Source organism: Pseudomonas sp. S2_B07, assembly GCF_054668435.1.
The window spans coordinates 3,640,968-3,756,310 of the sequence record NZ_CP162769.1 but is presented as its reverse complement, the minus strand read 5'-3'; the positions used below and the strand labels follow the sequence as shown (position 1 = coordinate 3,756,310).

Sequence of the window (115,343 nt, the reverse complement as noted above, 5' to 3'; positions counted from 1 at the left end):
CTCTACCTTGGCAAAGTAATCTGCACCAAGCAATTTCAGGTAACCATGGCACTGGAGTAAAAAGCTAAAAACTTGATCTCCACTTGAACCAACACCTGTTGATGCTTCAAAAATAAAATCGTCATTTCCATCATTATTCAGGTCACCGACATATATGATGCGCCCGTGGTCGATCAAAAACTCCTTACCATCTTGCGTTGACAACACTTTCGTCTTACTGCTTCCAGATTTCCAATCAGTAATAAAACTTTTTGAATCTTGTTCCAGATTGCACACATCACCTACAGATGACCATGCAGCGGCTGGAAGCAAGCTAATCAACAGTAAAAAATATTTCATAGATCACACATCCATAATGAAGGAATTTCTACCAGGTCTTACAGCACCTTGAGGGAGGTTAACGCCATATAAAATCGCATTAGTGATGGAATCATTTAGAGCTGCAAGCTTCCTTTGAATTTCCTCGGTCAACGCGCTTTCATGTGCATCCCCCCAACTGGCGACTGGCAAGGCCCAGTTGACCTGACTTGTAGAGTCAATCACGGATTGAATTGCAGGAGCAACACGTGATGATCCGCTAACGACGTGAGCGGGGCGATAGACGTGCCAGCGAAGCAATATGGCGATTGCTTTTTCTGAAGTGAACACAGCGCCTAGCGTGCTGACGACCTCCTGCCCAGCAACTCTAAATTTCACTTCTTTTTCTAAGATTTTGCTAAGCCGTAACTTAGTCATTTTCCACATGGCCTTACGGTATGCATCTATTGTTCGCCCGGCCATGCTGAACCTATAGTGCCAGTGCCAGGTCTTCATATAGTGCGCACCTTCCTTCGTTTTTGGTAAATCCGAAAAATCCGTTTCGGTGCTAAGCTTTACCCATGAATTGTATGTACGCACACCCGTAGAATACATTCCAGCCTCCCCCCACTGAAGAACGGTGTCTAACCCAAACTTCCCAAAGGCCTTTTCAAAAGCCTCCGGATTTATACTTTTGAAATAAGCAATAAAACCTGGCAATTCTCCATCAGCATATTCTGAACCAAACACACCCATCGTCCAGTGGCAAGGACCAGCCGATATAAGTGCGTTATCCCACGCGTTCAAAACATCAAATCGACCATAGCACTCTGCCTCAGCCACTACGCGCATCGTCCGGTACGTAGAGACTTTTGCACTGTTCACTTCAGCGCTGTTGTATGGTGCACCTGAAACATTTAAAACTGACATCTCAGCTTCAGGCGACCAACTGTGCTTAAGGCCTGTATTGGGTCCACCAAAAGTCCCTGACTGATAATAGCCCAACGTCTGATACTCTAGCTTATTACGTGTACCTGGGTAATCATAATAGCTAGTGAAATCCCTGAAGAATATCCGCGGCGCACCACTTGTCAAACTATCATGAGCCCATAAATTACACCCATTTTGAGCCAATTCGGTCCGAACCCCAGCGGATGTGTTATTCCATGCCTCGATTATTACCGGGCATCTGTAATCATTATCCAGCCAATATTCAATTGCGGCTCGCGTAAGCTCGTTGACGACGCCACTAATAGGACCAGCGTAAACAGACGCATTCGATACGGACTTAAGGCTATCAACGTAATAACTAACAGGCCCTATTGTTTCACCAGTTACCAGCGCAGACTTTCCCGCTTTTGCAACTATAGACGCAGCGCTGTCAAAGTAAATATCCATATTATTAATTTTTACGGGCGCGCCCGCCGCATCCAATAATAGCTGGCCTTTTTTCTCTTCTCTGACCTTAGCCACCTGTGCCATGGACGCATATATTTGAAACTCTCGCACAGCCCATTCAGTTCTGCCGCCGAAACCGCCATCAGGTTTACCCACAATGGAAAATCCTAAGGTCGTCAAATCTTCTTGGAGCTTCCGCACATGTTCCGGCACACCCAAGGCTGCACTACTACCTAAAAATGCAGCCGCTGTTTCAGCTGGAACTACAGCCAATACTGGGTTGTCGTTACCTCCCCAGCGTGGGGGCTTATTTTGCGCTGGCTTTCCATCATGATCCCCTCGACAGAGGTTAAAATTCCCGTAAATCATTGCCTACTCCCTTATGCAATATGCTGTTCTTCAAGACGCATAATATCGCTGAAAGAAAGATAATCTTTATCTGCCAACTCACACGAGCGATGAAAACAACGGGTGGCGTACTTTGTTTTTGGGCCGTTATCACCGTCGATTGTTCCATCATAGAAGCCTAGGTTTTTTAGGCGAGACTGAAGCCCTTTAACGTCCGAAGCGTCCGATTGTGCTTTTAAATCGAGCTCCCATACCCATGGCTGCGATTCTGTGCCGAACGGATAGAAAGTAAGCTTGCCTTTCTTCGCATCAGGTGGAACTGGCTGATCTACAAAACCGTCACCCGAAGTCGTGCCTTTATAAGTTACGCCGTCCACCTCCAACGTATAGGGTTGTCCTGCGATCCCCTTTTTGTCATATGGACGTTTCATCTGAATGCGGAAACTCTTTTTCTCGACTTCTACCGGAGGCGATGGCGGCGCATTCATTAACGCCTGATCCATCAAACTCCCCGCCTTATCCTTATCCGCAGCCCCCGGCAACACCGGCGGCTTAATCCCAATCCCCGTCCCGCTCCCTGCCGAACCACCCGCATTAATCTTCACCACCGGCCCAACAACCGTCACCCCGCCGGCATCCAGCTTGATAAAGCTCCCTCCCCCCAAAATGGTGAGTTCGCTGCCAGCCTCGATAACAATCTTCGCCCCAGCCTTCAGATGAATCTCTTTTCCAACACTCGTTAGCTGCGCAGTCCCGAGCTTCACATGCTGGTTCTGCCCAATCGTCAGGTGATCATCCAGCCGCGTTTCAACCTTGCGATCCGCAATCGTGGTGCGATGCTCTTCCGCCTTCAGCTCGGTGTAGGTGTTCTTCACCACCGTGTCATGCCGTTCATTGCCAACGCGAATCTTCTGATCATGCTCAATGTTTTCATCCCAATCCCGCTGGGCATGAATAAAGATCTGCTCGGCACCTTTCTTGTCTTCAATCCGCAGTTCATTAAACCCACCGCCCCCGGGGGAGCTGAGGGTTTTGAACACGGTGCGGGTTTTGTTCGCCGGCAATTCGTAGGGGACCTGGTTTTCCTTGTGGTACAGGCACCCGGTCACCAACGGCTGATCGGGGTCGCCTTCGAGGAAGGTGACGAGGACTTCCATGCCGATGCGGGGAATGACGATGGCGCCATAGCGATCCCCGGCCCAACTCGAAGACACGCGCATCCAGCAGCTGGTTTTGTCGTCGGCCAAGCCTTCGCGGTCCCAGTGGAATTGCACTTTGATGCGGCCGTACTGATCGCAGTGGATTTCTTCGCCCTTGGGCCCTGTGACCATGGCGGTCTGGCTGCCGAGGACGCGGGGTTTGGGGTGTTCCAGCGCGGGGCGGTAGAAGACGTTCCACGGGGTGGCGAGGAAGCGGTTGCGGTAGCCCTGGTGGAAGTCGTCTTTGTTGTCGGTGGTGTCGCTGGTCACCGATTCTTCGAGGACTTGCGGTTGTTTGCCTTCGTGGACGATTTCGGTGAGCAGCCAGAGGTCGTTCCACTCGGTGCGCGGGTGGTCGGACATTTCCAGGAAGTGGCCGCTGATCAGCCTTGTCTGGTCGCCGTGGCCTTCGGCTTGCTGGTAGTCGGCGCGGTGGCGTTCGAGGGCGCGTTGGCTGAGGAATTTGCCGCGCGCGCGGTCGAGGAAGCGGCCGGGGTAGTCGTAGTCTTCGAGGTCTGGCTCGGTGCTTTCGCCATCAGGTTTGTAGGCGGCTTCGAGTTGCAGGCGTGGTTTTTCGAAATCGTAATCGCGGCGGGTGACGCGGCCGGTGCGGGTTTCGAGGCGCAGTTTGAAGCCTTTGATGACGGGCTCGTCGGCGACCATGCCGCTGCCTTGCACATACGCGGTTGGCTGGCCGAGTTTCGGGAACACGGTCTGGTCGTCGCCGAAGACCAGCAGATGGGCTTTGTCGCTGTGCTGGAAGTGGTAGTGAATGCCTTCCTCTTCGCACAGGCGCTGGACGAAGTGCAGGTCGGTTTCGTCGTACTGCACGCAGTAGTCGCGGTCCGGGCACGGTTGGCTGAGCTGGAAGCGGTAGGCGTTGCCTTTGATGCCGTGCTCTTCGAGGATCAGCGCGATGATTTTCGGCGCGGACAACTGCTGGTAAATGCGCTGGTTGGTGCGGTGATGCAGGTATTGCAGGTGCGGCACCAGGGAGATTTTGTAACGGGTCAGGCGCTTGCCGGCATCGCCTTGGGCGACGCGGTAGATCTGGCCGTGGATGCCGGAACCCTGTGGATCGAACGCCAGGAACGCCTGTTTGTGCAGGAGTTTTTCCAGGTCCAGATCGGGGTTTTCGCTGACCAGTTCGAGGTCGAAGCGATACGGCTGGCTGATGCCTTCGGTGCCGGTGAACGACAGCACTTGCAGGTCGCCGACGTAGTCTTCAACCGTCAGAGTGAAATGTGTTTCGTTAGCGAGGTTGAACATTGCTTGCTCCCTGTTCGGTGGTCATCCGTTACGCCTTCAATCGCAGGCGTTGCAGCAAAGACGATGTGGCGCCCAGGGCGTCACGCAGTTGGGCGGCGGTGATGGTGCGCTTGGCCGCATCGAAAGCCAGCGCCGTTCGCAGGGCTGGCCAGCAGTGTTTCGGAAGATTGCGCGGCGGGTGCAGCTCGCGTTCGAGCTGGCCGTCGCGGGCCTCGGTCGAGGGCAAGCGGCGGAACGGGTGTTTGCCGCCGGCCAGTTCGTAGAGCACGCAGGCCACGCCGTACACATCGGCGCTGGCGGTCAGCGGTTGGCCTTCGAGCAGTTCCGGGGCGGCGTAGCCCGGGGTCCAGGCGTTGAAGCGGTCGCGACTCAGGTGCGGCAGGCCGGGGAGAATGCCTTCCACCGCCTGGCCGAGGCCGAAGTCGAACAGGCGCACGCCTTCTTCGCTGAGCATCACGTTGCTCGGCTTCATGTCGCCGTGCAGCACGCCGCGCGAGTGGGCGTAGGCCAGCGCGTCGAGCAGCGGCAGCGCGATGTCGCGCAGTTCTTTCCACGGCAGGCCCAAGGGGCGCTCGCAGAGCAGTTTGTCCAGGGTCAGCCCACGCATGAGTTCCATGGTGATGAAGGCGCGCTGGCAATCGGTGTCCACTTCAAAGCTGTGCAAGCGCAGCACGTTGTCGTGGCGCAGGCGCCGGATCAGGGCGAACTCGCTGTAGAGCAAGGCACTGGCGTCCGGCGATTCGGCAAATTCTTCGCTGAGGATTTTCAGCGCGATGTAAGGGTCGGGATCGCCGAACTGTTCGCTCAGCAAGTCCCGTGCGCGGTAAACCGCGCCCATGCCGCCGGCACCGAGCAGACGCTCGATGCGGTAACGGCCTGCGAGCACGTCGGGCATTTCGCCGATGCTGGCCTTGGTTGGCGCCAGCGCGGGCTCAGCTTTATGCGACTTGGCGAACGCGAAGTAAGTCAGGTTATTGGCTTCCTCGTCGGTCACCAGCAGGTCGTCGAGCGGCGGCATGAGTTGGGTCATTGTCGGATCACCACGGCAGTCAGGTTGTCCCGGGCCGAGCCACGCAAGGCGCCGTCGAACAGACGCTCCAGCGCAACGTGCGGCGCGGTCAGGCTCAGGGCGTTGCCCAAGGCATCGCTGCTCAACCCGTTGTACAAACCATCGCTGCACAACAGAAACGCATCGCCGGGATAAACCTCGAGTTCGAGCACGTCCAGGGTCAATTGCTCGGCCGCCCCGACCGCTCGGGTCAGGGCATGGGCGGCAGGGTGAGCCTTGGCGTCTTCGATGCTCATGTTTTGCTCGTCGATCAGTTGCTGTTGCAGCGAGTGGTCCTTGGACAGTTGATACAAACGCTGGCCGCGCCACAGGTAGCAACGGCTGTCACCGGCCCAGATGCAGGCCGCGCGATTGCCGTCCACCAACAGCGCCACCACGGTGCTGCCCATGATGCTGTCGTGGCGCCCGGCGGTGACGGTCAACTCCTGCCCCAAGCGGCGGTTCAACCAGTGCAGGCACTGGCGAATGCCTTTGAGGCGTTCGTCGAAATCATCCTGCACCGGCAATTCCGCCAGGCTGGCGACGATCAACTGGCTGGCAATGTCGCCCCCCTGATGACCGCCCATGCCGTCCGCGACCACCCACAGCCCCTGCTGCGGGCAGTCGAGAAAAGCATCTTCGTTGCGCGCCCGAACCTTGCCGGCGTCGGTACGCGCAGCGCTGCGCCAGGGGCTGGCAACCAGCATCAGAGCTGCACCGGCATACGGAAGGTGCGCAGCACGCCCATGTCGAACGGGTTCGGTGTGCGCTGGCTGCTGAGCAGGTAGTTGGCGCGCAGGCCGCCTACGTCAGCTTTCAATACCAGCACATCGCGACCGCTCAGGTACTCGGTCTGCATCAGATCGAACAGACGGAACAGCGACCATGGGCCGGTGTTCTTCTCGATGCCGATCGGGCGCCCGGCCATTTTGTCGAGGACCAGGCTGGTGCGACCGTCTTCAGCGTCGGTCGGCCATTTGAACGACACCGGCACAATCGGACCGTGGCGGTATTCGATGGTCTTGTCGCCAAACTTGAACTCGGAACGGCTGACGGCCGGGTCGAGGGTGTACGGTTCCAGTTTGAACTGCACTTGCGGCTCGGCCGGGTTGATCGAGAAGAAGCTCTGGCGAATCACTTGGGCCGCGGCCATCTGGTCGAGGTAGACCTTGGAGATCGGCAGGCTGTGACCGTCGATGCTACGCAGGCGGTAGTTACCCGGATCGCCACTGACGAACGGACGCATGTAGGTGTCGAAGAAGCGATCGTTGATGCCCTGGGCCTTGAAGAACTCGCGGAAGTCGCTGATCGCCACGTCGCTGGTGCTGTGGGCGCTGAACGGATAACGCTTGTTGATCGCCTTGCCATAGAAGCTGTACAGCTCGCTCTGATAGCGCTGGTTCAGGTACTGATAAGAATCGTTGAGCACCAGACGCCAGGTGTCTTCGGCCAGCACGTTGAACCACACACTGACCGGACGCGGCAGACGATTCGAAGCATTGCGCAGGGCGCTCAGCGCATCACGCTGGCCGCTCATGCGGGTCTTGGCCATTTCAAACGCGGCCTGCTCCGGGGAACTGGCACGGGCCAGGCTCGCCAGCTGCATTTGCAGGTCGTTGAGCGCCGCCAGGGCCGGGGTCAAATCAGCGGCCGGGCCGTTGTTGTCGTCCAGCAAACGGTGCAACGGTTCAAAGCGGCGTTGCAGTGATTTCTTCGCGGTGTCCGGCAGGTTCTTGGTCATGTCAGCGGCTTTATCCGCCGCCGCTGCCGCGAGTTTGCCGAGCTTGCCGCCCTTCTCTGCCAGTTTCCCGGCTGTATCGGCGGCGTCTTCAGCGCTGTCAGCGGCCACCGGGAAGCGCGTATTCTCGCGCACTTCCACCAGCAGTTGCAGGACTGGCGAGTTGGCCGAAGTCAGGCCCGCCAGTTGCTCGGCGCCCTCACCCGCGTCATTGATCGGTGGCAAGGCCACCTGGCCGACTGCTTCGCTCCAGAAGTTGGCGTAGTCACGGAAGTACAGTTGCTCCAGTTCGACCATCAGGCGACGCAAGTCCATGCCGCTGATGCCCGAGCCTTCCCCCAGTACCCAGTTGTCACGCAGGATGTCGGTGACCAGCGCACTGCCCTGGACCGAGAAATACTGCTGATAACCCTGCTGGGTGTAGAAGCCGGGAATCACGTAATCGGTGCCGACAAACAGCGAACCTTGTGGGCCGAGGTGTTGGCTGAGACGGTATTCCGGCAGGTTGCGGGCCTGCTCGCGCAGCATCCGGTAAACCACGTTGGCCAGCGATTCGCTGCGCAGGACCTGACGGGCCTGTGCCACCAGTTGATCGTTGAGCGGGTAGATAAACGGCTGCTGCAGCAAACGCTCGAAGTGCGTGTTCAAGCCGTTCTGCACGGCGGTGTTGCCGGCATAACGCTGGGACCATTCGGTGGCAACCCAATCCTTGAGCCACGGGCCGTCGCGACGGTCTTTCATGTTCAGCATCAGGTACGCGCGCAGGCTGTTGAGCAGGCGTTCGCGGTCGTGCATGTTGGCGCGGATCTGCCCTTCCAGCAGCGTCGCAACCTTCGGCAGCAATTGCGCTTCGAGCTCGCGCTCGTAGGCGTTCTTGACCACTGGATTGACGTCTTCGCCTTGATACAGACCGCCACGCTCGTGGTAACTCACGTCGCCTTTTTTCGGGAAGACCTGAGTCGCCGCGTAGGCCGTGTCGAGCGGCTTGAGCACCGCCATGGAATCATCGCGCGCGGTCAGCGCCGAGCGCTGTTGCGTCCAGTTGGTGGCCAAGTTACGCAGGTTTTCCAGACGCTCGTAGTTGGCGGAGAAACCGCCCGCCCAGAGCATGCCGAACAGCGCCAATGCCGCCAGCGCGCCCACATACAGCGCACGTTGGCCCCAATGGATGCGGCTGCGTTCGCGCTTGTCCAGACCGGCCAGATCGGCCTCGGGGAAAATCACCCGGCTAAGCAAATGATGGATGAAGCGGGAACGGCCGCTGCGCAGGGTCGGCAGCACGCCCGCGTTCATGCCCAGATTGGCGCCGATGCCGGCGGTGGTCTGGTCCATTTCCTGGGTCAGGTGCGGTGCGCTGGTCAGGTAGAAACCGCGCAACTGGCTGACACGCTGGTAGCGGTTGCCAGTGAACGCCATGTCGACGAACAGGCACAGGCGCTCGCCGATCTGCCCCAGCTGATGCGGGAAGTCGAGGATGCGGCCACGGCGCTGGGTGTCGCGCTCCTGATGCATGCGCATGATCACCTGGCTGTTCAGGCGACGCAGCAGCTCTTCGAACTCGGCGCGCAATACTACAACGTCGGTGCCGCTCTGCTCTTTGCGGAAGCTGGTGCCGAGCACCTGATCGCTTTCTTCGCGGGTCAGTTGATCGAAGAACTCGTCGAAACCGAGCAGCTTGTCGGCCTTGCTCAGGACCAGGTAAACCGGCACGTCGACGTGGAGTTTTTGATGCACGTCCTGCAAGCGCGCACGCACCTGGCGGGCCAGGGTGTCGAGGTCTTTCTCGTCGGGGCACAGCAGGGTTTCCACCGGAATGGTCACCAGCACACCGTTCAATGGCCGGTTGCGGCGACGCTTGCGCAGCAGGTCGAGCAAGGTGCTCCAGGCGCTGCCGTCGACTTCGCCGTCCGGCTGGGTCAGGTAGCGCCCGGCGGTGTCGATCAGCACACCGTGGTCGGCGAAATACCAGTCGCAATGACGAGTGCCTTGGGTGTCGCGGGTGAGCTTGCGGTCGATCTTGTTGATCGGAAACTCAAGGCCCGAGAAGTCCAGCAGGCTGGTCTTGCCGCTGCCCTGTGGGCCAATCAGCAAGTACCACGGCAAATCACTGCGCCAGCGCTCGCTGCGACCGCGATACAGGCTCGACGTCTTGAGGGTTTTCAGGGCGTCCTTGAAACGCACCTTCAGCTCTTTCTCTTCTTCGTCGATCAGCTCTTCGCGGCGGATACGGTCCTGGCCGTCTTCGGTGTCTTCGATGGCTTTTTTACGCACACCGGCGCGCCAGCTGACGAAGACCATGGTCAGGCCCCAGATCAGGAACAGCACGCTGATGGTCAGCAAGCGCGAGGTCGAACCTTCCCAGAACTTGTAGTCATCCACCGCCAGCAGCGGCCCGACGAACCACACCAGCAGCGCGACAAACAGCACCACCAGCAAGGTCCAGACCCAGGTCTTGCGCAAGAATGCGCCGACTTTCTTGAAAAACTTTTTCATGACACGTCCCTGTTTACGGCTGTGACTGCGGCTGGACCGCGGCCGGATCTAGCGGCTGGAAAGGTTGCAGAACGGTGTCGCGCTGCTCGCCGAGCACCCAGGCGAAACCTGAATACATCACCACCAGGCAGACGAAGGTGAACAGCACCACCATCCACGCCGGCACGATGCGCACCAGGCTGCGGCGCTGATCGTTCAGGCCTTCCCAGTGCGGCGACAGCTCACGCGGCACGTCGCCACGCAGTTGACGGATCTGCCGGTACAAGGCATCGCGGATGCCTTCGAGTTCGAGCATGCCGCGCGCTTGTACGCGGTACTTGCCTTCGAAACCGAGGGACAGGCACAGGTACATCAACTCCAGCATCGGCAGGTGCTTGACCGGGTTTTTCGACAGGCGATCCAGCAGCTGGAAGAACTTCTCGCCACCGAAGGTTTCGTTGTGGAAGCTGCTGAGCAGGCTCATCTGCGACCACTCGCTTTCGTTGCCCCACGGCGTGGTCACGACGGCTTCGTCGACCACGGTGCACAGCACGTAGCGCGCGGCCATCACCTGGCTGCTTTCGGCGCCGTTGTGCAGTGCGCGCACTTCAAACAGCTTGAGCCCGGCGGTCAGTCGCTCGTTGAGCGCATACATGTCTTCGCGGGTGTCGCTGTGCTTGAGTCGCACCACTTCCGAGAGCAGCTCGGACGCAGCGGCCACCAGCGAATTGAGGCTGATGTTGAACGCTTCGGCCGGACGCAAACGCGCGGCGTAGATCATGCGTTCTTCGAGCTGCTCGAATCGCGGCGGTGCAGCGAAATCGGTCAGCGGACTTTGCGCCGGGCCGTGGCCCTGGCGGTCGAGCAAGACGGTTTTATCGTCCTGATGGTGTTCCATGTCCTTAATCATTTCAGTCAGTTCCTGATGGCCCAGAATTTCAGTTCGAGCTCGGCAAATTCACCGGAAACGTGGAACGCGAAGCCGCCGGAGCGCTCCAGGTCTGCCAGGTCTCCCGAACTGAGTTCGAGGATGAAATAGGTTTTGTTGGAGTGGAACGCGATCTGCCGCGGGGCCACCGGCAACGGTTTGACCTTGATGCCCGGCAGGTGCAGGTTGACCAGTTGGCGGATGCGCTCCACCGGGCCGACCTTGAGGTGCGCCGGCAAGCGGTGGCGCAGTTCTTCGGAGTCGCAGTTGGCACTGGCCGCGAGCACGAACGACGCCGAGCCCAGCAGTTTGTGGTCGTGCAATGGCGAGACGATGATCCCGTACTGACGTTCCTGCAGGATCAGTTCGATGGCGTGCTGTTCCAGCACCATCGACAGCACCTGGCGGATCGCTTCCATCAGTTTGCGAAAGCTCGCACCCTGATCGCTGTGCTGGTAACGGCTGTCCAGGCGCGGGCGTTTGCTGTCGCTGGAGAAGGTCGCCAGGTCACCGAGCATGGTCAGCAGCGTGCGGTACAACTCTTCCGGGTGAACCTGCTCCAGGCCGAGGTAGTGACGCAGCAACAGTTCGGTGCGGTTGATCAGTTGCAGCATCATGAAGTCGCCGACTTCCGCGCCACCGACCTTGCCGTTGGAACGGATGCGCTCGGCGATGGTGTCGCCACGGTGACCGAGCATGCTGATCACTTCTTTGAGGCACGACAGCAAGTAGCTGGAGGCATGCGCCTGAATGTAGGTCGGCACGAAATCCGGGTCGAGGCTGATCACGCCGTCGGGCGTGGTGTCGAGCACGTCGCAGATTTTCAGCTTCACGTAGGCCTGATCGCTCTGCTGTTCACCGAGCAACAATTTGAAGTCCGGGCGACCGCAGCGCACCTGGCTGGCAGAGTCGTCGCCGGCGTTGGAGTCGGCGACTTCGGCTTCGTACGCGGTGTAGCGCGCCAGCACGTCGGATTGCTCCGGACGGCGCGCCTCGATGTGGTTACCGGTGACCAGCGGCAACGCCAGGTAGATCGGCGTGTTGCCGGTGTTCGGCGGCACATCCAGCGCCAACGGTTCGGTGTTGCCACCGAGTTCGAACAGGCTGCCGTCCGGCAGAATCCCCGAGGCCTGGCTGACCACCAGTTTGCCCATGTTGAGGAACTGCAAATCGATGTCCAGGTTCAGGAAACCCCAGGTGTAACTGCCCAGCAACTGGGTGCGGGTCTTCATCTGGTGATCGTAGTAGCGATCGTTGTGCTGGAAGTGCTGCGGGCGCAGCAGCATGCCTTCCTGCCAAATGACTTTATGGTTATTCATGATCAGTCATCCGCCTTGGCGAGCGTTTCGAGGCTATTGCGGATACCGGCCTGATCGAGCGTCAGGTCAGCGTCGGTGACTTCCACCGGGGTGATTTGCACGGTGTAGCGCCATTTGGTTTCCGGCAGGTCGCGGTAAGCGGCGAGCACGCCAACGTAGCGGCTGCCCTCCTCCACGCTGAGTTTCAGCTCAACGGTTTCGCCGGGGCGCAGCTCGAGTTCTTCGCTGGCCACCAGGTCTGGGGCCAGGGATTCCTTGGCGCGTTCATACAGGCTGAAGAAGTCGGCGTTTTCGAACGTCACCGGGTGCTTGAGCTCGAACAGGCGCACGACAATCGGCGACGGACGCCCGTTGAGGTCCGGGTTCAGCTGATCGCTGGCGGTCAGTTTCAGGTTGAGCTTGGTGACTTTCGAATACGGCGACAGCGACGAGCAGCCGGCCAACAGCACCAGGGCCATGAGCGCCGTCAGCGTCTTGAAAAAGCGGTCGAGCAGCGAGACATGCGCATCATCCTTGGTGGTCGGTGTGTAGGGTGGAAATCAGGCGGATCTGCTCTTCGTAGGCCTGAGCGAAGTCACGGGCCAAGAGGCGCTCGCTCCAGTCATCGTCCTGACGCAGGGCCTGGTGATAACGACCGTAGGCTCTCCAGCGACTGCCCGAGGTGGCGAGCAACGGCTTGTTGTCGCGCTCGAAACGCAGGGTCAATTGCTGTGGCGAGAAGTGCTCCAGCGTGCCGCGAACGGCGGCGCGGCTGGCGGTCAGCAAAGCCACCTGATGCGCCTGCAAATCGCGGAACGCGCGGGAGATCGCTTGTTCTGCCGGCAACTGGCCCGGCTTGTTCGGCTGCAACAAAATGCCCAGTGCTTCACCGGCATCGACGGCGAATTTCAGCGGGTTCTTTTGCGAGCCTTGCACGGTGGTCTGGGCCAGACGCAGTTCGTTTTTCAGTTCGCTGCGGGTGCGCAGGCTCTGCTGTAAACCGCCGACGCTTTGCTTGAGCAAGCGGGCCGCGTTCAGCGCCAGCGCTTCGCGGGCGTCGTGGTCGAGGCCTTTGAGGTCCACGCCCAGCGCGGCACCGAAATGCTCCCAGAAGCCTTCGCTCTGACGTTCGACCGCTTTCGGCGGTGGGGCCGGAGCGGGTTCGGCCGGGGCATTGATCAGCTCCGGGACCATCAGGCTTTCCATGTCGATACGGGCGTAGTCGGCGCGCTGACGGGTGTCTTCGATGGCGGTGCTCGGGGAGATCAATTGCTCGATTTCCGAATACACACGTTCTTGCTGATCCAGTGCATTGAGCGGGTCGAGGTCGAGGAACGCGTCATCCGGAATGATGCTGCCGGCCGCTTGCGGACGGCCAACTTCGACGTCGAAGGTCGCGGGGTCCCGCACCAGCCGCGCGCGGATCTCGAAATCACCCAGCACATAGACACTGCCGTGTTCGATGCGCATGGCTTCGCCCTTGCGCAGGCGTGCGCCGCTTTCGCTGTTCTGGATACCGTTGCTGCTGGTATCGGTCAGGAAAAACGTGCCTTCGCGGTAGCTGATCAACGCGTGGTGGTTGGACAGGTGGCGCTTGCGGTCTGGAATGATCCAGTCGCAATCCTCGCCCCGGCCAATCACGCCCCCAGCCTGTTTAAAGGTCTTTTGGCACAAGTCCGTGGGCACGAATTGCTTGGTGTTGAGCATTTCGAAAACCAGTTCCATGGTGATACTCCTTGCGGTCACTTGCCGCGATTGACCGCCTGCGGATCACCCAATGGGCGATAGGTGTTGTCGTTGTATTTGTAATTGCCGCTACAGCCGCCGAGGCCGCATAGAACGACGAGGGTCAGCAGGACGGCTTGCCAGTGACGAACAGGCATCAGAGGGTCTCCAGGGATAGACAAAGCACAAAGCGCCGGCCCGATTGGGCGGCGCTATCAGAAGCGAATGAGGTGAAATCGACGGTCATTGACCTACCCATCGAAGTCACCCAGGTTGATATTCAGGCGCCCGAGGCGGTACAGCAGCGTGCGTCGTGGCAGGCCGAGTTCGCGGGCGGCGAGGGTCTGGTTGCCGTCGTTTTTGCGCAGGCAATCGAGCAGCAGGCTGCGTTCGACCTGCTCCAGGCGTTCGCGCAGGTTCAGGCTGTTGTCTTCCGGCATGGCTTCCATGCGCAGGGAGAAATGCTCGGCCAGTAACTCGCCGCCCTCGCACAGCAAAACGGCGCGCTCGACCAGGCCTTTGAGTTCGCGCACGTTGCCGGGGAAGGCATAACCGGACAGGTGATCCAGCGCCGCGTCAGACCAACGCACCGCATCGCGTTGCAAGAACGAGCAGGCCTTTTCCGCAAAGTGCCGGGCCAGGTCGAGGATGTCGCCTTCACGTTGGCGCAGGGCCGGCAACTCGATCGGGAATTGCGCGAGGCGGTAGTACAAGTCCTCGCGGAATTTGCCTTCGCTGACCAGCACCGACAAATCCCGGTGCGTCGCGGCAATGATGCGCACGTCGATCTTGTGGGTATCGTTGGAACCCAGCGGACGGATCTCGCCTTCCTGCAACACGCGCAGCAACTTGGCTTGCAGCGACAACGGCATGTCGCCGATTTCATCCAGCAGCAAGGTGCCGCCATTGGCCGCGTCGAACAGCCCGGCGCGGTCGCGATCAGCGCCGGTGAAGGCGCCTTTGCGGTAGCCGAACAGTTCACTTTCCAGCAGGTTCTCGGGGAACGCCGCGCAGTTCTGCACGATGAACGCCTGGGAGCGGCGCGGCCCGCAATCGTGAATCGCCCGGGCGACCACTTCCTTGCCGGTGCCGGTTTCGCCGCGCAACAGCACGGTGTATGGGCTGTGCAGGACTTTGCTGATCAGCGAATAGGTCTGGCGCATGGCCGAGCTTTTACCGATCAAACCGTAACCGCTGGCGCTCGGCACACTGACCGGCGCTGGCCGCGAAACACCGCTCGGCTGACGCAACCGTTGCAGCAGGTGCAACTGGCCGAGCACGAACGAACCCAGCTGACCGAGGGAGTCGGCAAAGCCTTGCAGGTCGATATGCCGGCGACTGGCGCACAGCAGCAAGCCTTCAACCGACTTCTGCTGATTGACCAAAGGCACGCACAACAGCGACTGCCAAGGCGTGGCCTGGGGCGGCAGGAAACTGGTTTCGTGCAGGCTGCCGCTCAGTTCGCTGAGGCTCACCACGCGGTTCTGGCACAGGGCGAACTGCAGCAGTTGTTCACCGTTGTAATCCGCCGGCAGGCTCGCCGCTTCCCGGGGTTGCAGGATGCCGTTCAGGCATTCGGCGTTCATGCCCAGGCAGGTGTGGGTCGCGTCCAGCAAGTACAGCTGCGTCAGTTCGCAACCGCTGAGCTCGGCCAGACCGCGCACGAAGTCACCCAGCAGCGCAGCCCCGTCCGCCGCCCGCGACAGGCTGGCGAACTGCGCCAGCAAGGCTTCGGCATAGACCAGCGGTTGCGGCACTTGAGTGAACATCACACCCACCTCAGGCGAACTCGCAGGTCACGCTGGCGTCACCGTCGAGCGTGGCATGCACACGCTTGAGGCTTTCACCGGTGGCCATCGCGTCGAGCAAGCGGTCGGCCACCAGCGGCAGCACGTGCAGGTCGAGCAAATGGTCGATCAGGCGTGCGCCGCTGTCGCTTTGGGTGCAGCGTTCGGCCAAGTGATCGACGAGGTCCTGGGAGTAAGTGAAGTCCAGCTGACGACGGTTCAGGCGCTCGCCCAAACGGCCGAGTTTGATTTCGATCAGCTCGCGCAGCACCGGGCCGCCCACCGGGTAGTAAGGCACCACGCGCATCCGCGCCAGCAGCGCCGGTTTGAAGTGTTTGCTCAGCACCGGGCGGATGGTCTCTTCGAGTACTTCGGCCGACGGCCGCGCGCCGTTTTCGCAGAGTTCGCTGATGCGGTCGCTGCCCAGGTTCGAGGTCATCAGGATCAACGTGTTGCGGAAGTCGATCTCGCGCCCTTCGCCGTCGTTGGCCACGCCTTTATCGAAGATTTGGTAGAACAGGTTGAGCACGTCCGGGTCGGCTTTCTCGACTTCATCGAGCAGCACCACCGAATACGGTTTTTGGCGCACGGCTTCGGTGAGCATGCCGCCCTCGCCATAACCGACGTAGCCTGGTGGCGCACCGATCAGACGCGAGACGGTGTGTTTCTCCTGGAACTCGGACATGTTGATGGTGGTGATGAAACGATCACCGCCGTACAGCAAATCCGCCAGGGCCAGCGCAGTTTCGGTCTTGCCGACGCCGCTCGGGCCTACCAGCAGGAACACGCCGACCGGCGCATCAGGTTTGTTGAGGCCGGCTGCGGTGGCGCGCATCGAGCGGTCCAGGGCGTGAACGGCTTGTTCCTGACCTCGGATGCGCGTGCGCAGGTCGGTGGCGAAGCTCGCGACCTTGGCATTGTGCTCGCGGGCCAGTTGCGCCAAGGGCACGCCGGTCCAGGCGCTGATCACTTCGGCGACCAGACGCGGGCAGACTTCGAAGCTCACCAGGCGTTCTTTGACCTGAAGCTCGGTCAGCGCTTTGTGCGTTTCGTTGAGTGCCGCTTCCAGGGTTTCGACGCTGTGCGCTTCGTCCACCGGCAGGGTTTCGATCACGGTGCCTTCGGCGTCTTCTTCAACCGTGACGATGGGTTCGACGGCAGCGGCTTCACGCGCCTTGGCCAGTTGTTGGCGCAGGTCCAACAGGCGTTCGGCCAATGCCTTCTGTTCGGTCCACAGGATTTCCAGCGCCGCCCTTTCGTCTTCAGCTTCTTCCAGCCGCGCTTCCAGTGCTTCCAGCGCTTCGTGATCGATCAGCAAACCGGCTTCCGCATCACGGCGCAGGGCCTGACGCTGACGACCGCCTTCAGCCAGTTCGCCACGCAGGCGTTCAAGGCTTTCCGGAGCGGCGGCGAGGCTGATGCGAACGCGGGCGCACGCGGTGTCGAGCACGTCGACGGCTTTGTCCGGCAGTTGGCGACCGGCGAGGTAACGGGCGGACAGTTCGGCGGCGGAGACGACGGCGTCATCGCGCAGGTAGATGCCGTGGCTCTTCTCGTACACCTGAGCCAGACCACGAAGGATGGTCACCGCTTCGCTGACGGTCGGTTCGTGCAGTTGCACCGGCTGGAAACGACGGGCCAGCGCCGGGTCTTTCTCGAAGTATTTTTTGTACTCGGCCCAGGTGGTGGCGGCGATGGTGCGCAGTTCGCCACGGGCCAGCGCCGGTTTCAGCAGGTTGGCCGCGTCGGAACCGCCGGCATTGCCGCCCGCGCCGATCAGCGTGTGGGCTTCGTCGATGAACAGGATGATCGGTTTCGGCGAAGCTTTGACTTCGTCGATCACGCCCTTGAGGCGACGTTCGAATTCACCTTTGACGCTGGCACCGGCCTGCAGCAGGCCCATGTCCAGCGACAGCAGCTCGACGCCTTTGAGCACCTGAGGCACTTCACCGGCGGCGATGCGCGAGGCCAGGCCTTCGACGATCGCGGTTTTACCCACACCGGCTTCACCGACCACAATCGGGTTGTTCTTGCGGCGACGGGCAAGGATGTCGATCATCTGCCGGATCGCACCATCGCGGCACAGCACCGGGTCGAGTTTGCCGTCGCGGGCCTGTTGGGTCAGGTTGTGGGTGAAGCGTTGCAGCAGCGATTCGCCCGGCACGGCGGGTTTGCCGGTGGCCGGTTGTTCTTTCTGCGACAGGGCGAATTCTTTCAGGCGATCAATGTTCAGTTTGGCCAACAACGCCTGGTAACGGCTGCCGGCGTAACGCATCGGGTTACGCAGCAAGGCGAGGATCAGCGCGGCCTGTTCGACCTGGGTCTGGCCCAGTTCGAGGTTCGCCACCAGCAAGGCATCCTGCAGCCATTGCACCAGTTCCGGGGCAAACACCGGGTTGCGCGAAGCGCTGTGTTCGACCCGCGATTGCAGGGCCGCGCTCAGTTCACCGGCATCCACTTCGGCATCTTGCAGCGCGCGCGCGAGCAAGCCTTGCGGGCGCTCCAGCAGGCCGAGCAACAAGTCTTCGACGAGGATCTTGCTGCCGCCACGGGCGACGCAGCGTTCGGCAGAACTTTCCAGGTCACGACGGGTTTCGGCGTCCAGCGCCTGGATAAGTTGTTGCAGGTCTACGTTGATCATTGGTCATCTGTCCTTAATGAATTTTGCTGCCCAGGGTCACCACGCCGTCCGCTTTTTCGCGGCCCAGCCAACTGGTCCAACCCAAGCGACAGGCGTTCTGCTCACCGATGCGCAGTTCCGGGATTTCTTCGTGGCGCAACACCAGGCGAATGTCGTAATCGAGCGGGTCACGCAGGGTAAAGCGCACCAGCGCGCACAACGGCTGGTAGCCGAAACCGATGGGCAGGAATTCGTGAAAGCGTTGCCAGTCGAGTTCGCGGATGTGAATGCGGAATTTGCCGCTGCGGTCGCGCACGTGTTCGCCCAGCACCAGGTCTTCGCCAAGCAGGCTGTTGGCGCGACCCAAACGATTGCGCTGCTCGTCGAGGATTTCCACGCGGCGCTCGATGCACTGCTCGATGGTCAGCTCGGCGTGCTTGAAGTAGTAACGCAGCACCGCTTCGATCAGCGCCGCCGAGTGCGCGCGCAAGCTGAGCAAGCCGAGGTATGGCAGCAGGCGTTTCCAGTTCAGTTCGCCGGCCTTGCGGATCTCTTCGCCGCCCAGGCCAATCAACGCAAACAATTGCGAGGAGAACGGGTCGAGCGCACCGCTCTCGAAGCTGGCGCGGTAGCGGTATTTGCGCCAGATCGGCAGCATCAGCCGTTGCAGGCGATGGTGGAACAGGTCGAGGAAGTTGCGGGTCGGGTTGCCGTCTTCGCTGTCGCCCAAGGCCTGTTCGCCGTAGAACGCCGGCAGCGGCGAACCGGAACCGACCAGGCCGATCAGGTTGAAACGCAGGCGCGCGCGCATCTGCCCGTGCTCGTGGAAAAACTCCACGCGATCGACATCGCTGCCAGGGAAACCCAGGCTCGGGTTGGCCTGGAATTCCAGCTGGTCGTACAAATCGTCCTGACTCAGGTGCGGGTGGGCCTCGCGCAGCCGGTCAACCACCAGCAGCACGGCCTGAAACAGCGAGTACTCGCGTATTCCTCGGGTCAGACCGCTTAAAGCAGCGGCTGAAGGCCCATACGTGGTGTCCATTGGTACACCTCTCCCTGTGTGCTTTTTACCCGCAGCTCGTGGTACGAATTGAGACTGGCGTAAAGCGCGAAAAACTCGTTAAGAACCGAAGCGAACACGAACAGGTCGCCTTCGCCGATGTAGCCTTCCGGGTCGATGGTCAGCTCGGTGCGCAACCCGCGCACCGGCAAGCCGCGATGCAGGCGGTCGACGTGTTGGTGTTTGATCGATTTGAGCCCGCCGAGCAGGCGCTTGCTGACCTTCTCCGCGTGCTGGTCGTAGTAGCGCGGCAGGTCGTAGGTTTCGAGAATCACCTTCAACGCATTGACGTCGGCCAATGACAGATAGTTAAGCGACATGTTGCTGATCAGCTTCCACAGGAAGTCGCGATTCAGCGGCGGCGCATAACTCGGGGTAGCCGGGGTGATGTTGCGGAAACTGAGAAACTCCGGCGTCTCTTCACAGGCCTGGCAGATGTCGCCGAGCTTGAGTTTTTTTGGCAGGTTCTGGTTGGTGCACGTCAGCTCGATCGACAGGGTTTCGTGGGCTTCGGTATGGCGGATGCCGAAGCTCAAGTAAGTGTCGAGGCCGTCGTGCAGCAGCGATGAACGCTGGCGAATGCTGTAGTGCGGACGGCTGGTGGGCACGTCGAAACTCGGGTCGTGCTCGAAGGATTCGAACGGCACGTACTCCTGATAACCGAGACCGCCGGGCTTCCAGCCGGTGACGCTTTCCACGGAAAACACGCCGCAGTTTTCCAGGTCGTATTCGGCAGGCAACAGCAGGTATTCGTCCTGCTTGCCGTCGAGGCGAATCGGCAGTGCGTCGTGCTTGAACAGGTTGACGATGGGCGTGCAATACAGCTTCACGTTGTCCAGGGTCGGACGCATGCGCAGGATGCCGCTCTTGCGAATATCGAAGCGCAACTCCAGACCACGCATCTGCTTGAGGGTGTTTTCCGGCAGCGCCTTGAGAATGTCCAGACCGTTGACATCGACGAACAGGAACTTGTCCTGGAAGGCGAAATACTCTTGCAGGTAGCGGTAGCCACGGAAGGTGTTCAGCGGATACGGAATCAACGCTTCTTCTTCGGCAAAACCCACCGGCTGCACCCGGTCGCCGGGCATCTTGAACGCCATCGGGGTGCCGTTGACGCCATTGATCGGCTTGCCGGCGTTATCCAGCGGGATCAACTCGATGCCTTCCAGATTGCGCAACAGGCTCAGGTACAGCATCTGGCTGATGTAACGCTCGCCGGCGAAGTGCAGGCGCAAGCGACTCAATTCCAGCTCACCGAGGTGACCGTCGGCGCTCATCTCCAGGCGCAGGCTCAACAGCGAACCGTCGCCTTTCACCGAGTACGTCAGCGCGGCCAGATCCAGCGCCTGGACTTCGGTCGGGTAGCACGTGCGGAAACGGCAACGCACGTCTTCAATCGGAACGCTTTCAATCGGTGTATCGCGATCGACCTTCAGCGCCGGGCCGGAACGTTTCAACGGGTCGAACTGCAAAATGCTGAACGCCGGCAGCGGCCGCATGTAGTTGGGCCACAGCAGTTGCATAAGCGAATGGCTGAGTTCGGGCAATTCGTCATCGAGCTTCTGACGCAGGCGACCGGTCAGGAACGCAAAACCTTCCAGCAACCGCTCCACGTCGGGATCCCGCCCGGCTTGGCCGAGGAAAGGCGCCAACGCCGGGCTACGCTCGGCGAAACGACGACCTAACTGGCGAAGTGCGGTGAGTTCGCTTTGGTAGTAGTGGTTAAAGGACACGGGTTACCTGCCTGGTAGTGGAACTCATCAAAAAAATCCTGTAGAGCGCGAGGGGCCAGATACCCCTGCAAATCCATTGCGCTCATGATTACCGCTCTCTCATTTTTTCAGGCGTAATCGCCGTGCTGATGCCACAAGTGCTTTTTCGTGGTCTTGCAAAGAGCATCCCGGTCACTGAACCCAGCATCAATTTTCCAGAACCCTGTAAGGCGTATTGCTGATAAAAAAATTCAACCAGTGCTTTTTCGGGCTGGAAAGCCCCAACGTAAAAGCCTTGCTCGACTTATCAAATTCTATAAATACAACACCCACTGTTTTTTCATCTTCATCGGCGCGCATATCCAACTCCAACTCGGAAAAAAGAGGTGTACGGTAAACCTGACTGGGGTTGTTTAATTCGGTGAATCGCAGATAAACAAAGTCTCGCGGGGTCAAAAGCGAGCTTGCAGGAACAGACTCGATAAGGTATTGCCCAGACGGACTTTTTTTCGAATAGTCTGGCGCACGACCTAAAACTTCAACCACAATGATTGCACTAGCCATCAACAAGCTACACAACAAGACAGCCAAGCTTATGGCGTACTTATGTCCGATCTTCATTTAGCAGATATCTCAATAGGTGCAGACGTTACGGGCTCGTACATAATGTCCGAATACACGCGAAAATCGCCGCCCTTCTCATTCAGATCACGATAGTCTCGAAAATCACTGTTTTGAACGAGCATGTAGTGTTTGCCTTCGAGCTCTCGATATCGACGTACGGCCTCATCTTTTTGCTGTGTGCTTTGCTGTCCTCTCACACCCTGATATTGCGACTCCGCCATAACGGCATTCATTTGGGCAGCCAGTTTCGCGTTAGCTTTTGCTCCCTCAACGGGGTCCGTCACTAACTTATCAAAATTCCAGTAGCCAAGAATCTGACTGAACAGAGCTACGCCATCGTTGAAATCGTAGGAATCCTCGATATAAAAGCCCAATTTCGACGGGGTAAATACGATACTCTTATCCGTTACAACGACGACACCTTCAGCAATAGCTCGCATGTTGAAATTAGCCAGTGCCGCTCGAAGCTCATTCACCTCATCAGAGCCTGCCTGCTCAAACTCGACTACTTTGTTATTTGAATAACCAAATTTCTCAGCAGCACTGGCAACACCATTAAACGCAACCGGATAACACCCAGAGGCTTTACCGGAAAACGCTCGACGGAGCCTGCTTTTGATCAGAGTGACTCCAGCTGGACTATTCCAGGTCCCCCTCAAATGCTTTATCGCAGAATTTGCACGTTCAAAACCGGAAACCCAACTCATTTTAACGATGGATTCTTCTATGTATTCCTTGGGCGCGAAAACATCATGCTTCTTTACTTTATCATCCATCCCACCATCACCAGTTGGCCATGGCTTACCACTGAACCAATGGTTCATAAGGTCTGCGGCAACTGGCCATTTCATTTTTTTCATCGTATCTGGAATATCAGTGATCTTGAACTGACGCGCAGTCGCAGACTGTCCGACTTTATTACTTGCCGGAGTCATGGTCGTTGCCACTGTTGTTGCTGCCATTTCCATATCCCTCTAACAGTTACTCCAGGATCCGATTGTCACTGGTGGCGAAAAGCAAATAACTAAGCGAGTACAACTCTGGCTTGGGGTTCAATGACCAACTCAACCGCCTCCGCAGTAGCTGAGAAAACTGTTTGCGTTTTTCCGTCCGCCCCCGTCACACCGTTAATGATCTTCCCCGAGGCAGTTTTAAGCGTGTATTCCACTCCGGCGAGCGGCTTTCCGCTTTCTTGGCAATTGATCACAAAGTGCTCGTTAAACGGCCACTGAATCTCCACCGGCAACGGCGGAACAAACGGCGCCGGCGAATGCGAATTCCCAATAATCACCGTCCCGGACCCAGCCGTAACTTTGTTGCCATGAGTACCAACGGAGCCCACAGTGGCCGCCGGTTTACCGTTGATCAAAACAGTCGTTGCAAGGTCGCCGACCATCGCACCACCACACGCCGAGGCATCGCCTTGGCGGGCGGCCGCGAGGCCGTCGAAGAACACGTCGCCGGAACCGGCGGCGATCGGGTTGGTGCCGTGGCCGGGGAGCGGGCAAGCGGTGGGGTCGGATACGCGGGCTGCGGGTTTGCCGGACATACGAATCTCCTTAGTTGACCTTCACTTGACCGCTGCCATCCAGGCGCGCGGCGAAACTGACCTGACGCTTGAAACCATCAACTTCCAGCAGGCCTTCGATGCTGAAGGACAGGCGAAGCTGATCGTGGTCACGCGGCAGGGAGATGACATGCACATTGCTCAGGCGTGGCTCGTAGGCTTCGATGAAATTTTCGATGGCCAGACGGGCCTGACTCAGGGAGTCGTGCAGGCTCAGACGCATGTCATTGAGATCGGGTAGCCCGTAATCGGACAGCGTTTGCACGCTGCCCGCACGGGTGCTGAGCATCTTGGCCAGATGGGCAGCCACGGACGCCATGGCGGAAACCTCGCGGCTCCAGCCGACGCGTTTGTCCGCGTCGCCGCCCAGGCGTTCGAAAAGGCTGCCGTATCCAGTCATGAGTTAGCTCCGTTTACTCTTTGTCCAGCTTGCCAACCAGCGACAGGGTGAAATCGGCACCCATGTACTTGAAGTGCGGGCGCACGTTCAGGCTGACGCGGTACCAACCAGGCTCGCCTTCGACATCGCTGACGATGATCTGGGCGGCACGCAGCGGACGACGGCCACGGACTTCGGCGCTCGGGTTTTCCTGGTCGGCCACGTACTGGCGGATCCACTTGTTGAGTTCCAGCTCGAGGTCGGTACGTTCTTTCCACGAACCGAGTTGCTCGCGCTGCAGCACTTTCAAGTAGTGAGCCAGACGGTTGACGATCATCATGTACGGCAGTTGGGTGCCGAGCTTGTAGTTCAGCTCTGCCGCCTTGCCTTCTGCACTGATGCCGAAGAACTTCGGCTTCTGCACCGAGCTCGCGGAGAAGAACGCCGCGTTGTCGGAGCCTTTGCGCATGGTCAGGGAAATGAAGCCTTCCTCGGCCAGTTCGTATTCACGACGGTCGCTAACCAATACTTCCGTAGGAATCTTGGTTTCGATTTCGCCCATGCTTTCGAAGTGGTGCAACGGCAGGTCTTCCACCGCGCCACCGCTCTGCGGGCCGATGATGTTCGGGCACCAGCGGAACTTGGCGAAGCTGTCGGTCAGCTTGGTGCCGAACGCATAGGCGGTGTTGCCCCACAGGTAGTGCTCGTGGCTGTTGGCGACGGTTTCCTTGTACACGAACGATTTGACCGGGTTGTCTTCCGGGTCGTACGGGTTACGCAGCAGGAAACGCGGCACGGTCAGGCCAACGTAACGGGAGTCTTCCGACTGGCGGAAGCTCTGCCATTTGGCGAATTGCGGGCCTTCGAAGTGATCTTTCAGATCCTTCAGGTCCGGCAGGCCGGTGAAGCTTTCCAGGCCGAAGAATTTCGGGCCGGCCGCGGCAATGAACGGCGCGTGGGACATGCAGGCAACGCTGGACACGTACTGCATCAGTTTCACGTCCGGCGAGCTCGGGGACATGAAGTAGTTGGCGATGATCGCGCCCACCGGCTGACCACCGAACTGACCGTATTCAGCGGTGTAGATGTGCTTGTACAGGCCCGACTGCATCACTTCCGGCGAATCTTCGAAGTCGTCCAGCAGGTCGTCCTTGGAGACGTTGAGGATTTCGATCTTGATGTTTTCGCGGAAATTGGTGCGGTCGACCAGCAACTGCAGGCCACGCCATGACGATTCCAGCGACTGGAAGTCCGGGTGGTGCAGGATTTCGTCCATCTGGCGGCTGAGCTTGGCATCGATCTCGGCGATCATGCGGTCAACCATGGCTTTCTTGACCGGCTCGCCGTTGTTCTGCGGCTTGAGCAGCTCTTCGATGAAGGCCGACACACCGCGCTTGGCGATGTCGTAGGCTTCGTCGTCCGGGGTCAGGCGGGTTTCGGCGATGATGCTGTCGAGAATGCTGTATTCGCCGTTCTCGTTACTCTTTTGCTGTGCTGCGCTAGTGCTCATTGTCTTGGCTTCCTTGGCTGATGGGGGCTCAGGCGTCCTGGGCGGCGGCGTTCAAGCCCAGCTCACCCAATACGCGACCGCGGGATTCGTCGTCGGCGAGCACGCCTTCGATGGCTTTGCGGAACGCAGGTGCGTTACCCAGCGGGCCTTTGAGGGCCACCAGCGCGTCGCGCAGTTCCATCAGTTTTTTCAGCTCAGGCACTTGCTCGACCAGGCTGGCCGGGTTGAAGTCCTTCATCGAGTTGACGCGCAGTTTCACGGCCAGTTCTTCAGTGTCGCTTTCTTCCTGAAGACGGTTCGGTACGCTCAGTGTCAGGCTCAGCTCTTGCTTGGCCAGCACTTCGTCGAAGGTCATCTTGTCGATGCTGATCGGCTTGCGATCTTCGACTTTGCGTTCGTCCTTGCGGTGGGTGTAGTCACCGATTGCCAGTAGTTTCAACGGCAGTTCGATCTCTTCCTGGGCACCACCGGTGGCAGGTTTGAAAGTGACGTTGATGCGTTCCTTGGGGGCTACCGAGCCTTCTTTGGCCATGGCTTTTCTCCTTGCGGTTGTGGCCCGGGGGCCTATTCGAGTACCACTTCGAGATCGAGGTGGCACAGCCTGCGATAAATCTCTTCCTTGCGTTCACGTACGGCATGGTTCTGCGGCAACAACTCGCAGCAGCTATGCAGTAAATGCAGCACTTCCAGCGCAAGATCGGGCTCCCAGGCGTTCAGGCCTGAGTCCTGTAATGTTTGGTCGAGGGTCTCTAACTGGGTCTTGGCCAGTTCGTATTTCTTGGCCATGAAGCACAGCCGCGCGAGGGCGAACTGCCAGAAGAATCGAACGCGTCCGCCCTGGGCGCTTTGCAGGCCCTGCTTGAGGATTTGCACGGCAGCCTTGAGGCCGTCCTTGCGCAAAATCGGCAGGACTTCTTCGAGGGCCAGTTCCCAAGCCGGCTGCGTGTCAGCCACTTCGACCTTGCGCGGCGCACTGGCGGTTTGCAGGTGCGGCATGACGTGGGCGCTGATCCAGGCGCGGGTGGCCGGATCGGCGAATGGCGCACCATCGTGGTAACGCAATTCGATAATGCCGGGCAGGCGCTGAATCAAAAGCGCGAAGTGGATTTCCACTTCGCGCATCGCCATTTCGGCGTTCAAGGACTGAAGGCATTCCCAGGCCATTCGCTGGCCATCGAACCAGAACGGCGCCTTCGCCAGGCTCGCCTCCAGTTCCACCAGCAGGTCGGCGTATTTCGCCTGGTCGAAACGGTCCTGATAGGCCTTGAGCTTGTCCGCCGGCAAGCCGCGCAGCACGGTGATTTGCTCGGCGTTACGCTCGGGGACGGCGTCGATGGGCAACCACAGCAACGTGCGATTGAGGCGCAAGGCGCGCAGGTCGGTGGCTTTCTGCTTCAACCACCAGGCACACAACGGCCGCGCACTCTCTTGCTGGGCGCGCAGGGCCTTGTGGGCTTCTTTTTCGTTATCGATCGGTGCGCCGGGGGTGAACAACTGCGTAGCAGCTTGTTTGACCTGGGCGACGGCGGCGCCGACCACACCGGGTTCCGGCTGGTTGTCGGCGGCGCGTTGCACCATGTTTTTCAGGCGGCGGGAGATCGGCAGCAGCAACGGCGCGTCGTCGCCCAAGTGCTCGGTGCAAGCGGCATCGAGGCCTTCAAGGTGCTCGACCAGCCGCCGGAACATCGGTAACTGCTCTTTGATCGCGATGTTTTCGGTCAGCACCTGCTCAAGACGCGGCACTAGCCAACTGATCGCGGCGGAGCGGGTTCTGGCCTTGTTCGGGTGGACTTCGGCCCAGTGATGTTCTGACAAATGGTGCAGCAAACCGAGGCCGGCCAGCAGTCCTTGAAACGATTCACGCTGGTACAACGCCCAGGTCAGCCAGGCACCAACGCGCAAATCCTTGGACTGGGTACGCAGCAGGTTTTCGCTGTTTTCGCGGATTTTCAGCCAGTCGATTTGACCGCTTTCGTGCATGGACGAGGCTTTCGCCAGCTCGCTTTCCAGGGCTTCATATTCGCTTGAAAAGCGAACGTCCTCGCCCGCGAAATTCTCTTTGGAAACAGAGACTTTTGCGAGTTCGAGATAATGCGCGGAAAGTTTGCTCGAGTAGGACATCCATGGCCTTTATTTAGGATTACAGTCATACGCCAAAAGAGTATTCCAGCAGCGCGGGACAGTATCAAAGAGCTGCGATGAGTCTCATCCAATTGAGTTCGTGCTCTTTCAAGTGCGCGCATCGTAATCACAATGATGGCCACTAGCAAGCATCTGATTAAACAACAAGACGAAGTGTTGTTTATTGACCGTAGGAGAAATCCCTATATGTGTAGGGGGATCCCCTGATGTCGTTTTAATATTCAAGCCTTCATGTGATACCCATGAAACCATTGAGGTAGAGCGGCTCGTTGACCTTGACGCAGATTATTGGCTGCCATCGCCCCGCAGAAGGTGTGCAGCATGCCAACAATCAGCAAGGATGAATGTAGGAAAGCTCTGAAATGTTTCCGAAATTTAAAAAAAACGCGATCAGACAATGGATACACAAAAAAGTGCCATCGAACCGATAGCACTTTCAATTGGAGCAGATACTCAAGTTCGGCAATACACCGGGCAATTGCATGAACTTCGCTCGCAACTGCAGCGCAATATTCTGAAATAAGGAAGTTTCGGACAATGCTTCCGGCTGCGCCCTACATCCACCCTTCTGATGCGCTGATAGCGTGCAGGTGCCTACACCGACCAAACACGTCTCTGACAACACAAGATTCTCCGTTCTCAGCTCAAGGATGAGCTAAAAAAGCAAAAGGATAAGCGCATGTTCGCACCCGCTAACGCCCCTCAATTCACCCTTGTGATCCCGACGGTTCGCAACGATTTCAAAGTGCTGGCCTTCGAAGGCACTGAAACCATCAGCGCCTTGTATTCAGAGCCAGAAATGGCGGCGATTCACGCCAGGAAACACAGCCGGGCCAGTTGATCCGCCACATAAAAAAAATGGGCACCCAACCTCGTTGGCGTGCCCATTTTTTTATCCCGCTCTCCCGCGACGCGGGCAGTCGGTGCGTATTACGGATTGACGCTGTCTTTCAACGATTTGCCTGGCTTGAACGCAACAGTGTTGCTGGCCTTGATTTTGACGGGCTCACCGGTTTGCGGGTTTTTGCCGGTGCGGGCACCGCGGTGGCGTTGCAGGAAGGTACCAAAGCCCACCAGCGTGACGCTGTCCTTGCGATGCAGAGCGCCGGTGATTTCTTCGAGAACGGCGTTAAGAACGCGGTTGGCCTGCTCTTTGGTGAGGTCTGCTTTTTCAGCAATTGCTGCGGCGAGTTCTGGTTTACGCATATTAGTGAAGCCCCTTTGACGGTTTTTTGTTGTTATGTCCGTGCTGCTCTCTGTGGAGCAGCGCCCAAAGCGCCGCAGGTGCTCTACTCTGCGGCAGACGGGAGTGAGGATGGCACGCAAGGAAGAGCCGCGCCAGTCTCGGCGCGTGCTTTGTAGGGGCAAAAGAGGGGTGATTCCGACAGAACGACCGGTATTTACGCCAGCAGTGCCGGAAGCTCTTTGTTGAGGGCCAGTTTTTCCATCACGGCGGTGCCTGTCAGGGCATAACCGAGCAGTTTTCCGCTGGCATCGCGGCATAACACCTTGATGTCGCCGCCCTGCCCTTCGACCGTCCAGACGCCCTCGCTGCCCCGTGGCGGCGGCGAGACCACCAACGGACACACCGGGGTTTTCACGGTGATCGGCATCGGGCCGTAGCTCACGGGCGTAGGGTTTCCGGCCAGGGTCTGGGCCAGCGCTCTCGCACAGCTCATCAGGGGCATGACGTACAGCAAATTCAGCCCATCGACCTCGGCGCAATCGCCTAGCGCGTAGATGTTGTCATGGGACGTTTTCAGATGACGGTCGACCACCACGCCACGGTTGACTTGCACACCGGCCGCCGCGGCCAGATCGATACGCGGACGCAGACCAATGGCCGACACCACAACGTCGCAAGGGATCACCTGGCCATCGGACAGATGCGCTTCCAGGCCATCCGCCACGCGTTGCAAGCGATTGAGCACTGGCCCGAGATGGAATCGCGCACCGAGGCTTTCCAGCCCGGCCTGGACGGCAGCCGCCGCAGCCGGGTGCAACAGGGTTGGCATCACCTGCTCGCACGGTGCAACCAGTTGCACCTCGTAACCGCCCAGACTCAGGTCATTGGCGAACTCGCAGCCAATCAGCCCGGCGCCGAGCAACAGCACCCGACGCTTGCCGGCCGCCGCTGCACGAAAGCGCGCGTAATCTTCCAGATCGTTGATCGGGAACACGCAATCCGCCGCGTCACCTTCGATAGGCACGCGCACGGTTTCCGCGCCCCAGGCCAGAATCAGGTCGCGGTACATCACCGACTCTTCACCGATCCACAAGCGTTTGTGGCCCGGATCGATGCCGCTGATGCGTGTGTGGGTGCGCACTTCAGCCTTCAACTGTTCGGCCATCGCGCCGGGTTCGGCCATGCTCAGGCCGTCGGCGTCTTTGTTTTTGCCGAAACCGGTGGAGAGCATCGGCTTGGAGTAGGAACGCCCGTCATCGGCGGTAATCAACAGCAACGGGGTGTCGCTATCGAGTTTGCGAAACTCCCGGGCCAGGTTATAGCCAGCCAGCCCGGTACCGACGATGACGACAGGTGCGTTCATTCCTTACTCCTTGGATTCTTAGTTGATTTCGATCATTTCGAAATCCATCTTGCCCACGCCGCAGTCCGGGCACAGCCAATCTTCCGGCACGTCCTGCCACGGCGTGCCCGCCGCAATACCGTCGTCCGGCCAGCCGTCGGCTTCGTTATAGATCAGGCCGCAGACCACACATTGCCACTTTTTCATTCAGTTACTTCCTCAGGATTCAGGCGTATTGCCGGCACGAACGGTCGATGGTTGCAGCGTTGCCGTCCGGCTCAGGGCGTTTTGTACTGATCGGGCCCGACAGATGCAAGCCTGTTCGGCGCAACGGCAGGCCGGTCAATCAAAATCGCCGGCTGACATGGTAAGCTCGCCGCCTCATTTGCTGCCAATAATGACTCACTGTGCCGCACTCAAACGCCCCGCTGTGGCTCCCCCAAAGCCAACTCACGCCCCTCCCCGACGCGTCTACCCTCGACTGGCTGTTCGACGAAGGCTCCCTGACCCGACGGTTGATCCGTTTGTCGAATGACCGCTTCAGCGTCACGCCACTGTTCGAAGGCTGGCAACCACTGCGCGCCGACGAATGTGCTGCACTGGACCTGGCCGAGGGCAGCGAGGGCTGGGTGCGCGAGGTGTATTTGCGCGGTCACGGCGAGGCATGGGTGTTTGCCCGCAGCGTTGCAGCTCGCAGCGCGTTGCAGGGTGACGGGTTGCACATGGACGAACTGGGCAGCCGTTCCCTGGGGGAATTGTTGTTTTGCGATCATGCGTTCCAGCGTCGCGCTATCGAGGTGTGTCACTACCCTCAAGCCTGGTTGCCAATGGAGTGCCGGACATCGGAACTGTGGGGCCGGCGCTCGCGTTTCGACCGTGGCGCCCTGAGCGTGCTGGTGGCCGAAATCTTCCTGCCGACGTTGTGGAGCGCCACTCGCGCCCATCCGGAGAACTGCTGATGTACCAGAGCCTGCTCAAGTCCTTGAACCGTTTGAACCCTAGGGCCTGGGATTTCATTCAACTGACGCGCATGGACAAACCGATCGGCATTTATCTGCTGCTGTGGCCGACGCTGTGGGCGCTGTGGATTGCCGGCAAAGGCTCGCCGTCGCTGGCCAACGTGGTGATTTTTGTCTTGGGCGTGATTCTGACCCGCGCCGGGGGTTGCGTGATCAATGACTGGGCGGATCGCAAGGTCGATGGCCACGTGAAACGCACGGAACAACGCCCCTTGGTCAGCGGCAGGATCAGTTCCAAAGAAGCCCTGGTGTTCTTCGCGCTGTTGATGGGCGTGAGTTTTCTGCTGGTGTTGTGCACCAATGCGGCGACGGTCTGGCTGTCGTTCGGCGGTTTGGCGCTGGCGTTCAGTTACCCGTTCATGAAGCGCTACACCTATTACCCGCAAGTGGTGCTGGGCGCGGCGTTTTCCTGGGGGATGCCAATGGCGTTCACCGCCGAAACCGGTGAACTGCCGGCGACGGCGTGGTTGCTGTGGATCGCCAACCTGCTCTGGACCGTGGGTTATGACACGTATTACGCGATGACTGACCGTGACGATGACCTCAAGATCGGCGTGAAATCCACGGCGATTCTGTTTGGCGATGCGGATCGGGTGATCATCCTGACGTTGCAGGGGTTGGCGCTGGGCTGCCTGTTGCTGGCAGGGTCGACATTCGAGCTCGGTGGCTGGTTCCACCTCGGTTTGCTGGCGGCGGCAGGCTGTTTCGCGTGGGAATTCTGGTACACCCGTGACAAGGACCGGATGCGTTGCTTCAAGGCGTTTTTGCACAACCACTGGGCCGGGTTGGCGATTTTTGTCGGGATCGTGCTGGATTACGCACTGCGCTGACGGACACGCTTTATGTAGCAGCTGCCGAAGGCTGCGTCCGGCTGCGCAGCCGTCGTAAAGTCTGCTCACGCGGTGTATCAGATGGACCGCACACTCAGGATTTACGACTGCTGCGCAGCCGGACGCAGGCTACGCCAGCTGCTACAGGGCTACACCATCTCTACATATGCTCGCGAACGACGTGCCAGACGTCTTTCATCTTGTCGCCCGTCATATCTCCGGGAGCCTTATCCTTCATGAAGTAATACAGCGGCTTGCCGTTGTACGCCCACTGCATCATGCCATCGTCACGTTTGATAATGGTCCATTTCCCTTCAGCCTTGTCGCCTGCCTTTGCCTCCAGCGGCGGCCAGTTTTTGGCACATTCACCGGTGCACACCGACTTGCCGCCCGTGTCCTTGTCGAACGTGTACAAGGTCATGCCCTTGTGGTCGACCATCATGTCGCCTTTCATCATGCCCGGCTCAGCCGCGAAGGCTATGCCCGGCAAGGAGAACGCAGCCGCCAACAGCAGGGCTTTAAAGGAATGTGAGATTTGCTTCATGGAAACCTTCCTTTTGTGGTTGTCAGGATTCGGACTTAGAGCTTAGTTCAGGATCATGACAATCGCCGGGCAGCTAAAATACTGTCACACGACTGCAATAATTCCGTTATCTAATGCGGCGCAAGACAGTTAAATGACAAGAGGATTAAGGCATGGTTGGCAGGAGCATTCTGATCGTCGACGACGAAGCGCCCATTCGCGAAATGATCGCCGTTGCGTTGGAGATGGCCGGCTATGACTGCCTGGAGGCCGAGAACTCGCAGCAGGCCCATGCCATCATCGTTGACCGCAAGCCGGACCTGATCCTGCTCGACTGGATGCTGCCCGGCACCTCCGGTATCGAATTGGCCCGCCGCCTCAAGCGCGATGAGCTGACCGGGGACATCCCGATCATCATGCTCACCGCCAAGGGCGAAGAGGACAACAAGATCCAGGGCCTGGAAGTCGGCGCCGACGACTACATCACCAAACCGTTTTCCCCGCGAGAGCTGGTCGCCCGCCTCAAAGCCGTGTTGCGCCGTGCCGGCCCAACCGATGGCGAAGCGCCGATTGAAGTCGGCGGCCTGCTGCTGGACCCGATCAGTCACCGCGTGACCATCGACGGTAAACCGGCCGAAATGGGCCCGACCGAATACCGCCTGCTGCAATTTTTCATGACTCATCAGGAACGCGCCTACACCCGTGGCCAGTTGCTGGATCAGGTCTGGGGCGGCAACGTGTATGTGGAGGAGCGTACCGTCGACGTGCACATCCGTCGTCTGCGCAAGGCCCTCGGCGATGCCTACGAAAATCTGGTACAAACCGTGCGTGGCACGGGTTACCGCTTTTCCACCAAAGCCTGACCCTGCCCTTACCCGCCCGACAAGCTGACAAGGACGCACGTTTCCGTGAACCAAAACTGGCATGGCACCCTGATTCGCCACATGCTGTTACTGGTCACCGGTTGCCTGGTGATCGGCCTGATTACCGGCTACTACGGCTGGAGCCTGGCCGCGGGGCTGGGCCTTTACCTGGCCTGGACCCTCAAGCAACTGCTGCGTTTGCACGAATGGCTACGCCTGCACTCAGCCGATGAAGCACCACCCGATGGCTATGGCCTGTGGGGCGAGGTGTTCGACAGCATCTATCACCTGCAACGTCGCGACCAACGGGTACGCGGGCGTCTGCAAGCGGTGATCGACCGGATCCAGGAATCAACCGCCGCGCTGAAAGACGCGGTGGTCATGCTCGACAGCGACGGCAACCTGGAATGGTGGAACCTCGCCGCCGAAACCCTGCTCGGCCTCAAGACCCCGCAAGACAGCGGTCAGCCGGTCACCAACCTGGTGCGCCACCCGCGCTTCAAGGAATATTTCGAGCAGGACAGCTACGCCGAACCGCTGGAAATCCCGTCGCCGACCAATGATCGCGTGCGCATTCAGCTGTACATCACCCGCTACGGCAACAATGAACACTTGATGCTGGTGCGCGACGTCACGCGTATCCATCAGTTGGAACAGATGCGCAAAGACTTCATCGCCAACGTCTCCCATGAGCTGCGCACGCCGCTGACGGTGATCTGTGGCTATCTGGAAACCCTGCTCGACAACGTCGATGAAGTGAACCCACGCTGGACCCGTGCCTTGCAGCAGATGCAGCAACAGGGCGGTCGCATGCAGACGTTGCTCAATGACTTGCTGTTGCTGGCCAAGCTGGAAGCCACCGATTACCCGTCGGACAACCAGCCCGTGGTCGTTGACAGCCTGTTGCAGTCGATCAAGAGCGACGCTCAGCAGCTGTCCGGGCAGAAAAACCAGCGCATCACCCTGGAAGCCGACCCGACGATCATGCTCAAGGGCAGCGAAGCGGAACTGCGCAGTGCGTTTTCCAACCTGGTGTTCAACGCAGTGAAATACACCCCGGCCGAAGGCAATATCCGCATTCGCTGGTGGGCCGATGAGCAAGGCGCGCACCTGAGCGTGCAGGATTCCGGGATCGGCATCGACAGCAAACACCTGCCGCGCCTGACCGAACGCTTCTACCGCGTCGACTCCAGCCGCAATTCCAACACCGGCGGCACCGGCCTGGGCCTGGCTATCGTCAAACACGTGTTGTTGCGCCACCGCGCGCGGATGGAAATCAGCAGCGTGCCAGGCCACGGCAGCACCTTCACCTGCCACTTTGCCCCGGCTCAGGTGGCCAAATCCCAAGTCCTGAGAACCGCTGACTGATACCGGCCAGCACGCGTCACTAGGCAATCACCGAGTCAGCCGCTACATTGGCTGACTTGTGCCTGCCCTTCAGGCACCGCATTACTCCCCTTTTTTTGAATAGACGGAACCCGCAAAACCCCATCATGGACCCTTCCCCTGGCTTGACCCTCGCAACAATATTCGCCGACTTCGGCATGATTCTCTTTGCTCTGATCCTGGTGTTGCTCAACGGATTTTTCGTTGCGGCGGAATTTGCCATGGTCAAACTGCGCTCGACGCGAGTCGAGGCCATCGCCGATAAAAACGGCTGGCGCGGACATATCCTGCGCACCGTTCACAGTCAGCTCGATGCGTACCTCTCGGCGTGCCAGTTAGGTATCACCCTCGCCTCCCTCGGCCTTGGCTGGGTCGGTGAACCGGCGTTCGCGCACATCCTCGAGCCGATGCTTGAAGCAGTTGGCGTGCAGTCGGCCGAAGTGATCAAAGGCGTCTCGTTCTTCGCCGCGTTCTTCGTCATTTCGTACCTGCACATCGTGGTCGGCGAGCTGGCCCCGAAATCCTGGGCCATCCGCAAACCGGAACTGCTGTCGCTGTGGACTGCCGTGCCGCTGTACCTGTTCTACTGGGCCATGTACCCGGCGATCTACCTGCTGAACGCCAGCGCCAACACCATCCTGCGCATCGCCGGCCAGGGTGAGCCCGGCCCGCATCACGAGCACCATTACAGCCGTGAAGAACTGAAACTGATCCTGCACTCCAGCCGTGGCCAGGACCCGAGCGACCAAGGCATGCGCGTATTGGCCTCGGCTGTGGAAATGGGCGAGCTGGAAGTGGTCGACTGGGCCAATTCCCGGGAAGACCTGGTGACGCTGGAGTTCAACGCACCGCTGAAAGAGATCCTGGCGATGTTCCGTCGCCACAAATTCAGCCGTTACCCGGTGTACGACAGCGAGCGACAGGAGTTCGTCGGCCTGCTGCACATCAAGGACCTGCTGCTGGAGCTGGCGGCGCTGGATCACATCCCCGAGTCGTTCAACCTGGCTGAGCTGACCCGGCCGCTGGAACGCGTCTCGCGGCACATGCCGTTGTCGCAGCTGCTGGAGCAATTTCGCAAGGGCGGCTCGCACTTCGCCCTGGTGGAAGAGGCCGATGGCAACGTCATTGGCTACCTGACCATGGAGGACGTGCTGGAAGTGCTGGTTGGCGACATTCAGGACGAACATCGCAAGGCCGAGCGCGGGATCCTCGCGTACCAGCCTGGAAAACTGCTGGTGCGCGGTGATACACCGCTGTTCAAGGTCGAACGCCTGTTGGGCATCGACCTGGATCACGTCGAAGCCGAAACCCTCGCCGGGCTGGTCTACGAAAGCCTCAAGCGGGTGCCGGAAGAGGAAGAAGTGCTGGAAGTCGAAGGTTTGCGGATCATCATCAAGAAGATGAAAGGGCCGAAGATCATTCTGGCCAAGGTGTTAATGCTCGACTAAACCACAAAACCTGTGGGAGCGACCCTGCTCGCGAAGGCGTCAGTACAGGCAACACATCACTGCTTGCCCAACACAAAGTTGGGCAACACCCCCATCGGTTGTTTGAACTGGTACGGAATCGACACCAGCCCCAGTCCCGTATTGCGCTGCACCACAAAATGCAGGTGCGGCCCGGTGCTGTTGCCGGTGTTGCCCGACAGCGCCAACGCACTGCCCACCGACACCCGCTGCCCCTCACGAACACAGACCGAACCTTGCTTGAGGTGCAGGTACACGCCCATGGTCCCGTCATCGTGCAGCACCCGCACGAAATTGCCCGACGGATTGGTGCCACGCCCCGTTTGCCCGCTCTCGGTTTTCACCACCACCCCGCCACGCGCAGCGATGATCGGCGTGCCTTCAGGCATGGCGATGTCGATCGCGTAGCGACTCTTCGGCCCGAAGTGGCTGTAGGCGCCTTCGGCACCCTGGCTCACATGAAACGGACCGCCTCGCCAGGGGAACGGGTATCGATAGGCCATGGCAGACCCTGAGGGGTTGCCCAAGGCGTATTTGAACTTCGGGGTGTACACGAGCGGCCTTCCGGCCTGAGTCGCGGTGAGCACTGCGACACGGACGCTGCTGCGCGCCGGCAATACCTTGCGAATCGGTTTACCCGGCGCGCCGCTGACGTTTTTCAACCCGGCGAAACTCAAGCCGATCTCCACTGGCGCGTACAGGTTATTGCGCACGTACACGCTGTGCTCGCCGTCCTTCTTCAGGAAAACCAAGTACACCTGACGCTCAAGGTGCTCATCCATGCGATCTCGAAAAACGAACACCTCGGAGCCTTTCGTGGGGCGGTCACTGTAGGAGACCACGCCATTGGCGTCGGTGGACTTGTAGACCGTCACGGCCATCGCCGAAGTGGCGGCCATGAACAGACCACAGAAAAACAGCAGGCGCGCGAGCATGGGCAAGGTTCTGTCGAGTAAGGCCTTGGGGTGAGCCTAGCAGCTGCAATGGACCCAAGGAGTCGGCAGATGTTTCAAATGATCGTTCCCACGCTCCAGCTATGTGGTGATTTTGAGGGCCCCATCGCGAGCAAGCTCGCTCCCACAGGGGAATGCATTCCGGTGTGGGAGCCTGCTGGCGAAAGCGGACTATCAGGCGACGAAGATTACGCGCCAGGAATGAAGTGCTTCTGTGCCGTACCACGAGCAATCAGGCGGGAGATGTAGTCGAGTTTTTGCGCGTCCTGGTCGACGAAGCGGAAGGTCAGTTGCAACCAGTCGCTGTCCGGTTTCGGCTCATGGGCGACGACAGCGTGCAGGTAACCGTTCAGGCGCGCGATTTCAGCGTTCTCGCCCTGCTCCAGGTCGAGCACCGCGCTGTCGAGGATTTGTGGCAGCGTGTCGGTGCGCTTAACCACCAGCAGCGCTTCCTTGATGCTCAAGGCCTTGATCACGCATTGCTGGATGCCGCTCGGCAAGCGCAGCTGGCCTTGACCACGACCACTGGCAGGCGCGACGGCAGCCGGGGCCTTGACCGGTGGGCTGTTGAGCAAACCACGAGACGGGGCGGCAGCTGGCGTCGGTGCGATCACGGCCGGTTTGCCGCCGGTCAAGGCGCTGAGGGTATCGTTGCCGAAGGCCGAGTTCATTTTCGCCGGCGCGCCGCTCATCAGGGCGTCCAGTTTGCCGACCTTGTTCAACGCCTGCTTGACCTTGGTCAGCAGTTGTTCGTTGGTGAAGGGCTTGCTGACGTAGCCGGAAACGCCGGCCTGAATCGCCTGGACCACGTTCTCCTTGTCGCCACGGCTGGTGACCATCACGAAGGGCATGGTCTTGAGGTGGTCCTGCTGGCGACACCAGGTCAGCAGTTCCAGGCCTGACATTTCCGGCATTTCCCAATCGCACAGGACCAGGTCGAACGTCTCCTTGGCCAGCATGGCCTGAGCCTTTCTGCCGTTGATCGCGTCTTCCGTGCGAATGCCCGGGAAGTAGTTGCGCAGGGCTTTCTTTACCAGGTCACGAATGAACGCTGCATCGTCCACCACCAACACGCTGATCTTGCTCATCCATCACCCCTCGAAAAAATCCCGGCAAGCATACCGTTTTGCTGATGGCACATTGCCAAAAACCTTCAGTCACGCCGGGACTTTTCGTTCGCGGGTGCTGCTAGTAACGTCGAAAACCACACACAAAAACGCCCGGCCAAAGGACCGGGCGTTTTTCTTGGGCAGTCTTACTTATCGTCAGCTTTGCCCGGAACATTAGCGGTTTCACCGCTTGTTCCTTCAACTTCTTCTTTCATGCGCTTGAGGCCCAGGTGACGCACGTCGGTGCCGCGCACCAGGTAAATCACCAGTTCCGAGATATTGCGCGCGTGGTCGCCGATCCGTTCCAGCGAACGCAACACCCAGATAATGCTCAAGACCCGCGAGATAGAGCGTGGGTCTTCCATCATGTAGGTCGCCAGCTCACGCAGGGCGGTCTTGTATTCGCGGTCGATGATCTTGTCGTACTGCGCCACCGACAGCGCCAGGTCGGCGTCGAAACGGGCAAACGCGTCCAGCGCATCGCGCACCATGTTGCGCACCTGATCGCCAATGTGGCGAACCTCGACGTAACCGCGCGGCGCTTCGCCTTCTTCGCACAACTGAATGGCGCGGCGGGCAATCTTGGTCGCTTCGTCACCGATGCGTTCCAGGTCGATGACCGACTTGGAGATGCTGATGATCAGGCGCAAGTCAGACGCTGCCGGCTGACGACGGGCCAGAATGCGCAGGCATTCTTCGTCGATGTTGCGTTCCATCTGGTTGATCTGGTCGTCGATCTCGCGAACCTGCTGGGCCAGACCGGAGTCGGCTTCGATCAGCGCGGTCACCGCGTCGTTGACCTGCTTTTCCACCAACCCGCCCATGGCCAGGAGGTGGCTGCGCACTTCCTCCAGTTCAGCGTTGAACTGCGCGGAAATGTGGTGGGTAAGGCCTTCTTTACTAATCATCTGTTTCGCTCCGCGAAAGTTGCAAGCTTCAAGCTGCAAGCTTCAAGCAGTTATGTATAAGTCCTGATATCGCACCGCTTCTTTCTTGCCGCTTGAAGCTTGCGGCTTGCAGCTGTACGGCTAGCCGTACCGCCCCGTGATGTAGTCTTCGGTCTGTTTCTTCGCCGGATTGGTGAACAGGGTGTCGGTGTCGCCGAATTCCACCAGTTTGCCCATGTACATGAACGCCGTGTAGTCGGAAACCCGCGCGGCCTGTTGCATGTTGTGGGTCACGATGACGATGGTGAATTTCGATTTCAGTTCGTAGATCAGCTCTTCGACTTTCAGCGTGGAGATCGGGTCGAGTGCCGAGCACGGTTCGTCGAGCAGCAGCACTTCCGGTTCCACGGCGATGGTGCGCGCGATGACCAGACGTTGTTGCTGGCCACCGGACAGACCCAGTGCCGATTCATGCAGACGGTCCTTGACCTCGTCCCACAGCGCCGCGCCTTTCAACGCCCATTCAACGGCTTCGTCGAGGATGCGCTTCTTGTTGATGCCCTGGATGCGCAGGCCATACACAACGTTTTCGTAGATGGTTTTCGGGAACGGGTTCGGCTTCTGGAACACCATGCCCACGCGACGACGCAGTTCGGCCACGTCTTCGCCCTTGCGGTAGATGTTGTTGCCGTAGAGGTTGATCGCGCCTTCGACACGGCAGCCATCCACCAGGTCGTTCATGCGGTTGAAGGTCCGCAGCAGCGTGGATTTACCGCAGCCGGACGGGCCGATGAACGCGGTCACACGCTGTTTCGGGATGTTCATGCTGACGTCGTACAGCGCTTGTTTCTCGCCGTAGAACAGGCTCAGGCCCGGCACTTCAATGGCCACGGTTTCCTGCTCGAGACTCAGGCTCTGTTTGTCGCGACCCAACGCCGACATGTTGATGCCGTGGGTATGTGTTTCGTGCTGCATGGGAGGCTCCCTGTGCTAACAAATTCGGTTCGTTGAACCGCTGGCTTGGTATTCGGGCCAGCGGCTTACTCAAAATCTCTGTCTGACACCAGCTCCCACAAGGGACAGCGGCGACCAATTAACTTAGCTATCCAGCGCTTTGTATTTCTCGCGCAGGTGGTTCCGGATGTAGACGGCCGACAGGTTCAGCGTGGCGATCACCAGTACCAGCAGCAGTGCCGTGGCGTATACCAGCGGCCGCGCGGCTTCGACGTTCGGGCTCTGGAAGCCGACGTCATAAATATGGAAGCCCAGGTGCATGATCTTCTGGTCAAGGTGAAGGTACGGGTAGTTGCCATCCAGCGGCAGCGACGGCGCCAGTTTCACCACACCCACCAGCATCAGCGGCGCCACTTCACCGGCGGCACGCGCCACGGCGAGGATCATGCCGGTCATCATCGCGGGGCTGGCCATCGGCAGCACGATCTTCCACAAGGTTTCTGCCTTGGTCGCGCCGAGGGCCAACGAGCCTTCACGCACGGTGCGAGGAATCCGCGCCAGGCCTTCTTCGGTGGCCACGATCACCACCGGTACGGCCAGCAGTGCCAGGGTCAGCGAGGCCCAGAGCAGACCCGGTGTACCGAAGGTCGGTGCCGGCAAGGCTTCAGGGAAGAACAACCGGTCAACCGAGCCGCCCAGTACATAAACGAAGAACCCCAGACCGAACACGCCGTAAACAATGGCCGGTACGCCCGCCAGGTTGTTCACCGCGATGCGGATAATCCGGGTCAACGTGTTCTGCTTGGCGTATTCACGCAGGTAAACCGCTGCCAGCACGCCGAATGGCGTCACGATCATCGCCATGATCAACGTCATCATCACGGTGCCGAAAATCGCCGGGAAAATCCCGCCCTCGGTATTCGCTTCACGCGGGTCGTCGGACAGGAATTCCCAGACCTTGCTGAAGTAGAAACCGACCTTGGTCATCGTGCCCATGGCGTTCGGCTGGTAAGCGTGAACCACCTTGCCGATGCTGATTTCGACTTCCTTGCCGTTCGCATCGCGGGCCGTGAGGCTGTCGCGGTTGAACTGGGCGTGCAGGTCATTCAGACGGGCTTCGATGTCTTGATAACGTGCATTCAGCTCGGCGCGCTCGGCATCCATGTCCGCTTGCGCGGCGGCGTCGAGTTTGCCGGCCAGTTCCAGTTTGCGACCGTGCAGACGAATGCGTTCCAGACCCGAGTTGATGGCGCCGATGTCGACCTTTTCCAGGGTCTTGAGCTGTGCCGCGAGCTTGTTCACGCGATCAACACGCGCCTGCAGTTCCGGCCAGGCCGCTTCGCCTTCAGCGATGACTTTGCCGTCCTGTTTGAGGTTGACCAGGTAGCCGTAGAAGTTGCCCCACTCGCGACGCTCGATGGTCATCAGCTCAGGCGGGTTTTTCTGGTTGGTCAGCCACTCGCCGACGATCCAGGTGAAGTCGTTGCCGTTCAAGTCACGGTTACCGACTTTGATCAGCTCGCGGGTCATGAACTCCGGGCCTTGATCGGGTACCGGCAGGCCAGCGCTTTTCAGGCGCTCACGCGGCACTTCTTCCTTCTGTACCACTTCGCCGATGACCAGGTGATTGGCCTGGCCCGGCACGTCGTAGCTGGCGTGAATCAAATCCGCCGGCCAGAAGTGACCCAGGCCGCGCACGGCAATCACGGCCAGCAGGCCAATGGTCATGATGACCGCGATGGACACCGCGCCACCGCTGATCCAGACGCCCGGGGCGCCGCTCTTGAACCATCCATTCAGGGAGTTCTGTTTCACAGACTTCTACCTTTCTTAAAGCGACGAGTATTTCTTGCGCAGACGCTGACGAATCAGTTCTGCGAGGGTGTTCATGATGAAGGTGAACAACAGCAGCACCAGCGCCGAGAGGAACAGCACGCGGTAGTGGCTGCCGCCGACTTCCGATTCGGGCATTTCCACCGCAACGTTGGCCGCCAGGGTGCGCAGGCCTTCGAACAGGTTCATTTCCATGACCGGGGTGTTACCGGTGGCCATCAACACGATCATGGTTTCACCGACCGCACGGCCCATGCCGATCATCAGTGCCGAGAAGATGCCCGGGCTGGCGGTGAGGATCACCACGCGGGTCATGGTCTGCCACGGCGTGGCGCCGAGGGCCAGGGAGCCGAGGGTCAAGCCACGAGGTACGCTGAACACGGCGTCTTCGGCGATGGAGTAGATGTTCGGGATGACCGCGAAGCCCATGGCCAGGCCGACGACCAGTGCGTTGCGCTGATCGTAGGTGATGCCCAGGTCGTGGGAGATCCACATGCGCATGTCGCCGCCGAAGAACCAGGTTTCCATGTACGGGCTCATGTACAGCGAGAGCCAGCCTACAAACAGGATCACCGGGATCAGGATCGCGCTTTCCCAGCCGTCCGGCACTTTCAGGCGGATCGACTCAGGCAGGCGACTGAAGGTGAAACCGGCGACCAGGATGCCGATCGGCAGGAGCATCAGCAGGCTGAAGATGCCCGGCAAATGCCCTTCTACATACGGAGCGAGGAACAGGCCGGCGAAGAAACCGAGGATCACCGTCGGCATCGCTTCCATCAGTTCGATCACCGGCTTGACCTTGCGGCGCAGGCTCGGGGCCATGAAGTACGCGGTGTAGATCGCCGCAGCGACGGCCAGCGGTGCCGCCAGCAGCATGGCGTAGAAGGCGGCCTTCAAGGTACCGAAGGTCAGCGGAGACAAGCTCATCTTCGGTTCGAAGTCAGTGTTGGCGGCGGTCGATTGCCAGACGTATTTAGGCTCGTCGTAGTTCTCGTACCAGACCTTGCTCCACAACGCGCTCCAGGACACTTCCGGGTGCGGGTTGTCCAGCAGCAGCGGCTGAATCTTGCCGCCCGCTTCGACAATGATGCGGTTGGCGCGTGGCGACAGACCGAACAGGCCCTGGCCTTCCACGACCTGATCCACCAGCAAGGTGCGGTGAGCAGTGCTGTGGAACACGCCGAGTTTGCCGGAGGCGTCGAGGGCGACGAAGCCTTTGCGACGTTCTTCAGCGCTGATTTCAACAATTGGCGTGGTGCCCATCTGGAACGTACGAATCTGCTTCAGGCGCAGCTCGCCGTCGGGGTCGCGCGCCATGAACCACTGGGCCAGACCACCTTTGGAGTCGCCGAGGATCAGCGAGATACCGCCCACCAGTTGGGTACTGGCAGTGATTTGCGCTTCGCCGTCTTCAAGCAGTTTGTAGCGACCGTTGAGGCTCTTGTCGCGCAGACTGAACACGTCGGCCTGAGCACGCCCGTTGATCACGTACAGCCACTGCTGACGCGGGTCGACGAAGATGTTCTTCACCGCCTCGGTCATCTGCGGCAGGTCGATACGCTTCTGCTCGTTGGTGACTTCACCGGTCATCATGTTTTCTTCGCTGGTCAGCGACAAAACATTGAGTTGCGAACCGGTTGCGCCGACCAGCATCAGCGTCGAATCGTTGGCGTTGAGGCTGATGTGCTCCAGCGCGCCGCCCGCTTCGTTCAGGGCAATCGGCGTCTGGCCATACGGGTATTCGATGGCCGGCGAGATGGTTTTCTTGCCGTCCGGGTAGCTGACTTTATAGGTGTGACGGAACACCAGTGCCTGACCGTTGGACAGACCCACAGCCACCAATGGATGGCCCGGTTGGTCTTCACCGATGGAGGTCACGCTGACACCGGCGGGCAACGGCAGATCGAATCGCTTGAGTTCAGCGCCACTGTCGATATCAAAGAACAGCGCCTGGCCCTTGTCGGAAACCCGCATGGCGACCTGGTTCTGTTCTTCGAGGGAGATCATCAACGGCTTGCCGGCGTCTTGCATCCAGGCGGGCGTGATGGCGTCCTTGGCGGTCAGGTTGGCACCCTGGAACAGGGGCGCGACGACGTAGGCAAGGAAGAAGAAAATCAGCGTGATCGCGCCGAGGACAGCGAGGCCGCCAACAAGGACGTACCAACGGGTCAGGCGATCTTTGAGCGCGCGAATGCGGCGCTTGCGTTGCAGCTCAGGCGTATTGAAATCAATTCGCTTGGGGGGATTCGTAGTCATGGTGGAATTGGCCAGATCATTCATGCGCACACCCTAGCGATCCTGTATGACAGAAAGATGACAATGCAGTGACGCAACAAGTCCGCCGCCAGCGGGAACTGGCAGAGGACCGGAAATTTGGGGGTGTGGGAGCAAGAGCCCTGGCTTGCCGGGAGACCGGGTTACGGCCATCGCGGGCAAGCCACGCTCCCACAGGATCCGAGGTTAACCTCGAATCAATTTGTTACTTTTTTGCGACTTCAGCGCCGCCTTCCGACAGACCCAGGTCAGCCAGTGCTTTGGCTGCGACTTTGGCTGGCAGTGGGATGTAACCGTCTTTCACTACAACTTCCTGGCCCTGTTTGGACAGAACCAGTTTCACGAACTCGGCTTCCAGCGGGGCCAGAGGCTTGTTCGGGGCTTTGTTGACGTAAACGTAGAGGAAACGCGACAGCGGGTATTTGCCGTTCAGTGCGTTTTCTTCGCTGTCTTCGATGAACTCAGTGCTGCCCTTCTTGGCCAGAGCCACTGTCTTCACGGAAGCCGTTTTGTAGCCGATGCCCGAGTAACCGATGCCGTTCAGCGAGGAGCTGATCGACTGCACGACCGAAGCCGAGCCAGGTTGTTCGTTCACGTTTGGCTTGTAGTCGCCTTTGCACAGGGCTTCTTCTTTGAAGTAGCCGTAGGTGCCGGATACCGAGTTACGACCGAACAGTTGAACCGGCTTGTTGGCCAGGTCGCCGGTCACGCCCAGGTCGCCCCAGGTTTTGACGTCGGTTTTAGCGCCGCACAGACGAGTGGACGAGAAGATCGCGTCGACTTGTTCCATGGTCAGGTGCTGGATCGGGTTGTCTTTGTGAACGAAGACAGCCAGGGCGTCCACGGCAACCGGGATAGCGGTTGGCTTGTAGCCGTACTTCTGTTCGAAGGCAGCCAGTTCGGTGTCCTTCATCTTGCGGCTCATCGGGCCCAGGTTAGAGGTACCTTCAGTCAGCGCAGGTGGCGCGGTGGCGGAGCCCGCGGCCTGAATCTGGATGTTGACGTTCGGGTATTCTTTTTTGTAGTTCTCAGCCCAGAGGGTCATGAGGTTGGCCAGGGTATCGGAGCCGACGCTGGACAGGTTGCCCGACACACCAGTGGTCTTGGTGTAGCTCGGGATAGCAGGGTCAACAGCGGCAACCGCGTTGGCAGTCGCAACGCCAGCAGCGACAAAAGTCATTGCCGCCATCAAACGCTTCAGTTTCATGCCTTACTCCTAGCAGATAGGGTGTGTTAAGTCGGGGCCAAGTATCAGCAGGCCGTGTGAACACTCTATGGCTGAAATATGACAATTGGATGAAAGGCCAGCATTCGAGTGCCGGATACATCCAGCCTTGCAGCGCAGGTTGACAAATCATAACTAGAAGACAGCCTTGTCAACCACGAGAACAGATTCGTGAGCATCTCGAGCGCTACATCGCTCTGGAGGATTGCTTCGACCCGGCAGACATCCATACTCCGGCCACCCCAGCGCAAATGCTACCGGTTTCCTCTATAGAGGAAGCTGAACGCGCGGCCGAACAACTGCGTGAGTTCTGGAAGATCGGCAGTGATCCCATCTCCAACCTTACCGAGCAATTGGAAGAGCACAGCATCAAGGTAGCCATGCTCATGGGGCCAGATGACTTTGATGGGGCCTGCGCCGCTACCGGTGACGGTCGTCATGTCCTGATCGCGCTCAACGCCGAGCGTCCTGGCGAACGCATACGCTTCACCGCTGCCCATGAGCTGGGTCATTGGGTCATGCAGTTACCCGAAGAAATGCCCGAAAGAGAAAAGGAAAACTGCTGCCATCGTTTCGCGGGGGCCTTCCTCTATCCGGCCAAAGGTGTCACCAGTGACTTTGGTAACCACCCTCGCTCCAGGGTTCATCCCCGGGAACTGCTCATCGCCAAGCGCCAATATGGAATTTCGATGCACGCAGCACTGCGGCGCCTCAAGGATTTAAATCTTCTCAGCGACGGCGGTTACAAATCCCTCACCATTCAATTCAGCTCGAACGGCTGGCGCAAGGCCGAGCCAGAGCCATTGCCGTGCAAACCTCCACAACGTTTTGAGTCGTTGGTGTTTTGGGGATTGGCCGAAGGATTGATCACCAAATCCCGTGCAGCTGAACTTCTACGCAAACCAGTGAGCGCTTTAGATCCCAACTTCCTGGGCTCACTGGAGAGTGCATGACTCCGATCTACATCAGCGATACGAATATCTGGATCGATTTCAGGAATGCAGGGCTGCTGGAACAGATGTTCAGACTGCCTTCACTCTTTGCTGCACAGATTTCGTACTGCACGAGCTCGAAGATTTTCCGCACGACGAATTGCTAGCCCACGGGTTAATTGTCGAATCATTCGAGGGTCCGGAAGTGGCACGGCTGTTCAGTCTGAAAATCGAACATAACAACAGTTCTCTGGCAGACGTTTCCTGCTATCTACTGGCTCAGCAAACAGGTCGACCGTTATTGACGGGGGACGGCAAACTTAGAAAGCAGGCACAAAAGGATGGGCTACAGGTACACGGTGCACTTTGGCTGCTGGACCTGATGGTTGACTGCCAGGTTGTTGGATTGCAGCAGGCTGCGGATGCTTTGGAGGACATGCTTATGCGCGGAGCACGTTTACCGTCAGGCGAGTGTGAGGCAAGGCTTTCGCGCTGGCGAAAGCCTTGATGGCGACGGTTAGCGCCCCTTCTTCCAGAGATACCCACCCACCACAATCCCGACCCCGCAAATGATCGCCACATAATAGGCAGGCCCCATCGGGCTCTCCTTCAGCAGCAACGTCACCACCATCGGCGTCAAACCACCGAAAATCGCGTAGGCCAGGTTGTACGAGAACGACAACCCGCTGAACCGCACCACCGCCGGGAAGGCCTTCACCATCACGTACGGCACCGCGCCGATGGTGCCCACCAGCAAACCGGTCAAGGCATACATCGGAAACAGCCAGTCCGGGTGATTGAACAGGCTGTGATAGAACGTCCACGAGCTGATCAGCAACGCGGCGCTGCCAAACACGAACACCCGCCCGGCACCAAAGCGATCGGCCAGCGCACCGGACGCCACACAGCCCAGGCTGAGGAACACAATCGCCAGGCTGTTGGCCTGCAACGCCGTGGTCGGCGAGAAGTGGTAAACGGTCTGCAACACGGTCGGGGTCATCAGGATGACCACGATGATGCCGGCGGACAGCAGCCAGGTCAGCAGCATGGAAATCAGGATCGCCCCGCGATGGTCACGCAGTACGGCGCGTAGCGGCACTTCTTCAGCCAGGGCCTTGCGCAGTTGCAGTTCGGCGAACACCGGGGTTTCGTGCAGCCAGCGGCGCAGGTACACCGAGAACAGGCCGAACACACCACCGAGCAGGAACGGGATCCGCCAGGCGTAATCCGAGACTTCCACGGGGGTGTAGATGCTGTTGATCGCCGTGGCGACCAGCGAGCCCAGCAGAATGCCTGCCGTCAGACCGCTGGTCAGGGTGCCGCAGGCGTAGCCGATATGCCGTTGCGGCACGTGTTCGGAAACGAAGACCCACGCGCCGGGCACTTCACCGCCAATCGCTGCGCCTTGAATCACCCGCATCAGCAGCAAGAGGATCGGTGCCCACATGCCAATCTGCGCATAAGTCGGCAGCAAACCCATGATCAGGGTCGGTACCGCCATCATGAAGATGCTCAGGGTGAACATCTTCTTGCGTCCCAGCAGGTCGCCGAAGTGCGCCATGACGATGCCGCCCAACGGGCGCGCCAGGTAGCCGGCAGCGAAAATGCCGAAGGTCTGCATCAGCCGCAGCCACTCGGGCATGTCCGCCGGGAAGAACAGTTTGCCCACCACCGTGGCGAAGAACACGAAGATGATGAAGTCGTAGAACTCCAACGCACCGCCCAGGGCAGACAGCGATAGAGTCTTGTAGTCGTTGCGGGTCAAGGGACGTGCGGGTTGAGTCGGCTGCGCGATGCTCGAGGGCGCTGTGGTCATGGCAAGGGCTTCTCTTATAGTCGAATCTGCAACCTCAACAACGCTGGCGGAGGCTTGGGCAGGTCCGGCACCATAACAAATTGTTCGAAAAAGCACATAGAGGTGCGTTTTTGACGGTCAAAATGAGAACCCGGCGGTCGTCTCGGAGTCTACCGACCGATATACTCGGGATCTTGCAACAGTTTGAAAGGGTTGCTGTGCGAAGACGCTGCTGGCTCTACCAGTCGATTTCGCAGAGTTTCCCTTTAGGCGCCTTACGAAAAACGTGACGAACGTAGTATGTTCGGGGCTGAATCGTTTTTCTTGAAAGCGGCTATTCACCTGAAGTACCAACGAAGAGTCACGGGTCAGAGGCACCCCCGGCATGATAGAGCTCGAACAAGAAGATCCAATCCCGCAAGGCGATCTGGCCCTGCAAATCACCGCGCTTCCTCGCGAAACCAACGGCTTCGGCGATATTTTCGGCGGCTGGCTGGTGGCGCAGATGGATTTGGCCGGCACCGCCATGGCCAGCAAGGTTGCTGGCGGGCGTGTTGCCACCGTTGCGATTGATCGCATGGCGTTCCTGGTTCCAGTGGCGGTGGGCGCCCAGCTCTCCTTTTATACCCAGGCCCTGGAAATCGGCCGCAGCTCGATCAAGATGATGGTCGAGGTCTGGAGCGACGATCCGCTGTCCAGCGAGTGGCGTAAAGTGACTGAAGCGGTGTTTGTGTTCGTCGCCATCGACGGCAGCGGCCGTACTCGCTCGGTTCCGCCCCGCGCGCGTTAAACGCTGAGGCGGTTTTGCGGTCCATTGCAGTCATTGTTCCCGATCGAGAGTTGTCCCATGAACACGCCCAACGTTGAAGCCGTGAAACTGGATGAACTGAACTGCTGGCGCATCCGCCACGGTCAGGCTGAATTGCTGGTCGCCCAGCAAGGCGCGCACATCCTCAGTTATCAACTGGCCGGCCAACCGCCGCTGATCTGGCTCAACGATGAGGCCGTGTTCAAGACCGGCAAGAGCATCCGCGCCGGCGTGCCGGTGTGCTGGCCGTGGTTCGGCAACCTTGCACGCAACCCGCAGAGCGTTCAGGCGATGCGCGTCAGCCATGAAGCGCCGAGCGCCCACGGTTTTGTCCGGGCAATGGATTGGGAGTTGGGCGGCATTGAGGCCGAAGGCGAAAGCCTCAAGGTGGAATTTGTCCTGCCCTACCCTGAAGGTGGCTTTGCGCAGTGGCCGCATCAGGTGGATTTGAAGCTGAGCATTCGTCTGGATGAGCAACTACACATCAGCCTGACCAGCCATAACCAGGGCACGGATACCGTCACCCTCAGCCAGGCGCTGCACAGTTATTTCGCGGTCAGCGATGTACGCAACGTGCAGGTTGAAGGGCTGGATGGCTTGAGCTACATCGAGACGCTGGATGACTGGAAAACCGTCACTCAGTCTGGTGACCTGCAGTTTACCGGCGAGACTGATCGCATTTACCTCGATCCCCCGACGACGCTGAGCATTGTCGATCCGGCGTGGGAGCGACGCATTGAGCTGACCAGCAGCGGGTCGCGCGCAGCGGTGATCTGGAACCCGTGGATCGAGCGTGCGGCAGCGTTCAGCGACATGGCCGACGATGGCTGGCAGCGGATGCTGTGCATCGAGACGGCGAATGTGATGGGTGATGTGGTGACACTGGCACCGGGTGCCAGCCATACCTTGGGCGTAAGCATCGCCAGCAAATCCCTCTAACACTGCAAAACAATGTGGGAGCGAGCTTGGAAGCCATAACATCCAACATCAATGTTGACTGTTACACCGCCATCGCGAGCAGGCTCACTCCTACATTTTGATCACCTACAGATCCGATTCTTTTACTACCCGCACCTTCGCCGCATCCAGCGCATACGCCGCATCAGCCAGGTCGTTGTTGACCTTCTCGATCTTCAACGTGCCGGTTACCCACAGTGGTGTATAGATGTCATCCAGCTTCAACCCCTTCGGATAACGCACCAGCACCAACTGGTTCGGCGGCGGTGGCGGCACGTGGATGCAGGCGCCCGGGTAAGGCACGAGGAAGAACAGCGTGCTGCGGCCCTTGGCGTCGGACTCAAGCGGCACCGGGTAACCCCCGATGCGGATGTTCTTGTCGTTCATCGACGGCACGGTCTTGGTCGAATACATCACCGCCGGCAAGCCTTTGCTCTGCTTCATGCCACCTTTCGCAGTAAAGGTGCCATCGCCTTCAGGGGAGTTGTGGTCGATTTCTGGCATGGCTTCGAGGGCTTTCTGGTCCGACTTGGGCATCAGTTCCAGCCAGTCGGTTTCCGGCAGTTCGCCGGCATGGGCCAAACCACTGCCCAGAAAAAGGAGAGTCAACAGAAGACGGCGCATTGAGGTGCTCGGTAAAGGGAGAGGCGATAAGTCGCCGAGCATTCTAGCCCTCTCTGCGTGCGGCGCAGAGGGGGCTTTGTCGCTTTGGATCAGTTCTTTTTGATCAAACCGTAGATCACCAGCAACACCACCGCGCCAACCAGCGCACCGATGAAACCAGCGCCTTCGCCCGCGTGGTAGATGCCCAGAGCCTGGCCGCCGTAAGTGGCCGCCAGCGAACCGCCGATACCGAGCAGGATGGTCATGATCCAGCCCATGCTGTCATCGCCCGGTTTCAGGAACCGAGCCAGCAGGCCAACGATCAAGCCGATAAAGATGGTTCCGATAATTCCCATGGCATTTCCCTCTGATTGGTTGGTTATGCGAAAGCCTAGTCAGACTTTGGCATCCTGCCATGAGAGAACGGCGGCCCCAGAATGGTTCCGCCGCGGCCACATGAAACTATCTTATTCGGCGATGAGCGCTTCGACCTTGAGGATCTGTGCCGCCAGTGTCTCGCGGTCTGCACAGCGCAGGTTGGCGTGACCAACCTTGCGACCGGCCTTGAACGCCTTGCCGTAGTGGTGCAGATGGCAATCGGCAATCGCGATCACCTTCTCCACCGGCGGTACAACGCCGATGAAGTTGAGCATCGCGCTCTCACCGATTTTGGCCGTCGAACCCAGCGGCAGACCGGCAACGGCGCGCAGGTGGTTTTCGAATTGGCTGCACTCGGCGCCTTCGGTGGTCCAGTGCCCGGAGTTGTGTACGCGCGGGGCGATTTCGTTGGCCTTGAGACCCCCGTCGACTTCAAAGAATTCGAACGCCATCACGCCGACATACTCCAGCTGCTTGAGCACGCGGCTGGAATAGTCTTCCGCCAGGGCTTGCAGCGGGTGATCGGTGCTGGCCACGGACAGCTTGAGGATGCCGCTGTCGTGGGTGTTGTGAACCAGTGGATAGAAGCGGGTTTCGCCATCGCGAGCGCGCACGGCGATCAGCGACACTTCGCCAGTGAACGGCACGAAGCCTTCCAGCAGGCAAGCAACGCTGCCCAGCTCGGCGAAGGTGCCGACCACGTCTTCCGGTTTGCGCAGGACTTTCTGGCCCTTGCCGTCGTAACCCAGGGTGCGGGTTTTCAGCACGGCCGGCAGACCGATCGAAGCCACGGCGGCGTCCAGATCGGCTTGCGACTGGATGTCGGCGAACGCCGGGGTCGGAATCCCCAGGTCCTTGAACATGCTCTTCTCGAACCAGCGATCACGGGCAATGCGCAGGGCTTCGGCGCTCGGGTAGACCGGCACGAATTGCGAGAGGAACGCCACGGTTTCGGCCGGGACGCTTTCGAACTCGAAGGTCACCAGATCGACTTCATCGGCGAGCTGACGCAGGTGATCCTGATCGCCGTAATCGGCCCGCAGGTGTTCGCCCAACGCGGCTGCGCAAGCATCCGGCGCGGGGTCCAGGAAAGCGAAGTTCATACCCAGCGGGGTGCCCGCCAGCGCCAACATGCGACCCAACTGGCCGCCACCGATTACACCGATCTTCATCGTCAACAACCTCAGGCGATGCGTGGGTCTGGATTGTCCAGGACGCTGTCTGTCTGCTCAGCACGGAAAGTTTTCAGCACTTCGTGGAACTGCGGGTGCTTGGCGCCCAGGATGCTCGCCGACAGCAGCGCGGCATTGATCGCGCCAGCCTTGCCGATGGCCAGGGTCGCAACCGGGATGCCGGCCGGCATCTGCACGATGGACAGCAGCGAATCGACGCCGGACAGCATCGCCGACTGCACCGGCACGCCCAGCACCGGCAGGTGGGTCTTGGCCGCACACATGCCTGGCAAATGGGCTGCGCCACCGGCACCGGCGATAATCACCTCAATGCCACGGGCCTCAGCCTCTTCGGCGTACTGGAACAGCAGGTCCGGGGTGCGGTGGGCAGAGACCACTTTCACCTCGTAAGGGATGCCGAGCTTTTCCAGCATATCGGCGGTGTGGCTAAGGGTGGACCAATCGGACTTGGAGCCCATGATCACGCCAACCAGTGCACTCATCGTCGTGCCTCTTCTCTCTGGGCGCCCGCAGGCGCGTCAAAAAACAACAAGCCACGCAGGATGCGTGGCTTGATTGTACGAATTATGGCCGGGCGAACCGGCCGAAGGCCGCGCAGTATACCGTAATGACACAGATAAACAGCCCCCGAAACGACCATCTGTCATACGGCGCAAAGGGCCGGTTTTATTGACTTGCGAGTCAGCCAACTACACCACAAATCCCTTGTGGGAGCGTCGGTGTGTTCAAGTGCCTTGCGCGGCGCCGCCTTCGAGCTTGCGCCACAGCAATCGCACGTTGGCCTTGCGCACCAGTGCGCAGCGGTACAGGCGAATTTCCAGCGGCACATGCCATTGCGGGCCACCACACACCACCAGCTCACCCCGAGCCAGTTCGGCGCGCACACTGAGTTGTGGCACCCAGGCAATCCCCAAGCCTTCCAGCGCCATGCTTTTCAGGCTGTCGGCCATGGCGGTTTCATAAATAGTGGTGAAGCGCAGCGCCCGCTGGCGCAACAGCATGTTCACCGAACGACCGAGAAACGCGCCAGCGCTGTAGGCGAGCAAAGGCACGCTGCCCTCGCCTTCCAGATCGAACAACGGCTTGCCGTCCGCATCCGCCGCGCACACCGGGAGCATTTCGGTATGGCCGAGGTGCAGCGAAGGGAAGATTTCCGGGTCCATCTGCAACGCCGCATCCGGGTCGTAGAACGCCAGCATCAAATCGCAACCGCCTTCACGCAGGGCATGCACCGCGTCGCCGACGTTGGTCGCGACCAGACGCGTCGCGATGTTCAAACCTTCGTTACGCAACTGCGCGATCCAGCGCGGAAAGAAGCCCAGCGCCAATGAGTGAGCGGCGGCGACTTGCATGACTTCGCCCTGCCCGCCTTCGAGGTGATGAAGATGGCGCAGTACTTCGCCCAGCTGTTCGACCACGGTCCGCGCCGTCACCAGAAACAATTGCCCCGCCGCCGTCAGCTCGATAGGCGTGCGCGAGCGATTGACCAGTTGCAACCCCAGCGCGGCTTCAAGGCTGCGGATCCGCCGGCTGAACGCCGGTTGCGTCACGAAGCGTCGTTCGGCAGCCTGGGAGAAGCTGCGAGTGGCGGCCAGGGCGCTGAAGTCCTCAAGCCATTTACTTTCCAGATTCATCACGCCCTCCCGGACACGCACCAATTTAGGTCACACGCTCGCCACAGACGCGGCGTCACATGGGCATTATGCCGAATGTGCATAGGCCAGTGTTTAACAGCATTGGCCGAAAATTCTCCACAAGCCTAGCATTTGCAGTGTTCCGGCACAGACCGGGTCCATATCGAGATGATTTCTATCATGTCCTCCGCTGCATCTTTCCGCACAGAAAAAGACCTGCTTGGCGTACTCGAAGTACCTGCGCAAGCGTATTACGGCATCCAGACCCTGCGAGCGGTGAATAACTTCCGCCTCTCGGGCGTTCCGATTTCGCATTACCCGAAGCTGGTTGTCGGTCTGGCGATGGTCAAACAGGCCGCCGCTGACGCCAACCGCGAACTGGGTCACCTGAGCGAAGCCAAGCACGCTGCCATCAGCGAAGCCTGTGCACGTTTGATCCGCGGCGATTTCCACGAAGAGTTCGTGGTGGACATGATTCAAGGCGGCGCTGGCACTTCGACCAACATGAATGCCAACGAAGTCATCGCCAACATCGCACTGGAGGCCATGGGTCACCAGAAAGGCGAATACCAATACCTGCACCCGAACAACGACGTGAACATGGCGCAGTCGACCAACGACGCCTACCCGACGGCGATCCGCCTGGGTCTGCTGCTGGGTCACGACGCGTTGCTGGCCAGCCTCGACAGCCTGATCCAGTCGTTCGCCGCCAAAGGTGAAGAATTCAGCCACGTCCTGAAGATGGGTCGTACCCAGCTGCAAGACGCCGTGCCGATGACCCTGGGCCAGGAATTCCGTGCCTTCGCCACGACCCTGGGCGAAGACCTGGCGCGTCTGAAAACACTGGCACCCGAGCTGCTGACCGAAGTGAACCTGGGTGGTACGGCGATCGGTACCGGCATCAACGCCGACCCGCGTTACCAGCACCTGGCCGTTCAGCGCCTGGCCCTGATCAGCGGTCAACCGCTGGTTCCGGCCGCCGACCTGATCGAAGCCACGTCCGACATGGGCGCCTTCGTACTGTTCTCCGGCATGCTCAAGCGTACCGCGGTCAAACTGTCGAAGATCTGCAACGACCTGCGCCTGCTGTCCAGCGGCCCACGCACCGGCATCAACGAAATCAACCTGCCAGCGCGTCAGCCAGGCAGCTCGATCATGCCAGGCAAGGTCAACCCGGTTATTCCGGAAGCCGTTAACCAGGTGGCATTCCAGATCATCGGTAACGACCTGGCGCTGACCATCGCGGCCGAAGGCGGCCAGTTGCAACTGAACGTGATGGAGCCGCTGATCGCGTTCAAGATCTTCGACTCGATCCGTCTGCTGCAACGCGCCATGGACATGCTGCGCGAGCACTGCATCACCGGCATCACCGCGAACGAAGAGCGTTGCCGCGAACTGGTCGAGCACTCGATCGGCCTGGTCACCGCACTGAACCCGTACATCGGCTATGAAAACGCCACCCGCATCGCCCGTATCGCCCTCGAAAGCGGCCGCGGCGTGCTGGAACTGGTGCGCGAAGAAGGTTTGCTCGACGACGCCATGCTCGCCGACATCCTGCGCCCGGAAAACATGATTGCTCCGCGTCTGGTTCCGCTTAAAGCCTGAACGGACGCGTTACTTGTAGCACCGCTCACCAGGTCGAGGGACTAGACACCTCTCACCTTTTGAGGGCTTGGGGATATTTCCCCAGGCCCTTTTTTTTAACTTTTGAAAGAACAACCGTCTTCTGTAGGAGTGAGCCTGCTCGCGATGAACGATAACGCGGTGTCACTGAAATACCGCAGTGTCTGCATCGCGAGCTGGCTCACGCCTACACAAGCCTGGCGCAAAAATGTCAGGTGTTTCAAAGGCTTCTCGTCATCGCTTGCACCACAACTGTGCAGACGGACGGCACTCTCCTAGGTATAGTGCCGCCCCTCTTCGCATGAGCGGTCGTCGGTAACGAGGCCCAAACCCATGCGAAACCCGAACTAATAACAAACCTGCGAAATGGGACCGGGACGAACACGCGCCTCACCTGTTGTGCCACGCGCACAGCGGTGTAACTCGATGTTGCTGCCTGCCCAACATTTGCCTACACAAAAAACAGCGAGGAATAATCCATGCTCGAAGTCATTAACGACTTCCTCTCAGGGAAAGTACTGATCGTGCTCATTGTCGGGCTCGGTAGCTACTTCACGATCCGCTCGCGTTTCGTTCAATTGCGCCACTTCTTCCACATGTTCGCGGTCTTCGGCGACAGCCTCAAAAGCAGCGCCGGGCAACTCAGTTCGTTCCAGGCCTTGATGCTCAGCCTCGCCGGCCGCGTCGGCGCGGGCAACATCGCCGGTGTCGGGATTGCCGTGACTCTGGGCGGGCCCGGTGCGGTGTTCTGGATGTGGGTGACCGCGCTGGTCGGCATGTCCAGCAGCTTCTTCGAATGTTCCCTCGGCCAGCTCTACAAGCGTTGCGACTCCGACGGCACCTACCGTGGCGGCCCGTCCTATTACATCCAGCACGGCCTGCAAAAACGCTGGCTGGGCATGATCATGGCGTTCCTGCTGCTGATCACCTTCGGCTTCGCCTTCAACGGCCTGCAATCCCACGCCGTGACCCACTCGCTGAACAACGCCTTCGGCCTCGACACCACTTACACCGGCATCGCGCTGGCGGTATTGCTGGGCCTGGTGTTCATCGGCGGGATCAAGCGCATCGCCAAGGTCGCCGACCTGTTGGTGCCGGTGAAAACCCTGGTCTACATCGGCGTGACTATTTACGTGATCGTGCTGCAATTCGATCACGTGCCGGCGATGTTGATGACCATCGTTAAAAGCGCATTTGGTCTCGACCAGGCGTTTGGCGGCCTGATCGGCAGCGCGATTGTCATGGGCGTGAAGCGTGGCGTGTTTGCCAACGAAGCGGGCCTGGGCAGTGCGCCTAACGTGGCGGCAGTCGCGTCGGTCGAACACCCGGTTGCTCAGGGTGTCGTTCAAGCGTTCAGCGTGTTCCTCGACACCTTCGTGATCTGCACCTGCACCGCGCTGCTGATCCTGCTCTCGGGCTTCTACACCCCGGGCTTCGAAGGCGACGGCATTGCCCTGACCCAGAACTCGCTGGCAGCGGTCGTTGGTGACTGGGGCCGGATGTTCATTTCCGTGGCCCTGTCGTTGTTCGTGTTTACCTCGATTCTCTACAACTACTACCTGGGCGAGAGCAACCTGCGTTTCCTGATCGGTGAAAACCGCAAGGCGCTGATCGGCTACCGCGCATTGGTGTTGGTGTTGATCTTCTGGGGCGCCATCGAAAACCTGAGCACCGTGTTCGCCTTCGCCGACATCACCATGACCCTGCTGGCGTTCGTGAACCTGATCGCGCTGTTCCTGCTGTTCAAGGTCGGCATGCGCATCCTGCGTGACTACGATGACCAGCGTGCTGCCGGGATCAAGACCCCGGTGTTCGATTCGAGCAAGTTCCCGGATCTGGACCTGGACCTGAAAGCCTGGCCGGCCAACCCGCCAGCGGCGGCCACCAAGGCTGAAGCCGAGCCACAAGGCGTACCCGCAGCGCAACGCTGATCGGTTAAAGTGCGGTATCCCATGTGGGAGCGACGGTGCGACGATTCGACTTGCTCGCTCCCACAGGAACTCATTGTTCTCGGAGAACCACCATGAATTCCTCGACCTACCCTGCCGCCCAGCACGTCATGGTGCTCTACACCGGTGGCACCATCGGTATGCAAGCCAGCGCCCACGGCCTGGCCCCGGCGTCCGGTTTCGAAGCGCGGATGCGTGAATACCTGCACAGTCAGCCTGAACTGGTGGTGCCGCAGTGGCGCTTTCGCGAGATGTCGCCGCTGATTGACAGCGCCAACATGACCCCGACGTACTGGCAGCAACTGCGCGAAGCCGTGGTCGACGCTGTTGATGTTCAGGGCTGCGACAGCGTGCTGATCCTGCACGGCACCGACACCCTCGCCTACAGCGCGGCGGCCATGAGTTTTCAATGGCTCGGCCTGCATGCCCGCGTGTGTTTCACCGGCTCGATGCTGCCGGCCGGCGTAACCGACAGCGATGCCTGGGAAAACCTCAGCGGTGCGCTGGTTGCCCTTGGCCATGGCCTGGCGCCGGGCGTTCATCTGTACTTCCACGGCGAACTGCTGGACCCGACCCGTTGCGCGAAAGTACGCAGTTTCGGTCGCCATCCGTTCAAGCGGCTTGAGCGTCAGGGTGGCGGTGTGAAAGCTGCTTCCCTGCCGACATCGCTGACCTATAACCAGCCCAAGCAACTGGCGAAAGTCGCCGTACTGCCGTTGTTCCCTGGTATCGGCGCTGAGATTCTTGACGGTTTGTTCGCCAGCGGCATTCAGGGTCTGGTACTGGAGTGCTACGGCAGTGGCACCGGCCCGAGTGATAACCCCGAGTTTCTCGCCAGCCTGGAGCGGGCGCGGGACAAGGGTGTTGTGGTTGTTGCGGTGACGCAATGCCATGAAGGTGGTGTTGAGCTGGATGTGTACGAGGCCGGCAGCCGTTTGCGTGGCGTTGGCGTGCTGTCGGGTGGCGGCATGACCCGCGAGGCGGCGTTCGGCAAGTTGCATGCGTTGTTGGGTTCAGGGCTGGATAACGCAGAAGTGCGTCGCCTCGTAGAACTCGACCTCTGCGGCGAGCTCATCTGACACCACACAAAACCCAGTGGGAGCGAGCCTGCTCGCGATAGCGGTATGTCTGACAGATCGATGCTGGATGTGCCGACGCCATCGCGAGCTGGCTCACGCCTACAGGTTCTTAGCTCGGCATATAACTTGCTGCGTTCCGGTCACCCCAAGGCTGGAAGCCACCCATGCTCCACTCCCACCTCACCACCCTCAACGCCGTCTCCCTGGTGCTCAACACCTTCAAGGACCAAGGCCTGTCCAGCGAAGACTTGCTCGCCGGAAGCGGCATCAGCGCGGCGGACCTGAACCGGGCGGACACGCGCATCACCACCAATCAGGAGATGCAAGTCTGCGCCAACGCAGTCGCGCTCAAGCGTGACATCGGCCTGGAACTGGGCCGGCGAATGCACGTTTCGTGCTACGGAATGCTGGGTTATGCGTTGCTCACCAGTGCCACCTTCGGTGACGCTTTACGCTTGGCGATGCGCTATCCGGCGCTGTTGGGAACACTTTTCGAGCTGAGCCTGGAAGACGACGGCGAGCGTGTCTGGTTCGTCGCGGCGGACTACCGGGAAAGCCCGGCGATGGCGGTGTTCAATGCTGAATTCTGCCTGGTGTCGTTGAAAGTGATCTGCGACGACCTGCTCGGTCATCCGCTGCCGCTGCTGGCCGCGCGTTTCGAACACCCCGCGCCGGACTATCAGGCCACCTACGCCGAACATTTCGCTTGCAGGTTGAGCTTCGAGGCGCGGGACAACGCGTTTGCGTTCGATCGCAACTGGCTCGACCGACCTTTGCCGCTCGCCGATGCCATCACCCATCAGGCCATGGCCGAACGCTGCCGCAAACAGAACACTGAGTTCACCGGTCGCCAGGCGTGGCTGGGGCGGATTCGGCAGTTGCTCAGCGCCCAGTTAAATGCAGCGCCGGGGCTTGAGGGGTTGGCCGAGCAGATGAATTGTTCGGCGCGGACATTGCGTCGTCACCTCAAGGATTCGGGGTGCAGCTATCAGGAATTGCTCGATGAGCTGCGTTTCGAGCAGGCCAAGCAAATGCTCTGTGAAGACCAGATGCCGATCTACCGAATCGCCGAGGCACTGGGCTTCAGCGAGACCGCGAGTTTTCGGCATGCGTTTGTGCGCTGGAGTGGGGTGGCGCCAAGTCAGTTCAGGCCTTGAGGAATTTGGTGCCTGCTCGCGATAGCGGTTTCAAGAGCAGCGCACCATCAAGGGGCGAATTTCGGTCAGACTTTTTGGCCATATCCATCCCCTTTTGGCCTTTCCTGCCGTTCTCTCCAACGCCGCCTGCCGCAAGACTGTGTTCAACCGAATCAGCCTGCGGAGAACAAGAAAATGCTGACGATCTACTCGGACGATCACCACCTGCACCACGGCCGTTGCGAATTGATAGACGGGCAACTCAAGCCCTGCTTCGAAATGCCGTCGCGTGCCGACCATGTGTTGCAACGCGTAAAAAATCAGAACCTCGGCCCGGTCGAAGCGCCGCAGGATTTCGGCCTCGACCCGATCGCGCGAATCCACAGCCGCGACTACCTCGACTTCTTCAAGGGTGCCTGGGCACGCTGGACCGAATTCAACACCGATGGCGACTTGCTGCCCTACACCTGGCCGGCCCGAACCCTGCGCGCCATCAAACCCACCAGCCTGCATGGCCAACTCGGCTATTACAGCTTCGACGGCGGCGCACCGATCACCGCCGGTACCTGGCAAGCAGCGTACAGCGCGGCGCAAGTCGCGCTGACTGCCCAGGCGCAAATCCAGCGTGGCGCGCGCAGTGCCTTCGCCCTGTGCCGTCCACCGGGACACCACGCTGCCAGCGATTTGATGGGCGGTTATTGCTACCTCAACAATGCCGCCATCGCCGCCCAGGCGTTCCTCGATCAGGGCCATAAAAAAGTCGCGATCCTCGACGTCGACTACCACCACGGCAATGGCACCCAATCGATTTTCTACGAACGCAGCGACGTGCTGTTCACCTCGATCCACGGCCACCCGGAAGCCGAGTTTCCGTTCTTCCTCGGCTATGAAGACGAGCTCGGCGAAGGCGCGGGTGAAGGCTTCAATTTCAACTATCCTCTGCCCGCCGGCTCTGGTTGGGACACCTGGAGTGCAGCGCTGGATCAGGCCTGCCAGGAAATCGAAAACTACGGCGCCGACATTGTGATCGTCTCCCTGGGCGTCGATACGTTCAAGGACGATCCCATCTCTCAATTCAAACTCGACAGCCCCGACTACCTGGCCATGGGCGAGCGCATCGCGCGTCTGGGCAAGCCGACGCTGTTCGTGATGGAAGGCGGTTACGCGGTAGAAGAAATCGGCATCAATGCCGTGAACGTACTCGAAGGTTTTGAAAGCGCCCAATGAGGAATTAGAACAATGAACAGACTCAAGCGTTTTATCGTTCCGGCCCTGGGTGCCTTGGTGCTCAGTGGCGCTGCACACGCTGAAGAGCGAACGTTGCGCGTCTACAACTGGTTCGACTACATCACCCCCAAGGCGCTGGAAGACTTCAAGGCCCAGAACACCCAGACCAAACTGGTCTACGACATTTTCGACACCAACGAGGCGCTGGAAGCCAAGCTGCTGACCGGTAACTCCGGTTACGACGTGGTGGTGCCGTCCAATGTGTTCCTCGCCAAGCAGATCGAAGCCGGTGTGTTCCAGCCGCTGGACCGTAGCAAGCTGCCGAACTGGAATCACCTCGATCCGAAGCTGATGAAGCTGATCGAAGCCAACGACCCGGGCAACAAATTCGCCGTGCCCTACATGTACGGCACCATCCTGATCGGCTTCAACCCGGACAAGGTCAAAGCCGCTCTCGGCGACAACGCGCCGGTGGACAGCTGGGACCTGATCTTCAAGGAAGAGAACATCAGCAAGCTCAAGCAGTGCGGCGTCGCCCTGCTCGACTCGCCGTCGGAGATCCTGCCGCTGGCCCTGCAACACCTCGGCCTCGACCCCAACAGCAAAAAGCCTGCGGACTACGACAAGGCTGAAGCCCTGTTGATGAAAATCCGTCCGTACATCACCTACTTCCATTCTTCGAAATACATGGCCGACATCGCCAACGGTGACATCTGCGTCGCGGTCGGTTACTCCGGCAGCTTCTCCCAGGCAGCCAACCGCGCCAAGGAAGCCAAGAACGGCGTGATCGTCGACATGCGCCTGCCTAAGGAAGGCGCACCGATCTGGTTCGACATGCTCGCGATTCCCAAAGGCGCGAAGAACCCGGAAGACGCCTACACCTTCATCAACTACTTGCTGCAACCTCAAGTCATCGCGCCGGTCAGCGACTTTGTCGGTTATCCGAACCCGAACAAGGACGCCACGGAACTGGTCGACCCGGCGATCCGCAACAACCCGAACCTGTACCCGACCGAAACGGCGATGGGTACGCTGTACACCCTGCAACCATTGCCGCGCGATGCCGAACGTGCGCGCACACGAGCCTGGACCAAGATCAAGTCCGGGACCTGATACCCGACTCAAAAACGAAGACCCGCGGCGACGCGGGTCTTTTTTTTGCCTGCGATATTTATGTACCACCCGGCACTTTGGGCCGCCCGATACCTTCCACTGATCCCGCGCGGCGCAATCAGCAGCGGCGCGTTCTCAGTCAGGAGACGAGCATGTCCGAAACCGTTGCCCCAAGTGCAGAAGAGGTACTGACCCAGTTGGTCACCGGCCCTTCGATCAGAGAGGTCGCAGCGACCGCGCTGAGCCCTGCGCTCAACGCGCTGTATCCGCTGCTGAAGATTGACCCGACGCTTGCCACGGTCGTCACCCCGACCTGGATCGATACCGGCGACAACGTCGTGCCCGGCCCTGACCTGTTTGAATCGCTCACCGATGTGCTGGTACGACTCGGTTTGTCGGGATCGACGGTGACGCTCCTCGATGGAGAACATTTCCTCACCCTGCAACCGGGCACTGAACCGTTGGCTCAATTGCCGGTGAAAATCGATGCCATCGGGTGCCTGCTCAACGCGCTCGCCCCCCAGCTGTTCATCGCCTATCAGCACCAGCAGCTTGATTACTGGAATCAGGAGACAAGCCCTTCGACGCCGCGCTGGCATTCGCTCGCGCAATCGCTGCAGGACATCTGGAGCCCCGATCCCGCCTCGAACTGGGATGCCGATGAAAAAGCCATGGCCCAGGCCGTGTTCGCTCATCCGGAGCGCGCCACACGGCCACAGGACAAGTACCTGACCAAGGCCTGCCTGATCGACACCGATTGGGTTGAGAGCGGGGTCAGCGAACACCTGCGCGTTCTGGATATCGCCGTGTTCGTGGGCACATTGGGCGAGCGGACCCTGGTGCTGACGCACTCGATTGCCGAAGGGTTCAAGCGTTATGACTCTGTTGCGGCATTGGGTGAAACAGTGTTCGCCCCCCTTGGAACGTCAAGCATCGAGCAAACCCTGCAATGGCGACTGTATGAACCCGAGGGCAACTTCTTTCACCACCAGGCCTGCGCGCTGATTGCGCTCGAGGTCGAAGCCATCGGTGCACTCAGTGCGGTTCAGCACGCTTCTGTCACGAAACGTTCACCACAAATCAGTGCCGCGGCAAAAAGCTTCACTGAATTTGAAGCCCTGCCGTCGTCACGCTTCAGCAAGGTTCAGGGGTTACTGACAGGCTGGCTGAAAAACGCCTTGTCGGCGGACCTCACCCGCTACAGCCGACACTTGATGGACCTGGCGCAGCTGCGGGAACAGGACGCTGGAAAAACCTTCGACGAAGGCATCTCGTCACTGCCGGCGTTTGCGCTGCAAACCTTGCAAGAGCAGATGATCAAGGATCATCCCGCGGCAGCGGACCTGGATCTGCAAGACATTGAAATCAGCATCACCAGCGTCGTTGTGCTGGGCGCTGTCGTGATACCCGGCAAGACGCAAACCACCACGCTGTCGCTGATCGAACTGGCGCTGCAAAACCTGATTGCCGTTCCGCTGGGAAACAAGACGGTGAACTGCAAAAGTGGCGACGCAGTGCCCGTCTGGATGACTCCTGCCTATCTTGAAAAGCTCGTCACGCAGGTCGATATCGGTGGGGTTTACCCGACGCTGATCAAGCAAAAATTGCTTGATGATCCGCAAGAAGCGCAGCGAAGACAGGTGCTCTACACCCGCCATCTGCGTACCCAGCTGCCCTTGCAGGCGCTGCAGCACAAGATGCGCGGCGAGGCGGGTATTGATGAACGTGGTTATCAGTACGTCAATGCCGTCATGCAGGAAAACGCGGCCGACCGCAGGGTGAACGGGCAGGAGATTGTCATTCGACCACTGGCCTTTATGACCGGTGATCACGCTGGCAGCAAAGGCGATGAAGTCGCCAACATGTTCGTCATCGGTCCGCGACTCACCGATAGAGGACCGTGCCTGCTCTACCGACCGTTACTCACCCCCTCGCTGATGCAGTACCCGAGCGAGGCCAATCTGCTGTATGCAATCAAGCACGAAAAACCGCTTCGCCAATCGATCCTGGCCTGGCTCTCCGACGATGTACGCTTCAACTATTCCCAGTACGTGTTTTCCGGTGAGTTGCCTTCGGTCTGGACGCTGACCCAATTGCTGGTCGATCCCACCTCAGCCCTGGGCAAGATGGGCACGGTGACACTCAGTGCAACGGCCCTCGATGACGCGCCGCTGGCGGCGTTGTTCAAAGCCAACGCCAACGCCATGATTACCCTGGCGGACCATCAATCGGTGTCCAATGCACAAGCTCGCTGGGCAACGCTCAAGCAAGGCACATGGATGCTGTTCAATGTCGCGCTGCCCTTCCTCGGTCGCACCGCCGGGGTGGCCGCGTGGATCTGGCAGATCATGGATGACTTGCAGAACATTACCGATGCCGAAGAAAACGACGACAGCTTACTCGCCTGGTCCGCCCTGACCGATCTGCTGTTGACGCTCGGCATGGTATTGGCCCATCGGGCTGCCACTCGCAACAAGCCCGTCTCGCGGTTGCCCGAGAAGGTCGAGCCGCCACCCGTAACACCCGAAAGCAAACCTGACCACACCCTCACGGTCACCCGTCTGCCCGACCTCGATCAACTGCCATCCACCCATGAGACGTCTCTGCACGCAATCGCTGCGCTGCCGTCATCATCCCTGGGTGTCTTGCTTGATGGACTGGCCATCGCCGAACCCAAAGGAATGGCCGCCTCCAGCGAGCCCGGCCCTCACCAACACCTCAGTTCACTCAAGGGAAAGTGGTATGCGAAGGTTGACCAGCGATGGTTCGAGGTCACCTTCAACGACAATGACGATGTGCAGATCATTGACTCTAGCCGGTCACCCGCACGCACGGGGCCCTTGCTGGTCAAGAATGCCAGGGGCGAATGGTTTATCGATACGCGGCTGAGGCTCAAGGCCGGGGGCAAGGAAAAACAACGGCTGGAGCAACAAAACCGGCAACGCCAGGCTGAACTGAAGCAGCAAATGATAGCGTTCGAGCGCCAGACCAAAAGCCGCGAGACAGCACTCAAGGAAGCGGAAAAAAACGCGCAGGCGATTACCGCCACCGACACCCATCGTCGCTTGTACCTTGAAACGCTCGATGCGCAGATGTCATTCCTGAGCACCAACATGGAACAGATGAAAGCCTTCAATGCTCGCGAGGCGATTCCCAATTACCGAAAAGCAATGATCAGCCGCCTGGATTTCCAGCTTTCGCTGCTGCAAAAATGGTTCGTTCACCAGCAGCCGGTTTTCGGCAATCAAATGCGCCTTTCCCTCGATCTTCTCGACCACCCGCCAACGGAAAACACACAGACCGGCCGGCAAACCCATCAACTCACGGGCGAGTTGACCGCCAGCTACATCAACAAAATCGAGACTGCGCATGCGTGCTTCGAGCAACTGAACCTGCTCGGCAAAGAAGCCATCGAAGTGATCCGCGACGTCAAAGCCAACATGCCGTCGTTCGATTTGCTGGACCTCAAACTGTTCCAGATCACACTCGGTCAAGAGTTGTGCCTCGACAACAGCGTTGAACCCGCACCTGAAGCGCGCCAGGCACTGGAGAGCATTGTCGAAAATGCAGGCCTCGCGATTCAGGCTTCACTGGACCTGGCCGCTGACGAAGAGGTGCTGCACTTGCCGGAGCGCATCGATGGACTCAGCGACCTGGTGGAGCAACTCACGATCACTGACCAGCGCATCGTTGATCTGCCCACGGAGTTTCCCGGGCAGTTCCTGCAAATCCCCCTCGACGTGATGCGCCAACGTCTCGAAGTTTTTCAACAGCGCACCGTGAAGCAACTGGCCGGCTTGCTGCGCGAACGCAAGGCACTTGAGCCGCTACCCGGCCCTTCCCGCCTGCCGAGCGCTCCCGCCAAGCGAATCATCAAGACCCGCTACAAAGGTACGGTGGTGGGCCAGCCACGTGTCGACTCCGTGACGCAAGGGTCAGAACTGATCGACGTGACCTCGGCGTTGACCGGCAAAGTCATCTCGACCTTTCACGAAAAGACCCCGGGGGTCTGGGTTGAAAGAGTGCCCCCTGGACCGGCCCCCCTCGACGTTAGCCAACCCGATTTGAGTGCAAGCACGGCTCAAGGCCAGGCATTGCTGGAGGGGTTGGATGCGTTTATTCGTCGAACGCAGGCCCACTCCAAAGGTACGCGACGAATACCTGTGGAAATAGAGGAAATGTTTCATCAGCAGGCTCACCGACTGCAGGACGCCGCCAGCGCAATCGAAGATGCGCTGACCGCCAGTAATTCCACCGAAGGTGGTTCGGGGTCCGCCGTGACGCTGGCCAAGCAACTGAACGACGGGGCCACCAGACTCTATAGTCAGGGACGCTTGACGCGAATCAGCATGACCAAACTACAGCCGCCGACGGCGGAGCGCGTCCGCTGGCTGCAAAGCGAAGGTCAGGTCGATATCGTCAAGACCCCCGGCCGACGCTTGCTCAAAAGCCGTAAAAGAGACTATCTCGAGGAATATGAGGTCCGCGATCACAGCAACCAAAGTGTTCTGTGGTATGCCCACTTCCACTACTCGGAGCCCGCTTCGCCTGCACACACCTTCACCGCGGCACACCTGAAAACAGTGCAACAACGGCTGCTGGGCGGCGCAACCGAGGCCCGCAACGCCAACGACGATCTCCTGGCGATCTCGATCTACCGCAGCGAAATCAGCCCGCAACTGGCGACCACCCTGTTCTTCGCAAAAGTGCCGACCTCGGCATCTGGGTCGTAAGCCTGATCTTGTGCTGAACCCGAGACCCGCATTCGCGGGTCTTTTTCCCCCGCGATATCTATCTACCACCCCCTGTAGGCGATGCCTGATTACTGTCGATGCATCCAGAGGCTTTCCCGGCCTCGTCATTGCGCCGAGGTATCCGCCATGAGCAACAACATTTCTCTGCCTCAACATGACTCGGCCCCTTTGCTGGAAACCAGTGACCTGGTGAGCCTGACCAGCCACGGCCCCACGCTCAGCAACGTGGCTTCGCACCTGCTGCGCCAAGCGATGGAAGCAGCCTGGCCAGAATTGCAGATCGACCCTGAAAACGCCTTCGTCGGCACCCCCCGATGGCTCATGGTGGACGACCATGTCGAGGCGGGCCCAACCGGGTTCGAATCACTGACCCTGGCACTGATGCGCCAGGGCCTGTATGGAACGACGGCCAACTACCTCGAAGGCGAGCATTTCCTCACCCTTGAGCCGGACAGCAAAAACCCGGTTCATCTCGCGGTCTGCATCGAGGACATTGCAAAGATGCTCAATGACCTGGCGTCGATCCTGTTCATCGAGTCTCAAGTACGGCAACTCGAGTTCTGGAATGCCAAGGGGCATGCAATCCCCCGCTGGCAGGAGCTGTCCGACACGCTGCGCAAGGCGTTGAACGTGCAGAAGGTCAAAGGCTGGGACACCGATGAATGCGCGATGGCCCGGGAAGTGTTCAACGCCCCGGACAAAACCACCCGTAAAAATGTAAACAGAGAATTTTCCGCCATTCAGGCGTGCCTTCTCGATATCGATACCGTCGAGAATGACATCACCCAACATCTGTTGATCGGCGGTGCGCTGGTGCTCAAGGCCACATTTCGCAAGCGCCCTTTGCTGGTGATGTACACCATCGAGCGCGCGTATGAGTCGTTCAGTTCAATGGAAGAATTGGGTAACTCGCTTCCCGCACGCCTGGCAGAACAACGGTCAGGACGCGATCTGACGTGGCGGTTTTACGAGCCGGAAGGCAACATCTTCGACCACATGGCGTGGGCGTTGGTCTCCTCGCAAATGGATGCCATTGACTCCTTGCGGTTTATTGAGGCCCCGGCAGATGAAGCCGAACCCGAAACCGGACTCGACCCCAACGAAAAAGCACGATTCCTGCAATTGAACAGCGCAATTCCCGACTGGTTGCGCAGCGCCGCCTCCCAGGACATTCAAGATTACGGCCGTTACATCAGTGCACTGGGCAAGTTGTACCGTCAACCGGACAGCCAATTGGCCAACACCGAGATCCCGTCCGTCACCGACTATGCCCAGCGGCTGATGCGTGAAGCGATCATCGCGGATCCACGGGCGGTCGGTGCCGCGAATCTTGCACTGGATGATCTGCGGATCAAAATCACCCACAGTTTTACCGCCGACAATTTCACCCTCCCCAACCCCTTCGACCAACGCATTGAAACGCTGGCCGACTTCGCGCTGGAGAACCAGGCGCCCTACATGGCGACCGTATTTTTCAAGGGCGGGGAGACCGTTCCGGATTGGCTGACCGTTGAATTTCTCACCACCGTGTCAGCGCGAGTGGACATCGGCAAGGCTTACCCCGAACTGATCAAACCCACGTTGCTGGAGGACCCGATCGCCTCCCGACGCCAGGAAAACTTCTATCGCGATCAATTACGCATTTTGCTGCCACTGCAGGCATTAGAAGCCAGATTCAAGCCTGAAACCGGTGTGGACGAACGCGGATACCGCTACGTCTGCGAGCTGCTCGATCCCGAGGTCGCCACCAGTACCGTCGCCCTCTACCCGCTCACAATGACGCCGCAACATCGCTTGGTCAGCAGCAGCGACACCGTGGACAACATGTTCATCATAAGCCCACGAAATGCACACAGCGGGCCTTGCCTGCTCTATCGGCCAATGCTCGATGCACCTCTGCTGCAATTCCCCTCAAGGCAAAACCTTTTATATGCGCTGCACCAACCCGGTGACCTCAGGGATACGGTGCTGGCGTGGTTGCCCGACAAACACCTGAGCTTTGAATATGCCCAGTCTGTATTTCCCACCGGACTGCCCTCGCCGTGGCTGATCGCGGAACAGATCGTCAATCCATTGCAGCGCGCAGACAAGTTCGGGCGTGTGGTTTTCGAAAGCGTCGAGGTCACCGGCGACATTCTGTCTGCGCTGTTCAAAAGCAATGCGCGGATGCTGGTCAACCTCGCCGACCGACAATCGCGATCCAACGCCGAACGACGCTGGAGTGTGTTGAAGGACAGCGGCTGGGCGCTCTTCAACGTCGCTTCGAATGTTCTTAGCGGTGCGGTCGGCACAGCCGTCTGGGTCTGGCAAACCATCAACCAGATTCAACAGGCACTCGACGCCCATGACCAGGATGACCGCTTCATCGAATGGACGTCGGTGTCGGACATTCTGCTGGCGATCGGCATTATTCTCAGCCATCACGCCGTGATGCGACGCAGGAGGCTTTCGAGCAAGCCCCGGATCGAACAGGTGCCGAAGCGAAAATCGCCAGAACCCCATGAGGCCGTCGCCGTCACGCTCAATCCCGTCCCGCTGCCTCCGGACCTTCCACCCAGTCACCTTTCCTCCCTGGAGCTGGCCGGCTCGGTTCCACGCCGAACACCGACCGCTCTGGGCGCTTACCTGGACACGCTCACAGTCACGGCTCCGGATATTGCCAGCGCCAACGTGACGAAAGTTAAAGAAGCCCCTCCGCATTTTTACCAACATAACTTCCGCAACTACGCACAGGTGGGTGATCGGTGGTTTTACGTCGACGTCAAAGGCGACGATGAAATCCATATCGTTTACCCGGATCAGCCGGAACGAAACGGTCCGATGCTGAGGGATAACGGCCACGGGCAATGGGTGCTCGACCTGCGTCTGCGGTTGCGAGGCGGGGCCGGAAATGCGGTCAGCCGCCATCAGGAAGCAGCTGACGAACAGCGCAAAGACACGTTGGGGGAGATCCTGAGCGCCTTCAAAAGCCAGGAAAACACCAAGGAAACCGAGCTGAAAACGTTACATGACGGCATCACGCAGGCCAACGCCGGAAACTACGATCAGCGGACGACGATGTACATGGAAAAACTGGATAAAACGATCGACGAGTATCGCCAGGCACTCGAACAACTACGCGAATGGCGCACCCTCGGGGGGACGGAAAACTACCGGGAAGACTTGCTTCGCATGAGCGTGGTGCTGGAGAAGAATCTGTCCTTGTGGTTTGTGCTGAAACGATCCGAATACAGTCAGGCCACCCGTGTCCTGACCCAAGGCAACGAAAACGAACCCGTTGCCAGGCAATCGCTCGTCGACAATGTGCAGAAAGCATCGGACATCGGTGAGGAGATGATTGAAAGGCTGACCCTGTTTTCGTCGACACTCGAGGACATGCACGTAGCGGGACGCCCTGGCATTGAGCGCGCCATGCAAATCAGAAAACTCGCGCCTGCCTTTACCGTGCTGGATATCAAGGCCAACGAGATCGGCATGTCGCAGGAGCTGTGCCTCAATGAACAGGCCAGCCCCCTGATGCAGCAGGCTCGAGCCGCGGTGGGGCATATTGCAATGAGCGCCGCGAAGGCCGCGATTCACATGGCGGATCTGATGAAAGGCGAAGGCGAACATTCCGATGTGCAGGCGCAAATCGAGGAATTGAACAGTCTCGTGGAGACATTTGCCGACGCTGATCAGCGCATTCAGGAATTGCCTGGCACGTACCCTGGACTGGTCAAACAAACCAGGCTCGATCATGTGCAATCGCTCATCGACGAATTCGCGCAGCTCGCACAAAACCGGTTACAGGCGTTGCTGCCCGAGCCGGAATCCTTGCCCACGCAACCTGTTGTACAACGAATGCAACCGAGTTCGTCACGACAACTGATCAAAGTACGCAAGACCCGGCCCCGCGATCCCGATAAAAACGAACCGGAAAAAACCACGGAAGATCCGCTCAGGTCGTTTACCCCCGCCGTTTATCAGCAACCCGCTCCAGTGCTGGATGACGCCGGAACGATCGAGGCCGGCATCGAGCTGAACCTGGACACGGCCCCATTCATCGAACGCACCCGTAAGGACGCGTTGCGCCCAAGGCGCATCCCGGCCGATCTTCAGGATGTGTTCGATCAGCAGGCCTTGAAACTTGAGCAAGCGGCCAGCAGCGTCGATCAAGCCGTGATCAACGGCAGGAAAGACAACGCATTCTCTTTTCCGGTTGCCACGCTGAGCCGCGAGTTACGTGATGGGGCCAGTCGTCTGCGCAAAGAAGGTGTGACCGTTCGCGCCGATCTTTACACCCGGCGCAAACCGACCCAGAGCACTTTCAAATGGATGCATGAAAACGGCCAGCTCGACCTCAGTCGCGACAGACGAGGGCGTATCCAGACCCGAGGGCTCGGCGACTATTTCCAGGAGTACCGGATTGTCGACAAGACCCGCAATCAGCCGTTGTGGGTAGCGCATTTCCATTACGAGACGCTGTCGAGTCCGGCGAATGCACCCACCGCGGCCCATTTGAAAGTTTCAGATGACTACCTGAAAACGCTGCCGCTGGACCAGCAACAAGCGTTGACCACCTTCGAACCCATCGATGGGGTGTTCAGAAAGTTAGAGGATCCTGCGCTACGAAAACTGTTCCTGGACCTGGAACCCCAGGCAAACACCGCAGCAGCCAGCTAAGGACGCCAGACCTGTTCCAGCCGCCCGAGCGCGGCGCTGATGGCCGCCTCGGGCACCGCCGCGAAACCGAGGACCAGACCCGCGCGCTGGTCCATAGGTGTTGTCGAATCCGGCAGCCAATAGCCGCTCAGGGCATTGATCTCGACGTCGACGCTCGCCGCCTGTTCCACCAGCTCGCGCTCGCGGGCCTGTGAGTCGACCGCCACCGTCAGATGCAGTCCTGCCGCGACACTCGGCAGACTGCCGATGCCGGGAATGTTCTGCGGCCAACTGGCCAGTACGGTATTACGCCGACTCAGGGCCGCCCGGCGCATGCGGCGAATATGCCGCTGGAAATGCCCGGAGGCCATGAACTCGGCCATGACCACTTGGGTACTGACCTCGGAATGCCGGACGTCCACCGCCCGCCGTTGCGAGAACGCCTGAACCAGCGTTGGCGGCAACACCAGGTAACCCAGGCGCAGCGCCGGGAAGGCGACTTTGCCAAACGTCCCGACGTACAAAACCCGCCCCTGTCGGTCGAGTGCCGCCAACGGCGCCAATGGCGCGCCGCTGTAACGGTATTCGCCATCGTAGTCATCCTCGACAATCCAGCCCTGAGTGCGCTCGGCCCAGGCCAGCAATTCCAGACGTCGCGCCAGGCTCATCACCACCCCGGTCGGGTATTGATGCGACGGCGTGACATACGCCAGGCGACACGCCTCGATCGCTGCCAATTCGCGGCAATTAATCCCCTCGCTGTCCACCGCCACCCCGTGCAGTCGCGCACCCGCCACGGCGAACGCATGACCCGCCGCCCGATACCCCGGATTCTCGATCGCCACCCCATCGCCGGGCTCTACCAACAGCTGTGCACAAAGGCTAATCCCCTGCTGCGCGCCACTGGTGATCACTATTTGCTCAGCCGAACACTGCATGCCGCGTGAACTGCGCAAATACGCGGCAATCATTCCACGTAGACGCTCATCACCCGCCGGATCGCCATAACACAGCTGCTGTAAATCCGGTTTACGCCAGAAAGCCGCATTCAGCTTGGCCCAGACCTCGAAAGGAAACAGATCAAATGCCGGGACACCTACCCGAAATGCACGCGGCGGCCCACTCGGCGGCAGGGCCAAATGGTTCTTTTCAACGCGCCCCAACGCACCGCTGTGGATAACTTTACTGGATGAAACCACAGGTAAATCCAGCCAGTTTGTGGATAAGGCTGTGGGTAACCCTGTTGACAACCCTGTGGATACTTTTGTGGATAATTTTTTGGCAGGGATCGAGGCCTGGGGCAGTTGAGCAACGTAAGTCCCGTCACCCACACGCCCTTCGATAAAGCCTTCGGCATAGAGCTGATCGTAGGCTCGCACCACGCTGTTGCGAGAAATCGCCAGTGCCGCTGCCAGATCGCGACTGGCCGGTAATCGCGTGCCGCTGGCCAGTCGTCCGTCCAGCACGCGCACGCGCAAGGCTTGGTAGAGCTGACGACTCAGGCCCTGACGGCGATCCAGTTCGATACCGGCAGGGTTGAACGACAAGGAAAGCGGCGCATCGGTCATGGCAATGGACCTGTGAAATTGGTCATTAATGGCTCTTACAACAGACCAATAGCCTGCCTAGGATGGAGGCATTCGCCAAGGGATATTTCCATGTACAACCCCAGCAGCTTTGCCATCAAAGATTTGGATGACCTGCGCCAGCAGCTCCTCGTCACCCGCCTCGCCATGGTGGTTACCCACGGCGATCAAGGCCTGCAAGCCAGCCATCTGCCGCTGCTGTTCAAACCTGACGAAGGCCCGAATGGCACCCTCTACGGCCACTTCGCCCGGGCCAATCCGCAGTGGAAGGAATTGCAGAGCGGCGCTGAAGCGCTGGTGATCTTTGCCGGTGCCGACGCTTACGTCAGCCCGGGGTTTTATCCGAGCAAAGCCGAGCACGGCAAAGTCGTGCCGACCTGGAACTACGTCGCGGTACACGCTTACGGCACCGCCGACGTGTTCACCGATGCCGAGCGCTTGCTCAACCTGGTCAGCGCGTTGACTGATCGTCACGAAGCCGGCCGAGCCCTGCCTTGGAAGGTCGCCGATGCTCCCGCTGATTACATCGACGGCATGCTCAAGGCGATCGTCGGGTTTGCCCTGCCGATCCAGCGCCTGGAAGGCAAACGCAAACTCAGCCAGAACCGCAGCGCCGAAGACATCGCCGGTGTGCGCGAGGGGCTTGTCTCCAGCCCCGATGTGCACGATCAGGCCCTCGCCCACTTGATGCGTTAAGGACATGAACATGAGTCAGATTGAAATCCGCCCGGTCAGCGCCGACGATCACGCCGCCTGGCTGCCGCTGTGGCAAGCCTACCTGCGCTTCTACAACACCGAATTGCCCGAGGCGGTCACTGACAGCACCTGGCAACGCATGCTCGACCCGACTGAAACGACGCATTCGGCGTTGGCGTGGAGCGATGGCAAAGCGGTCGGCATGGTGAACTTCATTTACCATCGCTCGAACTGGAGCATCGAAAATTCCTGCTACCTTCAAGACCTGCTGGTAACGCCAGACACCCGCGGCACCGGCGTTGGCCGCAAACTGATCGAGTTCGTCTACGCCACCGCCAAAGCGGACGGTTGCTGCAAAGTCCACTGGCTGACCCACGAAACCAACGCCACCGCGATCCAGCTCTACGAGCGCATCGCCGAACGCCCCGGTTACATCCAGTTTCGCAAAGCCCTTTAAGGTTCAAGGAGAACAACATGTCGACATCACTCGCGGACTGGAAAGGCGTCCCGGCGCCCACCGTTCAAACCCTCGAAGGACGCTTCATTCGCCTGGAAAAACTCGACCCGGCCCGTCATGCCGAGGGTCTGTTCAAGGCCTTGCAAGGCCCCGGCGCCGACCCGAAACTCTGGGACTATTTGCCGTACGGGCCTTTCCCGGAACGTAGCGCGTTCAACGATTGGCTGAACAACCATGCGGCCAATAGCGATCCGTATTTCTTCAGCGTGATCGACCGTGCCAGCGGTGATGTACAGGGCCTCCTGAGTCTGATGTCGATCGTCCCGGCCCAAGGTCGCATCGAAATCGGCCACGTCACCTTCGGCGCACCGATGCAGCGTTCGCCGAAAAGCACCGAGGCCGTTTACTTGCTGGCCAAGGAATCCTTTGCCCTGGGCTACCGGCGCCTGGAGTGGAAATGCAATAACGGCAACGCCCGCTCCAAATACGCGGCCGAGCGTCTGGGCTTCAGTTTTGAGGGGGTGTTCCGTCAGCACATGGTGGTGAAGGGACAGAACCGCGATACCGCGTGGTATTCGATTCTGGACTCGGAATGGCCGGCGATTGGCGCGGGGTTTGAGCGCTGGTTGAGCGATGAGAATCAGACGGGGTCGGGGCAGGTGAAAACGCTTGCCGAGTGCCGCGGGTAAGCGCTGACGATTTGTGGCGAGGGAGCTTGCTGCCTTGCCACAAATTGCGTGTACGCCTGAACCAAAAACCCTAAATTTGCATTTAATTGCCTACAGATGTCTCCATCTCCCGAAAAAACGCAAAAGAATGCATTTGTCACCAGACATCATTCTGTAAAAACCATCCGCTATACAACACAGCCCGCTTATAACAAAAAGGCTGTCCCCTCATGCCCTTCTCGCCCCAGCGCCTCGCGTTCAGCATCGCTTTGCTGATCAGCACCGACACCCTCGCCGTCCCCTTCAAAAACGTGCAGATCGACACGCCCACCACGACAGCGCAAACGCTGGGCGGCAGCGACACGTTGAAGATTTCGGCGCCGGGCAGCATCACCAACGCTGGCAAGACGGTGAGCCTGAAGGACGGCACCAGCGGCGTCGGCGTGGTGATCGATAACGCAGGCAAGATTATTTCCACCGGCGGCCGGGCGATCGACAGCAGCGGCGATCTGACGCAAGCGCGCAACTACAGCATTTACAACCGCGCTGGCGGGCAAATCCTTGGCTTCAACGACGCGCTGCGCATCGACAGCAACTTCGCCAGCGGCAGTCTGTTGATCGACAACAGCGGCATCATCCGCTCCTCCACCGGGCAAGGGCTGGATCTGGATGCGTTGCGCAGCGCGGGCATCAAAACGACGATCATCAACCGCGCGGGCGGGTTGATTCGCGGGGATGCCAGCGACGGTATGAAGACCGGCGCCAACGCGACGATTACCAACTACGGCGAGATTTCCACCGGCGACTCGCACACTGCTGACGAGAAATTCGACGGTATCGATATCGACACTGCAACCGGCGTGACAGTGACCAACTACGGCAGCATTTCCGGTGGCCGTCACGGCATCACCACCGACCTCGGCGCCACGCTCCTCAACTACGGGACAGTCACCGGTCGCAACGGCTCGGGGTATGGCTCCGATGGCGACGGCACAGTGATCAACCACGGCACCATCACCGGCGCTTACTCGGGCCTGCAACCGAACGGTGACGGCGATGGCGTGGACATCGACAAACTCGCGCACATCGAAAACTACGGCACCGTTCAAGGTGTCGGCGCGGGCGGTGTGGACAAGGGTGGTTTCGCCAACGGCAGTGAAGGCATCGCCTTGGGCGGCGGTTATGTATTGAACGCCAACGGCGCGCTGATCAGCGGCGCCAACAGCGCGATTCTGGTGGACGATGGCAGCGGCGGTTCGGGCGTGGCGGCAACCACGCTGGAAAACTTCGGCACGATTCAAGGCCTCGATGGGTTCGGCGTGAAATTTGTCGGCGAGTTCAATGACAGCGTGATCAACGGCGGCACGATCAGCGGCAGCAACGGCCTGGCGCTGGACCTGGGCGGCGGCAACGACAGCCTGACTTTGCGCAATGGCAGCCGTTTTGTCGGTGGGGTCGACGGCGGCAGCGGTTACGACCGCGTGCTGATGGACGATGCGCGGGGAGGCAGCTTCGGCTCGAGCCGCAACTTCGAATGGCTGGAGGTCAAGCAAGGTGCCTGGACCTTGACCGGCACCGGTGATTTCAGCGACGGCGGCGCTATACGCAACGGCGCCACGCTGATCAACCAGGGCGTAATCGCCGGGACCGTGACCGTCGATGCAGGCGGTGTGTATGCCGGCGGCGGTTCGGTGGGTAATTTGCAGGTCAACGGGACCTTGCGCACCAATACCCAACTCGGCATTGCGACCATCACCCATGACCTGACCATGGGCAGTGGCTCCACCCTGGCTTATGGCGTCAACGCAGAGGGTAGCAGCGCGCCGATCAAGGTCGGTGGCGTGGCCACTCTGAATGGCGCCACCCTGGCAGTGAATCCCGGCAGCGGCACGTATCCGTGGCAAAGCCGATACACCGTGCTGCAAGCCGCAAGCATCAGCGGCAGCTTCGGCAAGATCACCAGCGACTACGCGTTCCTCACGCCAACGCTCGCTTACACGCCGACCCAGATCGACCTGACCTACACCCGCAACGATGTCGCCTTCAACGAATTCGCGGTGACCAACAACAGCAGCAACGCCGCCAACAGCCTGGCGTCGATGGGCAACAACAACGCGCTCTACAACGCCTTGCTCAACACCACCAACGCCACGGCTGGCAACGCGATCGAGCAACTGTCCGGCGCCAGCAACGCCAACCTGACCAGCGCGACGCTCGGAGCCAGCAGCCAGATCGGCAGCAGCATGCTGTCGGCGATGCAACAAATGGGCGGCGGTTCGGGATTGCTGGTCGGCCTCGATCAAGGTGACACCCCGGTACTGGCCGCCAACGGTGTACCGCTCGAAGCCCGCAACCTCAATGATCCCAACGCCCAGGGTCGGCTGTGGCTGCAAGCCATTGGCGGTTACGGCAAGCTCGATGGCGAGCATGGCAGCAGCGGTTTGGAGCAACGCACCAAAGGCAGCGTGCTCGGGGTCGATTGGGCGCTCAATCCGCACTGGCGCCTGGGGGTGCTTGGCGGTTACTCGAAGACAGATCTTGACGCCACGGGTGTCGATGGCAATGTCGAAAGCTGGCACGCCGGCGTCTATGCATCACGTCAAAGCGGCCCGTTCGCCTTGCGCCTCGGTGCGGCGTACAGCGGTCACCAGGGTGAAAGCAAACGCACCGTTGCCTTCAACGGCTTCAGCGACCGACCGAAAGGCGATTACGACGCCGATAGCCAACAGGCCTTCGCCGAGTTCGGCTATGCAATGGGCAGCGGCCGTCTCAGCGCCGAACCCTTCGCCAGTCTTGGCTACCAGCGTTATCACCGCGACAGCTATCAGGAAAAAGGCGGTTCTGCCGCGCTTCAAGTCGACGAACAAACCCAAGACAACTTCAACAGCACTTTTGGCCTGCGCCTGGCGCATCTGAATACTCTGGACAATGGCATGAGCCTGACCCCACGCATGACCGCCGGCTGGAAGCACACCTATGGCGATGTCAGCAGTTCGACACGTCAGGCGTTTGTGGTAGGTGGCACGGCGTTCAGTGTGGATGGCAGCTCGCTGGATCGAGACAGCCTGGTGCTGGAGGCTGGTTTGGATCTGGGCATTTCGGCTCGCCACTCGGTGGGCATCGGCTATAGCGGCGAGATCGGCAACAACAGCCGTAACCACGGGTTGATCGGACAATGGCAGATGAGTTTCTGAGAGGGTGTTGCGGGAAGCGTCTCGATTTATCGTAGGAAAAGGTCATCGGTCCCAAGCGTTAAAAACCGCTGCGTCCCACCAGCGGCGGATTTTCTGCATCGAGCTTCTGACGCCACCTGCAAACCCTCCGGAACGGGCTGACATCGGTATCGAAGCGCTCTCCTTAGAGTTTGGTCTCCTTTCAATTGAGGCCAAATTCAATGTCTGTTCAACACAAATACCGACCACATCATCTGGCGCTAGCCATTGCGCTTGCGTTGGGTTGCACTGAAATTTTTGCCCAACAAAGTCCTGCCGAAAGCACTCTCCCTGCGCTTGAAACGCCAGATCAGGTCTTGGCAGCGCTCGATGCATTCATCAAAGACCCTGACACCAAAAAGACCACTATCGGTAACGCAGAGGACGGTATCAATCGAACGTTCAGCGATGACAATGATCTGGTCACTTTATCCCGTCGCGGGAGTATCACCGGATGGGTTGACGGTGGTGGTGGCACCAATTTTCTACAACTCGATACAGCGAGCGGTGGCACGTTAGGCGACAGCCGCAATTTCGACGGCCTGGAGCTCAAACGAAGCACCTGGATCTTGAACGGTTCCAGTGGTGATTTCACCGCAGGTGCCTTGGTACGCCCCAAAGCAACACTGGTAAACGAGAGTGACATCCGGGGAGGTGCGTTGACCCAGGGTACTCTCGTCAATAACGGCAGGATTGGCGGCGGGGTGACGGTGCTATCAGGTGGCACCCTGAGTAACTCTGGGGCGATCGAAGGCGACGTGTTTATTCACGAGAAAGGGGCTTTTGCGGGTAGAGGTCGCACGGGTTCGCTGGAGGTAAACGGAAAATTTTCGGTGGGCGAATCCCACGGCGCGCCAAAAGTTAAGGGTGACCTGAAGCTTTCCAATACTGCCGAACTGCTCTACGAGGTCAGCGCCGATCGCAAAAGTGAAACGATATTAGTCGATGGCACCGCCATTCTCGGTGGCGCCACACTGAACATTGTTGCAGCGCCCGGTAACTACCCGTTAGTCAGCGAAAACAGCATTCTTGTGGCCAATAACGTCGAAGGCAAATTTGGCAACGTGATCAACAACCTTGCCTTTTTGGAACCCGATGTCCAATACAGTGAGAGAACAGTCGACCTGGTCTTGATTCGAAACGATGTGCCTATCGAGAGCGTCGCGGACTCAGAAAACGGACGGCAATTTGGAGGAAGTCTTGAGGAGCCAAGGGGCGTTGAACCAACTCAGACCTCACCGGACGATACCGCCCCAATTGCTGCGCCCCTGAATCCCGCCGAGAACATCGGTACCCCCGTCACCGCCTCAACCTCACAAGCGACAACTCCCGGCGCCGCAGCACCTTCGCCATCGCACACTGCAAATGCCGCAGTCGTGGCGCTGCTGGGTAGCGATAAAACAACCGCAGCTCAGGCCATTGAACAACTCGCCGGCGGCAGTACCGCCAACCTCGCCAAGGCAACGCTCGCCAGCGCCAGCCCGGTGGGCACTGCCGTGCTCTCGGCCATGCGCCAACCGGGCAGCACCAGCACCGACAACAAAGGCAGCAACCGCAGGAACGCACCAAGCCTGGCAGCGGGTAGCGAAGACAATGGCCGGGTCTGGCTTCAAGCGTTAGGGCATGGCGGCACACTGGACCGTGACTTTGAGCCACTGAAACACTCCACCCAAGGCTTGGTCCTGGGCGCCGATTGGGGCATCGATGATGAATGGCGTATCGGTGTGATGGGCGGTAAAGCCGAAACACGCCTCGACAGTCGCGACCTCGATGGCGGTCTCGACAGCTGGTATCTGGGCGCCTACGCCCTGCGCCAGAACGGCCCCATGTCGCTGCGAGTGGGCGCGACCTATGGCAATCACGACGGCAACACCAAGCGCCGGGTGGCCTTCAATGGTTTCAGCGATCGCCCTGAAGGTCGTTACGACGCCAACACCCAACAAGCCTTCGCTGAAGTGGGTTACAACCTGGGGCGAGCCAATGTCAGCATCGAACCGTTCGCCAGCCTTGGCTACGAACGCTATCAGCGTGACACCTACACGGAAAAAGGTGGTGCAGCGGCGTTGAAAGTTCACGGCCAGACCCAGAACAACCTGAGCAGCACGTTCGGTCTGCGCGCAGCGAAAACCAATGCGCTGGACAACGGCATGCAACTGACGCCGCGATTCAGTGCCAGTTGGAAACACACCTACGGTGATGTCACCAGCGACACTCGCCAACAACTGGCAACGGGCGGTCGAAACTACACCGTTTCCGGTGCGCTGCTGGACCGTAACAACCTGAGCGTCGATGCAGGGCTGGACCTGGGATTGTCAGCCAGACATACCTTGGGCGTCAGTCTTAACGGGGACGTCGGCACGGAAAGCCGGAGTCATGGCGTCACCGGCCAATGGCGGATGAATTTCTAATCGTCACAAATACGCGGCAAAAAAAAGGGGAGCACATGCCCCCCCGAGGTTTAAAGCGTTGTATCGAGGCTGTTAAATCAGCCTTCGATCTCGATCAGGATTTCGCCCGGATTCACCCGATCGCCCTTGGCCACGTGGATGGCGGTGACTTTGCCAGCGATGGCCGATTGGACTTCGGTTTCCATCTTCATCGCTTCGGTGATCAGCACGGCTTGCCCTGCTTTCACAGTGTCGCCTTCCTTGACCAGCACATCGACGATGTTGCCCGGCATGGTGGTGCTGACGTGGCCTTGCGCGGTGGCTTGCTTGCGCTTGCTGCTGCCGCCGCTGACGAATTCGTTGAGCGGTTCGAACACCACTTCTTCCGGCATGCCGTCGATGGACAGGTAGAAGTGACGCTTGCCTTCGGCCTTGACGCCGACACCGGTGATGTCGACGCGGTAGGTTTCGCCGTGGACGTCGATGACGAACTCGGTCGGCACGCCTTCGCCACCGACCGAGGCCACGCCGCCGGCTTCGGGAATCGGCAGGAGTACTTCAGGTGTCAGGGTGCCGGCAGCGCGTTCTTCGAGGAACTTGCGGCCGATATCCGGGAACATCGCATAGGTCAGCACGTCTTCTTCGGACTTGGCCACGGCGCCAATTTCAGCACGCAGTTTGGACATTTCCGGTTTGAGCAGATCGGCTGGACGCACGTCGATCACTTCTTCGCTGCCAATGGCCTGGCGACGCAGTTGTTCGTTCACGGTGCCCGGCGCCTTGCCGTAGCCGCCCTGCAGGTAAAGTTTCACTTCGTTGGTGATGGTCTTGTAGCGCTCGCCAGCCAACACGTTGAAGAACGCCTGGGTGCCAACGATTTGCGAGGTCGGGGTTACCAGCGGCGGGAAGCCGAGGTCTTCGCGAACGCGCGGGATTTCAGCGAGCACTTCGCTCATGCGATTCAGCGCGCCCTGCTCTTTCAACTGGTTGGCCAGGTTGGAAATCATCCCGCCCGGTACCTGGTTGACTTGGACACGGGTGTCGACGGCGGTGAATTCGCTTTCGAACTGGTGGTACTTCTTGCGCACGGCGTAGAAGTACAGGCCGATCTCTTGCAGCAGTTCCAGGTTCAGGCCGGTGTCGAATTCGGTGCCTTTAAGGGCGGCGACCATCGATTCGGTGCCTGGGTGGCTAGTGCCGGATGCGAAGCTGGAGATCGCGGTGTCGATGTGATCGGCGCCGTTTTCGATAGCCTTCAGTTGGCACATGGTGGCCATGCCAGAGGTATCGTGCGAGTGAATGAACACTGGCAGCGACTGCTCGGATTTCAACGCCTTGACCAGTTCGCCCGTGGCGTATGGCGTCAGCAGGCCGGCCATGTCCTTGATCGCCACCGAGTCGCAACCCATGGCTTCCATTTGTCGGGCTTGCGCCACGAAAGCGTCGATGGTGTGCACCGGGCTGGTGGTGTAAGCGATGGTGCCTTGAGCGTGTTTGCCGGCTGCTTTTACTGCCTCGATGGCCGTGCGCAGGTTACGCACGTCGTTCATGGCGTCGAAGATGCGGAACACATCGATGCCGTTGACCGCGGCCTTGGCGACGAAAGCTTTGACCACGTCGTCGCTGTAATGGCGGTAGCCCAGCAAGTTCTGGCCGCGCAGGAGCATTTGCAGGCGTGTGTTAGGCAGCGCCGCGCGCAGTTGGCGCAGACGCTCCCACGGATCTTCCTTGAGGAAACGTACACAGGCGTCGAACGTCGCGCCGCCCCAGCATTCCAGCGACCAGTAGCCGACTTTGTCGAGCTTGTCGCAGATCGGCAGCATGTCTTCGGTGCGCATGCGGGTAGCGAGCAGCGATTGATGGGCGTCGCGCAGGATGGTGTCGGTTACGTGAATCTTCTTGGTCATTGTTATATTCCTCACAGGCCTGCGTGGGCGGCGATGGCGGCAGCGATGGCCAGGGCCAGCTCTTCGGGTTTGCGCTTGATCGAGTAGTTGGTCAGTTCAGGGTGGCTTTCAACGAAGCTGGTGTTGAACTGGCCGCTACGGAATTCCGGGTTACGCAGGATTTCCTGGTAGTACGCGGCGGTGGTCTTGACCCCTTGCAGACGCATGTCATCGAGGGCGCGCAAGCCACGGTCCATCGCCTCTTCCCAGGTCAGCGCCCACACCACCAGTTTCAGGCACATCGAATCGTAGAACGGTGGAATGGTGTAACCGGTGTAGATCGCCGTGTCGGTCCGCACGCCGGGACCGCCGGGCGCGTAGTAACGGGTGATCTTGCCGAAGCTCGGCAGGAAGTTGTTTTTCGGGTCTTCGGCGTTGATCCGGAACTGCAACGCGAAACCGCGGTGCTGGATGTCTTCCTGTTTCACCGAGAGCGGCAGGCCGGACGCGATGCGGATCTGCTCACGCACGATGTCGATGCCGGTGATTTCTTCGGTGATGGTGTGTTCCACCTGCACCCGGGTGTTCATCTCCATGAAGTACACCTCGCCCTCGGCGAGCAGGAACTCCACGGTGCCGGCGTTCTCGTAACCCACGGCCTTGGCTGCACGCACCGACAGGTCGCCGATGTAGGCGCGCTGTTCAGGGGTCAGTTGCGGGCTCGGGGCGATCTCGATCAGTTTCTGGTTGCGGCGCTGGATCGAGCAATCACGCTCGAACAGGTGCACCACGTTGCCAAAGCTGTCGCCGAGAATCTGCGCTTCGATGTGCTTTGGATTGACGATGCACTTTTCCAGGAACACTTCCGCCGAACCGAATGCCTTGGTGGCTTCCGAGATCACGCGAGGGAAAGCCTGTTCGAGTTCTGCGCGGCTGTCGCAGCGACGGATACCACGACCACCACCACCGGAGGTTGCCTTGAGCATCACCGGGTAACCAATGCGGTCGCCTTCGAGCAAGGCTTCGGCGATGTCCGCGACGTTGCCTTCGGTGCCCGGCGTGACCGGCACGCCGGCCTTGATCATGCTGCGGCGGGCTTCAGTCTTGTCGCCCATGCGGCGAATGACTTCAGCCGATGGACCAATGAACTTGATGCCGCGCTCTGCGCAGATATCAGCCAGTTCAGCGTTTTCCGAGAGGAATCCGTAGCCGGGATGCAACGCATCACAACCGGTTTCCACGGCCAGGTTCACCAGTTTTCGCGCATTCAGGTAACCGGCCAGTGGCTCGGCACCAATGCTGTGGGCCTCGTCCGCGCGCTTCACATGCAAGGCATGACGGTCGGCGTCGGAATAGATCGCGACCGAGCGAATGCCCATCTCGGCGCAGGCACGCACGATTCGTACGGCAATCTCACCACGGTTGGCGATCAGGATCTTTTTTATCACTTTTGGAGGTTCCCTTGAGCCGGTGGTAACCACGACCTGCTAGACCAGGTCGACGCGTGACCAAATGTTTCAATTCAGTCGCAGGCCCACACTAGCCCTCGTAAGGGATTAACAAAAATGAATAATTATTGGGTTAGGCATAAGTAAAGACTTATAGTCGTGGCATCAGCCCGTGCCGAGAGCGACCAGATAATGCGTAAGTCATTGATGCGTATGACATTGCGTCAATTGCAGATTTTCAATGAAGTCTGTGATTTGCGGTCCTACAGTCGGGCAGCCGACGAAATGTCGCTCACACAACCGGCCGTCAGCCTACAGATCAGGCAACTTGAAGAGCTGATTGGTCAGCCCTTGTTCGATTACGTCGGCAAAAAACTCTACATGACTGAGGCCGCCGAAGCACTCCAGCGCGCCAGCCGGGATATTTTCGGGCGCCTGGAAAACCTCGACATGCAGCTTTCGGACATGCAGGGCTCTCTGCAAGGACAGCTGAAACTGGCGGTGGAGTCCAGCGCCAAGTATTTCGTGCCGCACCTGTTTGCCGCGTTCAAGCGCCAGCATCCCGAGGTCAATCTGCAACTGACGGTCGTCAATCGGGGCCAAGTGATTCGTCGTCTGTCCGATAACCGCGATGACCTGGTGATCATGTCGATGGTGCCGCAAGACATGGGGCTGGAATTCCTGCCGTTCCTCAACAACCCGATTGTCGCGGTTGCACCACCGGATCATCCGCTGTGCCACATGGGGCCACTGCGCCTGCAAGACCTTGAGCCCTACACCCTGCTGATGCGCGAATCCGGTTCCGGGACGCGACTGGCGTGCGAAGAGTATTTCAAGGAGACGCGTGTGCACTTCAACCAGACCCAGGAGGTCTCATCAGCCGAAGCCCAGCGTGAATGTGTACTGGCGGGTCTGGGCGTAGCGCTGTTGACGCGTCACGCCCTGAACCTTGAGTTGGCGACCGGCGGCTTGATTGAATTGCCGGTCGAAGAGTTGCCGCTCTACCGCAGCTGGTGCCTGGTGCAAGCCAAGGCAAAAAGGCTGTCACCCGTGGCGCACGCATTCCTTGCGTTTATCCGCAGTGAGCGGGTGCAGATCAGCGCGCTGGTTGAGCGTTTCGACGGGAAGTTGTCGGTGCCGCCTGCCAGTAATTGAGTTCCAGCTCTGGAAAATCACCGATCTCGGCCAGCAGTTGGCGACGTTCGCAGCGATCTTCAATGGCGCGACGGAATTCCATGCGACGCTGATCTTCTTGCTGACGACGGGTTTTGGCAGCGCTGTTGCGTTCTTCGTAGGGCTGGGCCATTTCGAGTCTCCCAAGGCGATTACGGGAGTTTCAAGATAGGCGCGGGGGATGACGGTTTGGCGGCGGGTGGGTTACAGAGAGATGAAGGTTACTGTGTGGTGAGGGGGCTTGTCGGAACGCCGCATCGCCCCGTTGGGTCGCGAAGCGGCCCCAAAATCTTTGCGGCTGCTGTGCAGCCGAACGGGGCAAGCCCCCTCGCCACAATTCCAGCAGAATCAATCATCCAGCGCTTTCACCGACTTGGGCGACAGCCGCAGGCTGCGAAGGCTGCGCTTGACGCTCTTGAGGTGATTGACCAGGCTCGGGCCGCGCGCCATGGCCACGCCCATCGCCAGCACGTCGATCACCACCAGGTGAGCGATACGCGAGGTCAGCGGGGTATAGATTTCGGTGTCTTCATGCACATCGATCGCCAGGTTGACGGTCGAGAGCTCGGCCAGCGGCGTCTGGCTCGGGCACAAGGTGATCAGCGAGGCGCCACTTTCACGCACCAGGTTGGCCGTGATCAGCAAATCCTTGGAGCGCCCGGACTGGGAAATACAGATCGCCACATCAGTCGGCTTCAACGTCACGGCCGACATCGCTTGCATGTGCGGGTCGGAGTACGCCGCCGCGGTCAGCAGCAAACGAAAGAATTTGTGCTGGGCATCGGCCGCCACTGCACCCGATGCGCCAAAGCCATAGAACTCGACGCGCTGGGCCTGGGACATGAGCGAGACCGCCCGCTGCAACTCCACCGGATCGAGTTTCTCGCGAACCTCCATCAAGGTGTGCAGGGTGGTGTCGAAGATTTTCAGGCTGTAGTCGGCAACGGAATCGTCTTCATGGATGGCAAACTGACCGAAGCTGGCACCGGCGGCCAGGCTCTGCGCCAGTTTGAGTTTCAGATCCTGAAAACCGGAACAACCGATGGCGCGACAAAAGCGCACGATGGTCGGCTCGCTGATGCCGACGCTGTGGGCCAGGTCGGCCATGGAGCTGTGCATCACCGCCGCAGGATCAAGCAGCACGTGGTCGGCGACCTTGAGCTCCGACTTGCGTAAGAGGTGGCGTGACTGGGCGATGTGTTGCAGCAGATTCAAAGGGCTGGACTCTTTGTTATTGGCAGTTGCCGGGGATGTAGCAAGCTTGTAGTTATACTACAAGAATTCGCTTTTTGCCTGCTCAATGCGTAACTCGATGCCCCCATTCCACGCCTCATACGCTCCATGTAGCCCCTACGAGGGGTTCGCGTCCTTTTGTAACAGCTTGGCCAGTTCATCAGCCTCAACGGGCCGACTGATCAAATAGCCTTGCACTTCATCGCAGCACTCGGCTTTCAAAAACTCCAGCTGCTCTTGCCGCTCCACGCCTTCGGCCACCACTTTCAGCGACAAACCATGCGCCATCGCAATGATCGCCCGGGTAATGGCCGCATCCACAGTGCCCTCCCCCAACCCACGGATAAACGCCTGATCGATCTTCACGTAGTCCACCGGAATTCGTTTGAGGTAGCTCAGGGACGAATACCCGGTGCCAAAATCGTCGATCGCCAACTTCACCCCCAGATCCCGCAGCTGCTGGAAGGTCGCAATGATGTGCTCGACGCTGTCCAGCAACTGGCTTTCGGTCAGTTCCAGCTCCAGGTAGTGCGGCGCCAGGCCGGTTTCTTCCAATACTTGGCGCACCAGGCTGACCAGTTTGCCCTGACGCAATTGATGCACCGACAGGTTGACCGACACCCGGATCGGCTCCAGCCCCTGCCGCTGCCACTCGCAGGCTTGCCAGCAAGCCTGGCGCAGCACGAACTCGCCGATTGGGCCGATCAGCCCGGTTTCCTCGGCCAGACCGATAAAGTCCCCCGGCGGCACCCGCCCCATGGTCGGATGATCCCAGCGCACCAGCGCTTCCGCGGCGTTCAAGTGGCCCGTGGCGAGGCAGAGTTTGGGTTGGTAAAAGACTTTCAGCTGCTTTTCTTCGATGGCTTTGCGCAGCTGGTTTTCCAGCTGCAAACGCTCCAAGGTGCTGGCTTGCAGGCTTTCGGTATAAAACTGGAAGTTGTCGCCGCCCAAGTGTTTAGCGTGCTGCATGGCCATGTTCGACTGACTGACCAACGCAGAAATTTCCCGCGCGTTGTCCGGCAACATACTGATGCCCATGGACGCACTGATCACCAGTTCATGGCCATCGACGGAGACCGGCAAACGCAACTTGGTCGACAACCGCGTCGCCACCCGCGCCAGGCTCGACAGGTTGCCGTAGGTATCAAACAGCACCGCAAATTCGTCGCCGGAAAGCCTGGCGATCGTGTCGGCCTCTGGCAGTGCGTTGACCAGGCGCCGGGACATTTTCTGCAGCAGTTGGTCGGCGACGTCATGCCCGAGGCTGTCATTGAGCAGTTTGAAACGGTCCAGGTTGATGTGCAGCAACGCCAGGCTACGTCCGCCCTGGCGCACCCGCTGATGGGCCTCGCGCAACCGTTCCCGGAACAACGAGCGATTAGCCAGGCCCGTCAGTTCGTCATAGTGGGTCAAGTAGCGCATGCGTTCTTCGGATTCGCGGCGAGCCGATAGATCGGCGAAGAAGCCGACAATATGGCTGACATTTCCTCGGGAATCGCGAACTGCGTTCAGTTGCAACCATTGCGGATAGAGCTCGCCGTTTTTACGGGTCTCGACCAATTCGCCTTGCCATGTCCCGTGCTGCTCCAGCGCCTGATGGATAGCGCCGTAGTGGCGGCGAGCATCGCGACTGCAGGGGAGTTCGACGACGTTGCGCCCCAGCATGTCGTCGATGTCATAACCGGTGACTCGACTGAAGGCCTGATTGACGGCGATCAAGGCGTAATCGGGGTCGAAAATCACGATGCCTTCGCTGGCGGCTTCGAACACGGTTGCCGCCAGTTGGCGTTGTTCTTCCTGGACTTTGCTCGCGCTGATGTCGCGACGGGTGCCGACCATGCGGATCACCCGACCCGTTTTGCTTCGCTCGACAGCCCGGCCACGGTCCTCGATCCAGACCCAGTGACCGTCGCCATGCCGCACGCGGTATTCGATCTGGTAATCCTCACTGCGGCCTTTCAAATGCTCGATCAACGCGCGCTTCAGCGCCGGCAGGTCTTCGGGGTGCAACCGCGGGCGAAGGTGGCGAAGCATGGCTGTCACATATTCCGGCGCGAGGCCGAACAATTCCTGGATCTGCGTGTGATGGACTTCATCGGTTTGCAGGTTCCAGTCCCACAGCCCGAGTTCGCTGGCCTTCAACGCCAACGCCAGTCGCGCTTCACTCTTGCTCAAGGCCTGGTTGGCGACGTCGAGCTCCAGGCTGCGTTGGGCAACACGGTTTTCCAGCTCGACCTGGGCTTCGCGCAGTTTTTCTTCGGCGCATCGACGGTGATCGATCTCTTTGGCTAACTCGTGATTGAGCTGATCGCTACAGCTTTGCGCTTGCTGTAAATGCTCGATCAGCGCCTGATTCTGAAAACGACGCAGCAATCCGCTGTCGATCAACCGATTGACCTGCCAGGCAATCACGCTGAGCGCGCCCAACAAAATCAGGCCGAACCAGCCCCAGCCATGATCCTGTGCGTCGCCGCCCCAGAATAAATAGGCAATGGCCGGTAACAGGCAGGGCAAGGTAAAGGACAGGAATGCCGGCAGGCTGACCGCGTAGGCAACACTGGCGGAAAGTGCGGCGGCGCCGATCAGGCCGAACACCCACGCTTGCTGCATGAAATTGTCGGCGGGCACCAACGCAATACCGGCACCGGCCAGGGTCAGGCCGGTAAGGCCAGAGCCGAGCAAAAACATGCGGCGCCAGATCGGATGTGCCTGGCGGTTGGGAATCGCCGAATCGAAGGCCGCGACTTGAATCACCCGCAACGCCACCAGCGACAGCAGCCACACCATCCAGACGCTGACCAGGAAATAGCGCTGCGGGCTCCAGAGCAAACCGGCGCAGACCAGACCATTGATCAACATGAATAACGTGGGCAGCAGTGACCCCTGATAAAGCAGGCGCGTGCGTTCGACCGCCATTTCCATGGCGTACTGCTTGCGGATGACCCGCGGCTCCACCGTGGGGCCCGACAGGTCGATGCTGAGGGTCATAGGCAATGTTCTTGTTCTTATAATGATGAGCATGAGCCCGAAACGTCGACGGAGCATACACAAGCCAATGCCCTTACCAAACTGCCCCGGATCATAAATTCGACAATATTTCAGCCCTCCGACGCCCCGCCAAAACCCTTGGAGCGCGGCCCGCCAACGCCTGCAGCCAGTGACTGACCGGTCGTCCTCCGTGCATCTTTCATCGGCTAATGCAAAGCTCGGTTTGCCCGGTGTGGCGGCGCACCCTAGAATGCCCCGATGCGCGATGATCTCTCCCTTCTGCTGAACTCCCTCAACGACGCCCAACGCCAGGCCGTAGCTGCCCGCGTGGGTCGTCAGTTGGTCCTGGCCGGTGCTGGTTCCGGTAAAACCCGAGTGCTGGTGCACCGTATCGCCTGGTTGATCCAGGTCGAAAACGCCTCGCCGCACTCAATCCTGTCGGTGACCTTCACCAACAAGGCCGCGGCCGAGATGCGTCAGCGCATCGAGCAGCTGATGGGGCTGAACCCCGCCGGCATGTGGGTCGGCACCTTCCACGGCCTGGCGCACCGCTTGCTGCGGGCGCACTGGCAGGAGGCCGGGCTGAGCCAGACATTCCAGATTCTCGACAGCGATGACCAGCAACGCTTGGTCAAGCGAGTGATACGCGAGCTAGGACTGGACGAACAACGCTGGCCCGCCCGCCAGGCCCAGTGGTTCATCAATGGGCAGAAAGACGAAGGTCTGCGTCCGCAACATATTCAAGCCAGCGGCGATATGTTCCTGGCGACCATGCGCAGCATTTATGAGGCCTACGAGGCTGCCTGCCTGCGCGCGGGTGTGATCGATTTCTCCGAATTGCTCTTGCGTGCCCTCGATCTGTGGCGCGACCACCCGGGTTTGCTGGCTCATTATCAGAAACGCTTCCGCCACATCCTGGTGGACGAGTTCCAGGACACCAACGCCGTGCAGTACGCCTGGTTGCGTCTGCTGGCCAAGGGCGGCGACAGCCTGATGGTGGTGGGCGACGACGATCAGTCGATCTACGGCTGGCGCGGCGCAAAAATCGAGAACATCTATCAGTATTCCGATGATTTTCCGGATGCCGAGACCATTCGCCTGGAGCAGAACTACCGCTCCACCGCCGGTATTCTCAAGGCCGCCAACGCCCTGATCGCCAATAACACCGGGCGCATGGGCAAAGAGCTGTGGACCGATGGCGGCGAAGGCGAAGCGATCAATCTATACGCTGCGTTCAACGAACACGATGAAGCACGTTACGTGGTGGAAACCATTGAAAGCGCGCTGAAAACCGGCTTGGCTCGCAGCGATATCGCGATTTTGTACCGCTCCAACGCCCAATCGCGCGTTTTGGAAGAAGCCCTGCTGCGTGAGCGCATTCCGTACCGCATCTATGGCGGTCAGCGCTTCTTCGAGCGGGCAGAAATCAAGAACGCCATGGCTTACCTGCGTTTGCTGGAAGGCCGAGGCAACGATGCGGCGCTGGAGCGGGTGATCAACGTCCCGGCCCGTGGCATCGGCGAGAAAACCGTCGAAGCCATCCGCGACCACGCCCGTCACAGCGATGTGTCGATGTGGGAAGCCATGCGCCTGCTGGTCGCCAATAAAGGCCTGACCGGTCGCGCTGCCGGCGCGCTCGGTGCCTTTATCGAGTTGATCGAGAACCTTGCTGCCAAGTGCATGGAAATGCCCCTGCACCTGATGACCCAAACGGTCATCGAGCAATCCGGGCTGATCGCCTATCACCAGGCGGAAAAAGGCGAGAAAGGCCAGGCTCGGGTAGAAAACCTTGAGGAACTGGTCAGCGCCGCGCGCAACTTCGAAAACGCCGAAGAAGACGAAGACCTGACGCCGCTGGCGGCATTCCTTGGCCATGCGTCGCTGGAAGCCGGTGATACTCAGGCCGAAGAGCACGAAGACAGCATTCAGTTGATGACCTTGCACAGCGCCAAGGGCCTGGAATTCCCTTACGTGTTCCTGGTAGGCATGGAAGAAGGCCTGTTCCCGCACAAGATGAGCCTGGAAGAACCCGGCCGTCTTGAGGAAGAACGCCGTCTGGCCTACGTCGGCATCACCCGGGCCATGCAGAATCTGGTGATGACCTATGCTGAAACCCGACGCCTGTACGGCAGCGAAACCTACAACAAGGTCTCGCGATTCGTACGGGAAGTGCCTAAAGGCCTGATCCAGGAAGTGCGTTTGTCCAACAGTGTCAGCCGTCCGTTCGGTAGCAATCAATCGATGAGCGGCAGCAACCTGTTCAGCGGCAGCGAGATTCCGGATACCGGCTTCAGCCTGGGTCAGACTGTACGGCACTCGATCTTTGGCGACGGCGTGATCCTCAACTTCGAGGGTTCCGGTGCGCAGGCGCGGGTGCAGGTGAATTTCAGCGAAGGCAGCAAGTGGCTGATGCTGGGTTACGCGAAGCTGGAAGCTGTTTAATAGCTTTTCTGTGGGAGCGAGCCTGCTCGCGAATGAAAGCGCCGCGGTGTATCTGATAAACCGTGGTGCGTCCTTCGCGAGCAGGCTCGCTCCCACAGGGTTTGTGCTCCCCCCCACCCCAGCAGGTTGATCTTGTAAGGCGCGAAATAATGGGCTCAGGCTTCTTTTCTTCCTGGACGTTCTGGGCCCTGATGTCGGCGGTGTTTGCCGCCCTGACCGCGATCTTCGCCAAAATCGGTATCGAAAACGTCAATTCCGACTTTGCCACCCTGCTGCGCACCGTAGTGGTATTGGTCAGCCTGGCCTTGATTTTGTACGCCACGGGCCAATATCAATCATTAGGATCGATCTCGGCGAAGAGCTACCTGTTCTTGCTGCTGTCGGGACTGGCCACCGGCGCCTCGTGGATCTGCTACTTCCGCGCGCTGAAACGGGGGCCGGCCTCGCTGGTCGCTCCGGTGGACAAGCTCAGCGTGGTGCTGGTGGCGGTGCTCGGCGTGATCCTGCTGGGCGAAAAACTCGACCTGCGCCAATGGGGTGGAATCGGCCTGATCACGGCCGGAGTGATCATGCTGGCGCTGCGCCGCTAGGCATCCATCCTACTGAAGCTATCCACTCGTCCTACGGACCGAACTCAAAAGGCCTTATTGCGCTGACTGAAGCTGAACGCAACCTGTCAGGCAAAAGCCCGAAACACTCTGCCGCTAGCCAGTAACACTTCAGCTGTGCAACATGGCGCGCGTGCCATCCACAAATGGGATTACCCTTTATGAAACGTTTTCTTAGCATCGCCATGGCGTTGTGCATCGGCCTGACGATGAGCCTCGACGCCAACGCCAAGCGCTTTGGTGGCGGCAAAAGCGTCGGCGCTGCGCCGACCCACCAGACCAGCCAAATGGCGCCTTCTTCTCCAGGCATGGGCGGCGCTGCGGCGACCGCTGGTGCTGCCGGTGCCGCGGGCACTGCGGCCAAGGCTGGCGGTGCTTCGCGCTGGCTCGGCCCTCTGGCCGGCATCGCTGCCGGTGGCCTGCTGGCCTCCATGTTCATGGGCGGCGGCTTCCAGGGCATGCAGATCTTCGACATCCTGATCATGGCGGTCATCGCCTTCCTGGTCTTCCGCTTCATCGCCGCTCGTCGTCGCAAGCAGCAGGAGCACATGGCTCCCGCTGGCCACGCGCCAATGCAGCGTGAAGTGTTCGACCAGAAGCCTGCGGGGGGGTCGATCTTCGGCGGCTCGGCTGCACCGGTTGCCGCTCGTCCGGTCATCAATGCTCCGGCCTGGTTCAATGAAAAGAACTTCATTGAAGCGGCTCGCAACCACTTCCAGTCCCTGCAACAGCATTGGGACGCCAACGAAATGGACAAGATCGCCGAGTTCGTGACCCCGCAAATGCTCGAGTTCCTCAAGCGCGAACGTGCTGACCTGGGCGACGGTTTCCAGTCCACCTACATTGATAACCTCAATGTTCAACTGGACGGCGTGGATGATCGTGCCGACAAGACCATCGCCACCCTGACCTTCAGCGGCGTGTCGAAGACTTCACGTTTCGACCAGGGCGAAGTGTTCAGCGAAAGCTGGAACATGGAACGTCCACAAGGCGAAAACCAGCCTTGGCTGGTGGCCGGTATCCGCCAGAACGGCTGATCCCCCACAGCGTTAAGCGTGTTGTAATAAAAACCCCAGCCTCGGCTGGGGTTTTCTATTTCGCGGTTGCATCTATAGCGAGCTACTGTATAAACCGCCCCAACTAAACCGCGCCATCAAGCAAGAGGATCCCGGACGTGGAAGAAATCATCGAACAACTGCGTGAAGCCAACGAACCGGTACCAGTCCCCTTGGAGCTGCCCGACGAAGATCAAATCGTGGAAATCGAAGAACAACTGTTCATCGACATTCCGTTCGTCTTCAGAGAATTTTTGCTGACCGTCAGCGACGTGGTCTACGGCAGCCTGGAACCGGTGACTGTCACCGACCCGCAATCCCACACCTACCTGCCAGACGTTGCCGCCAACGCCTGGGACGCTGGCGTTGACCGCAGCATGATCCCGATCTGCCAGGACGGTGATGACTATTACCTCGTTGAAGAAGACGGCACGGTGGTGCTGTGGCAGGCCGAAGAAGAACTGATCGCCGAAGAAACCTGGGAATCGGTGTGGCACTGGGCGCGGGACGTCTGGCTGGAAAGCTGATTTAGCCTATCCAGACTTTGTAGCAGCTGGCGCAGGTCTCAGTGACCGGGTGCATCATTGTGGTTGTCCAGGGTTTCGAGCAAGGCCACCTGCATCCGCGTATGCACGCGGATGAACCAGCGCCAGAGCAATGCTGCCACGGCGGCAGCGACCACGATGATCAGTACCAGCAACTTGTTGGTCGGCAGAATACTGGCCGACAAGGCTGCCAGTAGCAGGAAAATCACCAGCAGCGAGAGGATCGGGATCACTTCGGCGATCACCCGACGCACTCGCTGCGTGTGGCGTCCGGCCATTTCCGGCTTCACGCCCATCTCTGCCAACAACAACGACAGCGCCTTGAGCTTGCGATAGGCGGCGATCAGGAACGGCAGCGACACCAGCAACGCGCCCCCCCAGATCAATGCTTTCTGCCAACTCGGGTCGCTGATCCAGTCTTGCAGATACGCGGACACAGGCTCGGCGAAGAACGCCCCCGAGAAGAAAATCGCAATCACTAGCGCCAGATTAACCCCCACCTGCAACAAAATCCGCCGAATCATCGACACCAGCAGCGCGCCCTCGCCCTGCGGTTGAATGCTGCGCAGCCATTCGCCGTACATCCCGAACACCCTTCCCAGCCGTTGCGGCATCACGGCGGCGAGCTTGATCGACAACGGATCGGCCGCGCGGATCAGGTACGGAGTCAGCAGCGTAGTGATCACCGAAACCGCCACGGCGACTGGGTAGAGGAAGTTGCTGGTCACCTGCAACGTCATGCCCAACGCCGCAATGATGAAAGAAAATTCGCCGATCTGCGAAAGCCCCATCCCCACGCGCAGTGAGGTGCGCCCGTCATTGCCGGCGATAAATGCCCCGAGTCCGCAGGACAGCATCTTGCCAAGCACCACCGCCACGGTGATCACGGCGATTGGCCAGGCGTATTGCAGCAGGATCATCGGATCCAGCATCAGGCCGATGGCGACGAAGAAAATCGCACTGAACAAGTCGCGAACCGGCTCGATCAGGCGCTCTATTTTCAACAGTTGTCGAGACTCGGCCATGATCGCGCCAATCAGGAACGCACCGAGCACCATGCTGTATTCCAGCTTCACCACCAGCAGGCAGAAACCGAAACATAGTCCCAGAACGGTAATCAGTAGCATCTCGTTGCTGTCGAATTTGGCCACGTAAGCCAACAGCCGCGGCACCAGCAATATCCCGATGACCAGCGCAACAATCATGAACAGCGAAAGCTTGCCGACTGTGGAAAACACTTCGCCAGAGCTGACCGTGCCACTGACGGCGATGCTCGACAGCAACGCAATGATGCCAATGCCCAGGATGTCTTCGACGATCAGCACACCGAAGATCAACTGCGCGAAACGCTCGTTCTTCATCTTCAGGTCGTTGAGTGCCTTGACGATGATGGTGGTCGAGGAAATCGCCAGGATCGCGCCGAGGAACAGCGAATCCATGGTGTTCCAGTCAAACCAGCGACCAATCTCGTAGCCGATCCAGATCATCAACACGATTTCAAGGAACGCCGCGATGAACGCCGTCGCGCCGACCTTGAACAACTTGCGCAGGCTGAATTCCAGACCGAGGCAGAACATCAGGAAGATCACCCCGAGCTCCGCGAGGGTCTTGATGGTTTCTTCGTCGTGGATCAGCCCGAACGGCGGCGTGTGCGGGCCGATGATGAAACCGGCGACGATGTAGCCCAGCACCACGGGCTGCTTGAAGCGATGGAACAGCACGGTCACCACGCCGGCGATCAACATGATCACTGCCAAATCCTGAATGAAACTGATGGCATGCATGGCGTGTGCTCCTTAAGCGGGGACTTTTGGAGGTTAACACCGGGACTTGTGCCGCAAAGGCGGTGCAATATATGGAAACAGATCGAAACAGGCGTGACGGCAGCCAGCTGCCCGGCGTCCCGATAACTGTTGGTTTTGAAAAGCTGACAAGGCACCCGCAGAGGTGCGCCCCTGAAATTCTGCCTTGAACCGTGAGAACGCTATGGAACCCGGAAACGCACAACTGTCGATGACGGTATTGATGACCCCCGACATGGCCAACTTCTCTGGCAATGTCCACGGCGGTACCTTGCTCAAGTACCTCGACGAAGTCGCGTATGCATGCGCCAGCCGTTATGCCGGTCGCTACGTGGTGACGCTGTCGGTGGACCAGGTGATCTTCCGCGAGCCGATTCATGTCGGCGAACTGGTGACCTTTCTGGCGTCGGTCAACTACACCGGCAATACCTCCATGGAGGTGGGCATCAAGGTGGTGACCGAGAACATCCGCGAGCGCTCGGTGCGCCACACCAACAGCTGCTTTTTCACCATGGTCGCGGTGGATGACAACCGCAAACCCGCGGTCGTACCGCCTTTGCAACCGCACAACAGCGAAGAAAAGCGCCGCTTCATCCAGGCACAGCAGCGTCGGCAGATTCGTCAGGAGCTGGAAAAGCGCTATCAGGAAATCAAGGGTGATGCCTGAGGGCTTTGACCTGTTTTAGATAGCCATCGCGAGCAGGTCGCACCGTCGCCCCCACATTGGATCTGTGTCGTTCACAAATCCACTGTGGGGGCGAGCAACGCGGATTAAAGACTGATCGCCGTCGCCTCAAACCGCACCCGCGGATGAGCAATCCGGTCCTGCGCCCGCACCAGTTCCAGCTCATAGCTGGCACAGGCCTGAGTCTCCAGCAACACTTCATGCACCGCTGCGGCCGTAAACTCGAATGCAGCGACCAGACTGTCGCCCAACAACACCCGCGCCAGGAACAGCCCGGACGTCAGGTCGCCCACGCCCACCGGCTGACGCGGAAACGCCAGCAGCGGACGCCGCAGATGCCAGCTGCCCTCGGCAGTCACCAGCAACATCTCGAAGCCATCCGCCGGTTTGCCGGGGTAATCCAGATGCTTGACCAATACCGCCTTAGGCCCACGCGCCAACAGCGCTCGCGCCATGGCCAGGCAGTCGAACAGTGACTGCGGTTTGCGTCCAGAGAAGCTGTCCAGTTCCAACTGGTTCGGGCACATGAAGTCAGCCACCGACGCCGCTTCTTCCAGCAGGAAATCGCTGACTTCAGCCGGAACGCTGCAGCCCTTCTCCGGATGGCCCATCACCGGGTCGCACAAATACAGCGCCTTGGGGTTCATCGACTTGATGCGCGCCACCCCGGTCAGGATCGCCCGGCCCTGAGCCGCACTGCCCAGGTAACCGGACAGCACCGCATCGCAGTTGCCCAGCTCGCCAATCGCGGCAATGCCTTCGACCAACTCAGGGATCTGGTGCGGCGCCAGCACTTCACCCGTCCACTGGCCGTATTGGGTGTGGTTGGAAAACTGCACGGTGTTGAGCGGCCAGACATTCACCCCGACCCGCTGCATCGGGAAAACCGCGGCGCTGTTGCCAGCGTGGCCGAACACCACGTGGGACTGAATGGCGAGCAGATGGGGCGTACGTTTCATGCGGTGAGTTTTCCGTAAAACGATTGAAATTCAAGCCGCGCAGTATGCGACGAAAAGCAGCCTGTACGACAGACCAGAGACGCAGTTAAGCTGACACCATCTAGTTGGAGCAACCTGTTGATGCTGACCCTCGGAAATATCTTCGTGCTGATGTTGCTCGCCACCGGTGGCGCGTGGTTGTGGCACAACCACGGCTTGCGCGAGCGTGCGCTGGAGCGGGTAAAACAGCATTGCGCCAAGCTCGGCATCGAGTTGCTGGACGGCAACGTGGCCTTGAAAAAGATCGCGTTCATCAAAGATGCCAACGGCCGGCGGCGCCTGGCTCGCGTGTACAACTTTGAGTTCACCGTGACCGGCGAAACCCGCCACAACGGCACCATCACCCAATTCGGCGCCCACAGCGCGCAGATCGAACTGGCGCCCTACCCGATGCCGTTCGACGACACGCCTGCGATCGTCGATGTGGTGAAGCCTCGCGCCGAGGTGATCGAGTTGAGCCAGTGGCGGCAAGAACACACCAAGTGGCGCCCTTAACTCGACCGACAGTCAGCCAGGGCGCTTTGCAGTGAATCCACTTCCTGCGGCTCGTTGAAAATCAGTTCTATCCGCGAATCCTGGCGCCATTCGCTGGGCTTCCACTCCAGTACCGAATTATCCAAAGCATTGGCCGACACCCAACCGTCGACGCTGTGGATAACCAGCTTCGCCCGCCGCCAGGACAGGCTTTCAAGCCACAGCCCGATGCGCGCCACGTCGAACCTCTGGCTCGGGTGCCAACGCCAGCCGATACTCCAGCCACCCTCCTGTTCCTGACTCAAGCAAATAGGCAGCGCGGGATCCGTCCAGATGGCCGGCAGTTGCGCCAGCCCCTTGGGCACGATGAAGTTATCCACACCCGCTAAGGCCTGAGCCTGGAGTCCCGGCAAGTGGCTCAATGGCAACTGAGCGTGCTGCGTCCAGTACAGAGGACGCGGCAGTAACGGCGCGGCGATGCGCTGGCGATCATCGGCGTCGAGATCTTCCGCCTTGTTCAACACCAACAAGCCGGCGCTGTTCAATGTCTCCTGTTGCGCCGCAGGCAGCGGTTTGCCAGCCGCGAGCGCTTGGGCATCCAGCACCAGTACGCAGGGTTGTACCGCCAGTACACCGACCCACGGTGCCTCACTCAACTGCTCAAGCAGCCGGGCCGGATGGCCGAGGCCAGAGGGTTCGATGAACAACCGATCCGGCTTGGCCTTGCGCAGCAAGCGCCCAAGCCCGATCTGAAACGGCGCACCATTGACGCAACACAAACAGCCGCCGGCCACTTCGCCCAGTGCGATACCATCGGCGTCGGAGGTCAGCAGCGCAGCGTCGAGGCCGATCTGCCCGAATTCGTTGATCAACACCGCCCAACGCTCGCCGACCGGCCGCTGCGTTAACAGGTGCTTGATCAGGCTGGTTTTGCCGGCACCTAATGGACCGGCAATGACGTGAGTGGGAATGTTCTGCAACATGGTCGGTGTTTTCTGAGGAGGTAAAAGATGCGGTTGATGGGATTGTCGTTACTGCTGGCGCTATGTTCCAGCGAGGTGTTCGCCCAAGCCTGCGTGGTACATACCACATCCGCGAGATTGGACGTGAAAGTCTGCCAGCAAAACCGCAATATCCCGGAAAAGCTCTTCGCCGACGGCTTCTGCCAGCCCAATCTGGCCGGGCAGACCGTCGACGTGCAGTATGTTGAGCAATGCCCAACCGGCGCCTTCGGGGTGTGCAGCAACGCTCAAGTCGCCAATATGCCTTACCGGCAGGACATTCACTATTACGGCGTAGCCACCGATGCGGCCTATTTGAAGCCGTTTTGCGAAGCGCAGAGCCAAGGCAGCTGGCTCACGCCTTGAGGCGTTAGCCGAGCCAATCTAGGGTCAGGATCAATCGACGCTCACCCGAAGCGAGTTGCGGCGAGCGGTGAATCAGGCCGAAACCCTCGTTGCCGTGCCACTTCTCGCCCTTGAACAGCGCCACGTCCCCGCAGGCGACCTGCTCGATCAGCGAATCCTCTACAGGCTCAGCCTCAGGCTTACCCAATTGGCGACGATCCATCACGCCCTCTCGCAGCCACTGACTGCCGATACCGGAGTACGTAGTGATCAACCGCACCGGCACATGATCGACGTGGAAACGCGGGCACATGGCCTTGTCCAGCGCCCGCAAACGCAGGCCGATGCGCTGGACGCCTAACAAACAGGCAAACGCGCTGACCAGCCACGACACGTCGGCAATGAAGCCCTCATACCCGTGCAGATCGCTGAACCCAGCCGCCAACCCGTGTAGATTGGGTTCGGCGTCATCGCTGGGCAGCTCCACAACCAGCGACTCGGCTAACGGTACGTTGAGGGACAGCAACAACTGGCCGAAATCGTTGATATGCACCGGAAGCTGGCGCTGCCAAACGGCGAGGTTTACCTCGTCATCGAGGATTCTCGCGAGCGTTTGCGGCGTTTCGTCCTGGACAGAATGAACGACCGAACGCCGCTTCAGACTCGGCGCCAACATCAGGCGGCGACCTCTTCGTGCCAGGGGCCAAACGGATCTGGCAGCAATCGCCAACCGTCGACACCCAAGGCCATTTCGGCCTCAGTCAGCAGACAATCATCGAGTTCGGCGGTGAGTTGTGCGAAGTCGATGTTCTGGCCGATGAACACCAATTCCTGGCGGCAATCGCCGGTGGCGGCGGTCCAGTTCTCCATGATCCCGGCGGTACTTTCTTCATCCTGCGGCCACTGGGTTTTCGGCACAAATCGCCACCAGCGCCCCGCAAAACCATGACGCATCAAGCCCCCCGCCTGGGACCAGCTGCCCGCGTCCATGGGCTTACTCGCCAACCAGAAAAACCCTTTGGAGCGCAGCAGTTTTCCGTTCACCCAAGGGCGGTCGATGAAGCTGAAAAAGCGTTGCGGATGAAAGGGGCGGCGGGCCCGGTAAGCAGTCGAGGCGATGCCATATTCCTCGGTTTCCGGCACATGCTCGCCACGCAATTCCTGCAACCAGCCCGGCGCCTGAGCGGCTTTTTCAAAGTCGAAGCGACCGGTATTGAGGATTTTTTCCAGGGGCACTTCGCCCATGAACATGGGAATGATGTCTGCCTGCGCGTTGAGGCGTTGAAGAATCGCAATCAGCTCCTCGCGCTCGCGGCGGCTGATCAAGTCGATCTTGCTGATCAGGATGACATCGGCAAATTCGATCTGCTCGATCAACAGATCAGTGATCGAACGCTCGTCCTCCTCACCCAACGTTTCGCCACGGGACGCAAGGCTTTCGGCGGCCTGATAGTCGAGCAGGAAGTTCATGCCATCCACCACGGTGACCATAGTGTCGAGCCGCGCGATGTCGGCCAGGCTTTGCCCTTCTTCATCACGGAAGGTAAAGGTTTCCGCCACGGGCAGCGGTTCGGAAATGCCGGTGGATTCGATCAACAGGTAGTCGAAACGCCCGTCCCTGGCGAGTTTGCTGACTTCTTCGAGCAGGTCTTCGCGCAAGGTGCAGCAAATGCAGCCGTTGCTCATTTCGATGAGTTTCTCTTCGGCGCGGTTCAGGCTGACATCACGCTGGACCTCGCTGCCATCGATGTTGATCTCGCTCATATCGTTGACGATGACCGCGACCCGCAAGTTGTCGCGATTGCGCAGGACGTAGTTGAGCAGCGTACTTTTTCCGGCACCGAGAAAGCCCGAGAGGACGGTCACGGGTAGACGATTGGGCATCAGATATTCCTCACAAGGATGCCCGGTCGCAGAGTCGGGCTTTTTTAAATGTTATAGTATAACAACACAATCAAGCCACTCTCTTCTTGCCCATGACACCAAAGCGACCGATGCTAAAGGCCGTCCAGTCCCCGAGAAATCCCATGCGTATTGCCCTGAAACTGGCGCTGATGAGTGTTTCGCTGCTGATGGCCACACAGGCCTGGGCGCAGATTCCGAGCCTGGCCCAATGCACCCGTAGCGCCAATCTGCTGGCCTGCGTGGATGTCGACGGCAACGCCTACAGCGTCAACACCGTCGGCAGCACGATCTATCTGCGCGGCTTCGAAATGGCGGGCAAGCGCTACTGGGCACAGACCAACAGCCGCTACGGGCAACTGACCTTTTTCACCGGCATCGCTTCCGACGGCGAGGCCTGGGTTGGCTACAACCGTCGGGTGGGCTGGACCACCATCAATCGCTTCTCCAGTTCGGGTGGCAGCAGCGCCAAGTTCACCTGCAGCCGGATTACCGGCTGCTAGACCTGCGTTTTTTTCTGCGCTTGTTGCCAGGCGATGTAGCTGTTGGCGGGCGGATTTTTCTGGAAATAGCGCTGCAACCCTTCGAATAAACCGTCCGCCACGGCCTGTTGATGACGTGCGGTGACCAGTCGCTGGCTGTCGCGAGCGTTGGAAATGAAGCCGGTCTCCACCAGGATCGACGGCACGTCCGGCGACTTCAACACCGCAAATCCTGCTTGTTCCACGCGCTTTTGATGCAGCGTGGTGATCCCCGCCAGGCTGCCCAGGACCGTACTGCCCAACTGCAAACTGGCGGCCAGGGTGGCGTTCATCGACATGTCGAGAATGACCCCGGCGAGCATCGGGTCTTTGTCCTTGAGATTGAGCAAACGAGTGGCGCCCAGCAAATCCGCGCCGTTCTCACGTTGTGCCATGAAGCGCGCCGTGGCCGAGGTCGCACCGCCTTCAGACAAGCAATACACCGAAGCACCGGAAGCCGTAAGACGCGGGGCTGCGTCCGCATGCACCGAGATGAACATGTCGGCGTTGTGCTTGCGCGCTATCTCTACCCGTTTGCGCAGCGGAACAAAAAAGTCGTCGTTGCGCACCAGCTTCACGTCAAAGCCCTTTTCGCGTTTTAGACGCTTGGCCAGCAGCTGAGCGATGGACAACACCACGTCTTTCTCTCGCTCCCCCTTGGCGCCGACCGCGCCAGGGTCTTTCCCGCCATGACCAGGGTCGACCACCACGATGATGTCGCGTTTGGCGTGCGCCGTGTCCTGGATCACCTCTGAGGGCACAGCAACGGGCAATGACGCAGCGGACTTCAGATCGAGCACCAGCCTATGGCCTTGCCCCTCCTGCGGCGGGAGCAAAAAGCTGTTGAGCTGCACCGGGCCGCTGAGGTCGAGGACGATTCGCGTATCCCCCAGACCAAAATGCCCGGAGCGGATCGAGTGGATCACCGTATTGGCGAGGGATAGCTGACTGAAATCGCCACTGAGGTTGGCGCCACTCAGATCAATGATCAGCCGCTCGGGCGAACTGAGTGAAAAGGTTTTGTAGTGCACCGGCCCGCTCAGATCAAACACCAATCGCAGCTTGTCATCCGACCGCCACAACCGTGCGTTGCGAATTTGCGTGGCCGAGACACCAAAGGGCAACGCGAAGGCTGCGCTGGCCAGAATCAGGTTGAGCAAGTGACGTCTGTGCATGAAGAGGACCGCTCGAGAAAAAGGCGTAGTCGAATTTAATGTAATAACATAACATGCCCAATCGATTCCCACGATGGACCTGCTCATGAATGCGCTGACTCTGCCGGATATCGCCGCGCAAGCCTCTCGCCAAGCTCTGCCACTCGACTGGGTGGGCATGTGCGGCATTGCTCTTCCTGTTCTGTTCGATGGCCAACGCCTGAGCGCAACAGCAGATGCGGGCGTGAGCCTCGATGACGGAGAGGCACGCGGTATTCATATGTCGCGGTTGTATCTGGCGCTGGAAATGCTCGAGCAGGAAGACCTGACACCGACCTTGTTGCGACGAATCCTGCAAAGTTTTCTCGACAGCCATGAAGGACTGTCCCGCAACGCTTACTTAAAAATTCACGCTGATTTGCTGCTCAAACGGCCAGCGTTAATCAGCCCGTTAGCCGGTTGGAAAAGCTACCCGGTGAGCATTGAAGCGCGATTGAAAAACGCGATGTTCCACGTGGAACTAAAAATCGACGTTGCTTATTCCTCGACTTGCCCGTGTTCAGCGGCACTGTCCCGGCAGTTGATTCAGCAGCAATTCGTCGATGACTTTGCCAACCAGTCACTGCAACACGCCGATGTATTGGCATGGCTCGGCTCCACAAAAGGCATCGTTGCGACGCCCCATAGCCAACGCAGCACCGCACATTTGAGCGTGCGTCTGGACGATTATCTGGATGACCTGCCACTGATCACCCTCATCAACGACGCCGAAGCCGCTCTCGGTACTGCCGTACAAACCGCGGTCAAGCGCGCCGATGAACAAGCCTTCGCCTTGGCCAATGGTCAGAACCTGATGTTCTGCGAAGACGCCGCGCGACGCCTGAACCTCGCCCTGAAACGCGCACCCGGCATCCACGCCTTTCACGTCCGGGTCGTCCACGCCGAAAGCCTGCACGCCCATGATGCCGTTTCCGAAAGCCGCTGGAATTGGGAGGCTGCATGATCCGTTGCCAGGCATTGCGCTGGGGCGCCCCCGGCCAGCCACTCACACCTCCCGTGGATTTCGAATTGCCCAAGGGAAGCCTGACCGCCGTGATCGGTGCCAACGGGTCGGGGAAAAGCAGCTTGCTGAAAGTCATCGCAGGATTGCAAAAACCACTCACAGGCAAAATCTTCCTCGATGTTCCACGCCAGGGCTCGCTGTCCTTCCTCCCTCAGCAACAACACCTGGACCGGCAATTTCCTATCAGTCTCCAAGAGTTGGTAGCCGCCGGTTTTTGGGGTAGCAAGCAATCGCCCGAACTGCGCAGCCAACGCCTGAAAACAGTGCTGGAAGATTGGTGCCTCAGCGGTCTGGAGCAACGCCCTTTGATGGCCTTGTCCGGAGGAGAACTGCAACGCGCCCTGCTCGCCCGATTGAGCCTTGCGCAAACGCCCTTGTTGTTGCTCGATGAACCGCACGCGGCGCTCGACGAACTCGGTCAATCGCTGCTCTGGAAACATATCCACCAATGGCATGCCGAGGGTCGAACCCTGGTTGTGGTGTGCCATGACCTCGCCGCCGTTCGCCAACACATTCCACACACACTGCTGATCAACAGCAGCGGCTGCCTACTCGGGCCTAGTACCGAACTGATCCGCCAACAACCACAAACGCAGGTGGCCTGATGCTCGCAGCCACTCAGCTTTGGCAGCCCTTCCACGAGTTTGTGTTCATGCGTCGGGCACTTATCGGCGGACTCGTCCTGGCCTGCAGCACGGCTCCGCTGGGGGTATTTCTGATCTTGCGACGCATGAGCCTGATCGGCGATGCCGTCGCTCACGGCATCTTGCCCGGCGCCGCGCTCGGCTTCTGGTTCGCGGGATTGAGTTTGCCGGCATTGACGTTTGGTGGCTTGGGCGCAGGCCTGAGCATGGCCGGACTGGCCGCATGGATCACCCGTCGTACCGGCTTGCGAGAAGACGCCAGTCTGGCAGCGATCTACCCGATTTCCCTCGCCAGCGGAGTGCTGATCCTGGGCATTGCCGGCAAGCGCCTGGACCTTTTGCACCTGTTGTTTGGTTCCGCATTGGCGGTCGATGGCCCGACGTTGACCGGCATGTTGTGGGTCTCGGGCTTCAGCCTGATCGCCATGGGCCTGATCTACAAACCGCTGTTGCTGGACACCCTCGACCCGCTCTTTCTGCAAACCGTCAGCCGTCTCGGACCGCTGGCCCACGGTGTGTTCCTGACGCTCGTGGTGCTGAATCTGGTGATCGGTTTCCAGGCTATCGGCGCGCTGATGGTGGTCGGTCTGATGATGTTGCCCGCCGCCGCATCTCGTTTCTGGAGCCGCCGTTTGCCGGTGTTGATTGCCATCGCCGCCGTGCTCGGCTGCCTCTCGGTGTGGCTCGGATTACTGCTGTCGTTCTTCTACTCGCTGCCCAGCGGTCCGGCGATTGTGCTGGTGGCCGGTGGTTTTTATCTGTTGTCCGTGGTGTTGGGGCCGGTGCACGGTTTATTGCGCCGCCCGCCTTTGCTCACATCCCAATGAGGTGTTGCCCGATGCGCGCTCTACTCGTACTGTTCAGTTTGATGCTGTCGATGTCGCTGTCTGCGGCGGAAAAACTTCAGGTGGTCACCAGCTTCAGCATCCTCGCCGACATGACCCATCAGGTCGGCGGCGAGCATATCCAGATCACCAATATGGTCGGTCCGGACGCCGACGCCCACACCTACGAGCCGACGCCGGATGACGCCAAGGCACTGCTCAGGGCCAAGCTGATCATCAAGAATGGATTGGGTTTTGAGCCATGGCTGGACCGTCTGGTGACCAGCACCGAAACCAAGGCGCCGGTAATCAGTGCGAGTCACGGTGTCATTCCGCGCTCGCTGGATGAAGACGGCGAGACCATTCCTGACCCTCATGCCTGGCACAACCTGGCGAACACCGAACTGTACATCGCCAACATCACCAAAGCGTTGATCGCCGCCGACCCGGCGAACACCGCCGACTACCAACGCAACAGTCAGGCCTACCTGAAACAGATCTACGCCCTGCTTGCCGAAGCCAAGGCCAAGCTCGGCTCCCTGCCGCCGGGCAATCGAAAAATCGTCACCTCCCATGACGCCTTCGGCTATCTGGGTCAGGCCTACGGGATCGACTTCATGGCACCGCAAGGACTGTCCACCGAACGTGAACCGTCGGCCGCTGAAGTCGCTGCACTGATCACCCAGATTCGCCAAGCCAAGGTCAAAGCGGTGTTCATGGAAAACATCAAGGACGCCCGCCTGCTGAAACAGATTGCCGATGAAAGCGGCGCGCAGATCGGTGGCACGTTGTACTCCGATGCACTCGCCGCCACCGGGCCGGCCAGCACCTTTGCCGGGCTGTTCGAATACAACCTCAACACCCTCTACCAAGCGTTGAGCAAACCATGATCCGCAAGAACCCTTCAGGGGATTTGCCGCAAATTGCGGAGTCCGCCTACGTAGATAAGACCGCCATCATTTGCGGCAAAGTGCTGATTGGAGAGAACGTCTTCGTCGGTCCTTACGCGGTGATTCGCGCCGACGAAGTAGACGCCAGCGGTGAGATGGAGCCGATCACCATCGGCGCCAACTCGAACATCCAGGACGGTGTGGTCATTCATTCCAAGTCCGGCGCCGCCGTCACCATCGGCGAGTTCAGTTCGATCGCCCATCGCTCCATTGTGCATGGCCCCTGCACCGTGGGTGACCGGGTGTTCATCGGCTTCAACAGTGTGCTGTTCAATTGCGCGGTCGGTGATGGTTGCGTCGTGCGGCATAACTCGGTGGTCGACGGTCGCGACTTGCCCGATGACTTCTACGTCCCCTCCACCACCCGCATCGGACCGAACACCGACCTGTCGCAGTTCCCCCCTGTCAGCGTCAGCGCCTCGGAGTTTTCCGAAGACGTGGCGCGCACCAACGTCGACCTGGTGCGCGGTTACAAAGCGCTGCAAAACGAGTTCTGACCATGACCAGTGTGCTGATTCGCAATGCCCGGCTGGTGAACGAAGGCCGTGAGTTCGAGGGAGATCTGCTGGTCAGCAATGGTCGAATCGTGAAGATCGCCAGCAGCATCCAGGGTGAAGATGCCGACGTGGAAATCGATGCCGACGGTCAATGGCTGCTACCCGGAATGATCGACGACCAAGTGCACTTTCGCGATCCCGGCGCACCGCACAAGGGCAGTTTCTACACGGAATCGAGGGCCGCGGTGGCTGGGGGAATCACCAGTTTCATGGACATGCCCAACACCCGTCCGGCGACCCTGACCCTCGCAGACCTGGCTGACAAGCAGCGGCGCGCGGCGATCAGTTCAGTGGCCAATTACGGTTTCCATTTCGGCGTCAGCAATGACAACCTCGACACCATCGCAGCGCTCAACCCTTGCGAAGTGGCCGGCGTCAAAGTGTTCATGGGCGCCTCCACGGGCAACATGCTGGTCGATGATCCTCGGATTCTGGAGCGGTTATTCGCCCAAGTGCCGACGATTCTGTTGGCCCATTGCGAGCACACGCCCAGCATCGAGGCCAACGACGCAAACCTTCGAGACCTGTTCGGCGAACACATTCCTGCGGCCGCCCATCCATTGATCCGCAACGCCGAGGCGTGCTTTCGTTCGTCCTCGATGGCCGTGGACCTGGCCAAGCGGCATGGCACGCGATTGCATGTGTTGCACCTGACCACCGCCCGCGAACTGGCGCTGTTTGAAGACAAGCCGCTGGCCCACAAACGCATTACCGCCGAAGTGTGCCTGCACCACTTGCTGTTCGATGATCGGGACTACTCCAGCCTCGGTAATCTGATCAAGTGCAACCCGGCCATCAAGTCTCAAGCCGACCGCGATGCATTGCGCCAGGCACTGCACAGCCATCGACTCGATGTGATCGGCAGCGACCACGCGCCGCACACGTGGGCGGAGAAACAACAGCCTTATCATCAGGCTCCTTCCGGCCTGCCGCTGGTGCAACACGCCCTGCCCGCGTTGCTGGAATTAATGGCTGACAAAGTCCTGCCGATAACCACCCTCGTGGCCAAGACCAGTCACCGCGTAGCCGATTTGTTCGCCATCCCCGACCGCGGTTATCTGCGCGAGGGCTATTGGGCCGACCTCGTTCTGATCAAATCCGAACCCGATGGCGTTGCCGTTTCCCAGCAGCCCATCCTGTCTCAATGCGGCTGGACGCCTTTCGCCCGGCAGCGTTTTCGTCACAGTGTCAGCACCACGCTGGTGTCCGGGCAAATTGCCTGGCACGACAAACGTCTTAATGACAACTGTCAGGGATTACCATTACGGTTTATGCGCTAGCGCGTAATACAGAAGCACTCGAGAGCATCACCATGATTCAGATCCGCCTGCCCGATGGTTCATTGCGTGAATACGATCAGCCATTGTCCGTGTACGAACTCGCCGCGAGCATCAGCCCCGCGCTGGCCAAAGCGGCGGTGGCCGGTCGGGTGGACGGCGTGTTGGTGGACTGCGAATACGTGATCAGAGGCGATGCTCGGGTCAACATCGTCACGCCTCAAGAACCCGATGGCCTGGAGATTCTTCGACGCTCTTGTGCATTGATACTGGCGATGGCGGTCAAGCAACTTCATCCCCATGTTCAGCTGCAGGCCGGGTCGGCGCTGGGGGATGGTTTCTTCTGCGGGTTTACCCTCAATCAATCGTTAACCCGCGACGACCTGCCGCTGATCGAAGCCCGCATGCAGCTGCTGGCCGCGACCAACCACTCAATCCGCCGCCGAGCCTCGAAGGCAGAAGATCGACGGTCGCTATACCGCCTGGGAGACTTCGAGCATTTAACGGCAGGCCCACAGGTTCCAGCCACGAAGGTGTTGCAGGCGTTTTCCCTCGACTACATCAGCGGTACGTCTGAACAACGGATCTACGGCACGTGTTGGTCTTGCCAACAGGAACTGGACAGCTGGCGAGCACCGCCCCTGGTCATGATTGTCAGCATGGCGGAGCGCCAGGCGAGTTATGTCCAGTCGGTGACCGAGGCATTGCGCCGAAGCGGTGTGCACGTCCATGTGGATCTGCGCCATGAAAAGGTCCGCCACAAGATTCGTGAGCACGGTCAAAAAGTGCCGTACCTGATGGTCGTGGGCGAGAAGGAACAGGAAGGAGAGTTCGTCAGTTTGCGCAGCGGTGCGGGCGAGGATTTCGGCAGGATGGGTATTGAGGCAGCGTGTCAGTGGCTGAATCAAGCCCGCTCCCGCACAAGCGTGTAGGGAGCGGGCGTAACGACGAAGGTCTTAAGCGCGAGGCTTGACCGTTCCGCAATCCTGTCCCAGCCACACGGCACGACTTTCCAGGCTGCCCTTTTGATTAATGCCGGTAGCGTTGAAAGTGCCGTTGACCTTGGTGGTGAACTCACGGTCGCTGAGGAAAGTAGCCACACCGGCGCCTTGCGCTTTCGGACAGCTGAAACGGAATTTCCACTGGTTACCAGAGCGATCAGTGATTTCCTGCTTGCAGCCCGATTGCGGGTCGGTCAGTGGAATATTGTCGGTCTTCACCTGCTCCGGTGTCAGGCACGCCCGAATCCCTTTGCCGCCCATGGTGATGCCCTGTTTCTCCAATTGTGCGCGCTGTTCCGGGGTCATCTGGCTCTGTAACTGCCCGAGGATCAGTTGCAAGTCCGGCAGGTTCTGGTCATCGACCTTCATGTTGCTGGTGGTCAATTCCCATAACCCCGGTTGCAGCATCTGTGCCTGAGCCGCCACCGGAAGTGACAAACCAACAGCCATGGCCAAACCCAGCAGACGAACGTTCATCGAGTAACTCCTGATCAGTTGTGGCCGTTAGACGCCGGGCATCGGCTTCGGTTCATGGGCCAATTAAATAGCGACATTCTGCACGGAACATGGTCTGTTAAGCACTGAATCTTCAGGAGCAAGGCTGCCCCATGGATTACTTTGGACCGCACATTTTCGGCTACACCATTGCACTGCTTCACACGCTGGGCCTGATTGCTGCCATTCACGCCGTGCTCACCGTCCGCACCGCCCAGGGATCGATTGCCTGGGCGCTTTCGTTGGTGTTTATTCCTTATCTCACGCTCATCCCCTATCTGGTCTTCGGCCGCAGTACCTTTGATGGCTACATCAAGGCGCGGCGCCAGGCCAACGAAGAGATGCGCAAAGCCATCTCCGAGCTCAACTGGCGCCCCTGGGTCGAGGAGGCGCTGACCGCTCGTGCTTCCAACGCCTACGCGTCGTTGCGGGCGATGCCGAAACTGGGCCGCATGCCGTGCCTGGCGAACAACGAAGTGCATTTGTTGATCAATGGCCAAGCCACCTTTGATTCGATTTTCGAGGCTATCAGCCAGGCGAAAGAAGCCGTGCTGATTCAGTTTTTTATCATCCACGATGATCGTCTCGGCCAACGCCTGCAAACCCTGCTGCTGGAAAAAGCGGCCGAAGGCGTCGCAATTTACTTGCTGTACGACCGCATTGGCAGCCACTCCCTGCCCCACAGCTACGTGCAACCGTTGCGCGATGCCGGCGTCGAAGTCAAAGCGTTCGCCACTCGCAGTGGCTGGCTCAATCGCTTCCAGGTGAATTTCCGCAACCATCGCAAGATCGTGGTGGTCGATGGTGTCCTGGGATTCGTGGGTGGACATAACGTTGGCGACGAATACATGGGCGAGAAACCACCGCTCGCGCCTTGGCGAGATACCCATGTTCGAGTCCGCGGTCCGGTGGTGGCCTGCATGCAGGAGTCTTTTGCCGAAGACTGGTTCTGGGCTGCACGGTCGTTGCCGCCGCTGATCCTGCCGGATGTGTATCCGGACGACGGCGTGCTTTGCCAATTGCTGGCGAGCGGCCCGGCGGATTCCTACGAAACCTGTTCATTGTTCTTCGTCGAAGCCATCCATGCCGCGACCGAGCGGGTGTGGATCACCAGCCCCTACTTCATCCCCGACGAAGCGGTGTTTGCCGCACTCAGGCTGGCAGTGCTGCGCGGTGTCGATGTGCGTCTATTGCTGCCCTCGCGTCCGGACCACCGCATCGTCTATGCCGCCTCCAGCCTCTATGCCTTCGAGGCCGTTCGCGCGGGGGTGCGGGTGTTCCGCTACGAGCCCGGTTTCCTGCATCAGAAAGTGGTATTGATCGACAATGAAATCAGCGCCATCGGCAGTGCCAACCTGGACAACCGCTCGTTCCGGCTTAACTTCGAAGTGATGTTGTTGACGGTCGACAGCGCGTTTGCCGCCGAGGTGGAGCAGATGCTCAACGAAGACTTCAATCAGGCCCATGAAATCGCCAAGGAAGAAAGCCGGGAGACCCACCGCCTGCAACAGATCGGCATGCGGGTCGCCCGGCTTATTTCACCGATTCTCTAAGGGTTGTAGATGTCGTCGCGGGTCCATGGCAATTCATGGCTGCCATCGGGGTGGGCTTTGACCGCGAGGATCTGGTGCAGGTTGATCCAGCCCCGGGCAAACGCATAAGCGCATCCCGCCAGGTACAGCCGCCAGATCCGTAGGGCCTGCTCCGGCACTTGCCTGGACGCCGCTTCCAGATTGTCTTCCAGGCGTTCACTCCAGTGGTCCAGGGTACGCGCGTAGTGCAGGCGCAAGCTCTCGACGTCGACGATCTCCAAACCTGCTTCACTGATTTCGGCCGAGATCATCGACAGGTGCGGCAGCTCGCCGTTGGGGAACACGTATTTCTCAATGAAGTCGCCGGCACCGCGTCCCACGGGACGGCCGTCGGTGTGTTTGGCGGTGATCCCGTGGTTCATCACCAGGCCGCCTTCTTTCACCGCGCCGAACAAGGTTTTGCAGTACTCAGCCAGATTCGCGTGGCCGACGTGTTCGAACATGCCGACACTGACCACTTTGTCGAAGCGCCCATCTTGAGGCAGGTCGCGGTAGTCGAGCAGTTGCAGCTCGACCAGATCCTCCAGACCTTCCTCTTTCACGCGTTCACGGGCCAGGGCGAGTTGTTCTTTGCTGAGCGTAATGCCGAATACCCTGGCGCCGAACTCCCGCGCCGCGTACCGCGCCAGTCCGCCCCAACCGCAACCGACGTCCAGCAAATATTCACCCGGCTGCAACCGCAACTTGCGGCACAAATGACGGAATTTGGCTTGTTGCGCCTGCTCCAGGGTTTCACTACCGGTCTCGAAGTACGCACAGGAATACGCCATGTCACTGTCGAGCCACAGCTGGTAAAACGCATTGGACAGGTCGTAGTGATAGGAGATGGCTTTGGCGTCGGTTTCCTTGTCGTGGACGGTACGAACCGGCTGATTGTCGTCGTTTTCGTCCAGCATCGCCTGACTCCACTCATCGCAGACGCGGATAACGTCGCTGATGGAGCCTTCCAGCTCAAGTCTACCCTCGACAAACGCCGCTCCGAGCGCGTCCAGGCTTGGATGGGTGAACTGGGTGACCATTTGTGGGTCCTTGACCACAATCGTGACGCTGGGCGTCGGCCCCAGATTGAATTCATGGCCGTCCCAGAGTCGCAGGCGTAGCGGTAGCTGCAGATTCTGTAAGGCCGGTGGAAGATGCGCGAGCATGGAGTGTTCCCCTGGTTTCAGACGTCTGATGTGAGGGTAGACCATCCTGGAAAATTAGCTGGCTATCGAATTAATAGCCGACTTCTATGATTTGCCACGCTGCAACCAACCGTCGTGAATCCACTGCTTGAGCCATGTCACAGCTTGAAGTGGTGCGCCCTCTCCATAGATGACTGTCAATTCGGAGCACAGTTCAGCAAAATTCCATCCCTGTTCAAACAGTCCTTTTAGAGCGTTGGCCTCTTCAGGTTCCAGGCTTCGATAGTGGCAAACCAGATCATTTCGACAGATCACCACAACGCTGGGAGCGTCGAGTCCCGTACTGCCAGGGAACTGCGTTTCATCCTTGGCTGATCGCCAAAGCGCCACACTGTTGAAAGCACACTCAAGCCATTGCAGCGAAGGACTTGGGCTGACTCGCAGCGTCGGCCAGTCGTGCGGTGCCAGCTCCGCCATGTCCTGCATCGTCAACGGCGTTCCCGGTGGCGCATCGAATGCCAGCGTGAAAGCCCACTCCAGAGCGGCGAGTTCGGCCAGTGGTGCACTTTGCTCTTGCACCAAGTGCTGGCGAATAAACGCTTTGAAGCCTTCGCCGAACCAGCGAAGGCTGTAGTGAGCCGAGGGATTTTGACGGATGTACGTGGTGGCGAGCCGTTCGAACTCGTCGTCACCTAGCCAGTTAAGGACTGCGGGATAGTCGCCGCGCAGCACTTCCTGCAGCCGGGCTTGGTAAGCGTTGTGATAAATCGCCAGCCCCGTGCAGACATCCAGCGTCGGGCCACCCATCAGGCTTGAGCCCAGCGCCAAGTCAGCTACCGAAGACTCTCCCGACAGGTAACGCTCAAAGGACTGTTGCCATTCGTTCAGGCGCATTTGTGCCTCCGGGCCAGCACGCTCTCGCCCAGCTCCCGGGCTTTTTGCAGTTCAGTGAGCAGTTCTGCAAACGGCGGAAAATGGTCATCGCGCTCCAGCAGCGTAGCAACAGGACCGAGGTAATCGAGGGTTCGTTGGTAAAGCGCCCAGACCGGATCGCTGACGGGATGGTCATGGGTGTCGATGACGTAATCGCCGTAATCGCTATGGCCGGCCAGGTGGAGCTGGCGAATCCTGTTCGCCGGCAAACCTTGAATGAAGGTCCACGGATCGAAGCCATGATTGCGTGAGCTGACATAGACATTGTTGACGTCCAGCAACAGCTCGCAATCGCTCAGCTGACTCAAGGCGCGAAGAAATTCCCACTCGCTGAAATCATCGCCGGCACTGCGCACATAGCTGGAGACGTTCTCCAATACCAAGGGGCGCTGCAAAACGTTTTGCACCTGGCGCACTCGACCTGCCACGTAATACAGGCTTTCTTCGGTGTACGGTAATGGCAACAAATCATGCAACTGATGGGCGTTGCCACGGCTCCAGCACAAGTGATCGGAAATCCACGCCGGTTTGACGCGATCAGCCAGCCGTTTGAGCTGTTGCAGATAGCCCGGATCGAGAGCATGCGGCCCGCCAATGGACAGCGACACACCATGCATCACCAGCGGATAACGCTCGGCGATGGCATCAAGGTAGTAGAGGGCTTTGCCGCCCTGCACCATGAAGTTTTCGGAGACAACTTCGAACCAGTCCACGGCCGGCGACTGATCAAGAATCTGTTGGTAGTAGGCACTGCGCAAACCCAGGCCATAACCCAGACAAGGAAGGGATGCAGACATTTGCGGACTCCTCGCAAAAAAAGCCGCAGTGGCCATGGGTAGCCACTGCGGCGCCAAGCGGCGGTCGGTTATTCGCCGACCTTGCCGCCCGCTTTCATGCATTCGGCCTGAGTCATCGCCTTGAAGCCGTGCCCTTTGCAGACGCCCTGACCCTTGCAGGCGTTTTCTGCGGTTTTGCAATCGTTCATGCCTTTGCAGGAAGTCACGCCGTAGCAGTGAACCTGAGCCGCGTCGGCGGCTTGGGCCTGCGTGGCAACACCGGCAAACAAGGTTGCAGCGGCGAAGGCGAGAGCGGCACCAGCGGTAGCGGATTTGAAGTTCATTTTTGTATCCTCGGTGATCGTCAGGGTTGTCGGCTGGAACGTTGTTCAGTCCCGACACAGCACTAGAGAGCGCGGCCCCAACGGCGTTACAGAGGCATGCAAAAAAAATTCAGATCGTTCAACTCTCGTCTTTGAGCTTGAGCAAAGGCTCCTGAAAGCGCAGCAAACGCCCAGCGTTGCCCAGTACCAGCAACGTGCTCAAGTTATGCAGCAACGCCGCAATCATCGCGCCCGCCGCACCGAGCCAGCCAAAAGCAGCGAAGGCCACAATCGCCAGGGTCCAGCCCAAACCGATGATCACATTGACCTGTAAGGTCTGGCGACATTGGCGACTCAGACGCACACAGGTGCCGAGCCGACGCAGATCGCTGCCGATCAATACAATGTCAGCCGAGGCCAGCGCAATGTCCGCCCCACCCGCGCCCATGGCCACACCGACGACACCGGCCTTGAGCGCCAGGGAGTCGTTGATCCCGTCCCCGACCACCATCGGCCGAAAGCCGCTGCCGATTTCCTTGAGCACGCGATTAAGCTTGTCCTCCGGCAACGCCTGCGCCTCGACATCGCTGATGCCGACATCGCGGGCCAGCGTATGCGCGACGCTCTGCCGATCCCCGGTGAGCAGCAACTGCCGACCCAGGCCCAGTTCTCGCAACTCATTCAGGGCAAATCGCGCCTCGGGTTTGACACTGTCGGCCAGTAACAGCCAGGCGAGAAATTCACCTTTAAGCGCCAGCCCGGCAATCGGACCGTCGTGCTCAGGAACCGCCGACGTGGCAATGCCCAATTGCGCGAACAACTCCGGACGACCGAGGGCGGCCTCACCCTGTTCAGTCATCGCTACCACGCCCAATCCCTGGCGCTCATGGATGTCCGACAGCAACAGGAAATGCTCCTGCGTGACCAGCCCGGCGAGCGCACGACTGACCGGATGACTGCTGGCGGATCCGAGGCTGGCGGCCAGTTTCAGAACATGACTGCGGTCTTCCAGCGGACTGTCGATCGACTGCAGGCGCAGGGTGCCGAACGTCAGCGTACCCGTCTTATCGACCACAAGCGAAGTGAGGTCCGCCAGCTCTTCAAGGAACGCCGAACTGCGAATCAGAATGCCGTGCCGCGCCGCCACCGCCACCCCGGCAATGGCCGTTGCCGGTGCCGACAACACCAGTGCACAGGGACACGCCGCAACCAGCACCGCGAGCATTGCCTGAGCGTCATTGGTGACAAACCACGTCACTGCCGCCAGCAGTAGAACCAACACCATGTAGCTGCCAGCGTAACGCTCCAACAAACGAGTAATCGGCGGCTTGGAACGCTCGGCGCTTTGCATCAGCGCGATGACTTTACCCAGGGTCGACTCGTTGCCGGTGCGGGTCACTTCAATGCGCAGCAGCCCATCGAGGTTGATCGCACCGCCGAACACCGGCATGCCCACGGCGGCTTCCATCGGCACCGATTCCCCGGTAATCGAAGCGGTATCGAGGCTCGCCTGACCGGACAACACCCGACCGTCCGCCGGTACGCGATCACCGGCCCGCACCTCGACCAGATCGCCGGCCTTGAGGGTGCTGTTGTCGACTTCGAGGATCGAACCATCCAACTGCACCTTGCGCGCATGGCTGCGGGTCAGTTTGCCAAGCGCATGAATCGCCTCCTGAGAACCGATCACGCTACGCTCTTCCAGCACGTGGCCGAAGATCATGA

The 115,343-nt window shown here is 59.5% G+C and carries 97 protein-coding genes and 2 pseudogenes (2 of these 99 cut by a window edge); 40 read left to right on the top strand and 59 right to left on the bottom strand.

All coding sequences use genetic code 11. The features are described from left to right. The 23 genes and pseudogenes from AB4N43_RS17225 to tssA all read right to left on the bottom strand — a co-directional run. On the bottom strand, nucleotides 1-339 hold the 5' portion of the coding sequence (locus tag AB4N43_RS17225) for a hypothetical protein (RefSeq protein ID WP_460151751.1). 171 nt of this gene lie to the left of the window's left edge; 339 of the gene's 510 nt are visible here — the first part of the coding sequence; it begins with the start codon at nucleotides 337-339; its stop codon lies off the left edge, out of view. Between the two features lie 3 nt (nucleotides 340-342). Further along, the gene (locus AB4N43_RS17220; RefSeq protein WP_460151750.1) at nucleotides 343-2,064 is read right to left on the bottom strand and encodes a peptidoglycan-binding domain-containing protein; all 1,722 of its coding nucleotides are present in this window, start codon (nucleotides 2,062-2,064) and stop codon (nucleotides 343-345) included. Between the two features lie 11 nt (nucleotides 2,065-2,075). Continuing rightward, a complete protein-coding gene (locus AB4N43_RS17215) occupies nucleotides 2,076-2,474 on the bottom strand; it encodes a peptidoglycan-binding domain-containing protein (RefSeq protein WP_460154216.1) in 399 nt (132 codons plus the stop codon). A 9-nt stretch (nucleotides 2,475-2,483) separates the two neighbouring features. Continuing rightward, nucleotides 2,484-4,511 (bottom strand): annotated as a pseudogene (locus tag AB4N43_RS17210) (type VI secretion system Vgr family protein); the annotation flags it as partial. Between the two features lie 28 nt (nucleotides 4,512-4,539). Next, nucleotides 4,540-5,541 carry a serine/threonine-protein kinase gene (locus tag AB4N43_RS17205; protein ID WP_194940490.1) on the bottom strand — a complete coding sequence of 334 codons (1,002 nt, stop codon included), beginning with the start codon at nucleotides 5,539-5,541 and terminating at the stop codon, nucleotides 4,540-4,542. Continuing rightward, nucleotides 5,538-6,266, bottom strand: a complete 729-nt coding sequence (locus AB4N43_RS17200; protein WP_123433131.1) for a PP2C family protein-serine/threonine phosphatase — start codon at nucleotides 6,264-6,266, stop codon at nucleotides 5,538-5,540. Before AB4N43_RS17200 ends, AB4N43_RS17205 begins: the two co-directional genes overlap by 4 nt. Beyond that, on the bottom strand, nucleotides 6,266-9,790 hold the full coding sequence (gene tssM, locus AB4N43_RS17195) for a type VI secretion system membrane subunit TssM (protein WP_460151749.1): 3,525 nt from the start codon (nucleotides 9,788-9,790) through the stop codon (nucleotides 6,266-6,268). Before tssM ends, AB4N43_RS17200 begins: the two co-directional genes overlap by 1 nt. A gap of 13 nt (nucleotides 9,791-9,803) precedes the next feature. After that, the gene (icmH, locus tag AB4N43_RS17190) at nucleotides 9,804-10,679 is read right to left on the bottom strand and encodes a type IVB secretion system protein IcmH/DotU (protein ID WP_027926324.1); all 876 of its coding nucleotides are present in this window, start codon (nucleotides 10,677-10,679) and stop codon (nucleotides 9,804-9,806) included. 5 nt (nucleotides 10,680-10,684) lie between these two features. Continuing rightward, on the bottom strand, nucleotides 10,685-12,016 hold the full coding sequence (gene tssK, locus AB4N43_RS17185; RefSeq protein WP_027926323.1) for a type VI secretion system baseplate subunit TssK: 1,332 nt from the start codon (nucleotides 12,014-12,016) through the stop codon (nucleotides 10,685-10,687). 2 nt (nucleotides 12,017-12,018) lie between these two features. Beyond that, nucleotides 12,019-12,518 (bottom strand): annotated as a pseudogene (gene tssJ / locus AB4N43_RS17180) (type VI secretion system lipoprotein TssJ). Between the two features lie 5 nt (nucleotides 12,519-12,523). After that, nucleotides 12,524-13,720 carry a type VI secretion system-associated FHA domain protein TagH gene (tagH, locus tag AB4N43_RS17175; protein ID WP_027926321.1) on the bottom strand — a complete coding sequence of 399 codons (1,197 nt, stop codon included), beginning with the start codon at nucleotides 13,718-13,720 and terminating at the stop codon, nucleotides 12,524-12,526. 17 nt (nucleotides 13,721-13,737) lie between these two features. Continuing rightward, nucleotides 13,738-13,878 carry a hypothetical protein gene (locus AB4N43_RS17170; RefSeq protein ID WP_007894589.1) on the bottom strand — a complete coding sequence of 47 codons (141 nt, stop codon included), beginning with the start codon at nucleotides 13,876-13,878 and terminating at the stop codon, nucleotides 13,738-13,740. A 93-nt stretch (nucleotides 13,879-13,971) separates the two neighbouring features. Then, nucleotides 13,972-15,489 (bottom strand): sigma-54 interaction domain-containing protein, encoded by a 1,518-nt coding sequence (locus AB4N43_RS17165; protein WP_027926320.1) that lies wholly within the window; start codon nucleotides 15,487-15,489, stop codon nucleotides 13,972-13,974. Nucleotides 15,490-15,499: 10 nt separating this feature from the next. Further along, the gene (gene tssH, locus AB4N43_RS17160) at nucleotides 15,500-18,148 is read right to left on the bottom strand and encodes a type VI secretion system ATPase TssH (protein WP_460151748.1); all 2,649 of its coding nucleotides are present in this window, start codon (nucleotides 18,146-18,148) and stop codon (nucleotides 15,500-15,502) included. Between the two features lie 13 nt (nucleotides 18,149-18,161). Next, nucleotides 18,162-19,169: a type VI secretion system baseplate subunit TssG gene (tssG, locus tag AB4N43_RS17155; RefSeq protein WP_027926318.1), complete on the bottom strand. Its 1,008-nt coding sequence runs from the start codon at nucleotides 19,167-19,169 to the stop codon at nucleotides 18,162-18,164. Continuing rightward, complete coding sequence (gene tssF, locus AB4N43_RS17150) at nucleotides 19,133-20,920, bottom strand: type VI secretion system baseplate subunit TssF (protein ID WP_410921176.1); 1,788 nt, start codon at nucleotides 20,918-20,920, stop codon at nucleotides 19,133-19,135. Before tssF ends, tssG begins: the two co-directional genes overlap by 37 nt. A gap of 186 nt (nucleotides 20,921-21,106) precedes the next feature. Further along, entirely contained in the window at nucleotides 21,107-21,520 is a 414-nt protein-coding gene (locus AB4N43_RS17145; RefSeq protein WP_460151747.1) for a hypothetical protein, read from the bottom strand. Next, nucleotides 21,517-22,485, bottom strand: a complete 969-nt coding sequence (locus AB4N43_RS17140) for a DUF6402 family protein (RefSeq protein WP_027926315.1) — start codon at nucleotides 22,483-22,485, stop codon at nucleotides 21,517-21,519. Before AB4N43_RS17140 ends, AB4N43_RS17145 begins: the two co-directional genes overlap by 4 nt. Before the next feature lie 62 nt (nucleotides 22,486-22,547). Next, nucleotides 22,548-23,072, bottom strand: a complete 525-nt coding sequence (locus tag AB4N43_RS17135) for a PAAR domain-containing protein (protein WP_027926314.1) — start codon at nucleotides 23,070-23,072, stop codon at nucleotides 22,548-22,550. Between the two features lie 10 nt (nucleotides 23,073-23,082). Further along, nucleotides 23,083-23,490, bottom strand: coding sequence for a type VI secretion system baseplate subunit TssE (gene tssE / locus AB4N43_RS17130; protein ID WP_027926313.1), 408 nt, complete (start codon nucleotides 23,488-23,490; stop codon nucleotides 23,083-23,085). Nucleotides 23,491-23,503: 13 nt separating this feature from the next. Further along, entirely contained in the window at nucleotides 23,504-24,979 is a 1,476-nt protein-coding gene (gene tssC, locus AB4N43_RS17125; RefSeq protein ID WP_027926312.1) for a type VI secretion system contractile sheath large subunit, read from the bottom strand. A gap of 28 nt (nucleotides 24,980-25,007) precedes the next feature. Then, entirely contained in the window at nucleotides 25,008-25,511 is a 504-nt protein-coding gene (gene tssB / locus AB4N43_RS17120; protein WP_027926311.1) for a type VI secretion system contractile sheath small subunit, read from the bottom strand. Between the two features lie 32 nt (nucleotides 25,512-25,543). Beyond that, nucleotides 25,544-27,100 (bottom strand): type VI secretion system protein TssA, encoded by a 1,557-nt coding sequence (gene tssA / locus AB4N43_RS17115; protein ID WP_027926310.1) that lies wholly within the window; start codon nucleotides 27,098-27,100, stop codon nucleotides 25,544-25,546. 700 nt (nucleotides 27,101-27,800) lie between these two features. Here tssA and AB4N43_RS17110 point away from each other — a divergent pair. Continuing rightward, nucleotides 27,801-27,962, top strand: coding sequence for a hypothetical protein (locus tag AB4N43_RS17110; RefSeq protein WP_156428515.1), 162 nt, complete (start codon nucleotides 27,801-27,803; stop codon nucleotides 27,960-27,962). A gap of 89 nt (nucleotides 27,963-28,051) precedes the next feature. On the opposite strand, the gene AB4N43_RS17105 is transcribed toward AB4N43_RS17110, so the two are convergent. From AB4N43_RS17105 to AB4N43_RS17095, 3 genes are all read right to left on the bottom strand, one after another. Then, nucleotides 28,052-28,327, bottom strand: coding sequence for an HU family DNA-binding protein (locus tag AB4N43_RS17105; protein WP_003213368.1), 276 nt, complete (start codon nucleotides 28,325-28,327; stop codon nucleotides 28,052-28,054). 194 nt (nucleotides 28,328-28,521) lie between these two features. Next, nucleotides 28,522-29,670 carry an NAD(P)/FAD-dependent oxidoreductase gene (locus AB4N43_RS17100; RefSeq protein WP_027926309.1) on the bottom strand — a complete coding sequence of 383 codons (1,149 nt, stop codon included), beginning with the start codon at nucleotides 29,668-29,670 and terminating at the stop codon, nucleotides 28,522-28,524. Between the two features lie 18 nt (nucleotides 29,671-29,688). Next, the gene (locus AB4N43_RS17095; RefSeq protein ID WP_027926308.1) at nucleotides 29,689-29,856 is read right to left on the bottom strand and encodes a rubredoxin; all 168 of its coding nucleotides are present in this window, start codon (nucleotides 29,854-29,856) and stop codon (nucleotides 29,689-29,691) included. A gap of 200 nt (nucleotides 29,857-30,056) precedes the next feature. Here AB4N43_RS17095 and AB4N43_RS17090 point away from each other — a divergent pair, with 200 nt between their 5' ends. Together AB4N43_RS17090 and ubiA are read left to right on the top strand one after the other, a co-directional pair. Beyond that, nucleotides 30,057-30,608: a chorismate--pyruvate lyase family protein gene (locus tag AB4N43_RS17090; RefSeq protein ID WP_027926307.1), complete on the top strand. Its 552-nt coding sequence runs from the start codon at nucleotides 30,057-30,059 to the stop codon at nucleotides 30,606-30,608. Then, a complete protein-coding gene (gene ubiA / locus AB4N43_RS17085; RefSeq protein ID WP_027926306.1) occupies nucleotides 30,608-31,498 on the top strand; it encodes a 4-hydroxybenzoate octaprenyltransferase in 891 nt (296 codons plus the stop codon). Before AB4N43_RS17090 ends, ubiA begins: the two co-directional genes overlap by 1 nt. Before the next feature lie 160 nt (nucleotides 31,499-31,658). Here the strand turns inward: ubiA and AB4N43_RS17080 are convergent, their stop codons facing one another. Further along, the gene (locus AB4N43_RS17080) at nucleotides 31,659-32,042 is read right to left on the bottom strand and encodes a COG4315 family predicted lipoprotein (RefSeq protein WP_027926305.1); all 384 of its coding nucleotides are present in this window, start codon (nucleotides 32,040-32,042) and stop codon (nucleotides 31,659-31,661) included. A gap of 152 nt (nucleotides 32,043-32,194) precedes the next feature. On the opposite strand from AB4N43_RS17080, the gene phoB reads away from it, so the two are divergent. The 3 genes from phoB to AB4N43_RS17065 all read left to right on the top strand — a co-directional run bounded on the left by phoB (nucleotide 32,195) and on the right by AB4N43_RS17065 (nucleotide 35,718). After that, nucleotides 32,195-32,884: a phosphate regulon transcriptional regulator PhoB gene (gene phoB, locus AB4N43_RS17075; protein ID WP_007896474.1), complete on the top strand. Its 690-nt coding sequence runs from the start codon at nucleotides 32,195-32,197 to the stop codon at nucleotides 32,882-32,884. 81 nt (nucleotides 32,885-32,965) lie between these two features. Then, nucleotides 32,966-34,252 (top strand): phosphate regulon sensor histidine kinase PhoR, encoded by a 1,287-nt coding sequence (gene phoR / locus AB4N43_RS17070; protein ID WP_231986536.1) that lies wholly within the window; start codon nucleotides 32,966-32,968, stop codon nucleotides 34,250-34,252. A gap of 125 nt (nucleotides 34,253-34,377) precedes the next feature. Beyond that, nucleotides 34,378-35,718, top strand: coding sequence for a hemolysin family protein (locus tag AB4N43_RS17065; RefSeq protein WP_027926303.1), 1,341 nt, complete (start codon nucleotides 34,378-34,380; stop codon nucleotides 35,716-35,718). A gap of 56 nt (nucleotides 35,719-35,774) precedes the next feature. Here AB4N43_RS17065 and AB4N43_RS17060 read toward each other — a convergent pair whose 3' ends face one another. The 7 genes from AB4N43_RS17060 to AB4N43_RS17030 all read right to left on the bottom strand — a co-directional run bounded on the left by AB4N43_RS17060 (nucleotide 35,775) and on the right by AB4N43_RS17030 (nucleotide 44,953). Next, nucleotides 35,775-36,671, bottom strand: coding sequence for a peptidoglycan DD-metalloendopeptidase family protein (locus tag AB4N43_RS17060; protein ID WP_027926302.1), 897 nt, complete (start codon nucleotides 36,669-36,671; stop codon nucleotides 35,775-35,777). A 206-nt stretch (nucleotides 36,672-36,877) separates the two neighbouring features. Then, nucleotides 36,878-37,777 (bottom strand): response regulator, encoded by a 900-nt coding sequence (locus tag AB4N43_RS17055; RefSeq protein ID WP_194940494.1) that lies wholly within the window; start codon nucleotides 37,775-37,777, stop codon nucleotides 36,878-36,880. 167 nt (nucleotides 37,778-37,944) lie between these two features. Further along, the gene (gene phoU / locus AB4N43_RS17050) at nucleotides 37,945-38,706 is read right to left on the bottom strand and encodes a phosphate signaling complex protein PhoU (protein ID WP_008150055.1); all 762 of its coding nucleotides are present in this window, start codon (nucleotides 38,704-38,706) and stop codon (nucleotides 37,945-37,947) included. 120 nt (nucleotides 38,707-38,826) lie between these two features. After that, nucleotides 38,827-39,660, bottom strand: a complete 834-nt coding sequence (pstB, locus tag AB4N43_RS17045) for a phosphate ABC transporter ATP-binding protein PstB (RefSeq protein ID WP_027926300.1) — start codon at nucleotides 39,658-39,660, stop codon at nucleotides 38,827-38,829. Nucleotides 39,661-39,783: 123 nt separating this feature from the next. Further along, complete coding sequence (gene pstA, locus AB4N43_RS17040) at nucleotides 39,784-41,454, bottom strand: phosphate ABC transporter permease PstA (RefSeq protein ID WP_059181934.1); 1,671 nt, start codon at nucleotides 41,452-41,454, stop codon at nucleotides 39,784-39,786. Nucleotides 41,455-41,469: 15 nt separating this feature from the next. Then, entirely contained in the window at nucleotides 41,470-43,752 is a 2,283-nt protein-coding gene (locus tag AB4N43_RS17035; RefSeq protein ID WP_027926298.1) for an ABC transporter permease subunit, read from the bottom strand. 199 nt (nucleotides 43,753-43,951) lie between these two features. Beyond that, nucleotides 43,952-44,953 (bottom strand): phosphate ABC transporter substrate-binding protein PstS, encoded by a 1,002-nt coding sequence (locus AB4N43_RS17030; RefSeq protein ID WP_027926297.1) that lies wholly within the window; start codon nucleotides 44,951-44,953, stop codon nucleotides 43,952-43,954. Between the two features lie 269 nt (nucleotides 44,954-45,222). Here AB4N43_RS17030 and AB4N43_RS17025 point away from each other — a divergent pair, with 269 nt between their 5' ends. Continuing rightward, nucleotides 45,223-45,924 (top strand): ImmA/IrrE family metallo-endopeptidase, encoded by a 702-nt coding sequence (locus AB4N43_RS17025; RefSeq protein ID WP_460151746.1) that lies wholly within the window; start codon nucleotides 45,223-45,225, stop codon nucleotides 45,922-45,924. Then, complete coding sequence (locus tag AB4N43_RS17020) at nucleotides 45,917-46,411, top strand: PIN domain-containing protein (RefSeq protein WP_460151745.1); 495 nt, start codon at nucleotides 45,917-45,919, stop codon at nucleotides 46,409-46,411. Before AB4N43_RS17025 ends, AB4N43_RS17020 begins: the two co-directional genes overlap by 8 nt. 9 nt (nucleotides 46,412-46,420) lie before the next feature. On the opposite strand, the gene AB4N43_RS17015 is transcribed toward AB4N43_RS17020, so the two are convergent. Then, complete coding sequence (locus AB4N43_RS17015) at nucleotides 46,421-47,719, bottom strand: MFS transporter (RefSeq protein WP_027926294.1); 1,299 nt, start codon at nucleotides 47,717-47,719, stop codon at nucleotides 46,421-46,423. A 364-nt stretch (nucleotides 47,720-48,083) separates the two neighbouring features. Here AB4N43_RS17015 and AB4N43_RS17010 point away from each other — a divergent pair, with 364 nt between their 5' ends. Together AB4N43_RS17010 and AB4N43_RS17005 are read left to right on the top strand one after the other, a co-directional pair. Continuing rightward, nucleotides 48,084-48,488, top strand: a complete 405-nt coding sequence (locus AB4N43_RS17010; protein WP_007942704.1) for an acyl-CoA thioesterase — start codon at nucleotides 48,084-48,086, stop codon at nucleotides 48,486-48,488. 57 nt (nucleotides 48,489-48,545) lie between these two features. After that, on the top strand, nucleotides 48,546-49,445 hold the full coding sequence (locus tag AB4N43_RS17005; protein ID WP_027926293.1) for a D-hexose-6-phosphate mutarotase: 900 nt from the start codon (nucleotides 48,546-48,548) through the stop codon (nucleotides 49,443-49,445). A 105-nt stretch (nucleotides 49,446-49,550) separates the two neighbouring features. On the opposite strand, the gene AB4N43_RS17000 is transcribed toward AB4N43_RS17005, so the two are convergent. The 5 genes from AB4N43_RS17000 to AB4N43_RS16980 all read right to left on the bottom strand — a co-directional run bounded on the left by AB4N43_RS17000 (nucleotide 49,551) and on the right by AB4N43_RS16980 (nucleotide 53,271). After that, on the bottom strand, nucleotides 49,551-50,087 hold the full coding sequence (locus tag AB4N43_RS17000; protein ID WP_059181930.1) for a DUF3299 domain-containing protein: 537 nt from the start codon (nucleotides 50,085-50,087) through the stop codon (nucleotides 49,551-49,553). A gap of 89 nt (nucleotides 50,088-50,176) precedes the next feature. Then, nucleotides 50,177-50,422, bottom strand: a complete 246-nt coding sequence (locus tag AB4N43_RS16995) for a GlsB/YeaQ/YmgE family stress response membrane protein (RefSeq protein WP_027926291.1) — start codon at nucleotides 50,420-50,422, stop codon at nucleotides 50,177-50,179. Between the two features lie 111 nt (nucleotides 50,423-50,533). Beyond that, nucleotides 50,534-51,616, bottom strand: a complete 1,083-nt coding sequence (locus AB4N43_RS16990; protein WP_027926290.1) for a 5-(carboxyamino)imidazole ribonucleotide synthase — start codon at nucleotides 51,614-51,616, stop codon at nucleotides 50,534-50,536. 11 nt (nucleotides 51,617-51,627) lie between these two features. Continuing rightward, on the bottom strand, nucleotides 51,628-52,119 hold the full coding sequence (gene purE / locus AB4N43_RS16985) for a 5-(carboxyamino)imidazole ribonucleotide mutase (RefSeq protein ID WP_008030713.1): 492 nt from the start codon (nucleotides 52,117-52,119) through the stop codon (nucleotides 51,628-51,630). A 243-nt stretch (nucleotides 52,120-52,362) separates the two neighbouring features. Next, nucleotides 52,363-53,271: a LysR substrate-binding domain-containing protein gene (locus tag AB4N43_RS16980; protein ID WP_027926289.1), complete on the bottom strand. Its 909-nt coding sequence runs from the start codon at nucleotides 53,269-53,271 to the stop codon at nucleotides 52,363-52,365. 180 nt (nucleotides 53,272-53,451) lie between these two features. On the opposite strand from AB4N43_RS16980, the gene aspA reads away from it, so the two are divergent. From aspA to AB4N43_RS16945, 7 genes are all read left to right on the top strand, one after another. Beyond that, nucleotides 53,452-54,876 carry an aspartate ammonia-lyase gene (gene aspA, locus AB4N43_RS16975; RefSeq protein ID WP_027926288.1) on the top strand — a complete coding sequence of 475 codons (1,425 nt, stop codon included), beginning with the start codon at nucleotides 53,452-53,454 and terminating at the stop codon, nucleotides 54,874-54,876. A gap of 497 nt (nucleotides 54,877-55,373) precedes the next feature. After that, nucleotides 55,374-56,825 carry an alanine/glycine:cation symporter family protein gene (locus tag AB4N43_RS16970; protein ID WP_059181929.1) on the top strand — a complete coding sequence of 484 codons (1,452 nt, stop codon included), beginning with the start codon at nucleotides 55,374-55,376 and terminating at the stop codon, nucleotides 56,823-56,825. Nucleotides 56,826-56,917: 92 nt separating this feature from the next. Then, nucleotides 56,918-57,922 carry an asparaginase gene (locus AB4N43_RS16965; protein WP_027926286.1) on the top strand — a complete coding sequence of 335 codons (1,005 nt, stop codon included), beginning with the start codon at nucleotides 56,918-56,920 and terminating at the stop codon, nucleotides 57,920-57,922. 164 nt (nucleotides 57,923-58,086) lie between these two features. Then, nucleotides 58,087-59,079 carry an AraC family transcriptional regulator gene (locus tag AB4N43_RS16960; protein ID WP_027926285.1) on the top strand — a complete coding sequence of 331 codons (993 nt, stop codon included), beginning with the start codon at nucleotides 58,087-58,089 and terminating at the stop codon, nucleotides 59,077-59,079. Between the two features lie 174 nt (nucleotides 59,080-59,253). Further along, a complete protein-coding gene (locus AB4N43_RS16955; protein WP_460151744.1) occupies nucleotides 59,254-60,285 on the top strand; it encodes a histone deacetylase family protein in 1,032 nt (343 codons plus the stop codon). Nucleotides 60,286-60,297: 12 nt separating this feature from the next. Continuing rightward, entirely contained in the window at nucleotides 60,298-61,398 is a 1,101-nt protein-coding gene (locus tag AB4N43_RS16950) for a polyamine ABC transporter substrate-binding protein (RefSeq protein ID WP_059181927.1), read from the top strand. A gap of 152 nt (nucleotides 61,399-61,550) precedes the next feature. After that, complete coding sequence (locus AB4N43_RS16945; protein WP_460151743.1) at nucleotides 61,551-66,131, top strand: dermonecrotic toxin domain-containing protein; 4,581 nt, start codon at nucleotides 61,551-61,553, stop codon at nucleotides 66,129-66,131. 384 nt (nucleotides 66,132-66,515) lie between these two features. Here the strand turns inward: AB4N43_RS16945 and AB4N43_RS16940 are convergent, their stop codons facing one another. Further along, nucleotides 66,516-66,731: a hypothetical protein gene (locus AB4N43_RS16940; protein ID WP_460151742.1), complete on the bottom strand. Its 216-nt coding sequence runs from the start codon at nucleotides 66,729-66,731 to the stop codon at nucleotides 66,516-66,518. 90 nt (nucleotides 66,732-66,821) lie between these two features. On the opposite strand from AB4N43_RS16940, the gene AB4N43_RS16935 reads away from it, so the two are divergent. After that, a complete protein-coding gene (locus tag AB4N43_RS16935; protein WP_460151741.1) occupies nucleotides 66,822-70,814 on the top strand; it encodes a dermonecrotic toxin domain-containing protein in 3,993 nt (1,330 codons plus the stop codon). On the opposite strand, the gene pdxR is transcribed toward AB4N43_RS16935, so the two are convergent. After that, on the bottom strand, nucleotides 70,811-72,361 hold the full coding sequence (gene pdxR, locus AB4N43_RS16930) for a MocR-like pyridoxine biosynthesis transcription factor PdxR (protein ID WP_059181923.1): 1,551 nt from the start codon (nucleotides 72,359-72,361) through the stop codon (nucleotides 70,811-70,813). The two genes, AB4N43_RS16935 and pdxR, sit on opposite strands and share 4 nt — an antisense overlap. A 90-nt stretch (nucleotides 72,362-72,451) precedes the next feature. On the opposite strand from pdxR, the gene AB4N43_RS16925 reads away from it, so the two are divergent. The 5 genes from AB4N43_RS16925 (at nucleotide 72,452) to AB4N43_RS16905 (ending at nucleotide 79,820) form a co-directional block, all read left to right on the top strand. Continuing rightward, nucleotides 72,452-73,075: an FMN-binding negative transcriptional regulator gene (locus AB4N43_RS16925; protein ID WP_027926279.1), complete on the top strand. Its 624-nt coding sequence runs from the start codon at nucleotides 72,452-72,454 to the stop codon at nucleotides 73,073-73,075. A gap of 10 nt (nucleotides 73,076-73,085) precedes the next feature. Beyond that, nucleotides 73,086-73,532 carry a GNAT family N-acetyltransferase gene (locus AB4N43_RS16920; RefSeq protein WP_059181922.1) on the top strand — a complete coding sequence of 149 codons (447 nt, stop codon included), beginning with the start codon at nucleotides 73,086-73,088 and terminating at the stop codon, nucleotides 73,530-73,532. Nucleotides 73,533-73,549: 17 nt separating this feature from the next. After that, nucleotides 73,550-74,221: a GNAT family N-acetyltransferase gene (locus tag AB4N43_RS16915; protein ID WP_059181921.1), complete on the top strand. Its 672-nt coding sequence runs from the start codon at nucleotides 73,550-73,552 to the stop codon at nucleotides 74,219-74,221. Nucleotides 74,222-74,430: 209 nt separating this feature from the next. Then, nucleotides 74,431-77,394, top strand: coding sequence for an autotransporter outer membrane beta-barrel domain-containing protein (locus AB4N43_RS16910; protein WP_460151740.1), 2,964 nt, complete (start codon nucleotides 74,431-74,433; stop codon nucleotides 77,392-77,394). 200 nt (nucleotides 77,395-77,594) lie between these two features. After that, complete coding sequence (locus tag AB4N43_RS16905) at nucleotides 77,595-79,820, top strand: autotransporter family protein (protein WP_460151739.1); 2,226 nt, start codon at nucleotides 77,595-77,597, stop codon at nucleotides 79,818-79,820. Nucleotides 79,821-79,897: 77 nt separating this feature from the next. Here AB4N43_RS16905 and oadA read toward each other — a convergent pair whose 3' ends face one another. Further along, nucleotides 79,898-81,706, bottom strand: a complete 1,809-nt coding sequence (gene oadA / locus AB4N43_RS16900) for a sodium-extruding oxaloacetate decarboxylase subunit alpha (protein ID WP_027926274.1) — start codon at nucleotides 81,704-81,706, stop codon at nucleotides 79,898-79,900. Between the two features lie 11 nt (nucleotides 81,707-81,717). Next, nucleotides 81,718-83,133, bottom strand: coding sequence for an acetyl-CoA carboxylase biotin carboxylase subunit (locus tag AB4N43_RS16895; protein WP_027926273.1), 1,416 nt, complete (start codon nucleotides 83,131-83,133; stop codon nucleotides 81,718-81,720). Between the two features lie 192 nt (nucleotides 83,134-83,325). Here AB4N43_RS16895 and AB4N43_RS16890 point away from each other — a divergent pair, with 192 nt between their 5' ends. Beyond that, nucleotides 83,326-84,288: a LysR family transcriptional regulator gene (locus tag AB4N43_RS16890; RefSeq protein ID WP_460151738.1), complete on the top strand. Its 963-nt coding sequence runs from the start codon at nucleotides 83,326-83,328 to the stop codon at nucleotides 84,286-84,288. On the opposite strand, the gene AB4N43_RS16885 is transcribed toward AB4N43_RS16890, so the two are convergent. From AB4N43_RS16885 to AB4N43_RS16875, 3 genes are all read right to left on the bottom strand, one after another. Then, complete coding sequence (locus AB4N43_RS16885) at nucleotides 84,230-84,439, bottom strand: PA3496 family putative envelope integrity protein (RefSeq protein WP_027926271.1); 210 nt, start codon at nucleotides 84,437-84,439, stop codon at nucleotides 84,230-84,232. The two genes, AB4N43_RS16890 and AB4N43_RS16885, sit on opposite strands and share 59 nt — an antisense overlap. Before the next feature lie 215 nt (nucleotides 84,440-84,654). Continuing rightward, a complete protein-coding gene (hexR, locus tag AB4N43_RS16880) occupies nucleotides 84,655-85,521 on the bottom strand; it encodes a transcriptional regulator HexR (RefSeq protein WP_008027445.1) in 867 nt (288 codons plus the stop codon). A 135-nt stretch (nucleotides 85,522-85,656) separates the two neighbouring features. After that, complete coding sequence (locus tag AB4N43_RS16875) at nucleotides 85,657-88,527, bottom strand: EAL domain-containing protein (RefSeq protein WP_027926270.1); 2,871 nt, start codon at nucleotides 88,525-88,527, stop codon at nucleotides 85,657-85,659. Nucleotides 88,528-88,785: 258 nt separating this feature from the next. On the opposite strand from AB4N43_RS16875, the gene uvrD reads away from it, so the two are divergent. The 4 genes from uvrD (at nucleotide 88,786) to AB4N43_RS16855 (ending at nucleotide 93,159) form a co-directional block, all read left to right on the top strand. Further along, a complete protein-coding gene (gene uvrD, locus AB4N43_RS16870; protein WP_460151737.1) occupies nucleotides 88,786-90,969 on the top strand; it encodes a DNA helicase II in 2,184 nt (727 codons plus the stop codon). A 149-nt stretch (nucleotides 90,970-91,118) separates the two neighbouring features. Then, nucleotides 91,119-91,559, top strand: a complete 441-nt coding sequence (locus AB4N43_RS16865) for an EamA family transporter (protein WP_027926268.1) — start codon at nucleotides 91,119-91,121, stop codon at nucleotides 91,557-91,559. A gap of 179 nt (nucleotides 91,560-91,738) precedes the next feature. Next, nucleotides 91,739-92,614, top strand: a complete 876-nt coding sequence (locus AB4N43_RS16860) for a Tim44 domain-containing protein (RefSeq protein ID WP_027926267.1) — start codon at nucleotides 91,739-91,741, stop codon at nucleotides 92,612-92,614. 137 nt (nucleotides 92,615-92,751) lie between these two features. Further along, nucleotides 92,752-93,159 carry an SMI1/KNR4 family protein gene (locus AB4N43_RS16855; protein ID WP_007943369.1) on the top strand — a complete coding sequence of 136 codons (408 nt, stop codon included), beginning with the start codon at nucleotides 92,752-92,754 and terminating at the stop codon, nucleotides 93,157-93,159. A 38-nt stretch (nucleotides 93,160-93,197) separates the two neighbouring features. Here the strand turns inward: AB4N43_RS16855 and AB4N43_RS16850 are convergent, their stop codons facing one another. Further along, the gene (locus AB4N43_RS16850; RefSeq protein ID WP_027926266.1) at nucleotides 93,198-94,961 is read right to left on the bottom strand and encodes a cation:proton antiporter; all 1,764 of its coding nucleotides are present in this window, start codon (nucleotides 94,959-94,961) and stop codon (nucleotides 93,198-93,200) included. A 202-nt stretch (nucleotides 94,962-95,163) separates the two neighbouring features. Between AB4N43_RS16850 and AB4N43_RS16845 the strand changes: the two genes are divergently transcribed. Further along, complete coding sequence (locus AB4N43_RS16845; RefSeq protein WP_027926265.1) at nucleotides 95,164-95,646, top strand: acyl-CoA thioesterase; 483 nt, start codon at nucleotides 95,164-95,166, stop codon at nucleotides 95,644-95,646. Between the two features lie 104 nt (nucleotides 95,647-95,750). Here the strand turns inward: AB4N43_RS16845 and pdxY are convergent, their stop codons facing one another. Continuing rightward, nucleotides 95,751-96,623 (bottom strand): pyridoxal kinase PdxY, encoded by an 873-nt coding sequence (gene pdxY, locus AB4N43_RS16840; protein ID WP_027926264.1) that lies wholly within the window; start codon nucleotides 96,621-96,623, stop codon nucleotides 95,751-95,753. Between the two features lie 120 nt (nucleotides 96,624-96,743). Between pdxY and AB4N43_RS16835 the strand changes: the two genes are divergently transcribed. After that, on the top strand, nucleotides 96,744-97,157 hold the full coding sequence (locus tag AB4N43_RS16835) for a DUF3301 domain-containing protein (protein WP_027926263.1): 414 nt from the start codon (nucleotides 96,744-96,746) through the stop codon (nucleotides 97,155-97,157). Here AB4N43_RS16835 and AB4N43_RS16830 read toward each other — a convergent pair. Next, nucleotides 97,154-98,119: a CobW family GTP-binding protein gene (locus tag AB4N43_RS16830; RefSeq protein WP_194940500.1), complete on the bottom strand. Its 966-nt coding sequence runs from the start codon at nucleotides 98,117-98,119 to the stop codon at nucleotides 97,154-97,156. The genes AB4N43_RS16835 and AB4N43_RS16830 overlap by 4 nt on opposite strands. A gap of 27 nt (nucleotides 98,120-98,146) precedes the next feature. On the opposite strand from AB4N43_RS16830, the gene AB4N43_RS16825 reads away from it, so the two are divergent. After that, entirely contained in the window at nucleotides 98,147-98,503 is a 357-nt protein-coding gene (locus AB4N43_RS16825; RefSeq protein ID WP_027926261.1) for a hypothetical protein, read from the top strand. A 4-nt stretch (nucleotides 98,504-98,507) separates the two neighbouring features. Here AB4N43_RS16825 and AB4N43_RS16820 read toward each other — a convergent pair whose 3' ends face one another. Continuing rightward, nucleotides 98,508-99,158 (bottom strand): DUF1826 domain-containing protein, encoded by a 651-nt coding sequence (locus tag AB4N43_RS16820; protein ID WP_194940501.1) that lies wholly within the window; start codon nucleotides 99,156-99,158, stop codon nucleotides 98,508-98,510. After that, nucleotides 99,158-100,366, bottom strand: a complete 1,209-nt coding sequence (gene zigA, locus AB4N43_RS16815; protein ID WP_460151736.1) for a zinc metallochaperone GTPase ZigA — start codon at nucleotides 100,364-100,366, stop codon at nucleotides 99,158-99,160. Before zigA ends, AB4N43_RS16820 begins: the two co-directional genes overlap by 1 nt. 143 nt (nucleotides 100,367-100,509) lie before the next feature. Here zigA and AB4N43_RS16810 point away from each other — a divergent pair, with 143 nt between their 5' ends. Then, nucleotides 100,510-100,887: a hypothetical protein gene (locus AB4N43_RS16810; protein ID WP_027926258.1), complete on the top strand. Its 378-nt coding sequence runs from the start codon at nucleotides 100,510-100,512 to the stop codon at nucleotides 100,885-100,887. On the opposite strand, the gene AB4N43_RS16805 is transcribed toward AB4N43_RS16810, so the two are convergent. Beyond that, nucleotides 100,884-102,080 carry an N-acetylmuramoyl-L-alanine amidase gene (locus AB4N43_RS16805; RefSeq protein ID WP_059181915.1) on the bottom strand — a complete coding sequence of 399 codons (1,197 nt, stop codon included), beginning with the start codon at nucleotides 102,078-102,080 and terminating at the stop codon, nucleotides 100,884-100,886. The two genes, AB4N43_RS16810 and AB4N43_RS16805, sit on opposite strands and share 4 nt — an antisense overlap. A gap of 85 nt (nucleotides 102,081-102,165) precedes the next feature. Between AB4N43_RS16805 and folE2 the strand changes: the two genes are divergently transcribed. The 7 genes from folE2 to AB4N43_RS16770 are packed head-to-tail and all read left to right on the top strand — an operon-like array spanning nucleotide 102,166 to nucleotide 108,306. After that, on the top strand, nucleotides 102,166-103,062 hold the full coding sequence (gene folE2, locus AB4N43_RS16800) for a GTP cyclohydrolase FolE2 (RefSeq protein WP_460151735.1): 897 nt from the start codon (nucleotides 102,166-102,168) through the stop codon (nucleotides 103,060-103,062). Beyond that, nucleotides 103,059-103,727: a metal ABC transporter ATP-binding protein gene (locus AB4N43_RS16795; protein ID WP_027926255.1), complete on the top strand. Its 669-nt coding sequence runs from the start codon at nucleotides 103,059-103,061 to the stop codon at nucleotides 103,725-103,727. Before folE2 ends, AB4N43_RS16795 begins: the two co-directional genes overlap by 4 nt. After that, the gene (locus AB4N43_RS16790; protein WP_027926254.1) at nucleotides 103,727-104,593 is read left to right on the top strand and encodes a metal ABC transporter permease; all 867 of its coding nucleotides are present in this window, start codon (nucleotides 103,727-103,729) and stop codon (nucleotides 104,591-104,593) included. The genes AB4N43_RS16795 and AB4N43_RS16790 overlap by 1 nt, the downstream gene beginning before the upstream one ends. A gap of 11 nt (nucleotides 104,594-104,604) precedes the next feature. Further along, entirely contained in the window at nucleotides 104,605-105,480 is an 876-nt protein-coding gene (locus AB4N43_RS16785) for a metal ABC transporter substrate-binding protein (protein WP_027926253.1), read from the top strand. Next, the gene (locus tag AB4N43_RS16780; protein ID WP_027926252.1) at nucleotides 105,477-106,037 is read left to right on the top strand and encodes a gamma carbonic anhydrase family protein; all 561 of its coding nucleotides are present in this window, start codon (nucleotides 105,477-105,479) and stop codon (nucleotides 106,035-106,037) included. Before AB4N43_RS16785 ends, AB4N43_RS16780 begins: the two co-directional genes overlap by 4 nt. A 2-nt stretch (nucleotides 106,038-106,039) precedes the next feature. Then, entirely contained in the window at nucleotides 106,040-107,377 is a 1,338-nt protein-coding gene (locus AB4N43_RS16775) for a dihydroorotase (RefSeq protein ID WP_410921159.1), read from the top strand. Between the two features lie 32 nt (nucleotides 107,378-107,409). Beyond that, nucleotides 107,410-108,306, top strand: a complete 897-nt coding sequence (locus AB4N43_RS16770; RefSeq protein ID WP_059181913.1) for a His/Gly/Thr/Pro-type tRNA ligase C-terminal domain-containing protein — start codon at nucleotides 107,410-107,412, stop codon at nucleotides 108,304-108,306. A gap of 24 nt (nucleotides 108,307-108,330) precedes the next feature. Here the strand turns inward: AB4N43_RS16770 and AB4N43_RS16765 are convergent, their stop codons facing one another. Further along, nucleotides 108,331-108,852, bottom strand: a complete 522-nt coding sequence (locus tag AB4N43_RS16765) for a DUF3617 domain-containing protein (protein ID WP_027926249.1) — start codon at nucleotides 108,850-108,852, stop codon at nucleotides 108,331-108,333. Between the two features lie 131 nt (nucleotides 108,853-108,983). Between AB4N43_RS16765 and cls the strand changes: the two genes are divergently transcribed. Continuing rightward, nucleotides 108,984-110,423, top strand: a complete 1,440-nt coding sequence (gene cls, locus AB4N43_RS16760) for a cardiolipin synthase (protein WP_027926248.1) — start codon at nucleotides 108,984-108,986, stop codon at nucleotides 110,421-110,423. On the opposite strand, the gene cfaB is transcribed toward cls, so the two are convergent. The 5 genes from cfaB to AB4N43_RS16735 form a co-directional block, all read right to left on the bottom strand. Next, nucleotides 110,420-111,607, bottom strand: a complete 1,188-nt coding sequence (gene cfaB / locus AB4N43_RS16755) for a C17 cyclopropane fatty acid synthase CfaB (RefSeq protein WP_027926247.1) — start codon at nucleotides 111,605-111,607, stop codon at nucleotides 110,420-110,422. The two genes, cls and cfaB, sit on opposite strands and share 4 nt — an antisense overlap. Nucleotides 111,608-111,691: 84 nt before the next feature. Further along, nucleotides 111,692-112,480, bottom strand: a complete 789-nt coding sequence (locus AB4N43_RS16750; RefSeq protein ID WP_027926246.1) for an HvfC/BufC N-terminal domain-containing protein — start codon at nucleotides 112,478-112,480, stop codon at nucleotides 111,692-111,694. Further along, on the bottom strand, nucleotides 112,471-113,316 hold the full coding sequence (bufB, locus tag AB4N43_RS16745; RefSeq protein ID WP_027926245.1) for an MNIO family bufferin maturase: 846 nt from the start codon (nucleotides 113,314-113,316) through the stop codon (nucleotides 112,471-112,473). The genes AB4N43_RS16750 and bufB overlap by 10 nt, the downstream gene beginning before the upstream one ends. Before the next feature lie 68 nt (nucleotides 113,317-113,384). Beyond that, nucleotides 113,385-113,639 (bottom strand): BufA2 family periplasmic bufferin-type metallophore, encoded by a 255-nt coding sequence (gene bufA2 / locus AB4N43_RS16740; RefSeq protein WP_027926244.1) that lies wholly within the window; start codon nucleotides 113,637-113,639, stop codon nucleotides 113,385-113,387. A 118-nt stretch (nucleotides 113,640-113,757) separates the two neighbouring features. Then, nucleotides 113,758-115,343, bottom strand: the 3' portion of a protein-coding gene (locus tag AB4N43_RS16735; protein WP_027926243.1) for a cation-translocating P-type ATPase. Its footprint extends 325 nt past the window's final position; the window shows 1,586 of its 1,911 coding nt (coding positions 326-1,911); its start codon lies off the right edge, out of view — the gene reads right to left on this strand; the stop codon is at nucleotides 113,758-113,760.

Coding starts and splice junctions, on each gene's coding strand:
- AB4N43_RS17080 (WP_027926305.1), bottom strand. CDS start 32,042: ATGAAGCAAATCTCACATTCCTTTAAAGCCCTGCTGTTGGCGGCTGCG.
- tssA (WP_027926310.1), bottom strand. CDS start 27,100: ATGTCCTACTCGAGCAAACTTTCCGCGCATTATCTCGAACTCGCAAAA.
- tssC (WP_027926312.1), bottom strand. CDS start 24,979: ATGAGCACTAGCGCAGCACAGCAAAAGAGTAACGAGAACGGCGAATAC.
- AB4N43_RS17025 (WP_460151746.1), top strand. CDS start 45,223: ATGCTACCGGTTTCCTCTATAGAGGAAGCTGAACGCGCGGCCGAACAA.
- purE (WP_008030713.1), bottom strand. CDS start 52,119: ATGAGTGCACTGGTTGGCGTGATCATGGGCTCCAAGTCCGATTGGTCC.
- AB4N43_RS17105 (WP_003213368.1), bottom strand. CDS start 28,327: ATGCGTAAACCAGAACTCGCCGCAGCAATTGCTGAAAAAGCAGACCTC.
- AB4N43_RS17200 (WP_123433131.1), bottom strand. CDS start 6,266: ATGCTGGTTGCCAGCCCCTGGCGCAGCGCTGCGCGTACCGACGCCGGC.
- AB4N43_RS16905 (WP_460151739.1), top strand. CDS start 77,595: ATGTCTGTTCAACACAAATACCGACCACATCATCTGGCGCTAGCCATT.
- AB4N43_RS16780 (WP_027926252.1), top strand. CDS start 105,477: ATGATCCGCAAGAACCCTTCAGGGGATTTGCCGCAAATTGCGGAGTCC.
- AB4N43_RS16890 (WP_460151738.1), top strand. CDS start 83,326: ATGCGTAAGTCATTGATGCGTATGACATTGCGTCAATTGCAGATTTTC.
- bufB (WP_027926245.1), bottom strand. CDS start 113,316: ATGTCTGCATCCCTTCCTTGTCTGGGTTATGGCCTGGGTTTGCGCAGT.
- pstB (WP_027926300.1), bottom strand. CDS start 39,660: ATGCAGCACGAAACACATACCCACGGCATCAACATGTCGGCGTTGGGT.
- cls (WP_027926248.1), top strand. CDS start 108,984: ATGGATTACTTTGGACCGCACATTTTCGGCTACACCATTGCACTGCTT.
- AB4N43_RS17170 (WP_007894589.1), bottom strand. CDS start 13,878: ATGCCTGTTCGTCACTGGCAAGCCGTCCTGCTGACCCTCGTCGTTCTA.
- zigA (WP_460151736.1), bottom strand. CDS start 100,366: ATGCCCAATCGTCTACCCGTGACCGTCCTCTCGGGCTTTCTCGGTGCC.
- AB4N43_RS17000 (WP_059181930.1), bottom strand. CDS start 50,087: ATGCGCCGTCTTCTGTTGACTCTCCTTTTTCTGGGCAGTGGTTTGGCC.
- AB4N43_RS16845 (WP_027926265.1), top strand. CDS start 95,164: ATGGAACCCGGAAACGCACAACTGTCGATGACGGTATTGATGACCCCC.
- AB4N43_RS16785 (WP_027926253.1), top strand. CDS start 104,605: ATGCGCGCTCTACTCGTACTGTTCAGTTTGATGCTGTCGATGTCGCTG.
- AB4N43_RS16860 (WP_027926267.1), top strand. CDS start 91,739: ATGAAACGTTTTCTTAGCATCGCCATGGCGTTGTGCATCGGCCTGACG.
- AB4N43_RS16935 (WP_460151741.1), top strand. CDS start 66,822: ATGGCCCGGGAAGTGTTCAACGCCCCGGACAAAACCACCCGTAAAAAT.
- AB4N43_RS17110 (WP_156428515.1), top strand. CDS start 27,801: ATGTTCGCACCCGCTAACGCCCCTCAATTCACCCTTGTGATCCCGACG.
- AB4N43_RS16765 (WP_027926249.1), bottom strand. CDS start 108,852: ATGAACGTTCGTCTGCTGGGTTTGGCCATGGCTGTTGGTTTGTCACTT.
- phoR (WP_231986536.1), top strand. CDS start 32,966: ATGCTGTTACTGGTCACCGGTTGCCTGGTGATCGGCCTGATTACCGGC.
- AB4N43_RS17015 (WP_027926294.1), bottom strand. CDS start 47,719: ATGACCACAGCGCCCTCGAGCATCGCGCAGCCGACTCAACCCGCACGT.
- icmH (WP_027926324.1), bottom strand. CDS start 10,679: ATGATTAAGGACATGGAACACCATCAGGACGATAAAACCGTCTTGCTC.
- folE2 (WP_460151735.1), top strand. CDS start 102,166: ATGAATGCGCTGACTCTGCCGGATATCGCCGCGCAAGCCTCTCGCCAA.
- AB4N43_RS16795 (WP_027926255.1), top strand. CDS start 103,059: ATGATCCGTTGCCAGGCATTGCGCTGGGGCGCCCCCGGCCAGCCACTC.
- AB4N43_RS16965 (WP_027926286.1), top strand. CDS start 56,918: ATGAATTCCTCGACCTACCCTGCCGCCCAGCACGTCATGGTGCTCTAC.
- AB4N43_RS17205 (WP_194940490.1), bottom strand. CDS start 5,541: ATGACCCAACTCATGCCGCCGCTCGACGACCTGCTGGTGACCGACGAG.
- phoU (WP_008150055.1), bottom strand. CDS start 38,706: ATGATTAGTAAAGAAGGCCTTACCCACCACATTTCCGCGCAGTTCAAC.
- AB4N43_RS16820 (WP_194940501.1), bottom strand. CDS start 99,158: ATGTTGGCGCCGAGTCTGAAGCGGCGTTCGGTCGTTCATTCTGTCCAG.
- AB4N43_RS17165 (WP_027926320.1), bottom strand. CDS start 15,489: ATGTTCACTCAAGTGCCGCAACCGCTGGTCTATGCCGAAGCCTTGCTG.
- AB4N43_RS16875 (WP_027926270.1), bottom strand. CDS start 88,527: ATGACCCTCAGCATCGACCTGTCGGGCCCCACGGTGGAGCCGCGGGTC.
- AB4N43_RS16825 (WP_027926261.1), top strand. CDS start 98,147: ATGCGGTTGATGGGATTGTCGTTACTGCTGGCGCTATGTTCCAGCGAG.
- AB4N43_RS16850 (WP_027926266.1), bottom strand. CDS start 94,961: ATGCATGCCATCAGTTTCATTCAGGATTTGGCAGTGATCATGTTGATC.
- AB4N43_RS16835 (WP_027926263.1), top strand. CDS start 96,744: ATGCTGACCCTCGGAAATATCTTCGTGCTGATGTTGCTCGCCACCGGT.
- AB4N43_RS16995 (WP_027926291.1), bottom strand. CDS start 50,422: ATGGGAATTATCGGAACCATCTTTATCGGCTTGATCGTTGGCCTGCTG.
- cfaB (WP_027926247.1), bottom strand. CDS start 111,607: ATGCTCGCGCATCTTCCACCGGCCTTACAGAATCTGCAGCTACCGCTA.
- AB4N43_RS16775 (WP_410921159.1), top strand. CDS start 106,040: ATGACCAGTGTGCTGATTCGCAATGCCCGGCTGGTGAACGAAGGCCGT.
- aspA (WP_027926288.1), top strand. CDS start 53,452: ATGTCCTCCGCTGCATCTTTCCGCACAGAAAAAGACCTGCTTGGCGTA.
- tssG (WP_027926318.1), bottom strand. CDS start 19,169: ATGGACACCACGTATGGGCCTTCAGCCGCTGCTTTAAGCGGTCTGACC.
- AB4N43_RS16920 (WP_059181922.1), top strand. CDS start 73,086: ATGAGTCAGATTGAAATCCGCCCGGTCAGCGCCGACGATCACGCCGCC.
- AB4N43_RS16885 (WP_027926271.1), bottom strand. CDS start 84,439: ATGGCCCAGCCCTACGAAGAACGCAACAGCGCTGCCAAAACCCGTCGT.
- AB4N43_RS16970 (WP_059181929.1), top strand. CDS start 55,374: ATGCTCGAAGTCATTAACGACTTCCTCTCAGGGAAAGTACTGATCGTG.
- AB4N43_RS17145 (WP_460151747.1), bottom strand. CDS start 21,520: ATGAAGATCGGACATAAGTACGCCATAAGCTTGGCTGTCTTGTTGTGT.
- AB4N43_RS16830 (WP_194940500.1), bottom strand. CDS start 98,119: ATGTTGCAGAACATTCCCACTCACGTCATTGCCGGTCCATTAGGTGCC.
- ubiA (WP_027926306.1), top strand. CDS start 30,608: ATGTACCAGAGCCTGCTCAAGTCCTTGAACCGTTTGAACCCTAGGGCC.
- AB4N43_RS17100 (WP_027926309.1), bottom strand. CDS start 29,670: ATGAACGCACCTGTCGTCATCGTCGGTACCGGGCTGGCTGGCTATAAC.
- AB4N43_RS17030 (WP_027926297.1), bottom strand. CDS start 44,953: ATGAAACTGAAGCGTTTGATGGCGGCAATGACTTTTGTCGCTGCTGGC.
- pdxY (WP_027926264.1), bottom strand. CDS start 96,623: ATGAAACGTACGCCCCATCTGCTCGCCATTCAGTCCCACGTGGTGTTC.
- tssM (WP_460151749.1), bottom strand. CDS start 9,790: ATGAAAAAGTTTTTCAAGAAAGTCGGCGCATTCTTGCGCAAGACCTGG.
- AB4N43_RS16925 (WP_027926279.1), top strand. CDS start 72,452: ATGTACAACCCCAGCAGCTTTGCCATCAAAGATTTGGATGACCTGCGC.
- oadA (WP_027926274.1), bottom strand. CDS start 81,706: ATGACCAAGAAGATTCACGTAACCGACACCATCCTGCGCGACGCCCAT.
- AB4N43_RS16960 (WP_027926285.1), top strand. CDS start 58,087: ATGCTCCACTCCCACCTCACCACCCTCAACGCCGTCTCCCTGGTGCTC.
- AB4N43_RS16955 (WP_460151744.1), top strand. CDS start 59,254: ATGCTGACGATCTACTCGGACGATCACCACCTGCACCACGGCCGTTGC.
- AB4N43_RS17010 (WP_007942704.1), top strand. CDS start 48,084: ATGATAGAGCTCGAACAAGAAGATCCAATCCCGCAAGGCGATCTGGCC.
- AB4N43_RS16950 (WP_059181927.1), top strand. CDS start 60,298: ATGAACAGACTCAAGCGTTTTATCGTTCCGGCCCTGGGTGCCTTGGTG.
- AB4N43_RS17065 (WP_027926303.1), top strand. CDS start 34,378: ATGGACCCTTCCCCTGGCTTGACCCTCGCAACAATATTCGCCGACTTC.
- tssH (WP_460151748.1), bottom strand. CDS start 18,148: ATGATCAACGTAGACCTGCAACAACTTATCCAGGCGCTGGACGCCGAA.
- AB4N43_RS16805 (WP_059181915.1), bottom strand. CDS start 102,080: ATGCACAGACGTCACTTGCTCAACCTGATTCTGGCCAGCGCAGCCTTC.
- AB4N43_RS16945 (WP_460151743.1), top strand. CDS start 61,551: ATGTCCGAAACCGTTGCCCCAAGTGCAGAAGAGGTACTGACCCAGTTG.
- phoB (WP_007896474.1), top strand. CDS start 32,195: ATGGTTGGCAGGAGCATTCTGATCGTCGACGACGAAGCGCCCATTCGC.
- tssE (WP_027926313.1), bottom strand. CDS start 23,490: ATGACTGGATACGGCAGCCTTTTCGAACGCCTGGGCGGCGACGCGGAC.
- uvrD (WP_460151737.1), top strand. CDS start 88,786: ATGCGCGATGATCTCTCCCTTCTGCTGAACTCCCTCAACGACGCCCAA.
- AB4N43_RS16865 (WP_027926268.1), top strand. CDS start 91,119: ATGGGCTCAGGCTTCTTTTCTTCCTGGACGTTCTGGGCCCTGATGTCG.
- tssB (WP_027926311.1), bottom strand. CDS start 25,511: ATGGCCAAAGAAGGCTCGGTAGCCCCCAAGGAACGCATCAACGTCACT.
- AB4N43_RS17135 (WP_027926314.1), bottom strand. CDS start 23,072: ATGTCCGGCAAACCCGCAGCCCGCGTATCCGACCCCACCGCTTGCCCG.
- AB4N43_RS17005 (WP_027926293.1), top strand. CDS start 48,546: ATGAACACGCCCAACGTTGAAGCCGTGAAACTGGATGAACTGAACTGC.
- AB4N43_RS17140 (WP_027926315.1), bottom strand. CDS start 22,485: ATGGCAGCAACAACAGTGGCAACGACCATGACTCCGGCAAGTAATAAA.
- tssK (WP_027926323.1), bottom strand. CDS start 12,016: ATGAATAACCATAAAGTCATTTGGCAGGAAGGCATGCTGCTGCGCCCG.
- AB4N43_RS17060 (WP_027926302.1), bottom strand. CDS start 36,671: ATGCTCGCGCGCCTGCTGTTTTTCTGTGGTCTGTTCATGGCCGCCACT.
- AB4N43_RS17215 (WP_460154216.1), bottom strand. CDS start 2,474: ATGAAACGTCCATATGACAAAAAGGGGATCGCAGGACAACCCTATACG.
- AB4N43_RS16915 (WP_059181921.1), top strand. CDS start 73,550: ATGTCGACATCACTCGCGGACTGGAAAGGCGTCCCGGCGCCCACCGTT.
- AB4N43_RS17095 (WP_027926308.1), bottom strand. CDS start 29,856: ATGAAAAAGTGGCAATGTGTGGTCTGCGGCCTGATCTATAACGAAGCC.
- tagH (WP_027926321.1), bottom strand. CDS start 13,720: ATGGAACTGGTTTTCGAAATGCTCAACACCAAGCAATTCGTGCCCACG.
- AB4N43_RS16810 (WP_027926258.1), top strand. CDS start 100,510: ATGCGTATTGCCCTGAAACTGGCGCTGATGAGTGTTTCGCTGCTGATG.
- AB4N43_RS16750 (WP_027926246.1), bottom strand. CDS start 112,480: ATGCGCCTGAACGAATGGCAACAGTCCTTTGAGCGTTACCTGTCGGGA.
- AB4N43_RS17220 (WP_460151750.1), bottom strand. CDS start 2,064: ATGATTTACGGGAATTTTAACCTCTGTCGAGGGGATCATGATGGAAAG.
- AB4N43_RS16990 (WP_027926290.1), bottom strand. CDS start 51,616: ATGAAGATCGGTGTAATCGGTGGCGGCCAGTTGGGTCGCATGTTGGCG.
- AB4N43_RS16980 (WP_027926289.1), bottom strand. CDS start 53,271: ATGAATCTGGAAAGTAAATGGCTTGAGGACTTCAGCGCCCTGGCCGCC.
- AB4N43_RS16910 (WP_460151740.1), top strand. CDS start 74,431: ATGCCCTTCTCGCCCCAGCGCCTCGCGTTCAGCATCGCTTTGCTGATC.
- AB4N43_RS17035 (WP_027926298.1), bottom strand. CDS start 43,752: ATGAATGATCTGGCCAATTCCACCATGACTACGAATCCCCCCAAGCGA.
- AB4N43_RS16790 (WP_027926254.1), top strand. CDS start 103,727: ATGCTCGCAGCCACTCAGCTTTGGCAGCCCTTCCACGAGTTTGTGTTC.
- bufA2 (WP_027926244.1), bottom strand. CDS start 113,639: ATGAACTTCAAATCCGCTACCGCTGGTGCCGCTCTCGCCTTCGCCGCT.
- AB4N43_RS16940 (WP_460151742.1), bottom strand. CDS start 66,731: ATGCCCCTTGGCATTCCAGAACTCGAGTTGCCGTACTTGAGACTCGAT.
- pdxR (WP_059181923.1), bottom strand. CDS start 72,361: ATGACCGATGCGCCGCTTTCCTTGTCGTTCAACCCTGCCGGTATCGAA.
- AB4N43_RS17055 (WP_194940494.1), bottom strand. CDS start 37,777: ATGAGCAAGATCAGCGTGTTGGTGGTGGACGATGCAGCGTTCATTCGT.
- AB4N43_RS16770 (WP_059181913.1), top strand. CDS start 107,410: ATGATTCAGATCCGCCTGCCCGATGGTTCATTGCGTGAATACGATCAG.